This window comes from Mycoplasma sp. SG1, assembly GCF_023612375.1.
Classification (GTDB): domain Bacteria; phylum Bacillota_I; class Bacilli_A; order Mycoplasmatales; family SG1; genus SG1.
Map to the genome: position 1 here is coordinate 288357 of NZ_CP076852.1, position 115343 is coordinate 403699.

The 115343-nt window shown below is 25.8% G+C and carries 84 protein-coding genes and 2 tRNA genes (1 of these 86 only partly in view); 74 read left to right on the forward strand and 12 right to left on the reverse strand.

The window, feature by feature from the left end:
• The first annotated feature begins 45 nt into the window (after positions 1-45).
• From JRW51_RS01450 to gatB, 27 genes are all read left to right on the forward strand, one after another.
• Positions 46-660, forward strand: coding sequence for a hypothetical protein (locus tag JRW51_RS01450; protein WP_250328912.1), 615 nt, complete (start codon positions 46-48; stop codon positions 658-660).
• A gap of 152 nt (positions 661-812) precedes the next feature.
• Complete coding sequence (locus JRW51_RS01455; RefSeq protein ID WP_250328913.1) at positions 813-1895, forward strand: DEAD/DEAH box helicase family protein; 1083 nt, start codon at positions 813-815, stop codon at positions 1893-1895.
• On the forward strand, positions 1859-2797 hold the full coding sequence (locus JRW51_RS01460; RefSeq protein ID WP_250328914.1) for a helicase-related protein: 939 nt from the start codon (positions 1859-1861) through the stop codon (positions 2795-2797). The genes JRW51_RS01455 and JRW51_RS01460 overlap by 37 nt, the downstream gene beginning before the upstream one ends.
• 7 nt (positions 2798-2804) lie before the next feature.
• Entirely contained in the window at positions 2805-4634 is a 1830-nt protein-coding gene (locus JRW51_RS01465; protein WP_250328915.1) for a hypothetical protein, read from the forward strand.
• A gap of 14 nt (positions 4635-4648) precedes the next feature.
• Positions 4649-7483 (forward strand): excinuclease ABC subunit UvrA, encoded by a 2835-nt coding sequence (uvrA, locus tag JRW51_RS01470; RefSeq protein ID WP_250328916.1) that lies wholly within the window; start codon positions 4649-4651, stop codon positions 7481-7483.
• A 17-nt stretch (positions 7484-7500) separates the two neighbouring features.
• Positions 7501-8460 (forward strand): HPr(Ser) kinase/phosphatase, encoded by a 960-nt coding sequence (gene hprK, locus JRW51_RS01475; protein WP_250328917.1) that lies wholly within the window; start codon positions 7501-7503, stop codon positions 8458-8460.
• Positions 8461-8468: 8 nt separating this feature from the next.
• Positions 8469-9449 carry a prolipoprotein diacylglyceryl transferase gene (gene lgt, locus JRW51_RS01480; protein WP_250328918.1) on the forward strand — a complete coding sequence of 327 codons (981 nt, stop codon included), beginning with the start codon at positions 8469-8471 and terminating at the stop codon, positions 9447-9449.
• Positions 9450-9453: 4 nt separating this feature from the next.
• Complete coding sequence (locus tag JRW51_RS01485; RefSeq protein ID WP_250328919.1) at positions 9454-10446, forward strand: NAD(P)/FAD-dependent oxidoreductase; 993 nt, start codon at positions 9454-9456, stop codon at positions 10444-10446.
• A 59-nt stretch (positions 10447-10505) separates the two neighbouring features.
• Positions 10506-10805 (forward strand): preprotein translocase subunit SecG, encoded by a 300-nt coding sequence (gene secG / locus JRW51_RS01490; RefSeq protein WP_250328920.1) that lies wholly within the window; start codon positions 10506-10508, stop codon positions 10803-10805.
• Positions 10806-10816: 11 nt separating this feature from the next.
• A complete protein-coding gene (locus JRW51_RS01495; RefSeq protein WP_250328921.1) occupies positions 10817-12763 on the forward strand; it encodes a ribonuclease R family protein in 1947 nt (648 codons plus the stop codon).
• 69 nt (positions 12764-12832) lie between these two features.
• Positions 12833-13273, forward strand: coding sequence for an SsrA-binding protein SmpB (gene smpB / locus JRW51_RS01500; RefSeq protein WP_250328922.1), 441 nt, complete (start codon positions 12833-12835; stop codon positions 13271-13273).
• 789 nt (positions 13274-14062) lie between these two features.
• Entirely contained in the window at positions 14063-14704 is a 642-nt protein-coding gene (locus JRW51_RS01505; protein ID WP_250328923.1) for a diadenylate cyclase, read from the forward strand.
• Positions 14705-14841: 137 nt separating this feature from the next.
• Positions 14842-14934 (forward strand) — tRNA-Ser (locus tag JRW51_RS01510).
• A gap of 62 nt (positions 14935-14996) precedes the next feature.
• Positions 14997-16577: a cardiolipin synthase gene (cls, locus tag JRW51_RS01515; protein ID WP_250328924.1), complete on the forward strand. Its 1581-nt coding sequence runs from the start codon at positions 14997-14999 to the stop codon at positions 16575-16577.
• Positions 16578-16719: 142 nt separating this feature from the next.
• On the forward strand, positions 16720-16998 hold the full coding sequence (locus JRW51_RS01520) for an HPr family phosphocarrier protein (RefSeq protein ID WP_250328925.1): 279 nt from the start codon (positions 16720-16722) through the stop codon (positions 16996-16998).
• Positions 16999-17022: 24 nt separating this feature from the next.
• Positions 17023-18819, forward strand: a complete 1797-nt coding sequence (gene ptsP, locus JRW51_RS01525; protein WP_250328926.1) for a phosphoenolpyruvate--protein phosphotransferase — start codon at positions 17023-17025, stop codon at positions 18817-18819.
• 42 nt (positions 18820-18861) lie between these two features.
• Entirely contained in the window at positions 18862-19173 is a 312-nt protein-coding gene (locus tag JRW51_RS01530) for a hypothetical protein (RefSeq protein ID WP_250328927.1), read from the forward strand.
• A gap of 168 nt (positions 19174-19341) precedes the next feature.
• Entirely contained in the window at positions 19342-19848 is a 507-nt protein-coding gene (locus JRW51_RS01535; protein WP_250328928.1) for a PTS sugar transporter subunit IIA, read from the forward strand.
• 45 nt (positions 19849-19893) lie between these two features.
• A tRNA-Gly gene (locus JRW51_RS01540) sits at positions 19894-19968 on the forward strand.
• Positions 19969-20044: 76 nt separating this feature from the next.
• Positions 20045-20809 (forward strand): glucosamine-6-phosphate deaminase, encoded by a 765-nt coding sequence (locus JRW51_RS01545; RefSeq protein WP_250328929.1) that lies wholly within the window; start codon positions 20045-20047, stop codon positions 20807-20809.
• A gap of 259 nt (positions 20810-21068) precedes the next feature.
• Entirely contained in the window at positions 21069-22862 is a 1794-nt protein-coding gene (locus JRW51_RS01550) for a PTS transporter subunit EIIC (RefSeq protein WP_250328930.1), read from the forward strand.
• Between the two features lie 151 nt (positions 22863-23013).
• Positions 23014-24183, forward strand: a complete 1170-nt coding sequence (locus JRW51_RS01555; protein WP_250328931.1) for a CPBP family intramembrane glutamic endopeptidase — start codon at positions 23014-23016, stop codon at positions 24181-24183.
• A 116-nt stretch (positions 24184-24299) separates the two neighbouring features.
• A complete protein-coding gene (locus tag JRW51_RS01560) occupies positions 24300-25499 on the forward strand; it encodes a type II CAAX prenyl endopeptidase Rce1 family protein (RefSeq protein ID WP_250328422.1) in 1200 nt (399 codons plus the stop codon).
• A 13-nt stretch (positions 25500-25512) separates the two neighbouring features.
• The gene (gene ligA / locus JRW51_RS01565; RefSeq protein WP_250328423.1) at positions 25513-27564 is read left to right on the forward strand and encodes an NAD-dependent DNA ligase LigA; all 2052 of its coding nucleotides are present in this window, start codon (positions 25513-25515) and stop codon (positions 27562-27564) included.
• On the forward strand, positions 27554-27907 hold the full coding sequence (locus JRW51_RS01570) for a hypothetical protein (protein WP_250328424.1): 354 nt from the start codon (positions 27554-27556) through the stop codon (positions 27905-27907). Before ligA ends, JRW51_RS01570 begins: the two co-directional genes overlap by 11 nt.
• Before the next feature lie 5 nt (positions 27908-27912).
• Complete coding sequence (locus JRW51_RS01575; protein WP_250328425.1) at positions 27913-29376, forward strand: amidase family protein; 1464 nt, start codon at positions 27913-27915, stop codon at positions 29374-29376.
• Positions 29363-30880: an Asp-tRNA(Asn)/Glu-tRNA(Gln) amidotransferase subunit GatB gene (gatB, locus tag JRW51_RS01580; protein ID WP_250328426.1), complete on the forward strand. Its 1518-nt coding sequence runs from the start codon at positions 29363-29365 to the stop codon at positions 30878-30880. Before JRW51_RS01575 ends, gatB begins: the two co-directional genes overlap by 14 nt.
• Before the next feature lie 3 nt (positions 30881-30883).
• Here the strand turns inward: gatB and JRW51_RS01585 are convergent, their stop codons facing one another.
• The gene (locus JRW51_RS01585; protein ID WP_250328427.1) at positions 30884-31552 is read right to left on the reverse strand and encodes a potassium channel family protein; all 669 of its coding nucleotides are present in this window, start codon (positions 31550-31552) and stop codon (positions 30884-30886) included.
• A 134-nt stretch (positions 31553-31686) separates the two neighbouring features.
• On the opposite strand from JRW51_RS01585, the gene JRW51_RS01590 reads away from it, so the two are divergent.
• The 6 genes from JRW51_RS01590 to JRW51_RS01615 all read left to right on the forward strand — a co-directional run bounded on the left by JRW51_RS01590 (position 31687) and on the right by JRW51_RS01615 (position 39959).
• Positions 31687-33342 carry a potassium transporter TrkG gene (locus JRW51_RS01590; RefSeq protein WP_250328428.1) on the forward strand — a complete coding sequence of 552 codons (1656 nt, stop codon included), beginning with the start codon at positions 31687-31689 and terminating at the stop codon, positions 33340-33342.
• 21 nt (positions 33343-33363) lie between these two features.
• On the forward strand, positions 33364-34647 hold the full coding sequence (locus tag JRW51_RS01595; protein WP_250328429.1) for an adenylosuccinate synthase: 1284 nt from the start codon (positions 33364-33366) through the stop codon (positions 34645-34647).
• 1 nt (position 34648) lies between these two features.
• On the forward strand, positions 34649-35944 hold the full coding sequence (gene purB, locus JRW51_RS01600) for an adenylosuccinate lyase (RefSeq protein ID WP_250328430.1): 1296 nt from the start codon (positions 34649-34651) through the stop codon (positions 35942-35944).
• Between the two features lie 402 nt (positions 35945-36346).
• Positions 36347-37528, forward strand: coding sequence for a hypothetical protein (locus JRW51_RS01605; protein ID WP_250328431.1), 1182 nt, complete (start codon positions 36347-36349; stop codon positions 37526-37528).
• A gap of 355 nt (positions 37529-37883) precedes the next feature.
• Positions 37884-39014, forward strand: a complete 1131-nt coding sequence (locus tag JRW51_RS01610; protein ID WP_250328432.1) for a hypothetical protein — start codon at positions 37884-37886, stop codon at positions 39012-39014.
• Between the two features lie 321 nt (positions 39015-39335).
• Positions 39336-39959: an N-6 DNA methylase gene (locus tag JRW51_RS01615; protein ID WP_250328433.1), complete on the forward strand. Its 624-nt coding sequence runs from the start codon at positions 39336-39338 to the stop codon at positions 39957-39959.
• A 310-nt stretch (positions 39960-40269) separates the two neighbouring features.
• Here the strand turns inward: JRW51_RS01615 and JRW51_RS01620 are convergent, their stop codons facing one another.
• The 3 genes from JRW51_RS01620 to JRW51_RS01630 all read right to left on the reverse strand — a co-directional run bounded on the left by JRW51_RS01620 (position 40270) and on the right by JRW51_RS01630 (position 42595).
• On the reverse strand, positions 40270-41223 hold the full coding sequence (locus tag JRW51_RS01620; RefSeq protein WP_250328434.1) for a hypothetical protein: 954 nt from the start codon (positions 41221-41223) through the stop codon (positions 40270-40272).
• A 4-nt stretch (positions 41224-41227) separates the two neighbouring features.
• Positions 41228-42256 (reverse strand): DNA-methyltransferase, encoded by a 1029-nt coding sequence (locus JRW51_RS01625; RefSeq protein ID WP_250328435.1) that lies wholly within the window; start codon positions 42254-42256, stop codon positions 41228-41230.
• A gap of 186 nt (positions 42257-42442) precedes the next feature.
• Entirely contained in the window at positions 42443-42595 is a 153-nt protein-coding gene (locus JRW51_RS01630; protein ID WP_250328436.1) for a hypothetical protein, read from the reverse strand.
• Positions 42596-43132: 537 nt separating this feature from the next.
• Between JRW51_RS01630 and JRW51_RS01635 the strand changes: the two genes are divergently transcribed.
• From JRW51_RS01635 to JRW51_RS01655, 5 genes are all read left to right on the forward strand, one after another.
• Positions 43133-44281, forward strand: a complete 1149-nt coding sequence (locus JRW51_RS01635) for a hypothetical protein (protein ID WP_250328437.1) — start codon at positions 43133-43135, stop codon at positions 44279-44281.
• Between the two features lie 561 nt (positions 44282-44842).
• Positions 44843-46024, forward strand: a complete 1182-nt coding sequence (locus JRW51_RS01640) for a hypothetical protein (RefSeq protein WP_250328438.1) — start codon at positions 44843-44845, stop codon at positions 46022-46024.
• A 690-nt stretch (positions 46025-46714) separates the two neighbouring features.
• Positions 46715-47572 carry a hypothetical protein gene (locus JRW51_RS01645; RefSeq protein WP_250328439.1) on the forward strand — a complete coding sequence of 286 codons (858 nt, stop codon included), beginning with the start codon at positions 46715-46717 and terminating at the stop codon, positions 47570-47572.
• A gap of 133 nt (positions 47573-47705) precedes the next feature.
• Positions 47706-47864: a hypothetical protein gene (locus JRW51_RS01650; RefSeq protein WP_250328440.1), complete on the forward strand. Its 159-nt coding sequence runs from the start codon at positions 47706-47708 to the stop codon at positions 47862-47864.
• A 452-nt stretch (positions 47865-48316) separates the two neighbouring features.
• Positions 48317-49489 (forward strand): hypothetical protein, encoded by a 1173-nt coding sequence (locus tag JRW51_RS01655; RefSeq protein ID WP_250328441.1) that lies wholly within the window; start codon positions 48317-48319, stop codon positions 49487-49489.
• Between the two features lie 150 nt (positions 49490-49639).
• Here the strand turns inward: JRW51_RS01655 and JRW51_RS01660 are convergent, their stop codons facing one another.
• Positions 49640-51442 (reverse strand): ribonuclease J, encoded by a 1803-nt coding sequence (locus tag JRW51_RS01660; protein ID WP_250328442.1) that lies wholly within the window; start codon positions 51440-51442, stop codon positions 49640-49642.
• Between the two features lie 25 nt (positions 51443-51467).
• On the reverse strand, positions 51468-52064 hold the full coding sequence (locus tag JRW51_RS01665) for a peptide deformylase (RefSeq protein ID WP_250328443.1): 597 nt from the start codon (positions 52062-52064) through the stop codon (positions 51468-51470).
• A 385-nt stretch (positions 52065-52449) separates the two neighbouring features.
• Here JRW51_RS01665 and JRW51_RS01670 point away from each other — a divergent pair, with 385 nt between their 5' ends.
• From JRW51_RS01670 to rplS, 7 genes are all read left to right on the forward strand, one after another.
• Positions 52450-52782, forward strand: a complete 333-nt coding sequence (locus JRW51_RS01670) for a hypothetical protein (RefSeq protein ID WP_250328444.1) — start codon at positions 52450-52452, stop codon at positions 52780-52782.
• Positions 52783-52825: 43 nt separating this feature from the next.
• Complete coding sequence (locus JRW51_RS01675; protein ID WP_250328445.1) at positions 52826-53167, forward strand: 4'-phosphopantetheinyl transferase superfamily protein; 342 nt, start codon at positions 52826-52828, stop codon at positions 53165-53167.
• 129 nt (positions 53168-53296) lie between these two features.
• On the forward strand, positions 53297-54343 hold the full coding sequence (locus JRW51_RS01680; RefSeq protein WP_250328446.1) for a hypothetical protein: 1047 nt from the start codon (positions 53297-53299) through the stop codon (positions 54341-54343).
• A gap of 15 nt (positions 54344-54358) precedes the next feature.
• The gene (locus JRW51_RS01685) at positions 54359-55711 is read left to right on the forward strand and encodes a signal recognition particle receptor subunit alpha (protein ID WP_250328447.1); all 1353 of its coding nucleotides are present in this window, start codon (positions 54359-54361) and stop codon (positions 55709-55711) included.
• Positions 55712-55809: 98 nt separating this feature from the next.
• Positions 55810-56121 (forward strand): 30S ribosomal protein S16, encoded by a 312-nt coding sequence (gene rpsP, locus JRW51_RS01690; protein WP_250328448.1) that lies wholly within the window; start codon positions 55810-55812, stop codon positions 56119-56121.
• Positions 56122-56154: 33 nt separating this feature from the next.
• Complete coding sequence (gene trmD / locus JRW51_RS01695; protein WP_250328449.1) at positions 56155-56931, forward strand: tRNA (guanosine(37)-N1)-methyltransferase TrmD; 777 nt, start codon at positions 56155-56157, stop codon at positions 56929-56931.
• Positions 56921-57289, forward strand: a complete 369-nt coding sequence (gene rplS / locus JRW51_RS01700; protein ID WP_250328450.1) for a 50S ribosomal protein L19 — start codon at positions 56921-56923, stop codon at positions 57287-57289. Before trmD ends, rplS begins: the two co-directional genes overlap by 11 nt.
• A 48-nt stretch (positions 57290-57337) precedes the next feature.
• Here rplS and JRW51_RS01705 read toward each other — a convergent pair whose 3' ends face one another.
• Positions 57338-57808 (reverse strand): peroxiredoxin, encoded by a 471-nt coding sequence (locus tag JRW51_RS01705; protein ID WP_250328451.1) that lies wholly within the window; start codon positions 57806-57808, stop codon positions 57338-57340.
• A 185-nt stretch (positions 57809-57993) separates the two neighbouring features.
• On the opposite strand from JRW51_RS01705, the gene der reads away from it, so the two are divergent.
• The gene (der, locus tag JRW51_RS01710; RefSeq protein WP_250328452.1) at positions 57994-59337 is read left to right on the forward strand and encodes a ribosome biogenesis GTPase Der; all 1344 of its coding nucleotides are present in this window, start codon (positions 57994-57996) and stop codon (positions 59335-59337) included.
• Here der and JRW51_RS01715 read toward each other — a convergent pair.
• A complete protein-coding gene (locus JRW51_RS01715; RefSeq protein ID WP_250328453.1) occupies positions 59334-60095 on the reverse strand; it encodes a Nif3-like dinuclear metal center hexameric protein in 762 nt (253 codons plus the stop codon). The genes der and JRW51_RS01715 overlap by 4 nt on opposite strands.
• A gap of 182 nt (positions 60096-60277) precedes the next feature.
• Here JRW51_RS01715 and JRW51_RS01720 point away from each other — a divergent pair, with 182 nt between their 5' ends.
• From JRW51_RS01720 to JRW51_RS01750, 7 genes are all read left to right on the forward strand, one after another.
• Positions 60278-60964, forward strand: a complete 687-nt coding sequence (locus JRW51_RS01720; RefSeq protein WP_250328454.1) for a ribulose-phosphate 3-epimerase — start codon at positions 60278-60280, stop codon at positions 60962-60964.
• Positions 60965-60967: 3 nt separating this feature from the next.
• Positions 60968-61612, forward strand: a complete 645-nt coding sequence (locus JRW51_RS01725) for a thiamine diphosphokinase (RefSeq protein ID WP_250328455.1) — start codon at positions 60968-60970, stop codon at positions 61610-61612.
• Positions 61613-62024: 412 nt separating this feature from the next.
• A complete protein-coding gene (locus tag JRW51_RS01730) occupies positions 62025-62297 on the forward strand; it encodes a hypothetical protein (protein ID WP_250328456.1) in 273 nt (90 codons plus the stop codon).
• 416 nt (positions 62298-62713) lie between these two features.
• Complete coding sequence (locus tag JRW51_RS01735) at positions 62714-67684, forward strand: hypothetical protein (protein ID WP_250328457.1); 4971 nt, start codon at positions 62714-62716, stop codon at positions 67682-67684.
• Positions 67685-68325: 641 nt separating this feature from the next.
• The gene (locus JRW51_RS01740) at positions 68326-69570 is read left to right on the forward strand and encodes a hypothetical protein (RefSeq protein ID WP_250328458.1); all 1245 of its coding nucleotides are present in this window, start codon (positions 68326-68328) and stop codon (positions 69568-69570) included.
• A gap of 248 nt (positions 69571-69818) precedes the next feature.
• Complete coding sequence (locus JRW51_RS01745) at positions 69819-76544, forward strand: hypothetical protein (protein WP_250328459.1); 6726 nt, start codon at positions 69819-69821, stop codon at positions 76542-76544.
• Between the two features lie 15 nt (positions 76545-76559).
• A complete protein-coding gene (locus JRW51_RS01750) occupies positions 76560-83198 on the forward strand; it encodes a hypothetical protein (RefSeq protein WP_250328460.1) in 6639 nt (2212 codons plus the stop codon).
• A 27-nt stretch (positions 83199-83225) separates the two neighbouring features.
• Here the strand turns inward: JRW51_RS01750 and JRW51_RS01755 are convergent, their stop codons facing one another.
• The gene (locus JRW51_RS01755; RefSeq protein ID WP_250328461.1) at positions 83226-84038 is read right to left on the reverse strand and encodes a hypothetical protein; all 813 of its coding nucleotides are present in this window, start codon (positions 84036-84038) and stop codon (positions 83226-83228) included.
• 167 nt (positions 84039-84205) lie between these two features.
• On the opposite strand from JRW51_RS01755, the gene JRW51_RS01760 reads away from it, so the two are divergent.
• From JRW51_RS01760 to JRW51_RS01785, 6 genes are all read left to right on the forward strand, one after another.
• Complete coding sequence (locus JRW51_RS01760) at positions 84206-84811, forward strand: hypothetical protein (protein WP_250328462.1); 606 nt, start codon at positions 84206-84208, stop codon at positions 84809-84811.
• A 421-nt stretch (positions 84812-85232) separates the two neighbouring features.
• Complete coding sequence (locus JRW51_RS01765; protein ID WP_250328463.1) at positions 85233-86396, forward strand: hypothetical protein; 1164 nt, start codon at positions 85233-85235, stop codon at positions 86394-86396.
• A gap of 504 nt (positions 86397-86900) precedes the next feature.
• Positions 86901-88064, forward strand: coding sequence for a hypothetical protein (locus JRW51_RS01770; RefSeq protein WP_250328464.1), 1164 nt, complete (start codon positions 86901-86903; stop codon positions 88062-88064).
• A 224-nt stretch (positions 88065-88288) separates the two neighbouring features.
• A complete protein-coding gene (locus JRW51_RS01775) occupies positions 88289-88732 on the forward strand; it encodes a hypothetical protein (protein WP_250328465.1) in 444 nt (147 codons plus the stop codon).
• A gap of 95 nt (positions 88733-88827) precedes the next feature.
• Entirely contained in the window at positions 88828-89304 is a 477-nt protein-coding gene (locus tag JRW51_RS01780; RefSeq protein ID WP_250328466.1) for a hypothetical protein, read from the forward strand.
• A gap of 461 nt (positions 89305-89765) precedes the next feature.
• Positions 89766-91004: a hypothetical protein gene (locus tag JRW51_RS01785; protein ID WP_250328467.1), complete on the forward strand. Its 1239-nt coding sequence runs from the start codon at positions 89766-89768 to the stop codon at positions 91002-91004.
• Between the two features lie 586 nt (positions 91005-91590).
• Here the strand turns inward: JRW51_RS01785 and JRW51_RS01790 are convergent.
• Positions 91591-91860, reverse strand: coding sequence for a hypothetical protein (locus JRW51_RS01790; protein ID WP_250328468.1), 270 nt, complete (start codon positions 91858-91860; stop codon positions 91591-91593).
• Positions 91861-92131: 271 nt separating this feature from the next.
• Between JRW51_RS01790 and JRW51_RS01795 the strand changes: the two genes are divergently transcribed.
• From JRW51_RS01795 to JRW51_RS01820, 6 genes are all read left to right on the forward strand, one after another.
• Entirely contained in the window at positions 92132-92518 is a 387-nt protein-coding gene (locus JRW51_RS01795) for a hypothetical protein (RefSeq protein ID WP_250328469.1), read from the forward strand.
• 537 nt (positions 92519-93055) lie between these two features.
• Positions 93056-93802, forward strand: a complete 747-nt coding sequence (locus JRW51_RS01800; protein WP_250328470.1) for a pseudouridine synthase — start codon at positions 93056-93058, stop codon at positions 93800-93802.
• A 94-nt stretch (positions 93803-93896) separates the two neighbouring features.
• Positions 93897-96164: a RelA/SpoT family protein gene (locus tag JRW51_RS01805; RefSeq protein WP_250328471.1), complete on the forward strand. Its 2268-nt coding sequence runs from the start codon at positions 93897-93899 to the stop codon at positions 96162-96164.
• A gap of 112 nt (positions 96165-96276) precedes the next feature.
• Complete coding sequence (gene hisS, locus JRW51_RS01810) at positions 96277-97620, forward strand: histidine--tRNA ligase (protein WP_250328472.1); 1344 nt, start codon at positions 96277-96279, stop codon at positions 97618-97620.
• A gap of 14 nt (positions 97621-97634) precedes the next feature.
• Complete coding sequence (locus JRW51_RS01815; RefSeq protein ID WP_250328473.1) at positions 97635-99749, forward strand: amino acid--tRNA ligase-related protein; 2115 nt, start codon at positions 97635-97637, stop codon at positions 99747-99749.
• Positions 99750-99853: 104 nt separating this feature from the next.
• Positions 99854-101887 (forward strand): transketolase family protein, encoded by a 2034-nt coding sequence (locus JRW51_RS01820; protein ID WP_250328474.1) that lies wholly within the window; start codon positions 99854-99856, stop codon positions 101885-101887.
• Between the two features lie 41 nt (positions 101888-101928).
• Here the strand turns inward: JRW51_RS01820 and JRW51_RS01825 are convergent, their stop codons facing one another.
• A complete protein-coding gene (locus JRW51_RS01825) occupies positions 101929-102243 on the reverse strand; it encodes a hypothetical protein (protein ID WP_250328475.1) in 315 nt (104 codons plus the stop codon).
• 60 nt (positions 102244-102303) lie between these two features.
• Complete coding sequence (locus tag JRW51_RS01830; RefSeq protein WP_250328476.1) at positions 102304-103125, reverse strand: glycerol-3-phosphate acyltransferase; 822 nt, start codon at positions 103123-103125, stop codon at positions 102304-102306.
• Between the two features lie 133 nt (positions 103126-103258).
• Here JRW51_RS01830 and JRW51_RS01835 point away from each other — a divergent pair, with 133 nt between their 5' ends.
• From JRW51_RS01835 to JRW51_RS01875, 9 genes are all read left to right on the forward strand, one after another.
• On the forward strand, positions 103259-104146 hold the full coding sequence (locus JRW51_RS01835; RefSeq protein ID WP_250328477.1) for a hypothetical protein: 888 nt from the start codon (positions 103259-103261) through the stop codon (positions 104144-104146).
• Positions 104147-104226: 80 nt separating this feature from the next.
• Positions 104227-104469: a YneF family protein gene (locus JRW51_RS01840; protein WP_250328478.1), complete on the forward strand. Its 243-nt coding sequence runs from the start codon at positions 104227-104229 to the stop codon at positions 104467-104469.
• Positions 104470-104512: 43 nt separating this feature from the next.
• Positions 104513-105700 carry a hypothetical protein gene (locus tag JRW51_RS01845; RefSeq protein ID WP_250328479.1) on the forward strand — a complete coding sequence of 396 codons (1188 nt, stop codon included), beginning with the start codon at positions 104513-104515 and terminating at the stop codon, positions 105698-105700.
• 98 nt (positions 105701-105798) lie between these two features.
• Positions 105799-107709: a DNA gyrase/topoisomerase IV subunit B gene (locus tag JRW51_RS01850; protein ID WP_250328480.1), complete on the forward strand. Its 1911-nt coding sequence runs from the start codon at positions 105799-105801 to the stop codon at positions 107707-107709.
• A complete protein-coding gene (locus JRW51_RS01855) occupies positions 107709-110243 on the forward strand; it encodes a DNA gyrase subunit A (RefSeq protein WP_250328481.1) in 2535 nt (844 codons plus the stop codon). Before JRW51_RS01850 ends, JRW51_RS01855 begins: the two co-directional genes overlap by 1 nt.
• Before the next feature lie 310 nt (positions 110244-110553).
• Entirely contained in the window at positions 110554-111681 is a 1128-nt protein-coding gene (yqeK, locus tag JRW51_RS01860; RefSeq protein ID WP_250328482.1) for a bis(5'-nucleosyl)-tetraphosphatase (symmetrical) YqeK, read from the forward strand.
• A 160-nt stretch (positions 111682-111841) separates the two neighbouring features.
• Positions 111842-113206: an ABC transporter ATP-binding protein gene (locus JRW51_RS01865; protein WP_250328483.1), complete on the forward strand. Its 1365-nt coding sequence runs from the start codon at positions 111842-111844 to the stop codon at positions 113204-113206.
• A gap of 152 nt (positions 113207-113358) precedes the next feature.
• On the forward strand, positions 113359-114369 hold the full coding sequence (locus JRW51_RS01870; RefSeq protein WP_250328484.1) for a hypothetical protein: 1011 nt from the start codon (positions 113359-113361) through the stop codon (positions 114367-114369).
• Positions 114362-115343 carry the 5' portion of a hypothetical protein gene (locus JRW51_RS01875; RefSeq protein WP_250328485.1) on the forward strand. The gene runs 56 nt beyond the window's last position, so 982 of the gene's 1038 nt are visible here — the first part of the coding sequence; it begins with the start codon at positions 114362-114364; its stop codon lies beyond the right edge, outside the window. The genes JRW51_RS01870 and JRW51_RS01875 overlap by 8 nt, the downstream gene beginning before the upstream one ends.

A 115343-nucleotide genomic window follows, 5' to 3' on the forward strand; every position in this document is an offset into this window, starting at 1 on the left:
AAAACAATATAAAACATTTTAAAATAACGCAATATATCAAAAAATATGAAAAATATAGCTATATCTAATAAATCAGAAATACTCAAAAAAATAAATTTAGATGTAGCATATATATCTGGTATATATAACTTAAATTTAAATGGGCGCCATTTTATATTAATAGTTAATTTTGATGAAAACGGAGAAAAAGGTTATGTATATTTAATGGGTAAAAAATATTCTCATAGCTACTTATATAGATATGGTGGAGTAACGACAGGATTAAAAGTATTGGTTAGAGAATTATGGTTAAGACACATTGAAAATAGACCAGAGCAAGAAATTAAAAATGATATAGATAAGTTTCATCAAAAACATATAAAAATTCTTGAATTTAATAAATCCTTTGTTCAAAAAAATCTAGAAGATCTTATCAAGAACTATCCAGGATTTGATAGTCTTTATGAAGACACCAAAAAAACTCTTAAAACCATTTATGAAACAGAAAATGATAGATACACCCAATTAAAAAAACAAATTAAGGTTCTAGGATATACAATACGTAAAATTGAATTAAGTTGTCCAGAGATACAAGAAAAAAGGACTAATGAAATTATAGAACGATGAAAAATAAGTAATCCAGAACTTTACAAAATATGAAAAAATAATAAAACTTTCTAAGTTTATTATTTTTTTTAAACAATTTAATTTAAAATTTATTCACTTTTTATAAAGATATTTACCTATATCTTCTTCTTTATTTTTATTATAAAACTAATTATTTTTTTATTTCTTTTCTATCTTATTTTCAACCGGGTATATATAATTATTTAATGTTTAAAATAAATTCTTCTTATGATTTAAAAGCTGATCAAATTAATGCAGTTGAAAATTTAGTTAATAATATTAAATCAAAAAAGAAAAAACATAATGTTTTACTAGGCGCAACAGGTACAGGTAAAACCTTTACTATTGCTAATGTTATTCAAAAACTAAATTTGCCAACTTTAATTATCGCTCACAATAAAACTTTAGCTGCGCAACTTTATGGCGAGTATAAAGCTTTATTTAAAGATAATTGTGTTGAGTATTACATCAGTTACTTTGATTTTTATCAACCAGAAGCTTATTTACCAAGTTCAGGAACTTACATTGATAAAACATCAAAAATAAACGACTTAATCAAAATGCTTCGTTTAAGCACTTTAAATGGGGTAACTCAACATAAGGATGTTGTCGTTATTGCATCGGTTGCATCTATTTATGGCACTATCGATCCAAATGAATATAAAACTTTATTTTTAGAAATAAAGGTTAATGATGTTTTTCCAAAGATGCAGATCTTAAAAAGATTAATTGAAATAGGATATTTAAGAAATCAGTTAACTATTGAAAAAAATGGTTTTTTCTACGCAAGGGGAGATGTTATTGAAATTTCACCTGGATGAACATCAGATTTTAATATTCGAATTGAGTTATATGGGGATACAATTGAAAAAATTGTAACTTTTAGTCCTTACAATCATAATATTTTACATGAATATAAACGTTATGTCATTTTTCCTGCAGATGATTATTTATATAACATTGATCGAACTAAACTAGCTTGTATCAAAATTAAAGAAGAATTAAAAGAAAGAATTACGTTTTTTACTAATCAACAAAAACTAGCTGAAAGCGAACGAATTCAAGCAAGAACAAATAAAGATGTTGAAGATCTTTTAAATTTTAATATTTGTCATGGAATTGAAAACTATGGAAGACATCTTGAAAACAGACCACCTGGATCTGCTCCTTTTACTTTAATTGATTTCTTTAATTTAAATGATTGATTATTAATTATTGATGAATCGCATATGACTATTCCCAAATTAAAGGTATGTATAATACTGATATTAGTCGTAAATCTACGTTAGTAGAATATGGTTTTCGTTTACCTAGTTGTTTAGATAATAGACCTTTAAATTATCAAGAATTTGAAAGTAAAATTAGAAATGCGATATATTTATCAGCCACCCCAGGTGATTTTGAACTTGAAAAAGCTAACAACGAAATAGTAGAACAGATCATAAGACCAACTGGTCTTGTTGATCCTTTAATAGAAGTTAGACCGCGTTTAAATCAATTGGATAATCTTTTAAGCGAAATCAAAGAAACTGTTAAAAGAAAACAACGTATTTTTGTTGTTACTTTAACAATTAGATCAGCCGAAGAAGTAAGTGATTTCTTAGTTAAGAAAAAAATCAAAAGTGTTTATCTTCATAATAAGATAAAAACGCTTGAAAGAACCGATATCTTATTAAAATTAAGAAAGGGGATTTATGACTGCGTTGTTGGGATTAATCTTTTAAGGGAGGGTTTAGATATTCCTGAAATTTCAAGAATCTTAATTCTTGATGCTGATAAAGAAGGATTTCTGCGTGATAAAAGAAGTTTAATTCAAATTATTGGTCGAGCCGCTAGAAACGTTGATGGTAAAGTAATTATGTATGCTGATAAGTATACAAAGTCAATGTCTGCTGCTATTTATGAAACTAATCGGAGAAGAAATATTCAAATTGAATATAATCAAAAAAACAATATTATTCCCCAAACAATCATAAAACCAATTGATGAGTCATTTTTATCTATTTCTGAACAGTTTTATGGTAAAAAAACTGCAAAATCAGTTGCTTTAAAAAAATTAAACAAAACTGATACTTTAAAAGCGATCAGATCGATTCGTTCTGAAATGATGAAAGCTGCGAAAAAACTTGATTTTGAAAAAGCTGCAAAATTAAGGGATATTATTTTTGAGCTTGAGCTAAATATTAAATAATATAGATATGATAATTACATTTAGAAAGAACCAAGAAATAAAAAGCCTTAAACTTTGACTTGTTTTTATAACCCTTTTTACAGGGGTTTTAAATCTTCTTTTTCTTCCACAACGTTTATTTGTTGATGGGGGAATATCGTTTTTTATTTGTTATCTTGTTTTTCTTTTAGTTGTTGGAATTCCCATTTTAATTCTTGAGATTCATATTGCTAAAAAATATAAGCAACCTGCTTGAAAATTTTGAAGATTGTTAAATAATAAGTTTTCTTTATTTGGGGTTATTCAAATTTTATTTTCGATTTTATTAGCATTTATTTATTTATTTTATTTAATCTTTGGTTTGTTGGAAATTTTTACTAACTTTGATCTTTCTTATCGTTACAGTCAGGGGTCAATCATTAACCATGGATCTGATTTTAGTTATTATTTTGGTTTGATTTTTATTTTGGTTGCTTTATTTATCCTTTTGGTCCTTGCTCAAAGATTTTTAAAAACGCATAACCTTTATTGATTAAATATTGCTAAATTTGGATTATTAATCATTATCATTGTTATTGTCTGTTATGCTTTAACTTTCAAAGGAGCAGCAGACGGGGTAGATCAATTCTTCAATTTTAATAATGGTAAGAATTTTGAAAACCCATCGATTTGACTTGATTCATCGATTTTAGTTTTCTTTACCTTATTTTTATCAACTGGGCTTGTTTCCTATAATCTTCGTTTTTCAAGATCAAAATTAGACAGTAATGTTTCTGTTTTTGCTGTTATTCTTTTTAATATCATTGTTACGTTTATTATTTGTATTATTGTTTATTCATTAGTAGGTTATGAAGCGTCATTGTCTAATACTCCAGTTGATCAATTTATTAGCAATAAAGTTAAAAGCGGAAGTTATGGATATTTTAGTTATTTTTTAGGGTCGTTATTTTTAATTTTTGAACTTTTTGCCCATTTAGATAATTATCAATTGTTTAACTATTTCTTCACGATTTTTTTAGTCATCGACTTATTTGTCATTGTTGTTTTATTAACAAGGGTCTTAATTAATAACATTCGTTATATTTATTCTAATCGATCAATTCTTTTCCCTTGCCTTTATTTTTTTCTTTTATTATTAGGATGTGGTTTATTTATTTTCTTAAACGGTTTATATATTATTGAAATTATTTATTTTTTCTGTATTGATATGATTTGGTGATTTTTAGTCTTTATTGAAATCGGTTTACTATTCTGAGCTTCAAAAGCAGGGGGGGAAATTTTTCAATATGCAGAATTACATAGTCAGTTTAAATTTACAAATTTTTATCAGAAAATTATTAAATATGTTATTCCAACTTTGTTTGCTTTGATCTTTTTACAAAATTTAATCGCTATTATTTTAGATGTTGTCTATATGGTTCCAAATAAAGATTTTATCAATTCATTACCAAACATCGCTGAAGTTTGAATTCTTTCATTTATTTTGGTCATTATGGTTCTTATTTGTATCTACTCGATTTGTTATTGAGGTTTTCTTAAAGATCGTTTCCATAAACTTTTAGGTGGTTATTCGCTTTTCTTTGCTATTTTATTTCTTTTTATTTTTGCAGTTCCATCAATTATTTTAGTTAATGCGTTAAGCAATTTAAGTAAAAAGTGACAAATTACTTATTTCAACTTAGCAGTAATCAATATTTTATATTTATTTATCTTTATTTTTATTCCGCTTATACTAGCCGCTTTTATTAATTACATCTTTATTTTAAAATCATATTCATATCCGAACAAAATCAAAACAGCGAAAACAAACTTTTTACAACGTTTCAAAAAAAAGGAAACTGAAAATAAAAATCTTTAAACCAAATAATTTATATGTACCAAGAAATTATCATTAAAGGCGCACGCGAACATAATCTTAAAAATATTAATATTAATATTCCCAAAAATAAACTAGTTGTTATTTCTGGTTTAAGTGGTTCAGGTAAATCATCGCTTGCCTTTCATACCCTTTACGCTGAAGGTCATAATCGTTATATTCAATCATTAAGTGCTTATTCACGCCAGTTCCTTGGTAATTTAAAGAAACCTGCTGTTGATTTAATCGAAGGTTTATCACCTTCTATTTCAATTGATCAGAAAAAAAATTCCCATAACCCACGAAGTACGGTTGCTACTTTAACTGAAATTCATGATTATTTAAGACTTTTGTATTCAAGAATCGGTGATGTTTACTGTCCTCATGGTCATGGCTTAATTGAAAGCACTGATTGTAATAAAATTTTAGAAACTTTATTAAAAAATAGTTTGGGGAAACAAATTTTTGTTAAATCTCCTGTTGCAAGAGATGAAATGCAGATTCAAAAAATTTTTTTTGAAAAATTAAAAAATGATGGTTATATTCGGGTTGAAGTTGATAAAAAAATGTACAATCTTCAAATTGAACTTGATAAAATTAAAATCGACCCCAACATTAAACATAACGTTAACGTTATCATTGATCGAGTAATTGTTAAAGATGATGAAGATTCACAGCATCGAATTATTGAAGGTTTAGAACAAGCAGCTGATCTTTCATTTGGTTTTATTCTGATTGAAAATTTTACAGACAACACCGAGCATTTATATTCGAAAAATTATATGTGCAAAGTTTGTGGTTTCCATGTCCCTAATCTTGAACCAAAGCATTTTTCTTTTAATTCACCAGCAGGGGCTTGTCCTGATTGTCATGGACTAGGTTATAAATTGAGATATGATATTGATAAATTAGTTCCTAATAAAAATCTAACCATCGCTGAAGGAGCAATTGTTTATTTTAAATCAGATTTTTTTAATAAAGAATATAACAACCTTGTCAAAGTTTGTCAAGATTATGACATCGATATTTATAAAGCTTTTAAAAACTTAACTAAAAAAGAAATTAAAATTATTTTTGAAGGTACAAGTGAATCTTTACTATCAAAACACAGCTTAAAACATTACGAAGGAATTGGTAATAAAATTCAACGTTTATATCTAGCAACTGATTCTGATGCATCTCATATTTTTTATCATCAATATTTATCAGAAAAAATCTGTCCTACCTGTCATGGAGACCGTTTATCACAACAATCTTTAACAGTTTTTATTAATAAAAAAAACATTGCGCAATTCTGTCGCTTAACAATTGAAGAATGTTATGATTTTTTAATCAACTTAAAATTAACCCCCTTTAAACAAAAAATCGCTGATTTAGTTTTAAAACAAATTATTGATCGTCTTCGTTTTTTAAAAGAAGTTGGATTAGAATATTTAACTTTAGAAAGAACTGCTAAAACATTATCAGGGGGCGAAAGTCAAAGAATTAAACTAGCATCGCAGTTAGGAACTAAATTAACTGGTATTTTATATGTTTTAGATGAACCATCAATCGGTCTTCATCCCCGCGATAATAACCGTTTAATCAAATCATTAAAAAATATGGTTGAAATCGGCAATACTTTAGTTGTCGTTGAACATGATGAAGAAATGTTACTTTCATCTGATCATTTAATTGATATCGGACCATTAGCAGGAACGAAAGGTGGTCATGTTGTTGGAGAAGCATCTCCTGAAGAATATTTGATTCCAAACAATGACAAACTTCAAAATTCATTAACCGCTAAATATTTATCAAGACAACTTTTTATTAGATTTCCTGAAAAATTTAAAAAAACAAATAAGTTTTTAAAAATTCAAAAAGCGAACATTAATAACATTAAAGATTTAGATGTTACGATTCCTTTAAATAATTTTGTTGTTATTACAGGAGTTTCAGGTTCAGGTAAATCAAGTTTAGTTCATGAAGTTATTTATCAAGGACTTTTAAATGAAATTAATCCTCATGACAATAAATATCCACAAAATTATAAAAAAATGGAAGGGATTCAAAACATCGATAAAGTTATTTTTGTAGCCCAAGATCCAATCGGTAAAACGCCACGAAGTAATCCTGCTACTTATACATCTGTTTTTGATGATATTAGAGATTTATATGCGCAATTACCTATTTCTAAAGTAAGGGGGTATAGTAAAAGTAAATTCTCCTTTAATCTTCCAGGTGGAAGATGTGATAAATGTAAAGGTGATGGTATCATTAAAATTTCAATGCATTTTCTATCCGATTTATATGTTGTTTGCGATGCTTGTAAGGGGAAGCGATATAACCCTGAGATTTTGAAAATTCTTTATAATGATAAAAATATAAGTGATGTGTTAAATATGACAGTTGATGAGGCAATCGAGTTTTTCAATGCTCAACCCGCTATTTTTCGGAAATTAAAATACTTAAAAGATGTTGGTTTAGGTTATATTAAACTAGGTCAACAAGCCCCTCATCTTTCAGGTGGTGAAAGCCAAAGAATTAAATTATCAAAATATCTCCAAAAAAGACCAACTGGCAAAACAGTATACATTTTTGATGAACCATCGGTTGGTTTACATTTTCATGATGTTCAAAAAATTATCGACATTTTTCGCTTAATTGTTGAAAACGGTGATTCAGTTATAATCATCGAGCATAATTTAGAAATTATTAAATCCGCTGATCATATTATCGATTTAGGTCCTGAAGCAGGAGATAGGGGTGGAAAAATCATTGTTCAAGGTAATCCGATTCAAGTTAGTCAGCATCCAACTTCACATACGGGTAAATTTTTAAAATGAAAACTTAAAGTTGATAAAATTATTTAAGCTTAAGATCAATTGACATGAATAAACAAGATTCAAAAAAATTACGTAAATTCTTCCATCTCCAAGATTTGGTTGACAACTTTAAGTTAACAATTTTATCAGGTCATGATAAAATGATGAATAAAATTTCAAGTTTTGGTATTAATCGACCTGGTTTGGAATTAGCAGATTATTTTGCTTCTGGCAGAAATAAAAGGGTTTGTTTAATCGGTGGTAAAGAATCTTCTTTTCTAGCTTCTTTAAAACCAGCGCTTCGAATTGAAAGATTAACCAATTTAGTTAACAGTTTATCATCAGTTTTAGTTATGACCTCAAAGTTTCAGTTTAAAAAAGAATTGACTAATATTTGCAAAAAAGCCGATTTCCCGCTTCTTGAAACTTCTTTATCCTCAACTGAATTTTTTCTTGATTTAGTTCCATGGATTTCTAAAAAACTTTCAAAAACGATTGAAAGACATTGTTCTTTAATGAGTGTTTATGGAGAAGGGGTTTTAATTGAAGGTCCAAGTGGGATTGGTAAAAGTGAAATCTGTATGACTTTGTTATCTAGAAATCATTTTTTTGTTGGTGATGACCGTATAATTATTTATCGTACCAGCGATGAACTTTATGGTGCATCCGCCCCTTTAATTAAAAATTTAATTGAAATAAGGGGGATTGGATTATTTGATGTTGAGAAAGTTTTTGGAGTTTATAAAGTTTTAGATGAAATTAAAATTTCATGTATCATTAAACTTTATCCTAAAAACCAACCAGGTTTCAGCGAACCGTTACGGTTAAATGAAAAATATAAACTAGTTGATCTTTTAGGAATTAAAATTCCGATGATATCGCTTTCAGTTTTACCTGGAAGATCTATCTCTCAACTAATTGAAGCTGCTGTTATTAATTTAAAAATCCAGAAAAAAGGTATCAACTTTTTAGAGGATTTAGAAAACAGATTTTTAGATTTTGTAAAGAAAGATGAAAAAGAATAAACTAAGATATGAACCTTCTTGATTCTAGTGATTTTAGGGTCGCCTTTTATATAGGCAACTTTCCGATTTATTGATATGCTATTTTTATTTTTTTAGGTATCATTATTTCTTCAATTGGAACTTGGTATACTGCTAAATTAAAAAAAGTATCAACTAAACCGCTTGAAAATGTTTTATTCATTGTTATTCCTGCTGCTATAGTTGGAGCACGAATTTGATATATAGTCGGTGATATTGGTCAGTTTGATACTTTTTGATCTTTGTTTGATTTAAGAAAAGGTGGAATTGCAATTGAAGGCGCTTTAATGGGTTCAATTTTAGCAGGTTATTTCTGATTTAGATGACAAGCACCGAAGTATAACATGCGCGTTATTCAATATTTTGATGTTATTCTTCCCAATATTTTATTTGGACAAATTCTTGGCAGATGGGGTAATTTCTTTAACCAAGAAGTTTTAGGTTATCCTTCTAATCTGTGAAATTGACTGCCACCTTTTATTCGTGATCATCTTCATCTAGTTAGCGAATCTTCAAGTGTTGTCAGAACCCCATTATTCTTAATTGAAGGTTTCTTTAATTTTTGAATTTTAATGTTTATCTTTTTTGTCCTTCCAAAACTTAATTGATTAAAAATAGATGGCTACGCAGGAGCTAGTTATTTAATTGGATATGGTGTTTTAAGAGCAATTCTTGAAAACTTCCGTTATGAAAAATATATCATGACCTTTTTTGGGGTCAAGTGAATCCGCTTATCGGTTTTAACAAGTATTATCTTTATTGGAGTTGGAGTCGGAATAATCATTTATAAAACGCATCAATTTTTAACTTTTAATCTTAATTCTAAATTTAGAAAAAATTTCTTAAGAAATGCTGTGACTTGAAAATTTGATTGAATCAAAGAAAATACCCTTCAAGTTGATGTTAAAAAATTAAATTGTTTTCAAGATATTCCGAATTTAAATTCTTTAAAATCTAAAGTAAAATCATAAATACATGAAAGACATTCAAGAAAACGAACCAGATTATAAAATTTATGACTGTGTCATTGTCGGTGCTGGTCCAGCTGGGCTAACCGCTGCTTTATACGGTAAACGTGGTAATCTAGATCTTGCTATTATTGAAAAAGATTCTCCAGGAGGGAAGATAGTTCGAACTGGTAAAATTGAAAACTATCCCGGTTTTGTTGAAATTGACGGCCCTGATTTGGCATGAAAATTTTATGAACAAGTTTTAAAATTAAATATCCCTCTTTTAACAGGAACAGTTTATAAAATTAAAAATATTTCTACGTTACATAAAGTTGTTTACTATAAAAACGATCTTGAAAAAAAAGAAATTCACACCAAAACAATTATCATAGCAACCGGTTTAAATGAAAAGAAAATTGGCATTCCTGGTGAAGATGAATTTTATGGTCATGGTGTTTCATACTGCGCTGTTTGTGATGCTGTTTTCTTTAAAAATGAACCTGTAGCTGTTATCGGAGGGGGGAATACTGCTTTAGAAGAAGCAATGTATTTAACAAAATATAACCCCAAAATATATCTCATTCATCGTCGTGATCAATATCGTGCAGCTAAAATTTTAGTAACACGCTTAAATCATCACCAAGATGTTATTGAAGAAAAACTTTCTTTTATCCCATTAGCAATTAACGGTAATTTAAATAATATGAAAATAAATTCAATTTTAGTTAAAAACATTAAAACTAACGAAGAAGAACTTTTAAATGTAAGCGCTGTTTTTCCTTTTATTGGCCTTGAACCTAATTCTTCATTTTTAAAAAACTCTAACATCGATTTAGATCTTAAAAATAATTTTATTCAAGTTAATCAAAAAATGGAAACCAATCACGTTGGCATTTATGCTGTTGGTGATATCATTAATAATAAAACATTGCATCAGATTGTCAACGCAGCCAGCGATGGAGCAATCGCTGCCCAAGAAGTTATAAAATATTTAGACAATCTAAGCGATAAAGATTAGTCCTAAAAATAGGCATTTAAAATTAATACTTTATAATTTAAAAAGAATAAAAAATATCTATGTTAAATAACATTTTTCCATTACTTTCATCTGTTAAACAAGGGGTTGGAATAACTATGTTTGTTATCATTATTCTTCTTGCAATTATTTTAATTATTCTTGTTCTTCTCCAAGGCGGGAAAACGCAAGGATTAGGGTCAACTTTAACAGGGGCCACTGACTCTAATTTGTTTCGTGAAATAAAACAAAAAGAATCAGATAAAAAATTTAAAAGAATCACTTCTTTGTTAATTGCCTCGTTCTTGATTATTTGTTTAGTATTTGTTATTCTTTTACATTTTCAAATTATAAGTTTTTAAATTTTAAATAAATGATTGATAATCACCAAACTTTAGTTGGGATCTTTAAGTTTTCAAGAAATTATTCAGGAATTATTATTGAAGAAAACTCAACAAATAAATATATTGTTTTCTACAATAATTTCAAAAACGCTTTAAATGGCGATAAAGTTCTTTTTAAAGCTGTCAAACTTAAAGGACCACAAAATCCTAAATTTTTACAAGAAGTAAAGATTATTAAAATTTTAGAAAGAAAAAACGCTAAAATTATCGGTACTTTTCTTTTTGATGAAAACAGCTCACCAAAAATTGTTTTTGATGATTATAGTTTTTTTTATGATCTTTTATTTCAAGATCCAATTGATAAAAAATATCAAAATCATAAATGTTCACTCCAAGCAATTCGCTTTGTCCAAGACAACCGTTTATTGGTTAAAATTGACAAAGATTTTGGTCATTTTGAAAACGAAGACATTAACCAGCGTGTTATTTTTTATCAATATGGGGTTGATGTTGAATTTTCAAAAGAAGTTATCAATGAATCATACGACGTTGTTAAACTAAAAGACGATTTTAAAAACCGAACTGATTTAACTTCAAAAACAATTGTTTCAGTTGATTCAGAAACAGCGAAAGATTTAGATGACACCATTTGTGTTGAAAAAACAGATAACGGTTATATTTTGTATGTTTCAATCGCAGATGTATCCCATTACGTTCAGGAAGGAAAAGCTTTAGATCAAGAAGCGATGAATCGTGGTAATAGTATTTATTATCTAAATAAAGTTATCCCGATGCTTCCTTTTGAAATTTCAAACGATCTTTGTTCTTTAAATGAGTCTGGTTTAAAACTGACTTTAACATGTCAAATCCATCTTGATCAAAACGGTAATACCATTTCATCAAAAGTTTATCGTTCATTTATTAAAAATCACGGCCGTTTAACCTATACTGAATTAAATGATCTTTTTTATGATCACAAGGTTTCAGCAAAAATAGCAGATAACAACCTTAAAGACATGCTTCTTTTAGCGTTTCAGCTTTATAAAAAAGTGAATAAGGTTAAACAAAACCAAGGCGCTTTGTCGTTTGAGTTAACTGAATCTAAATTTATTTTTGATCCTGATTCTCCAAATAAATTAATTGCTATCGAGCAAAGACATAACTTAGATGCTGAAAAATTAATTGAAGAATTTATGGTTTTAGCCAACCAAGAAGTTGCAAGATTCCTTCTTAAAAATAAACTTCCAGGCATTTATCGGATTCATCCATCTCCAAATAGATTAGTCGCTAAAGATATGTTTACGCGTCTTCAATTTTTAGCAAATCTCAAAATAAACTTAAAAACTGAAAAGTACGATGCATCAACTTTTAAAAAAGTTCTCAACGCTTTAAAAGATAAGGAAAATAATATTTGTTTATATCCTTTAGTTTTACAAGCGATGGCTAAAGCAAGATATAGTCCTCAAAACGTTGGCCATTTTGGTTTAGGTATTCATGAATACTTACATTTCACATCACCAATTCGTCGTTATGCTGATTTAGTAGTTCATAGATCTTTAAACTATTATTTATTACATCAAAACGATAAATTGAAAGATAATTTTTTTCATTTAAAAAATCTTGAAGAAATCGCTGATCATATTTCTGAAACCGAAGTTCAAGCGACAAACATTGAATATAAAATAGAAGACATTAAAAAAGCTGAGTTTTTTTCTGATCAAGTTGGCCATAAAATGTTCGGTTTAGTTTTATCAATCACTAAATTTGGTATTTTTGTAACCTTACCAAATACAATTCAAGGACTTATCCCCCTTAAAAGTCTACCAAATCACTATAAACACGACTCAATCAAAAATATTGTTGTCAATAAGCATGACCATCATAAAAATTTAAAGATTGGACAAGAAATTCTTGTTGAAGTAATAGAAGTTAATAAAAATAGGGGACAAATAATTTTTAATCTTTCTGATATGTAATCATATGTAAAAAGTTTATTTTCGTCCCATTTTTATTTTTTGATGATTAGAAATAAAGATATTACTATTATGAAACCTATAAAAATAATCCAAAAAAATAAAAATTTATATAAGTATAAAATTTTAAAAACCTTAAATGCTGGACTTGTTTTAAAAGGTTCAGAGGTTAAATCGATTAGAAATAATGATGTTGTCATTGATAACGCTTATGTTGTTATTAATAGGAATAATATTGCCCAAATCATCGGGATGCATATTAAAAATTATCAATATCAAACTTTTTTTAAATTAGACCCTGAAAGAACAAGGGACGTACTTCTGCATAAACATGAAATTTTAAAACTAAATATCCTTCTCAAAAAAGAAGCTGCAACGATCATTCCGATTAAACTTTTTTGAGAAAATAATTTAGTTAAAATTGAAATTGGTTTAGCAAAAGGTTTAAAACTTTATGAAAAACGGCAAACTGAAAAAAATAAAGAAGCTTTAAAAAACCTCAAAAATTACTAAAACTTTTTTGATAAAGGGTTTGATCTTTATCAAAAAAGTTTTATAATTATTCATGGGGATGTTAAGGCCTCGACATTTATTTTCTGTTTTTTGTTGCAGTGGTGTGGTAGACCATAAGACCACGAGGTTTAATAAACGCAAACCAAAAAAATACTGTAACTGAAAAATCTGAAGAAATTTCAGTTCCATTTAATCTGCTTGCATCTCAAAATGTAAGTGCACAACTAGCTATTTAGTATTTATCTTAATCGGTTAGTTTAAAAAAAAGTGTTTCTGTATACAACATTTTTTCTATTTTATAGTTTTTGGGATGAATTATATTTAATATACGATGTTCAACTATTCTTCTAAGTAAAATTCGGTTTTTAAGTTTCTTTCTCAGTTTTTATTTTGTCAATTCGACAATTTTTACTTAGAAAAGTAAAAATAGTTATTCTCTTTAAAATTTATTTTCAGATTTATAAAAGTCTAAAATAAAGTTTATTGTGTTTCAATAAAATAGTAGATGCTGAATCATTCGGTCTTTTTTTAAATCAGATCATACACAATCGATTCAATCTGTATTTTAACTAACAAAAATTTTAAACTGTCGAAAACAATTAATTAGAAATAAATGGACGTGAGTTCGATTCTCACCATCTCCTCCACAACAAATAATAAATCAAATTATTTTCTTGTTATGGGGGAGTGTTTTATTACCTGGATGGATATGCAGTTATTTTATTTTTAAACAAAATGAATATAATAAACTAAAATAAATACAAAGTACAAAGCATTTAACTCAATTTAATGGTAAGCGCTGATCTTTTTGGTTTAGTAGTATATATCGCGGTATTAATAACTATCACTTGTTTGATATTCTTATTTAAAGTTATTTTCAAAAACAACCGTTCGCGTTGAATTTCAGAAAATAGTTTAAAAAAATTGCAGCTTTCAAAGAAAAAAATGCTTACAAGCAAGTTAATAGACACTGTAAGACATTTATCTTCGCAACGTTTAGGAGCTTTAATTGTCCTTGAACAACATGGATCTCTTGAAGAATACGCTAAAAGAGGATATAGAATTAATGCTGATGTATCACCTGAGTTAATCCAACTTATTTTTAATAAAAAATCACCATTACACGATGGCGCTATGATTATTCGCGGTGATAAAATTGTTTCTGTTTGTTGTTATCTGCCAACAAGCACACAACGCTTAAAACCAGAATTTGGAAGCAGACATCGTGCTGCTTTAGGGATTAGCGAAATAAGCGATGCAATTGTAATTGTTGTTTCTGAAACGAATGGTGATATTGCCTGTGCTTATAAAAAAGATCTTATTTTTATTGAAGATCCTTATGATATTTACAATTTTATCCTTTATAAAAATATTAATAAATCTGAAAAAATGAGTTTAAAAGCTCAAAAAATAAAAGATATTAAAAGTTAAAATTTTTAAAAAAAGTTTTCAAGATTCTTTAATAAATTTTTAAGAATAATTGATCATAAATGACTATCAATACTTTTATAGTGATTAAAAATATATTTTAAATTTGTATAATTACAAAGGAATAAAGTCTTTTTTCTGAAGTGGTACTCAAATGGACAAAGAGGCTTTCCTGCTAAGAAAGTAGGTTGGTTAATACCGACGTGTGGGTTCGAGTCCCACCCGCTTCGCCATTTTTATTGTTCGATATCTTGTATACTAAAAAGATATAAGAAGAATAAAAGTTGAAACGTATATGAAGATATTCTATTCTAAAATTGTTATTTTTGCCTTTTTTCTTTCGTTGATGATATTTTTATTCGTCCTTTTTATTGTTTTAATTGCCGTTTTTAAATTGTCTTTTTTTTACATTTATGGTTTTTTTGTTTTAACTTTAGCTTGAGTTAGTTCGTTTGTTATCTTTATGTCTTCAAAAAGATTAGCAGCTTCAAAAACTTCTTGAATATTTGTTATTTTTGCAATTCCTTTTTTTGGTATTTGTTTTTACTTATTATTTGGTCGAACTTATTACTATAAAAAATATCATCGTTTTATTAACCGAACAAAAGATTTTTATAAATTAGATGATTGAAGTTTGGAAAATGATTTTCTAAAAGCAAATAAAGATAATCATCAACGCTTAAGTTTATATAAATTTATTAAAAATATTAGTTATAAACCGATTTCTCATTTCAATCATTTTCAATTTTTTATTGATGGGGTTGAAAAAATGGAATCTGTTTATAAAGATATTTTAAAAGCTAAAAAATATATTCATGTTGAATATTTTATTATTTCTGATGGATTTATTTTAAGTTTATTTTTAAAGTTGTTAGAACAAAAAAGTCAAGAAGGTCTTGATGTTAGAATCATTTATGACGGTGTTGGTTCATTAATGGATTTAGGAATTGGTTATATTAAACAATTAAGAAAACATAACATTAAAATTCACTGTTTTTCTCCTCCGTGATCAAACCTTGGAACTTCAACCAATTACAGAAATCATCGAAAAGCAATTATTATTGATGGTAAAGTTGTTTATTTTGGCGGGATTAATATCGGGAATGAATATATCGGCGTAACTAATAAATTCGGTTATTGACGTGATAATCATATTCTAATCAAAGGAGCAGCCGCTAATATTTTTGAATTAAATTTTCTTCAAGATTGAGAATTTATTACTCAAAAATATATTAAAAATAAAGCTGAATATTTAAACTACCAATCTCCTGTTTTAAATAATCACTTACTATCTCATCAAGAATCTTCATCTAATGAATGAATTCACACCGTTGAAAACAGTCCAAGTTATGTCGATTCTCTCCATTATCAATTAATTGTTAAATTATTCGCTTCAGCTAAAAAAAGAATTTGAATTCAAACCCCTTATCTTGTTTTATCTGATGAATTAATTGATATTTTAAAGATTATGGCCAACTCTGAAGTTGATGTTAAAATTATTACCCCTGCTGTTGCTGATAAGAAAACAGTTCATTTTATGACAAGATTAAATTATCAAAAACTTATTCCTCATCATATCGAGATTTATGAATATCAAAACGCTTTCTATCATGCAAAAGGGATTTTAATTGATGATGATATTACATTTTTAGGATCAACCAATTTAGATTATCGTTCCATTTTTTTAAATTATGAACTTTCAAGTGTTTTTTATTCTAAAAAAGTAGCAGATCTGTTTGAAAAACAATTTTTGAAAGATTTAACTTTTTGTAAACCGATTAAACTAGACAATAATGATAAATTTAAGTTTCCCAACAACTTTATTTACGTTAATTTTATGAAAGTTTTTTGTAAAGTTTTTGAACCGCTTCTTTAAAAATTGTCATAATTTTAAATATAATATCGATAAGCAAAGAAAAGATTAAGTTCTTTATTTTTATTTTAAACTCTAAAAAAAATTATAATTTTCTTACTTAAAAGTAAAATCAATAAAAAGTTAACAAAATTTTAAAACACATATGGCATTAAAAGCAAATTTTACAATTATAGATCCGATCGGAATTCATGCCCGTCCAGCAATGAAAATAGTTCAAGTAGCAAGTCGTTTTAGTTCAAATCTTTCGATTAATTTCAATGGCAAAACAGCAAATTTAAAATCAATTATGAATTTAATGGCATTGGGAATTTTAACTAACAGTCATGTTGAGATTGTAGCGGATGGACGAGATGAAAAAGATGCGCTTGAAGAGATTAAAAAAGTGATGATTCTTGAAAAAGTAATTAATAATGTCGAATAATCATTTTAAAATTTACAAATAATAATGAAAAATAATATTGAATTTAAAGGAATAGTTATCAATAGTGGTTATGCCCTTGGAAAAGCAAAAGTTATTATTAAAGAAACAATTATTTCATCTAAAGTTGTTAAAAAGATGATTAAAGATAACGAAATCGCTCCAGAAATAAGCAAACTAAATAAAGCGATTGAATATTTAATTAAAGAAAACCAAGAAACGCAGTTAAAATTAAAAGATAAACTTTCAAAAGAAGATAGCGAAATCTTTCAATCATTTTTAACCATTCTTCAAGATAGAATTATGATTGAAGAAATCGAAGCATTAATCAAAAACGAAAAAGTAGCAGCTGATTATGCTGTTAACGATGTCCTTGATAAATATGTTAAAATCTTTCAAGATTCACCTGATCAATATTTTATTGAAAGAGCAGAAGATTTAATTTCAATTAAAAACAATTTAATTTCAAGAATCAACAATCAAGTAAAAGAAAATTGTTTTGATGTTCTTGAAAGTTATCGCGAAGATTTCATTTTAATTACAAATGAACTTGAACCAGTTGATATTTCAACCATTTTTTCTCCTTTTTTAAAGGGAATTATTTTATATAAAGGGGCAGCTTCATCGCATATTGCTATCCTTTTAAAAAACTTTAAAATACCAGTTTTATTTTCAGTTCATGGATTAAAAAACCAAAAAGATATTCATGATCAAACGATTGTTATCGACGCTAAAAAAGGGTATGTTCATTTAAATTTAGAAAAAGAAGAATTAGCCTTTTTTGCAGAAAAACAAAAAGTTTGAGAAACTTACCAAAAAACACTTGAAAGTTATGGTTTTAAAAAAACTGTAACTTTAGATGGCTTTGAATGTTTAGTTGAAGCTAATATCGGAAACGTTGAAGACGCTGAAAAAGCACGTCAAGAAGGAGCTGATGGAGTGGGTCTGTTTAGAACAGAATTCTTTTTCACTTCAGCTACAAATTGACCTAATTATTTAAAACAAGCAACCGTTTACGCTCAAATTGCTGCTAAATTCAAAGATTTTGATGTTGTATATCGAACATTAGATATTGGAGCAGATAAAGTTTTACCTTATTATGAATTTGAAAAAGAAGATAACCCCTTTCTTGGAAAAAGAGGAATTAGATTTTCTTTAGCTCATAAAAGCGTTTTCAGAGATCAATTAAAAGCGCTATTAAGAACAAGTGCTCAACATAAAAACGTTAACATTATGTTACCAATGGTTTCTACTATTAAAGAAATTGAAGATGTTAAACTTTTAATTCAAGAATTGAAAAAAGAATTACATGAACAAGAACATCTAAACAGTTTTGACTATAAATTAGGAATTATGGTTGAAACTCCAGCTGTCGCTGTAGCTGCTAATTTATTTGCTCCACACGTTGATTTCTTTTCAATCGGAACAAATGATTTAATTCAATACTCAATGGCTGCAGATAGAACTAATTCTAATTTAAGTCATCTTTATCAACCGCTTCATCCAGGTATTTTAAAACTTATTCATAATGTTATTTGAGCGATGAATAATCTTATTGCTAAAACTAACAGCAAGAAAAAATGAGTTGGAATGTGCGGAGATGCTGCAGGATATGCCTTAGCGGTTCCTTTGTTTATTGGGATGGGATTACAAAATTATTCTGTTTCAATTAGTTCTGTTAACTACATTCGTTATTTAATTTCTAATTTAATTAAAAAAGATTGTGATAAATTATTAGAAACGGTTTTAAATGAAGTAGATCATTTAAAAATAGCTGAAATTGTTGAACAATTTTTCAAAGATAAAAAATTAATTCAATTTTAGATCCTTAACTTAATTAAAGGACTTATTATATAATCAAATGTTATGATAAATTTTATTTTCTCAGGAACAGTTGATCCTGTTCAATTAGCTATTTATATTCCTGCAACGATTATATTCTTCATTCTTTGTTTAGTTTTTTTATGGCTTGCCTGAAAAAGAAATGAATTTGAAAGAAGAATCCCGCCTGAACATAAATGAAGAAAAAAAGAGGGCTTTTTTAAAAAGCAACTTAGTTTATTTTATGGTATTATAACCTGTTTATTTTTATTAATAACAATCACTTTTATTGTTGCATTAGCAACTAATAATTTTGATTTTAAATCTAATTGAACCGATTTAATCTATTTAGTTTAATTTTTAAATTTTGTCAAAAACGATCCTTAAATTGATTAAAAAGAAAAGCAAGATTAATGATTTTCTTTATTTAATTTTGCTTTTTTCTATATAATTTATATAAAAAAATGAATAGAACCTTATTATCTTATTAGAAGTTAATAAAGGAAAAAGGATAAAAATCTATATATGTGTATTAAAAAAATTATTAGTTTTTTTAAGAAATCGTCATCAGTTGTGGTGTATTCTCCATGTGATGGTGAAATTAAAGACATCGCAAATATCGAAGATGAAGTATTTTCAAAAAATGTCTTAGGACGTGGTGTTTATATCACTCCAGAAATTGGCGAATTTCATGCCATGGTAAATGGTAAATTAGTTAACGTATTCCCGCTTGGACATTATTATTGCATTAAAACATCAGACACTGGTTATGAAGTGGTTTTACATATTGGAATTGATTCAGTAAATGTATCTGGATCATGTTTTTCTAAAAAAGTAGAGCAAGATGATGAAGTAGAACAAGGAAGTTTACTAGTAGAAGTAAATATTGATGAATTGGGGAAAAAAGCCAAATCTCTAGATTCTCCGATCATTGTAACAAATGAATCTTTAAAAAATGCTCAAATAACCGATATCAAATACGGAAAAGTAAAAACAGGAGATCCTATTTTTACTATAGTTAAAAAATCTTAAACCTATTTAATTCTTTAAAACAACTACCAATAGTTGTTTTTTTATGCAGTCATAGTTTAACAGGTAAAACTACAGTTTGCCATATTGTGGATGGGGGTTCAAGTCCCCCTGATTGCTCCATTTTTTTAACTATATATAAGTAAAAATTTATAATTATTATTAAAAATGAAAAATTTTTAAAAATAAGGATATATTTATGTTTATATATATTTCAAAAGATAACAAAAATGCATCAAAACTAGCATTACCGTTCTTTACAAATTTGGTTAAAAAGAAAGAAAAACCAGTTATTTGTTTTGCGACTGGATCATCTCCGATCGATTTATACAATCTAATTATCGAAGATCATAAAAACAATAACACCTGCTGGGCGAATGTTGTTTCTTTTAATCTTGATGAATATGTCGGTGCTGACGGGTCCGAAGAGTATAGTTATCGTTATTTTATGAATCATCATCTTTTTGATCATATTAATATCAATATCAAAAATACGCATGTCCCAAACGGAATAGGGAATATTAATCAAAATATTTTAGATTATGAAAAGAAAATTCATGATCACAACCAAATCGATCTTTTATTATTAGGGTTAGGCAGAAATGGACATATTGGTTTTTGTGAACCAGGAACTGATATATCATCATTAACCCATGTTGTTAAATTACATGAATCTTCAAGAAAAGATCACGCAAGAATGTTTTTTGATAATGATATCTCAAAAGTTCCAACCAAAGCTATAACGATGGGTATTAAGTCAATTATGAACGCTAAATGCATTATTTTATTGGCTTTTGGAGAAAGCAAAGAAGATGCGTTGAAGAAACTAACCCAAGATCATATATCTTTAGATTGTCCTGCATCTATATTACAACTGCATCCAAATGTTCATATTTTTGTAGATGAACAAGCCGCTAAATCGATTAATAAAGATAATTTATATCTTCAAATTTTTAATCTTTAATATCCTATAAATTGCTTTTTTAAGATATTTAAAACCCTAAAATATATCAGAAATATTTCTGATATATTTTTTTTATCTTTAAAAATCAAACCTAAAAATTTATCGATTTAATCGTTTTTTCAAAAGGATCCAGTTAAACAAAATATAATATCAATGGGTTATTATTTTTAAAGATGAAAAAATTTAGTTCATTTTGTTTAAAAATAGTTCCTATTAAAAAAAACAAATAATAGAATTTTAACAAACAAAAATTGATAAAATGCTAGTAAAATTACAAAGGTTGGGTAAGTGTTTAATTTATCCAATAGCAATTTTACCATTTGCTGCGATTTTGAATCGGGTTGGTCAATTGGGTATCCAATACACCGTTTCTATTCCATGATTACAGCATATCTTTCAAGTTATTCAATTTCCCGGTGTAACGGTATTTAATAATTTAGGATTAATTTTTGCGATAGCTCTTGCTTTTGGATATGCCAAAGATCTTCGTGGTGAAGCTGCTCTTATGGGTGGTCTTGCATATATAATTATGACTACATTCCTTGGTGAAAACGGAATGGCTTCATGATTTTATAGTCACGTCTTAGATTGAAAACAATCGGATTTCCCGAGTGGTTTTCCTTTTAAATCAGGTCATTCTAGACTTCTTTATGGGGTTACTTATACTGATCCACAGGATGCTTCAAAAGGATCTTTTCAATATATTTTAGATATTGGAGTATTTGGGGGTATTTTCCTTGGTTGTTTTTCTGCTTTCTTTTACAATAGATTTAAAGAAATCAAATTACATCCTGCGCTTTCTTTCTTTAGTGGAAGAAGATTTTTACCAATGGTAGTGCTATCTGCATCTATTCCTTTTGCTGTTTTATTTGCTGCTATATGACCATGATTTCAATACGCTCTTCTATCAATGGGAGAATGAATTGGTAATGGTTCTAGCGGTGCTAGTGGGTCAAAACTTAGTTATAACGCTGGAGCTAGTTTAAAAGCTGGTGGGTTTGCTTTCGTTTATGGAATTATTAACAGATTGATGCAACCATTTGGTTTACATCATATTCTAAATACATTCCTATGATTCCAATTACCAATTAATGGTAATTTATTAGTGGAATGAATGGATAAATCAGGAACACTCCATCATGCTGGTTCAAGTGTTACAATTTATGGTGACATTAATGCCTTTATGATTGGGGTCAATGGTGCTGGTGTATTCCAAACAGGTTATTTCCCTATGTTTTTAGGTGGATTACCAGCCACTGCGTTAGCAATGGTTATGACCGCTAAAAAAGATAATCGGAAACAAGTTTTAGGATTCTTATCTGGGGTAGCTGCGGTTGCCTTTTTAACAGGTATTGATGAACCCCTTGCTTTCTCATTTATTTTTGTATCGCCATTGTTATGGGGAATACATGCCTTTTTAACAGGGTTCTTCTCGTTCATAACAGTCGCGTTAAACATTAGAGTCGGATTTGGATTCTCAGCAGGATTTATTGACTACATCATTTCCCTACCAATGTCATGGGAACACGCAATGTCATTCACTGGCGGTGGGGCGAAAGTATTCTCAAATCCATTGATTATATTCCCATTAGCTGCTGCTTGTTTTGGATGTTATTACATAACATTCTACTACATCATTAAAAGATTCGATGTTGCGACTCCTGGACGTCATGATGTTGTCTTGAAAATGTCACATCTTGAAGAAAAAGAGGTCGAAGCCGAACATGTTGAAAGAGCCCTTGGTGATAGCGATCATATCGACGCAACCAAGGTTTTACCAAAAGTTGAAACAGATAAATATTATGTTTATGCTAGAAATATAGTTGACGGAGTTGGAGGGCCAGGGAACATCGTTAAAGTTGAAAACTGTGCTACAAGACTAAGAATTGAATTAAAAGACAATTCTCCTTCAATTGTAAATGATACCTTAATTAAACAAAGAGGTGGAGCATACGCAATTAAACGTCTTGGTAAAAAAGCTTATCAAATTATTATCGGTACCGATGTTGAACATGTTGCAAATAGAATAAATGATATTCTTAAAAAAGAATAGATTAATTTAAAACTATTTTCATCTAAATGGAGGCCATGGAGCCTCCATTTTTTTTATTAAATAAATATCTATAATATCTTTTACATTTTTTATATATTAATATTCTTTTAGTATTTTTTTTAAATTTCCAAATTAATTTTTTACTTTTTTCATGAAGTTTTCTTTTTCTAATCCTTTTAAAAAATTCAACAATTGACTTAACTCAAATAAATATTTTCAAAAAGCGTATCAACATTATCAAAAAGGTGATCGTTCTACTGAAACATTGATTAGAGAAATTGAAAATAATAATTTAACTAATAATTATTTTTTTTCTAAAAAAAGTAAACAGACTTTAATTCAATTTAAAAATCATCATTTTAACCCAACCCCTTTACCTAATTTTTTAAATGATAAAAGCATTCCAAGCACACTTTGAAGATATGGTTTTATTTTTGTTTTCATGGTTATGCCGATGTTAATTGGTTTTTTTGTCTATATTTTTCAACCTCAGATTTTAATTATTAGAAGTCCTTCAACAGGAAGATTAATTTTCAGCCAAACAGATTGATTGGATACTTTTAATAATATTTGGATTTTAACAGCTTTTTTTTATTTTATTTTAATGTGGACTTTTTCATGAACATTTCGTAATGACATGAAATTTTCAGGTTTATTTTTTATTTTATATCTTGTGATGACCTATATTATTATTTATTTTGTCCTATTAAAGATCATAAACATTCAGAGCGGAATAAACCCAAATACAAGCAGTGATCCGTCCAAGACTCTTTTTTTTCTTGTTTTTTTTATTACAACCATTTTTATTTTTATTAAAGCGAAGGTTTTCACAATAACTTTGTTTTATGAATTAAGAACTAAATGGTTTAGTATTCTTTTATGAGGTTTAATTTCAGGAGGAGCAATTTTACTTATCGGAAGAGCATTACACATTAACAATTATTTTTCTGACAACTTTTCTAATAAACTTTTTAATAGTCATGATACATCGCTTCCAGTTTTATTTATCGCTGTTTTTTGCGCTCCTGTTATAGAAGAACTTGCTTATCGTGAAGGTTTATATCGTTTAGTTAAAAATAAAACTTTATTTTTAATTCTTGGAACTTTATTATTTGCTTATGTTCATGTCGATGGAAGATATGCAATAACATACAAATCTACTCAAACAAGTTTTGTTATATCTCAACTTCCACGAATAAAATATTATTTATTTGGATCATTTGTTTTTACAGCTATTTATCTTTTCAAAAGATCGGTTTTATACACAATACCTGGTCATTTTTTAAATAACGTTGTAGCATCCCTTAGTATGTTGCTTTAGCAATATTTAAGATTAATATTCAAAATTACTTTTAACAATTTATAATTTATAAAACAAAAGTTTTAAATAACTTTAAAAATAACCTAAATAAATTGATTTTAGAAAAGTAAATGTAAATGATTAATCTTTTTTCATATCTTAAACTTAAATTCAAATATTATCATTCAGCATTAAGAAAAGTTTGTCCTGAATCTTCTATTATTGATAACTTTGAAACTATCATTGCAACTAATCAAGGTAATCATTATTTTCCAAGTCAAAGTTCACGGATTTTTGTTATTAATTATTTAAACCGTCAACCATTTAGAACTGACACAAAAACCATTCTTCAAGGTAAAAATACTTTCATCGATAAACATGTTTCTGCTATCTTTCTTCTTGCTTATATCCTTTTACCGGTTGTTCTTTCGCTTTTTTTATTTTCTTTCAGACATTATGGTTTTTTATCTTCCAAAATTGCATTTAATGGTCAAATCATTTCATACGGTCTTTATATCATAAGGGTCTTTACACAAATAGTTTATCCCTTTTTGTTAATTTTATTAAGCATCTTTTTATGGGTTACATCATGAAATTTTCGTGATAAATTACGATTATCAGGTTTTTTCTTTCTTATTTGAGCTATTTCATTTTGAGGGCTTTTACCTATTATTTTAGGGGTTGTTATTAATCTGTTTAAAAACGCTAGTTTTGTCCAAGCTGACCGTGAAATAATTAATTCTATGATTGCTATCACAGTTCAATCAATCTCATACATGTTATTAATTGGACTTTATTTTTGAAAATTTTATCTTTGAAAAGCTTCGTTTTTATTTCAGTTTAAAACCAATTTCAATAATATTCTTATTTGAACAGGTTTTGGTGTTATCGCTGTTTTTATCTTAAATTGAGTTTTTAATTTTATGTCTGCTAATTTATCAAACGCTTCATTCTTAAATTTTTTCTTCGATGCAAAATCAGATAATCAGGCAGGAATTAATAAAATATTTAATTATTCATGGTTTGGGAAGGTATCTATTTTTATTCAAAGTATTTGTTTAGCGCCTTTAATTGAAGAGTCAGCATGCCGAGAAGGTATTTTTTCGTTAAGTAAAACCAAAAAGAATTCGATTATTGTTTGAATTTCTTCAATTTTATTTTTTTCTAATATGCATGTTATGAACGGTGATTCATTGGATAACATCGGATCAATTACTGGTTATTTAGGCGGTGCTATCGTTTTTTCAACTGTCTATATGTTGAAAAAAAACATCGCTTATACATTTCCAATTCATTTATCTTATAACCTGTTAGCATTTATAATGCTTTTGTGATAAGTTTATTTATTTTATGGAAAAAGATAATAACAAAATAAATCTTGAAATTGAAAACTTAATTAAAGAAATTAATCAAGCACGAGAAGATTATTGAGTTAAATCAAAACCAAAAATCACTGATCAAGAATACGATATTTTATTTGATAGATTAAAGTTACTTGAACAAAAATATCCGCAATTTAAGTCTCCTAATTCACCAACGATTAAAGTAGGATATGAACCAACAGCATCAAACTTAATTAAAGCAAAGCATTTAACGCAAATGTTATCTTTAAGCAACGCCTATAACCGCGATGATATTTTAAACTTTAAGAAATCAATTTTAAAAAAGATATCTTCTGACTCTTCATGTCATTTTTTTCTTGAATTAAAACTTGATGGACTAAGCATTGATTTAATTTATGAAGATTATCAACTTCAAAAAGCGATAACACGTGGTGATGGTTTAATTGGAGAAGATGTTACAGATCGAATTTTAACAATTGAAAACCTGCCAAAGAAAATTAAATATAAATCTTTAAATGTAACCGGAGAAGTGATATTATCTAATTCAACTTTTAAAGAAATAAATAAAGAAATTGAAATTAAAAACGAAGCATTAATTAAAGACAATAAAAAACCACTTTCTTTATTTTTAAGTCCGAGAAATTTAACTTCAGGCACTGTTAAACATAAATCATTAGAGCTTGTTAAAGCAAGAAAATTAAATATCTTTTTATACAATGTTGTTAATTGAAAAGATTTCAATTTAAAAACACAACAAGAAACGCTTCATTTTTTGAAAAGAAATCATTTCCCTGTTTTTGAAGGCGGTCAATTAATTGAAACAGATCAAGATATGTTTGATTACTTTGACAAATGAGAAAAAGAAGCGAAAGATTTAGATTTTAATGTTGATGGTGTTGTTATTAAATTAAATAATCTTTTAGATAGGGGAGAACTAGGAGCAACAATTAATTGACCACGATGAGCGATTGCTTATAAATTTAAAGCAGAATCGATTATTAGTGAACTTTTAGATGTTGAATACGGTATCGGAAGAAGTGGTAAAATTACTTTTGTCGCTAAAATTAAACCAACCTATTTAGATAATTCTTTAATTTCTAGGGTTCATTTATATAACTATAAGTTCATAAAAGATAACCAAATCAAAATTCATGATAATCTTGAAGTCATTAAATCTGCTTCTGTTATTCCTAAAATTATCAAGGTTCATCATATCGATAAAGATACAAAAGAAATAGAAGAACCTAAAATTTGTCCTTTTTGTTCATCACAATTAGTTAAATATCAAGACTTAGTTGATATTTATTGTCTTAATATTAACTGTCCTGGTATTGTTATTCATTCTTTAATTCATTTTTGTTCCCAAGAAGGGATGAATATTACAGGACTTGGAACAAAAACGATTGTTAAACTGTATAAACTGGGTATTATCAAATCAATTATTGATATTTATAAATTGGAAACGATTGATAAAGAAATCTTTTTCAATGACAAAGATTTAAATTTTAAACTTAAAAGATATAACAATTTAATAATAGAAATCAGACATTCTCAAAAAAGACCGTTTCAAAACTTACTTTTCAGTCTTGGTATTAGATTTTTAGGAAAAGGTTCAATCAAATTACTAATTGATCATTTTTCTAACATTGATAACTTAATTAACGCTGAAATTGAAGATTTTTTAAAAATTAAAGGGATTGGCAAAACAACCGCTTTTTCAGTTGTTCAATTTTTCAAAAATGAAAGCAACCTTAACCTTATCCAATTTTTTAAAGATAATAATTTCAATCTATCAGATAATTTAAATCAAAAGAAAGAAGTTTCAATCTTTACTAATAAAAGCGTTTTGTTAACTGGGAAATTCCCGCACGGAAAAAAAGCTATTTATCAATACTTACAAAGTTGTAATGCTAATATTGTTTATAATATAAATAATAAACTTGATTACTTAATTGTTGGAGAATCACCTGGTAAAAAATTAGAAATTGCTAAAACTTTACCAAATGTCAATATTTTAACTTTCAGCCAATATTTAGAATTAATAAACAATGCTACTTAAAGATAAAAACACCAAAATTAAAGATTTAGAATCACAAATTATCTTTTTTACTTCAAGATTAATGTTTGCGGTTGATGAACTTTTTACTAAATCATTAATCGATGAATTTGACGATTTGATTATTAAATTCGATATCATGCAAACTTTAATTAAAGATTATCAAATCGATGACGAAACAGAACAGTATTCATTTTGTCATAAAACCCCTTCTTATATGCAACTCCGTGATGATGTTGTCGATTTAACACAACCATCAGCAAGCGAACTTATTTCTGCTAATAAGTTTTATACAAGAATGGAAGATAATTATTTTGTTATTCCTAAATTAGTTAATAAAGAATAATTTTTATGGATTTTTTTTCAAAATATCAAAAATTAAAGCCTTCTACTAATATTCAAAAAAGTTATTTAGCGATCTTAGATAATTTAGATCTTAACGGCCATGTTTCATTTAATTATTCTTTAATTAACAGCACCAATTGAAAATCTGAACCAAAAATTGATAATTTAACTGATATAAATCTGCAAACCTTATATGGTTTATCTTATGCTTTAAAAGATAATTTTGCAACCAAAGATTTACCGATGACTATTGGTTGTCAGTTTTTAAGAAATTTCTATCCTTTTTACAATTCAACCGTTTTTGAAAAACTTTACACCCAAGGTGCACAAATGATTTGCAAATCAAATCTTGATGAACTATCAATGGCAGGAACTGGTATTTTTTCTTTAAACGGACCGGTTAAAAACCCTTGAAATAAATTACATATTTCAGGCGGTTCCTCTTCAGGTTCAGCCGCTTTAGTTGCTTGTGGAGCAGTTAGTTTTGCTATCGGAACTGATACAGGAGATTCGGTTCGAAAACCAGCCGCTTATTGTGGCGTTGTTGGTTTTAAACCAAGTTGAGGAATGATTTCTCGTTATGGACTAGCCGATTATGCACCATCATTGGATACAGTTGGAGTATTTACCAATTCTGTTAAGGATTGTGTAACAGTAACTAATTGCTTAATCGGTTACGATCCTAAAGATTTTACAACTTATCATTTAAAAAATAAAGATATAACTATTAAACTTTCAACTAATAAAGATAAAAAATATAAATTTTTTATTTTTAAAGAAACTGACAATGATGATTTTAAAGATAACATTAAACTTCATTTTGATGATTTGGTTAATAATTTAAAAGCAAAAGGGCATACGATCGAATATGTTTCTTTTAAATCTTTATTATTATCATCACTTACTGTTTGTTATGAAATCATTTCATATGCTGAAGCTTCAAGTTGTAATTCTAATCTTTTAGGGACAACTTTTGGTGAAAATGTTGATAAAAAATATCAAAGTTGATTTGATCAAATTTTTGCGAACCGAACTAATTATTTAGGAAGCATGGTTAAAAGAAGATTTGCGATTGGTTCCTTTGTTCTAAGTTCTGCTACAAAAGGCATTTATTTTAAAAAAGCAAAAATTATTCGTAAAATAATAGTTCATAAAATGGAAGAATTATTTAAAACCTACGATTGTTTAATTGCCCCTACTATATCTAAACCAGCACCTTTAATTAGTAAATATAAAATTGATGACCCTTTTTATGATCATGAAAATTCTTCTTTAGAAAATCAGTTATTAATTTCTAATTTCTGTGGAAGTCCATCGATTAATATTCCGTTTAAACTTGTTAATGGTTTACCAACAGGAATAATTTTAACCGCTGATCGAAACGAAGATCAAAAACTTTTATCGATTGCTCAAGAGTTAGAAAGTATCATTAAATTTGAAAATTTATTATTAAAAAATGGCAAAGCTTAAAGAATATAGTTTAAAAGAAATTTTAGAGATTTTTGAAATTTCGATTGGATTAGAAATTCATGTTAATGTTATTAGCAAAACAAAACTTTTTTCTCCAACTCCAGTTGTTGATTTTAAATCAAAACCCAATGTTGGGGTCGGTTATTGAGAATTAGGTTATCCTGGAGTTAAACCGCTTTTAAATAAAGAAGTTGTCATCAAAGCATTACAAACTTGTTTGCTTTTAAATATGGATATAAGCAAGGTTTTAACATTTGATCGGAAAAACTATTTTTATCCTGATTTGCCGAAAGGTTATCAATTAACCCAATATTATAATCCGATCGGTAAGAACGGATATTTAAATATTTTTTCATCACAGGGAAAATTAAAAAAAATTCGTTTTATTCATCTTCACATTGAAGAAGATAGCGCCAAATTACTTCATAAAGAAAACAGAACTTTGATTGATTATAATAGAGCAGGTAATCCTTTAATCGAAATAGTTACCGATCATATTGATTTAAAAACAGGCGATGATGTTCAAATCTTTTTAACAACCCTTCATAGTTTATTAGTAGATCATAAAATAACAAAAGGAAGATTAGAAGGGGGCGAGTTTCGCTTTGATGTGAATGTTTCTTTAAAGAAAAAAAATGCTTTAGTATACGGTCAAAAAGTTGAAATTAAAAATATAAGTTCCTTTAATTTTGCTAAAAAAGCGACTATTAATGAAATTATTACGATCGGTAATAAATGTTTGAATAATATTCCAATCGATGCTGAAACGAAAGGTTTTAATCCGAAAACGTTAAATAATTTTTCAATGCGTAAAAAAACGACTTTAGCTGATTATCGTTATATCCCTGACTGTAATATTTTACCGATTGAATTAGATAATAATTGGATTGAAGAACAAACATCTAAAATTAGTATCAAACCAAATTATTCAGAAAAAATCAATATCATCGTTAACGAATGAAAGTTTTCAAAGAAAGATGCTATTGCTATCGTCAACAACCCTTTATTGCTTAACGTTTTAAAAAAACTCCAAAACCATGATCGAGTTTTATATTATGTCTTTTTTTCTAACCTATTTATAACTTATCTTAATCAAGATCAAGAATTAATAAAAAACTTTTCTAAAATTAATAAATTTTGTTTTTTTCTTTTTAATCAAAGACAAAAATTTGAATTTATTATTTTAAAAAAAATCGTTAAATCTTTTATTAATCAAATTAATGAAATAGAAGGGGATAACTTTCAAGAAATAGTTAATCAAATAGTTGATACTTCAAAATCAAGTGATGATGTCATTCCTGAATTGAAACAATTTGTTCAAGAACTGATTCAAAATAATCCTCAAACTATCGATGATTATTTAGATCCAAAAAGAAAAGATAAAGTGATTAACAATTTTTATATGCGAAGAACTGTTCCCGCCTTTATTAAAAAATTACCCAACCCTAAATTAATCAAAGAAATAGTTATTTCAGTTCTTGATAAAAGGATTAAAAAAGATTAATTTTTAATATTTATTGCATCCGTTTAACCAGCTAGTTATTTTTTCGATATCTCCAACTTCAAGAACCAAAAGAAGCTGATCTGCTATTTGTAATTCAGTTGAAGGTTCAGGGAATATCAATTCATCATATCGATCAACTGCTATGATATTAATTCGTTTTTTTCTTCTTAAATCAAGTTGTTGTAACGGTATATTAACGATTGATAAATTATTAACCGCTATTTTAGCAAAAACATATTGTTCATTTAAAATAGTTATTTCTGAGTTTTTTGAATAAACTAGACGGTAGGCTAGATTTTTGCCTGATTCAGCTTCAGGGAAAACAATTTCTTTAATTCCAAGCGCTGATAAAATTTTATAATGTTGAAAACTAGACGCCTTTGCTGTAATATTTTTAATCCCTAATTCTTGCAGACAAGCAATTGTTAAAAGACTAGCTTCAACATTAGTTCCAACCGAGATAACAACATTGTCAAAGTTTTGAAGACCCAGATCATTAAAGACTTCAGATGAAATATTATTAATAACAATCGCTTTACTTACTTTAGTAGCAATATCGTTAACTTTTTTTTGATCGATATCAATTGCTAAAATATTGCAATTCAACTCACTTAATGTTTCGATTAAATGTTTTCCGAATTTTCCAACCCCGATGACACAAATATCTTTCATTATTTATAGATTTTTTGTTTTTTTATTTAAAAGATTAAAATATTTATATTTATATAATTAAATAGTAAAATATAGAACAATTTATATAATTTAATCTTTTATATTCTTTTCATATTATTATATATTGTTACATTGTGAAAAATTTTTATCAAAAAAAATCAAATCAAAGATTTAGTTTTTTTAAATTTTATAAAAAATTACCCTTTAAGTTTAGATTATTTTTAGGATATGTTATTATTCTTTTTGTTATAGCATTATTATTATGATCTAAATGAGCATTAAAAAATCCTGATAATCAAAATCCGCTTTTTGTTGACAAGCATCAAAGATTTAGTTTTATTGATGCTTTATTCAACGCAGCTAGTGCTTTTTCTGATACAGGATTAACAACAACTAACGTTTGAGCACAATTTAATCTTTTTGGACAATTTCTTTTGATGTTGTTAATCCAATTAGGGGGGATCGGGATAATAGTTATTAAATTTTTTATCATTTTCACAATTGGTAAAAAACTTGGGTTTTTAGATAAAATCGCCTTTAATGAAGAAAAAGGATTTAATAAGTTAGGTCAAACTTTTTCAATTACAAGCGTTTCAGTTATTTCTATTTTCTTGTTTGAGGCTGTTTTTTCATTAATTTTTATGTTTCATTTTCATCAAATGGATGTTGGTGATCCTAAAAATTTAGCTATTAATCCTAATGATGCTGATTGAAAAAGTTTTAACCATGTAGTTGACCAATTACATAATTCATGAACTTTATCATGATGATATGGTTTATTTCATTCTGTTTCAGCTTTAAATAATGCTGGGTTTGATATTTTTGGAGGAAATACTTTTGTTTATTTTGGAACCGATTATTTCTTTCAAATTTTAGTTATTATTTTATTTGTTGTTGGTGGAATTGGGTTTCCGATTTTTTATGAATTTTATTTACGTTGTAAATATTTTTATCAAAAACATTTCAGATATCGAAAAGTTGATAAACCGCATTTTTCTTTATTTTTTAAGGTCGCTGTTCTTTCTTATTTTATAGTTTTCTTTGCAGGGATATTTTTAGTTCTTTTAATTGAATATATAAACTCAGCCTATCATATTCACCAATATGTTGACCCTAAAGTCAATAATTCGATTTTTGATAACGCGGTTGATAAAAACTTTGCTCCTTCGATTTTTAATGACCCCCATTTTTCTTTTTATCAAAAATTCATGTACATTGTTTTTAACGCTTCTTCAACTAGAAATGCAGGATTTGGCACGATTCCTATTCAACGTTTCGCTTTTTCTTCACGGGTAATTTTATCATTTATGATGTGAATTGGTTCAAGTCCATGTTCAACAGGTGGTGGGATTAGATCAACAACTATGTTTATTGTTATTCTAACTATTATTCGGATTATCCAAGGGAAAAGCGAAAAGATTAATGTTTTTTCACGAGAAGTTCCAAATGAAACGATTAAACAAGCCTTTATTATTTTTGTAACCGCCATTATTTTAGTTTTTATCAGTTCTATCATCTGCTTATTTTCAATTTCAAATTCAAACTTAGATAATGTTTCCCACTATAATTTTTTAGATTCATTTTTTGAAAATACATCCGCGTTTGGAACAACAGGACTATCGACAGGATTTTCTTATTATTTAGATTCTGTTTCTAAAATAGCGATTATTATCTTGATGTTTATCGGTCAGTTAACAATTAGCAATGTTTTATTAGTAACTGTTACCCATCACAAAAAAATAATTTCACAATCTACATTTTATCCAGAAGAAGATATATTGATTGGATAATTTACAAAAAAATATACATTTATGATTACAGTTTTATTAGGGGCTTTTTGAGGGGATGAAGGAAAAGGTAAAATAATTAATTATTTATCACAACGGAATGATTTAATTATTCGTTATCAAGGCGGTAATAATGCTGGACATACCATTTATTATAAAAATATCAAAATTAAACTTTCGCTTCTACCTTCAGGGATAACAACCAAAAATACGAATAATTTAATAGCATCAGGGGTCGCGTTAAACCCAGATGCTTTATTACAGGAAGTTGATAATTTAAAAAAATCAGGTCTTTTTAATGGAAAATTATATATTTCTGAAAATGTTCATCTTATTCTTCCTTATCATCTTAGAATAGATGAACTGACAGAAAAAAGCAAAGGAAGTGATAAAATCGGAACTACCAAAAAAGGGATTGGTCCATGTTATCAAGATAAGATCGCAAGGGTTGGAATTAGATTAGTTGATATTGAAAAGACAGAAGCTTTTTACAATAAAATTAAGAACACTTTATTCTTTAAAAACATCATTTTTAAACATTTTAATTTGCCGCAATTTTCAGCAGATCAAATCTTTGAATATCTTTTAAAAGTAAAAAAAGATTTAAAACCATATATCATCAATCCGCAACTGCTTCTTGATTCTTTTATCAAGGAAAATAAAAAAATATTATTTGAAGGAGCGCAAGGTTCATTATTGTGTTATGAAACAGGAACCTATCCTTATACAACTTCATCATCACCAACAAGTAGTATGGTTTTTTTAAATTCCAATCTTGGTCTTAGAAAAATTAATAAGATTATTGCTGTCTCTAAAGCATACACAACAAGGGTTGGTGAAGGTCCGTTTGTCACTGAACTGTTCGATGAAACCGCTACTTATCTTCGTGAAAAAGGGAATGAATATGGTACTGTAACGAAAAGACCAAGAAGAATTGGGTGATTAGATTTATTTGCTTTAAAATATTCAATTAAAGTTAATAGTTTTACTGAAATAATCATAACTTTAATCGATGTTTTAAGTGGACTTAAAGAAATTAAAGTTTGTGTTGGTTATCAGTTAAACGGGGAAGAGATTGATTATTTTCCATTAAACAGTCACATTTTAAAAACAGTTAAACCAATTTATAAAGTTTTTAAAGGTTGAGATGAAGATATAACAAAAATAACGAATTATAATAATTTACCGTCAAACTGTAAAAATTACCTTCAATTCATTGAAGATTTTATTAATGTACCGATTAAAGTTATCTCTAATGGTCCTAAAAAAAATAACATAATCTTTAAAAACAACAACAAAACAAAATAATATGATTAACAGATATCAAACTAAAGAGTTAAAAGAAAATTGATCTGATAAAAATAAATATAAAACTTGACTTAAAATTGAACTTCTTGTTTTAGAAGCTTTAAGTTTTGTTGGAATTATCCAAAAAGATGAAGTTTCAAAAATTCAGAAAAATGCTAAATTTAATTTAAAAGAAATCGAAAAGATTGAAGCTGAAATCAAACATGACATGTTAGCTTTTACACAAAATGTTTGTCAAAATTTAGGTCCAGAAAAAAAATGATTTCATTACGGTTTAACATCTTCTGATATTATTGATACATCATGGGGGGTTTTAATCGCTTCTGCTAATAACTTTATTCAAATTGAATTAAATAATTTATTAAATAACTTAAAAAATTTAGCGGTTAAATATAAAGAAACTTTTATCATCGGAAGAACGCATGGCATTCATGCTGAAATAACAACTTTTGGTTATAAATTTGCTGTTTGATACAACATTATGCAGCGTAATTTAATTCGATTTCTAGCAGCTAGAAATCGAATTGAAATAGGGGTTATTTCAGGAGCAGTTGGAAACTATGCTAATATTGATCCATTTATTCAAGATTATGTTTGTGATCATTTAAAACTTGGATCTTCTAAAATATCAACTCAAATTTTACAACGAGATCGGCACGCTGAATACCTTTCTATTTTAGCTTTAATAGCATCTGCTATTGAACAGATTTCAGTTGAAATTAGAAATTTACAACGAACTGAAATCAATGAAGTAAGAGAACCTTTTACATCCCATCAAAAAGGTTCAAGTTCGATGCCTCATAAAATGAACCCTATCTTAAGCGAAAACCTTTGTGGTTTGTCAAGAATGGTTCGAGCATATGCTCAAGTTGGTTTAGAAAATATGGTTTTATGACATGAACGTGATATATCTCATTCATCATCTGAAAGAATTATTATCCCCGATGCAACAACCCTTATTCACTACATGTTAAGAAGAATTAACTATATATTAACTAATTTAACTGTTTTCCCTGAAAACATGTTAAAAAATATTTATTATGATAGAGGGGTTATTTTTTCACAAAGGGTATTGCTTGCATTAGTTGAAAATGTTAAAATGTCTCGTGAAGAAGCTTATGACTTTGTCCAAAAAGTAGCTTTGAATGTTATTAAAAACGAAGATAGCAATTTTAAAGATGAATTAATTAAAGCCAAAATCCCTCTTTCTAAAGAAGATTTGGATGAATGTTTTAATATTAACCATTACTTAAAAAATGTTAATAAAATCTATAAACGTTTAGAAATTGAGAACTAAGCAATTTTTTAATTTTATATATTTTAAAAAAGATGAAAAGTTATCTAATGATTAACTTTTCATCTTTTTTTTAAATAAAAATTTTAATTTATTTTAAGTTTAATAATAATACAAATTACCACCTTTAACAGATAACAGATAATAAAAAACTTATCGTTGAAAAGAAAAGATAAAAAATAAGTTAATAGGTTTTATCACATTTTTTTTATTTTATAAATTATTCATAATATAAGAAACTAAAATTCATAACCGTGGATATGAGTTTTTATACATTAATAATTAAAAAATAACAAAATAGTTTTAATAGACATTTACACTAAAACTCTTTCGATAAAATTTCAAAAAATCAGTTATAGAATATTATAAAAAGGAAATATAAGACCTAAAACAACAATTTAAAATATGATAAATTTCAAAAAAAGAAGTAAGTACATTTTAACTACTGCAGGACTTACATTAGCTTCTTTAGGTATTTTTGCTGGATGTGGAAATTCAGGTAGTCCAGATTCAAGCGCAGTAGACAAAAAATCAATCAAAAAGACTGTGGATAATCTTTTTCAGCACGGAATTACATATCAAGAATACGGTGGATTTTATTTAAAAAATAGTATTTTTAATGTTGCCTTATGAGATGATTCTGCTATTAAGGAGTTAGTAACTCATGGAACAAAAACAAATGATGATACTTCTAACGTAGATTTAAGTGTTAGCTCTGTAATTACATATAGCGTTTTCGAACAAGATGATGGTTCAAAAATTATTGAAGCAACACTTCTTATTAATGATGCAGATATACCAGCCCCTCATCAAGAACAATTTACTAACGGTGACACAAACCCTGCTAATAATTTTATTTATACAATTGCTTATGATACCAATCAAGATGGCGATGTTACAGGTTTTGCTCCATTTGGATATTATTTGCTAAACGAAGTTGAAGCTGATGGTGATGGTTTAATTAGAAGTAATAACCTAAGAGGCGATATATCATATAACACTGATTGGAAAGCAGGTCAATCTTTTGATCCAAAAACAAACAACACTACTCCAGATGGTAAAGTACAAGGCGTTCCTTTGCTTGATAACAGAGTAGTTTTTTCTAATAATCAATATATAGATAATGGCCCAGATCATCTTTTAAGTCTTGGTAATGCTTTTTATCTTGCAGCAAAAGATCAAACAGATCATAAACTTGGATTTTTAGATGACGTTACAACTGGTCTTCCGTCAAAGATTAATAAAAGTTCATTTTATTTAACCATCGGTTATACCAAAGATTTAAAGGTATTAGTAGATAAATTAGGTATAGGCAATGGTTATAATTGATCGATAACATCTTCACAGTTATCATTTTCCAGTTTTTATGTACAATATATCGGTCCAGATGAACAAGGTATAAAAAAAACGGTATACGCTCCAATAGTTTCTTCATCAGTAATTCATAAAGTTATTAAAGATCGAGATGACATAATTAAATATCTTGGTTTTTATGGTGCTGTAGATTTTCAATATTCTTCATATGGTAGTAATGGTTATATAGGATATAAAGTTTGGAATTTAGGGTTATTTCCTCCAAAAAAATAACCGTTAAAAATTTTAACAATTTTTTAAATTAGTAAAACCAAGAACAAAGTTCTTGGTTTATTTATTTTACTTTTTTACAACTTATTTAAAACATATAAACTTAATATATTTTTATCTAATCAATGATTTTAAACATCTATAGTTATTAAGTTATATTTATTGTTTATACATTGAAGAGTGCATTTTTGTATATATCCGTCGTTATAAATCATTTATATCCAACAATAAAATAGTTTTTATGTAAAGTATTGTTTCTAAGTTTTATATAACATTACAAAGTAATAGATAATATATAAAAGTTAAAGAAAAAAGTAACAATTTTTAAAAATAATGATCAAAAAAATATAAAAATAAGATGAATTTAAAAAAAATAAGTAAGTGTATTTTAACTACTGGAGGATTTACATTAGTTTCTTTAGGCATTTTTGCAGGATGCGGAGACTCAGATTGTGGAGAAAACAAAGCGAGCATCAAACAAACTTTAAATAATCTTTTTAATAAAGGGATTCAAATAGGGGACTATAACGGTTCAGCAGAAGGAAACAGTAATTTTAATGTTTCTAGCGATGATAAAAATGCTATAGATAAATTAGTAAAAACTGGTGCAAAAACCAATGCTGATGATACAAAGGTAAATCTAACCGTTACTTCTGTAATTTCAGATAGTATTATCATAAATAATGATGGTTCAAAAGTGATTGAAGCAACAGTTGTTATTAATGATGCAGATATTCCAAACGCAACCAAAAAAAGTTTTGTAACTACTAATTTTACAAACCTAGCTAATAATTTTATTTATACGATTGCTTATATTATTGATAAAAACAATAATGTTATAAGTTTTACTAAAGTTGTTAATAGTTATACTAACCAACTTGAATTTTTTGGCGATGGATTAACTAGGTATGATAACAACGGGAACATTATAGTATTTAACCCTAAATGAGTTAAAGGTAATCATCCTTTTAATGGACAAAAGCAGGATAATCAAAATATAAAAGCTGTCCCTTTGTTTGATAATAGAATATCTTTGTTATCAAATGATAATGGTCCAGATTATCTTTTAAGTCTCGGCAATGCCTTTTACCTTACAGCTAAAGATACAGGATCTCCAGTTGATGTTTTTGATGATGTTTTAAATTCTCCAATTTCAGATATGCCTTCTTCTACATTTGATTTTAAAATTGGGTATAGCAAAGATTTAAGTGCATCAGTAAACAAATTGGGCAATGGTTATAATTGATCTATAAAATCCTCGCAATTATCATTTGCGCAATTTGATCTGAATTATAAAACCGAAGAACACACTACTTTATACGTACCAATAGTTTTTAACGGCGATTTTAAGAAACCAGTTCCTGAAAAACAGAAAAAAGAACTGATTAAACATCTTGCTTTTTATGGTACTGTAGATTTTCAATATTCTACAACTGGGAGCAATCATTATGTAGGTTATAAAGTTAGTGATTTACATTTATTTTCTTAAACATAATAGTCGTTATTATTTTTTAACAAATTTCTTTTTTAATACTTAAAACCAAGCGTTTAGTTCTTGGTTTTTTACTTTAAGTAAATATGTTAAAAATAAACTAAATCAGTCATTCTTATCGAAGGATTAAACCTGAAAAGACTAACAATAATGATGTTAAGTTATAAAGCATATATAAAAATAATGAAGTATAATGAAGTTTTTAAGACTGATATAAAAAGATTAACTAAATGAATTGACACCACTTTTATTTTAGTGATTGTTGTTTTTGTTGTATTGTTAATATTACAATTTATAAAATAAAATGAAAGTTAATATATGTATAGAGTAGATAGAAATAATTTTTTTGAAAAGAATAAAAATGCCACAGTTTACACCCCTGATTTTGTAAGCAATTTTATTTATGAGATTTTAAAAAATAGTATTGATAAAAATAAAGTTATTTTTGATCCTTGTGTAGGGAAAGGTTCTTTATTAAACCCTTGAATTAAAAATAATTATAAAAGTTATGGTGTTGATATTATTAACACAGATTTTAAAAATGTTTTAATAAAAAATTATTTAGATGTTGAAAAAAATGATTTACCTAAAAATATAGGTCTGGTTATTATGAATCCACCTTTTAACCTTGATCATGAAATTAAAAGCACCATTTCTAAAAAATATGGCAGAAAACCTTTGTTACCTGAAGTTTGATTAATGAAAACATTAGAATTATTTGATAAAAATATACCTATTGTTTTATTTACTCCTTATGGTTTAAGATTAAATTTAACTATGACTTCTAAAAGATGAATTAAATTTATTAATGAATACCCCCAAATTAGTTCTATTGTTTCATTACCTAAAAATGTTTTTGAAGGTGTTTTATTTCATAGTGAAATATTAATTTTTAATATTAAAAATATTAAACCACACTATTTTTTAGGTCAAAATAAGTAATTCAAGACAATTATCAAAAAATAAAAATCAACATATAGTAAAAAATGTAGAATCTAAAAAACAAGATAAGAAAATATTAAATTCTGTTAAAAGTGTGATTAACTATTTAAATGATGAATATAAAGATATTTTGAATCAAAAACAGTTAAAAATAGGTTAAAGTCAAAATATATCTTTTATAGAAATGTTTGAATATATAAAGAGTTTTAATATAAGAACAGAGTTTAATTATAAATACACAGAACAAAACATTAACAGAGGAATTAAACCAGATGGAGGTATTATTATTTATATAATGAAAAGATTAAATTTATATGTTATTTAAAAATTTTATATTATGTTTTTTTAATATGTTTTTTATTTCAAATAAAGTATTAGTAATTGTGTTATCACCTTGAATAAAATTACATTTTCTATGAATTCAAAAAACATTATCTACTTTATGATTGTTGTCTGTTCTATTTTTTCTTGGTTTATCATGTCCTAAAACAAGACTTAAAGGATCGCTTCTTGCATTTCTTATAAAATCTCAATAAGAGTATCTTTCTAAACATAAAGGACAAATAGGATCAGATACATAATTATCATTTTCTAATTTTTGATAAATTATTTTTATTACTTCATTAATTTTTTCTTTATGTTTGTTTCATATGTTAGTTTCTTTAAAACTTAATAAAAAAAGTTTTAATAATAACAATGCAATTTTATTACATTGTTCATATTCACCATATTCAGAATGTATTTTATCAAGTTTTCATCTAACCCTTCTATCTCCACCTTTACAAAATGAATTTTTTTCTATTTTTTTAATAACATCTTTAACAATAAAATTTAAAGTGTTATTATTTTCATTATTTTTAAAATAATTTAAAGCACTATTTAAAGTATTTATATTTATACATTTAAAAACTAAATTTTTTATATTTTTATCTTTATAAAATAAAGTAATTCTGTATGTTAATTTATTTTCATCTCAAACTAAACTATCTTTATATATTTCTTGTAGTTTTATATAATCTAAATTACTTAAAATTATTGTTGCTGTTTTTCCTGGATTACACAAATTTCTTATTTTCTTTAATATGTTTTGATTAGCAATTAATTTATAATCACTTAAAAAATCATTTAAATTATTGTTATTTTTAACACCACTATTTTTAAATATTTCTGTTGTTTTATTTCAAACATTAAATCATGTGTCTGATGGTTGTTCATCTTTATTATAAATTCCACAAATATTACAACATCAATTATTTTTATTCATTATATTAAACTATCTTTTTTAATCTTGTTTCTATTGTTTCTTTATAGTTTTTATCTTTTTCAATACCTATATATTTTCTTTGATTTTTTTTAGCTGCTACTGCTGTGGTTCCACTCCCTAAAAAGAAGTCTAAAACAACATCATTCTCATCAGAACTAACTTTAATAATTCTTTCAATAAGTTTAAGTGGTTTTTGTGTTGGGTGATTATATGTTTTTTCTCTTGTTTGTGTCATTTCATGGTTTCATGTGTTAGTAAAATCTTCTTTTGGTAAAAATTTTGTTTTAAAATATTCATATTTTTTTTCTAAACCTTTATATTTATTTTCTATTGCTCAATTTTGAATTTTAATATACTGATCTTTTGTTATAAAGTTATTTCCAATTAATCAATTAAATAAACAACCTGTTAGTCCATTAGTTTTACTTGGGAATAATTTTGTTATTTCTTTTTTATTAATTCCATTTTTTTTAATAAAGTCATTTAAATATTTTGAAATTTTAAACATTTTTCAATTATCTTTTTTTGTTAAATATGAATTTGAATAAAATAGTATATTTTCTGTTATTGAAGAATAAGATGTTTTATTGCTTCAATTCTTTTTTTGTAATGAATTTGGTTTAACTCAAAACAAAACATTTTTTAATTTAAAAAATTTATCTGCTTCAATTTGAGTGTATGCTGATTGTTTGGTATCTGAAAAAATATATAAACTACCATTATCTTTTAAAATTCTTTTACATTCTTTTAATCATTTTTTACATCATTTTATATATTCATTTAAATTATTTCACTGATTATCTCATTTTATTTCTGTATTTTTTCAATCTTTTAACATCTTTTTATAATAAGGTGGATCAATAACAATCAAATCAATACTTTTATTTGGCATTTTTTTTAATATTTTAAAACAATCACAATAAAAAACATTATTTAAATAATCATTAATATCATTTTTTTTCTTTTGTTTTTTAACAGTTACTTTATTTTTAATTATTTTTTTAATGTAATTAACATTATTTAAATTTTCCATTTTCTCTACTTTTTTTATTTGTTATTTTTCATCTTTTAAATCTTTATATTCTCAATTTTCCATATCTCTCACTTCTTTATATTTTATAAATTTGTAATACTACAAATATAACAACCATAACAAAAACAAAAATGGTATTTATATCAGATTCAAAAACTTTTTCATTATTTATTTTAATTGAGTCATCTATTTTTTTATATCTATTATATCTTTATCTAAATCATCAATTTTATTAATTCTTTCAGTTAAATTATTTACACCTTGGGTACATAATTTCTCTAATTCATCAACATCTTTTTTTAAATTATCAATTTTATTTTTTAATTCTTGGTTTTCCATTGTTGTCTTTCTTTCAAAACATTCACCACTTTTTTTAGGTATTGAAGTGGTTAATAAATTAGTTTGAAGTTGTTGAATAGTTTTAATTAATTCTTGGTTTTTTATTTTACTTTTTTAAAACCAATTCAATTTTAAAATAATTTTTGTTATTTGAAAAAACAGAAATATTAAATTAACAACTTTATAAATTATTATTTTCTAAATTTAACATAAATTTCAATATTAATAACTATAATTAGCAGTTTTAATAAATATTATTAATCTTTTATCTATTAAGTTCATAATATAAATATAACTTGATATAAATCTATCTTTTTAATCCTTTTCATCTTCTTTAGATTTAAGTTATTAAGTTATCGTTATTCTCTTTGACATTTCTAAAAGGATCTTTGGACATATCTGTCGTTATAAATTATTTAGCAACTATCAGATGGTTTTTGGCAGCACGGGTTAATAAAATCATTTATACAAACCTTTCTAACATAACACATAAAAACCAAAAAAAAGTAAAAAATATAACAAATAATAATTTCAAATATGAAAAATTTATGCAAAAAAACAAGCAAGTACATTTTAACTACAGGAGCACTTTTAATTGCTTCTTTAGGTATGTTTGCTGGATGTGGATGCGCAAAATCTGATTGAAGTTTGGACAAATCAACAATTAAAAAAACTTTAGATGATCTTTTTAATAATGGAATTAAAATAGGGGACTACAATGGTTTAGCAGTTCAAAATCCTAATTTTAATGTTTCAAAAGATGATATAAATGCTATTAATAATTTAGTAACTACAGGAAAACAAACAAATGATGATACTTCTAATGTAGATTTAAGTGTTAGTTCTGTTATTTTAGATAGAATTACTCCCCTTGATGACAATTTAAAAATCGTTGAAGCGACAGTTCTTATCAATGATAAAGACATACCAAGACCAATTAAAGAATCATTTGATTCTCCTCATTTTACAAACCCTGCTAATAATTTTATTTACACGATTGCTTATATTACTGATAAAGATAATAATGTTAAAGGTTTTGCTAATGCTAGAAACAACCCCCTTTTACCATTTCAATTTTATGGCGATGGTTTATCCATAAGTAATATAAAAGGAGACCTTATATCATATAACAAAAATTTTGATAAAAAGATTCCTTTTGACCCAACTAAACCAGATCAAAATGTCAACGGTCTTCCTTTATTTGACAATAGAGCAGCTTTAGATAAAAGTAAAGGACCGACTGATAACGGACCTGATAGAATTTTAAGTATTGCTAATGCTTTTTTTCTTGCATCTAAAGATTACAATCCAAAACATTTATCAGCACCACTTGGATTATTAGGTGATTTTCTATTACCAGCTTTTGCTGGTCAACGAATTTTTGATTTTATAATCGGTTATACAAAAAGTTTAACTGTAGCAGTAAATGAAATAGGTAATGGTTATAATTGATCGATAACAGCTAATCAATTATCCTTTGCAAAGTTTGATATCCATTATTTTAAAGGTAAAACCCCTAATGGTTATATACCAGTAGTTAGTTCTGATGTTCTTAGATCAGAAATTAAAGGGTCAGCAAAGGTTACACAACATCTTGCCTTTTATGGTAATGTAGATTTTCAATATTCTAAAACTGGAACTAATGGTTATGTAGGTTATAAAGTAAGTGATTTGGGTTTATTTTAAAGAAAATAAACGTTAAAAAAATTTAAGATTTTTTTGTAAATATTAAAACCAAGAACTTTTTCTTGGTTTTTGTTTTGATTTTTACAGTCAATGTAATTCATTTAATATTTTATAACTACAATGACTGAATGTTAAATTAATTGAAGACAACAACCTGATAAGTTGTTACTATACAATAGTTTAATATCTTTCAAAATATTATTTAAAGTTTATTTTTTTGATGTATTAACAGTTATAGTTATTGATTATTTTCAGTTATAATATAGACAGAACTTAAACACATATCGTTTTAATTAGTGTTTTTAACGTTCTTACGGTTTTATAACCAATTACAGTCTATATTAATTTTCTTTTAATATAAATTAAGTATTTTTATCCATAATCCGTGTTGGTTATAAACCATAATATAAACAATAATCAAAAAAAACAATAATAAAAGTTTTTAGGTATTATATTGCTAAGATTTATATAATCTTGCAAAATAATCCATAATATATAAAAACAAAATATAAAAGTTAACAAAACTTTAAAAAATATAAATAGAAAAAATATATAAAAGATATGATAAATTTCAAAAAAACAAGTAAGTACATTTTAACTACCGGAGGACTTGCATTAGCTTCATTAGGTATTTTTGCTGGATGCGGAAGTTCAGGTGGCGTAGACAAAGCATCAATCCAAAAGACTGTAAATGATCTTTTTAAGAATGGAATTGCGAAACCTAAAGACAAATACAATGGATCAGCAGTTAAAAATCCTAATTTTAATGTTAAAAAAGATGATAGTGATGCTATTAATGCTTTAGTAACTAAAGGAACTAAAACAAATAACGACAGTATAAACTTATCTGTTACATCTGTAATTGCAGATAGTGTTGTCGCATTAGATGATGGATCAAACATTATTCAAGCAACGCTTCTTATTCATGATGAAGATATAAAAGCCCCAACAGCAGATGATTTTAAACCAGGTACTGCTGGTAAGGAGAATACGTATAATAATCCTGCTAATAATTTCATTTATACTATTGGTTATTTTACCGATAAAGACGGTAATATTACAGATTTTGCTCAAGTTGGAAATGATTTTCTTCATACAGTTGAATTTGCTGGTGATGGTTTATCTACAACTGGTCCATCAGGGGAAGCTATAACTCTTAACGATGACTTTGATGCAACTGGTGGCGATTTTGACCCATCAAAAACAAACACAAACCTGAAAAGCATTCCTTTATTTGATAATAGATTTGTAGTAAAAAAACCACCAGTTATAGATAATGGTCCAGGTAGTCTTTTAGGTCTTGGTAATGCTTTTTATCTTGCAGTAAAAACCTCAACAAACCCAGGTCTTTGAACATTAGCTGATAGTATTGGAAACAAACCAAAAGGTGATGACATAACTAATAAATTTTCTTTTGGAATCGGTTATACAGATGGTTTAAATGTATCAGTAAATAAACTGGACAATGGCAATGGTTATAATTGATCGCTAACATCTAATCAATTATCTTTTTCTAAATTTGATATAGAATACTTTAACAAGGGCGCTCCTTTATCTTTTGCTCCAATAGTTAGCACTACCCAAGTTAAAACCCCAACCCCAATCCCAGCTGGTGAAAAGAATCCACCACTAACAGTAAATCTTGGTTTTTATGGTAAGGTAGATTTTCAATATTCTATAAAGGGTAATAATGGTAATAGTTATATAGGATATTCAGTTAGCAATTTAGGTTTATTTAAATAACAACAACCGCTCAATTTTTTAACAAAATTCTTTTTTAAGAATCAAAACCAAGAACTTAGTTCTTGGTTTTTTTATTTTATTTTGTTATAACTAATTTAATTTATTTAACATTTTAAAATAATTATTGTTCTTTGCCAAACGAAATATTAAATTTTATAAATCACTTTAATCTTAATAAGTTTTAGACCGGTTATATTTTAAAAATTATGGTTTAATATATTTTTAAAATAATATCTAGTTATTACAATTTATTCAAAATAAATAAACTTTATTTATATATTATTAGAATAAAAATTTTTATAGTTTGATATATAAATTGAAAAATTATATAGAAACAAAATCAATAGTTTTAGAAATTATTATTTTCTAAATTAGATGAAAAATTCGATATGAAAGACCAACAAATGTTAGTTATCAACTAACTTTTTTTTCATTTTAATTAAGTTCATAATATATAAACTTAATATATTTTTATCTAAGCAATCTTTTTAAACATTTATAGTTATTAAGTTATATTTATTTTTTTACATTCATGAGCGGATTTTTGCACATATCCGTCGTTATAAATATTTATAAACAACAAGACAGTTTTTATGATTGTTAAAATTATTTAAATAAACATCTAGATCATTATTTATAACATATATACAAACAAAACAGTAAAAAATACATAAAATAATAATCCAAAATATGATAAAGTTAAAAAAAACAAGTAAGTATATTTTAACTACTGGAGCACTTGGATTAGCTTCTATAGGTATTTTTGCTGGTTGTGGAAATTCAGGTGGTTCTGGAAGTGGCAAAGAAGATAAAGCATTAATCATAAAAACTTTAAATGATGCTTTTAATAACGGGGTTGAGAACCCAACATCTCAGGCTATGTGAGTTTTAGATAACAACTTTAATGTTAACCCTCATACTTTTGATGCTATTAATAATTTAACATCAGAAGGGAAACAAACCAATTCTCATACAATAGATTTAAAAGTTAGTTCTGTAATTTCAGACAGTATTAATGACCTAGATGATGGATCTAAAATCGTTGAAGCAACAGTTGTTATTAATGATGAAGATGCACCAGTTCCAACGAAAGATACTTTTGACTATGGCCAAAATTTCGCTAATAACTTTATTTATAACATTGGTTATTTAGCCAATAAAAATGGAAATATTATAGGGTTTACCGATGTTTGAAATACTTTTCTTAGTCAATTTGAATCTTTTGGTGATGGTTTAATTAAAAGCGATAAAAGGGGTAAACTTATAAAATTTAACAATAAATATAATGGTACTGGTTCCTTTAATCCAACTAAAAATCCTATTCCTGATATAAACCTAAATGACGTTCCTTTACTTGATAATAGAATCAATAAAAAAACAAAGATCTCACCTGTAAAAGATAATGGGTCAGATTATCTTTTAAGTCTTGGTAATGCCTTTTATTATGCAGTTGAACAATACGATACAACTCATAAAGATAAAAAAGTTGGATTATTAAGCGATGTTAAAAAACGATATGGTACTGAACCTGATAATTTTGAACTTTAAATAGGTTATACCAAAGATTTAAAGGTATCTATTAATAAACTAGGAAATGGATATAATTGATCTCTAAAATCTAGTGAATTATCATTTAACCAGTTCTATATAGAATGTCGTTTATAAAATGCAAATACTTTTTGTGTATGCACCAATAATTAGTTCTGACTCTAACCCTGAATGATCGCATACTGGTGATCAGATACAACTAGCATTTCATGACAATGTAGATTTTCAATATTCAGTTCAAGGTAATGCTAAATGAGTAGGATATATTGTTAAAGATTTAGGTTTATATTAATAATAATTCTTAAAAAACTTAATAAATTCTTTTTAATAATTGAAATCAAGAACTGAGTTCTTGGTTTTTTATTTTAAGTTTTATAGTTAATTTAATATAAATTTTAATAAAAACTCTAATAAACGCAGAATATTAGTCATTATTAATTGGTTTTACCTAATTTAGTTCATAATACAAATATAACTTAATAACACATAATTAACGTACTTAACGTTCTTTAGATTTTTACGGTTATTTAAGTTATATATATTCTTTGACATTGGTGAACGGATCTTTGTACGTATCCGTTGTTATAAATTATTTATCTCCAAGAAAATAATAAACAACAATATGATAGTTTTTGTACAGAGTGCGCTGTTCAAAATTATTTGTATAAACTTCCATAACTTAAATCATAGATAACACATGAAAATCAAAAAAGGAAATAAAAACGCAAAATAAAAATCCAAAATATGATTAATTTTAAAAAAACAATCAAGTACATTTTAAATACCGGAGGGCTTACATTAGTTTCTTTGGGGATGTTTGCTGGATGTGGATGCGAAAAATCTGATTGAAGTTTGGACAAATCAATAATTAAAAAAACTTTGGATGATCTTTTTAATAAGGGCATTAAAAAAGGCCACTACAACGGTTTAGCCGTTAAAAATCCTAATTTTAATGTTTTAAAAGATGATGATGACGCTATTAATGATTTAGTATTAACTGGAAGAAAAACCAACAGTCCCACTGGGAGAAATTTAAGTGTTAGTTCTGTCATTTCAAAAAGTATTATCGCAAACGGTGATGGTACAACAACTGTTGAAGCAACAGTTGTTATCAATGATGCAGATATACCAGTCCCAACAAAAGACAGTTTTACAACTGATAAATTTACAAACCCTGCTAATAATTTTATTTATACGATTGCTTATATTATTAATAAAAATGGTAATGTTATAGATTTTACTCACGTTAATAATGATGTACTTAAACCATTAGAATTTTATGGTGATGGGTTAACTACAAGTAATCAAAACAGCGATTCCATAGGATTTAACCCTAATTGGGTTAAATATAGTGGATTTGATGCAAAAAAAATAAATAAAAATATAAAAGGGGTTCCTTTACTTGATAATAGAATAAATTGAAATATGGGCAATCCGCTAGAGTATGCAGATAACGGACATAATCATCTTTTAAGTCTTGGTAATGCTTTTTTTCTTGCAGTAAGAGATTACAATAAAGATCCAAAACTTCAAAATAAGATAGGATTTTTTGATTATTTGGAAAATCTCCCACTAAAAGGATCTCCTATTTCTCAAACATTTAACTTTGCAATCGGTTATACAAAAGATTTAACTGTATTAGTAAATAAAGTATGTAGTGGTTATAACTGATCTATAAACTCTTCACAATTAACATTCGCCGAGTTTAATATAAAGTTTGTAAGTAAAGAAGAAAACCAACCTCAAACAACCGTATATGCACCAATAGTTAGTTCAACCCAAATTTTAACTGCGCCTACTTCAGCAGAAGAGGTTATTAAACACCTTGGTTTTTATGGGGCTGTAGACTTTCAATATTCAGACACTAGTTCTAATAAATGATTAGGTTATAGAGCATACGATTTAGGTATATTTTAATAATAATTGTTAAGAATTTTTAATAAATTCTTTTTAATTACTAGAACCAAGAACGTGGTTCTTGGTTTTTTATTTTGGTTTTTTATAACCAATTTAATTTATTTAATATTTTAAAATTATTATTGACATTTAATAAATAAAAACATTTTCTTATTTATTAACCGTTACACAAATAGGGATGATTAATGGTTTTTTTGCTCTAATACTAAAAATATAAGATGTTATTAAACCGTTAATATGATTTTTAAAGTTTGTTATATATTCATTTATATTCATTTGGTTTATATTATCAGTAAATGATTGTGGGCTTAATTTAACGATATTTTTTAGTTTATCGATAACTTTAGATTCATTTAAATTAGAACCATAAATTTTAATTTGAGGATTTTGTATTATGATATTTTTTTTACAATCATAAAGCATAGAGATAACGATAACCCCATCATTTCCCATGATGATTTGATCATTAATAACATTTTCTTGAGCAATTTGAATCCGCCCCCGTGCTGATTTTTCAGATAAATAAAGATTTCCGCTAAAAACAGTATGAGCCTGGTAAACTTTTTTATTTTTTAAAGCTAAACAATCACCGTTATTTAAAATAAAAATATTTTTAGGGTTAACGCCACATTTAATAGCAGTTTTTTTATGAGCAACTAGCATATGATACTCACCATGAATTGGAGCAAAGTGATGTGGTTGAATTAAATTAAGCATTAGTTTTTGTTCTTCAACTGAAGCATGTCCACTTGTATGAAGATGAACCCCCTCTGTTAAAATTTCTCCGTTTGCTACAATATTAGCGCCAATTTTTGACAACTTATCAATCGTTTCTTGAACACTTAAAAAGTTTCCAGGAATTGGATTACTACTAAAAATGATGGTATCATTTGGCTGGATTTTAATAAACTTATGATCATTGTTTGCTATTTTTGTTAAAGCAGCCAAAGGTTCTCCTTGACTTCCTGTACATAAAACAATAACTTTGTTTTCTGGTGTATATTTCAAACGACTTGCTGGTAAAACACTATCAGGAGGGTATGATATATATTTAATTTTATTAGCAATTTGGACCATTTTTTCAAAGTTTTTACCAAAAATAAAAACCTTTTTATTTAATTTTTGTGCTATTTTGATAATTTCATAAAATCTTCAAACATTTGATGAAAATGTACTAATAATAATTCGTCCCGTTGCATCTTTTAATAACTTTTCAAGTGATAACGCAACTTCTTTTTCTGATTTAGTAAAACCAGGGACACAAGCATTAGTTGAATCTGCAATTAAAAGATCAACCTTTTCATGCCCAATTTTACTTATATTATAATAGTCAGCAAAACCAGCAATAGGAGTTAAATCAAATTTAAAATCGCCCGTTGTCACTATTGTACCGTTAACGGTTCTAAAAATAATACCATAGGCATCAGGGATGGAGTGGTTAACTGAAAAATATTCAAAAGAAAAGTTTTTAGTATGATAAACTTTATTTTTTTGAACCGTAACAAATTGACCTTTAAAGGAATTAAAATCATATTTTAACTTGCTTTTGATTAACTCTATTGCAAATTTAGGACCATATATAATTGGAACATTTTTAACTGTTTTTAAAAAGACATTAATAGCACCAATATGGTCTTCATGACCATGGGTGATAATAACTACTATTTTTTTTCCTGGGGTGTTAAGATATTTAAAATTAGGAGCAATCGCTTGAACGCCTGGAATATTTTTATCAGCCATTTTAATGCCGATATCAATAACCAATATTTCATTATCATGTTCAAAACAATAACAATTTTTACCTACTTCTTGAATTCCACCTAATGCAAAAAAAGTTGTAATTTTATTTTTTGGATTCGGTTTATATTGAATATGTTTTTTCAATGGATACGAATTTTGAGCAGATTGAGGAGATTTGATAATATTGTTATTATCGTTATTTGAATTATCCATTTTTATGTATTTTATTTTTATTAATTTATTTTTTATTAATTTCTATTTTTTGATGAATATCACCGTTTATTTTCGCTATTTTATCAGTGTACAAAATCCCTAAACCATGATCTATTTCATGTTGAATTATGACCGCTAAAAGATCGCCAAATTCTTCTTCTATATATTTTTTTTCTAAAACATCATAAGCTTTTATTTTAATTCAACTTGATCTTAAAACATGTTGTCATGGTTGTTCGATACTTAAACATCCTTCTCCTGTTTCAAGATAAAAACTAATAGCATTTTGTTCAATAATTTTTGCATTTGCAAAACATCGTTCATAAAGAAATTCTTCTTCTGTTTTTTTATCAACAATTTTTAATAAAATATAAAAAATATTTTTTAAGTAACCAATTTGAACAGCACTTAAACCAACTCCTTCTTTAAGTTTATGATTTTGAATCATTTCAGGATTTTGAGCATCATGTAAATATTTTTTTAATTGTTCAACAATTTCTAAATCTTTTACAGATAACGGGATATCAACGTTTTTAGATGTTTTATGTAAAAACTGTTTGTTTTTTTTGCTTTTTTCAGCAACTATTATTTTAATAGGGTATGTATTATTATTTTTGAACATTACAATTTAAACAGTAATATATTTCTTTTTTTGTGATTATGAAATATCACTTTTCAATGAGTTAAGGTTATTGATAGGATTAATTAATCAAAATAAAATAGAGAACAAATAACGCTATTTTTTATGTTTATTATGAAAATAAGAAACATTATTTGTTAGCATTTCATTAAAGAATAAAAGGGCGGTTGTTTTAATATAAAAAAAATTTCTGATAAATGATAGAATTAAATTTTAACTTTTACGGTAAACAAAAAATCTTTATGATTATATTATAAATCTAAAAATATATAAATTAATACATATTTTTTTATTTGTTATTAAATTATAGGTTATTTTAATTTATCTTTAACAAATGTCAACAGTTATTTATAGTATAATATATATTATGAGAGGTGTTGCTGTTAATATTGCTTTAATTAGTTTTCGCGATGAAAACACGGAACTTTTAATTTCTAAAGTAAATAAAGTTGCAAAAGATCATCAATTTAATTTAGTAATCAATAATTTAAATCCAACAGATAAAGATAAAATTAACGAAAATACCCACCTTATTTTGCTAGTTCCAAAAGTTAGATATGAATACCTATCTTTTAAAAAACTAGCTAATTTATTAAAAATTAAGGTTATGGTTATTGACACTATTGATTTTTCAGCTCTTGATGGTTATGCTGTCTTTGTAAAAATTTTACAAACAATTCGTGATTCTTTAACAAAATAACTTTATTTTTTCAAAGAAGTAAAATATATAAATTTAATTTTTAATGAAAATTACAGTTGGTTGTGATATTGTCCTTATTTCACGTTTTAACCCAGATAACGATCGTTTCAACGAAAGATTTTTAAGCAAAAATGAGTTATTAAAACTAGAAAAGTTAACAACCCCTTTTTTAAAGCGACAATTTTTAGCTAGTTGTTGAGCAGTTAAAGAATCTGTTTTTAAAGCAACGCAATTAAAATTTGATTTTGCTCATTTTTCGATTATTAATGATTTAGGAGAATTTCAATTTGAAGTTAATTTTCAAAATTTTTATATCAGTTTTTCGATTTCAGAAGAAGGCGATAATTGCGTTGCTTTTTGTATAGCTCAAAAAGAAAAGATATAAGGTTTCATATAAATAGATACTAATATCTATATAATAAAATAAAAAATTTTTAAATTTCAATAATAAATTAATCAAAAAGTAAAGAAATTATATTTTATTTTCAAAACCTTAATTTTATAAATCTAATTCATGTCTACTTATAACAAATTTTCTAAACTAGTTAAATTTTCTTTTTCAACCGTTGTATTATGTTCATCTATATTTGTTTTTGCTGGTTGTGCTAAAAAAAATGATGCTGTTCTTACTTATGTTAACGATCTTTTCAATAACAAAGATAGCGGTTATAGTAAAACTCATAAAGATGAAAGAACTAATATCATAGCTCAGTTAAATGGTTTAACAGGCAAACATTTTAATAATTTTCATTCTATTTATAGTGTTAACTCAAACCCCTTTAAACCTCCAACAAAAGAGAAACCAGTCCCAAATTATGTTGCCTACAACAATGGTATCAATCCTTATAAAGCTTTAGCTGATGAGTTGGGTCCTTTAACTCAAGATAAACCCGTAATGCCTACAAATTATACAATTCAACCGTATTTTGAATTAGCAACTGATGGATCTAATATGGACGATGTTACAAAAGGGGTAGTATCAATTGATTCAAGCAAAACGTATATGGTTTCACTTCAAATGTCAATCGGTGGAGTCTATTTATATCCAACTATTAATTTTAAAATAGATCCAAACAAACACACAACTGACGTTTCTTTACCAGGAGATTCACAAAATAATGTTTTATTTGGAAATGATAACGCAGTTTTTTCTAATGGTCCTAATGGTCAGTATGAGCACTTAATCAACTTAGCTAATGATCAGGTTTCTGATAAAAAAGAATGAAAAGGCGAGAAACCTTTTGCAGCACTTAGTTCATCAGAGAATTTAGATCCAAAAGTTGCAAAAAAAGTACCAGATTTTCCTTATTTTTTAACCACTTCTAAAGATTTTCAAATTAAAAAAGATAAAGACCGATGATATGTTTCTGGTGGTTCTTTTTGATTTTTAGCAATCTTGAAAACTGTTCCTACAGGTTATACACCAAAATCGTTTTTTGACAAAGCTATTGTATGAATTAGTTTATCAAAATTAAAATATGATAGTAGCAAAGGAAATTATACTTCTGCTAGTGTCTCTTGACAATACTATGGTCCATATACACAAATTGTTACAGGATAAAAACAGAAGGGGACAATGTTTAATTTTTTAACATCAAAATTTTCTAAATCTTTAACTAAGTCGCAAAACTCGGTTCTTTTAAATGCCAAAACGGTTGATGAATTAGTAAAGAATATATACAAAACCTTAATTACTGCCGATGTTCATCATAATATTGCAAAAGAATTTGTTAAAAAACTTGAAGCTAAAATCGATATTAATGATCAAAGCAAGATAAAGTTAAACTCAAATCAATATGTTTTAAAAACGACTTATGAAACTTTATCAGAACTTTTAACCCCCCAAAACAATGATATTGAGTTAAAGATTGACAAAAAATTAAATAACTTTTTGTTTATTGGCCTTCAAGGGACAGGTAAAACCTCAAGTGTTGTTAAAATGGCTCACCATTTAATCAAGGAAGCCAAAAAAAAAGTTTTAGTTGTTTGTTGTGATGTTTATCGATATGCTGCATATGAACAGCTTCATATTCTTGCCAAAAATAACGATATTCCGTTTTTTGAATATGATTTTAAAAGTTTAAAAGATCCTTTTAAAATCGTTCAACTTGCGAATGAGTTTGCGATAAATAATAGTTATGATGTTGTATTGTATGATACAGCAGGAAGACTTGAAACTAATAAAGCTTTAATTAATGAATTAGTGACATTAAAAGATTTTTTACATCCATCAGAAATTCTCTTAGTTTTAGATGCTTATGCATCTAAAAGTATGTTATCAATCGCTGAAGAGTTTAATAAACATTTAAACCTTTCAGGGATGGTGGTAACTAAAAGTGATTCTAATGCAAAAGCAGGAGCTGTTATTTCGATTGCTATTAGTTTAAGTATTGCGATTAAATTTGTAACAACCGGAGAACAGATTGATGATTATTCGATTTATACTCCAGAACAGTTTTCTAAATCTTTGCTTGGAATGTACAATTTCAAGGATGTTTATCAGAAAATTAACTTAATCGTTGATGAAAAATCAAGTCAGAAATTAACCCAAAGATTATTAAGTGGTAATTATAATTTTAATGATTTATTGATTCAATTGAATCAATTCAATAATCCAGGAAAATTAGCAAAACTTTTTTCTTTTATGCCTGGAATGAAGCAATTAAATAATTTAACTGATGAACAAAAAGAAGCTGCTAAAGAAAAACTAAAAGTTGCAGAATCTTTAATAAATAGTATGACAACAAAAGAAAGAGCGAATCCGAAACTTTTAAAATCTCCTTCAAGAAAAATAAGGGTTATTAAAGGTTCTGGCAGAAAACCACAAGAGTTTAATCTTTTAATGAAACAACTTGAACAAATTAAAGAAGTTTCAAAAAGATTAAAAGGTTTTAAAAACCCATCTTTGTTTAATACTTTATTAAAATAAAATATATTCATTTTTGTATTCAACTTTGTATAATATAAAAGACAATAAACCTACTTGCAAAAAATCAGAAAATTTTAGGTTTATTATTCAGAAAAAATATGACAAAAATTAGATTATATCGAATAGGTAGAAAAAAATCTCCACATTACAGAATTATCGTAACAGACATCAAAAATAAAGCTAATGGTGCTTATATTGAAAATATAGGTACATATAGTCCGAAAGATGGTAGTTCATCTGTTAATAAAAACGTAGCTCTTCTTTGACTATCAAAAGGAGCGCAACCAACAACAGTTGTAAAAAACATCTTTTCAAAGCATAACATAAATCAATTGTTTGCTGAATATAAACTTAGTTTAAAAGCAGAAGTTAAAGCGCAAAATTCTAAAAATATAAAAGCTAGCACTTAAAAATTAGAATTTTATTTTCTTTTTACCCCAACCATGATAAAGCAATTTAAAGTTATTACTTTATTTCCCAACTTTTATAATGGCTTATTAAGTAACTTAATTTACAAAAAAGCGTTAAAAAATAATCTGTTTGCTATATCTTTTACAAATCTTTTTGATTTTGCTAAAAAACAGCATGTCGATGATTATTCATATGGCGGTGGCGAAGGAATGGTTTTAAGGGTTGATTGTTTAAAAGAAGGACTTGATTCAGCAGTTGCTGAAATACCTTTAGAAAAACAAAAGAAAACTTTAAAAGTTTTATTAAGTCCGAAAGGGGTTGTTTTTAATCATAATTTAATAAAAGAATGAAATAATAATTATGAAGCAATCATTCTTATTACAGGACATTATGAAGATTATGACTGACGTTTTACTAAGTATGTAGATGAAGTAGTCTCAATCGGAGATTTTGTTTTATCAAACGGTGAAATAGCAGGTTTGGTTGTCCTTGATAGTTTATTAAGACAAATTCCTGGGGTTATAAACCCAAAAAATCTTAAAACCGAATCTTTTGACAATAATCTTTTAGATTTTGACCATTATACAAGACCTTATATTTATAATGACATTAAAGTCGCTGATATTTTAGTAAACGGAAATCATAAATTAATTCAAGAGTGAAGATATAAAAACTCATTAATCAAAACATACGAAAATAGAAAAGATTTATTAAAATCAAAAAAACTATCTTTAACTGATAAAAAGATTTTGTTTGATTATTTTATAAAAAAAGAACAAGAAAACGATAAATTAAAACATGATAAATAAATTAGTTTCAAATTTTGAACAAAAACAGTTACGAACTGATCTTCCTAATATTAAAATCGGGGATACTTTAGATGTTCATGTAAGAATTTTTGAAGGTAATAAAGAAAGAATTCAGATCTTTACTGGTATATGTGTAGCTATGAAAGGTGAAGGTTTAAATAAAACTTTTACCGTTAAAAAAAATAGTTATGGAACATATATAGTTAGAATCTTTCCGTTACATTCCCCCCACATTAAAACAATCGTAGTTAAAGGTTCAGCTAAGGTTAGAAAAGCTAAACTTTATTATTTACTTGACGAAAATTCAAAACATAAATTAAAACCAATTCTAAAAACAAAAAAACAACCTTCAAAATAAATTCAAAGATTGTTTTTTAAGTGATTTTTAAAAGATTTAAACTTTTAACTATTTATTATTTTTTAAGAAGTTAAGATTGTCTTCAGCATCTGATTTAGCGCTAACACCTATATTTGCTGAAATAAGTTTACCAGTTTCATCAAAAATAAATGAAGATCTAGTTATTGATTTTCTTATTTTTCCAAACAGTTTTTTTTCACTTAAGACATCAAATAAAGCGCAGAATTGTAAATCAGGATCTGCTAGAAGAATATGTTTATATCCATATTTATCTGCAAATTTAATTTTGCTTTCAACGCTATCTTTCGAAACTCCAAAAACAATTGTATTTAATTGCTGAAATTCACTTAATAATTCACTATAAGTTTTTCCTTGTATTGTACAACCAGGAGTATCATCTTTAGGATAAAAATACACAATGATATTTTTTCCATGATAATCTTTTAAAGTATGGAATTTACCATCATTTCCTTTTAGTTGGTGGTTAAATATTTCTGTTACATTTAAGTTATGAGACATAAAATAATCTTTTTTCTTTTCTTTATTTTTTTGATCATTTTAAAATTAGAATATTAATTTTAGAAAAGATCAATAAGTTTTTTATCTTTTATAATTATATAACTCAAATCTTACTTTTATTGTTTTTCAAAGTAAAAACTGAAACAAAATTTAAACAACAACCCTAATCAAAACAAATATTTAAAATGAATTCTGCAAAAATAATTTCGATTGTCGGAAGACCAAACGTTGGTAAAAGCACTTTATTTAATGCTATTGTTGGTTCAAGATCAACAATTGAAGCCAAGGATGAACATACAACCCGCGATTATATCACGAAGCTAAAAAAAATCGATGGTTATCAATACTTTTTTATTGATAATGCAGGATTAGATAAGTTCACAAAATTTCATGACAGCATCGGGGTCGATCAATTAGCTATTAAAAAATCATTAGACAATATTTATATATCAGATTTAATTTTATTTGTAGTTGATTCTATTTGTGATATTGTCGATGATGATTTAACCATTGCTAAAATATTATTACAAAGTAAAAAACCGGTTCTTTTGCTCATTAATAAAGTGGATAAAAAAGATAATTTTAAATTTAATTATTTAAAACTAGGTTTTAAAGATTATCTTTTTATTTCAACAAGTCATAAAATCAATATTGATGAAATTTTAGAATATATTAATCAGTTTTTCTATAAAGAAAAGTTAGTTAATCCAGATAAGAATGAAGAAGATAATTTAAAATTCGCTATTTTAGGAAGACCTAATGTTGGTAAAAGTTCATTATTCAATTTATTAATAAACGAAGATAGAGCTATTCTTAGTCCTATTAGTCATACAACAAGGGATGTTAATGAAGTTCTTTTTCAATACGAAAATGAAAGTTATCTTTTAGCAGATACAGGAGGAATTATTTTTAAAAGAAAATATTCTGAAAAAATGCATTATTTAATTTCTTTACTTTCATTAAAAACGCTTGCCAATGTTGATGTAGCGCTTATTGTTATTGACGGGAAAGAAGGAATTACAAAACAAGATTTAAAAATTATTTTCCAAGCAATTCAAACCTTTACCCCCTTTATTTTAGTTATTAACAAAATAGATCTTCTTTCTGAACAAGAAAAAGCAAATCTTAAATCTGAGCTTGAAATTAAATTAGATTTTTTTAAAACAAATTATATTGTTTGGACAAGTTGTTTAGATAAAGTTATTCCTGTTGATATTTTTAATCATTTAAAAACTATTAAACATAATTTTAGCAGAGTATTTGAAAATAAACCGATCACAGATTTTATTAATAAACTTCTCATTGTTCATCCCCCAAAACCAGTTAAAAATAAAAAATTAAAAGTTTTTAGTGCTAGTTTAAAAGTTGATAATAATAAGTTTTTTTTGAATTTATTAATCAATGATCGTTTATGTTTTAACGTTCAATACGGTAAATATATTAAAAACAAGATTCAAATATTCTTTAAAATAGAAGGACATCCGATTAAAATTCTTTTAAAATTAAAACATTGGAAAAAATCTAACTAAAAATATTTGATAATATTATCTTTATCTTTTAGAAAATAAAGAGGTAAATTAGGGAATTTTTGGTGAATGATTTGGTATAGTTTATCAACTACTATTTCTTCTATTTCATGCCCGACATCAATTAAAACGATATTTCAATCATGAGCTTGAACGAAATAATTTCATTTAATATCACCTGTAATTAATGCATCAGCATCTGTACTTTTTATTTGTTCAATTAAAGATGCCCCTGAACCTGGAATGATAACGATTCTTGAAATTAATTTTTCAGAATTATTAGCTTTAATCGAAGATACTTTTAGTTTATCTTTTAAAAGATCTGTTAACTCTTGAATAGATATAGGTTTAGGTAAATCTACATATCTAATCGTTTTCGAATTTTCGATTCTTTTAAAATCTTTTCATTCCAACATTTCACTAATTCAATCATGAACCCCGTTATCAGAATTATCTAAATTAGTGTGAAGCGAATAAACTGTTATTTTATGTTTATCTAATAATTTATAAATTTGAAGCGTATAATCTGATTCTAATGATTTTAAATAATTTGGTCAAGTAATCGGATGATGGGTGATTATTAAATTAGCTTTTTTTTCAATCGCAAAATTAATTAATTTAATGCTACAATCTAACCCAACAACAACTCCATTTAATTTATCGGTTTCTTTTCCATATTGATAACCAACAACGTCCCAGTTTTCAGCATTTTCTTCAGGGTACAGTTCTTCTAGAAATAAGGTTAAGTCAATCTTTTTCATATTAACGGAGTTTTTAAATGATTCTATAAATAAGTCTCTTTTATATGTTATTATAATTTTAATTCAAAAAATAATATTAAAACAACTATATTATTTTTTTAAACTTATGCTAAGATTAGAAAATTCTTATTTATAATATAAAATAAAATCAAAATAATATAATTTAGAAATTTTTAATTATTATGGAAAAAGTTAAACCATTAGTTTCTTGTTCAGTTTTAGGATCTAATTTTCTTGATTTAAAAAATCATCTTATTAACTATGAAAAAAATAAAGTTGATTTAATTCATTATGATGTTATGGACGGTCGATTTGTACCTAATATTTCTTTTGGTCCTAAAATAATGAAAGATATGTTTAGAGCAACTTCGCTTAAATTTGATGTTCATTTAATGGTGACTAATCCAGAAATGGTATTTCATTTATTTTTATCTCCACAAGTAAGAACGATTATTTTTCATTTTGAAGCATTAAATTATTCAGAAATTAAAAATTTAATAAGAACTATCAAAGCAAGTCAACAAAATATTAGAGTAGGAATAGCGATTAAGCCGAAAACAAATCCTGAACAGATTTTTGAATATCTTTCATTATTAGATCAAGTTCTAGTTATGTCAGTTGAACCAGGTTTTGGGGGACAAAAATTTATTCAATCTACCTATATTAAGTTAAAAAAACTTCGGAATCAGAGACTTTTAAAAAAACTAAATTTTGAAATTTCAGTTGACGGTGGAGTAAATAATTTAACAGCTCCTGAAGCTGTTAATAGCGGAGTGGATATATTAGTAGTTGGAACATATTTAACCAACAACTTAAATGATGCTGATTTAATTGTAGATAAATTTCATAATCTAAGATCTGTTTATTAATTAATGTTATTGAAAAAAGTTGCCATAATCAGTTCTGTTCCAAACGATAATTTTAAAAATAATTTTAAAGATTACCATTTTATTGGAGTTGAAAAAGGAGCAAAATACTTAATTGATCAAAAGTTTGAAAATTTAGTTTATTTTGTTAGTGATTGTGATAGTATTAATGAAAATGATAAACTTTTAATTCAAAACCATTTTCAAGCATATGCTTTTTTAGATTCAAATAAAAACGAAACAGATATTGAATTAGCTATTATTTGAGCAATTAAGAACGATTATCAAGAAATTGTTATCTTTCAATCAGGGAACAGACAGGATCATTTTTTCTGTAATCTTTTAATTATCAGAAAATACACCAACGATTATCCAAAAATTAAAATTAAATTATTAGATAATTTTAATTCAATCTATTATCTTCCCAACAACACAAAACAAATTTTTACTCCACAAAAAAGTGCTTTTATATCATTTTTTTCGCTTGAACAATCAATCATTTCTACTACTAATTTAAAATGAAATTTGACTAATAAAAAAATTGATTCCAATTCAACATTTACGATTAGCAATCAAATAGATAAAAGTAATAATTTCATCGTTAACGTTATAAAAGGTGGGATATTTGTATTTTTAAGTATTGATGATTAAAAATAAAATTACGAGATTTTTTCATATTTTTAATTTTTACAATAAACCAAAATTCTTTTTTTATTCATTCTTATTTTTTATAATCAAATATCAGATTAGTAAAAATAAAAAATAAAAATATTAATTTAGAAAAACAAGATGATACAGATCAACTTAAAGTTTTTGTAGCTGAGATAGAAAGCAATTTAGTTAATTTTGCTGATATAAATGCTGGAGCAAATTTGTTATATAACTATATTAATAATAACATGGAAAGCGTGTCTTCTAGCAATACCAAGACAGGAAGACATGTTTTTTATTTTTTAAATATTTTATCTGCCCCCTTGTTAAAAAAACAGATGATAAAGTAATATTTAACATTAGAATAAATGCCAAAATCGAAAGCATTAAAAAACAAATTGACAAATTTAAATTGCTAGTTGACGTTCTTAAGCAATTACCAGCTAATGAAAAATTAAGAAAATATATTTCATCTTTAGTTGCAGATCAAACTGGGGAATTTAAAAGAACGATTAAGATTTTTTTTGTTGGATCAGACAAAAAGAGATTAGCACAAAAATTTAACCAGTTATTAGAAAATTATGGTCTTAATTATGGTGCTAAATATAATTTAATAGAAGTTTATGCACTAAACAAAGATGAACCGCGAGAGTATAAAAACTATAATTTCAGAAAATCTTTATAAATATCAATTATCGGTGGAGCATTATTTGGTCTCCCAACCCTTTGATTTTTACAAAGAAGATTAAGATATGTATTATCTTACAGAAGAAGTATCAAAAAAATCGATGATGAAGTTAAAAAACATCTACCAAATGAAAAACATTCAAAAGAACAAATAAAACAATCAGGTAAACTTTTTGAAGAAAAAGTCCATAAAATTAACGATCCTAATAAAGATAAATAAATTTCAGATATTAATCGATTAAAGATAAGGCACTTTACAACTAGTTTTTCAAACTAATTCTAAAACCAACAATTATAAAAATAATCCTATTTTTTGAAAAAAAATAAAAAATGGGATTTTTTTTTATTTTTTCTATTTTTTCTATAATTTATTTATATTTCCAACACTAAAACTAAAAAAATTTATTGATAAATATGAAAAAAAAAGGATTAATTTTTTTAATATTAGAACTGTTTGTTTTACAACTTCAGGATGTTAAAACGATAGTTCATAGCAATATTAACGATGGTTTTATTTCAGATGAAATGGATGTTTTTGACAATTCTATATCAGAAACATTGAAAATGTTAAAAGAAATGTATAAAAAGTTTAATTCATCTTCTGATAAAGATGAATTATCTGGAAGCGATGATGATGAAATTGCTGAAAGCGATGTCAATAACTTTAAAAATTTATTTATAAATAATATTCATAACACCGACTTAAAAAACAGCTTTAACTCGCATCATAAAAATTTCAATTCCTTTTTAAATAATGACAGCATGTTGAGCGATTCACCTCCATTAGAATCTAATAAGGAAAAGATCTTAAATGATTCACCAGTATTAGAATCTAATAAGGAAAAGATCTTAAATGATTCACCAATATTAGAATCTGCCAAAGATAGGATAGACGAATTACTTCCATTAAAAACTGCTAAAGATATAACACCTAATCCAACCGATCCCAAAACGCCCCCAGTTTTACAAAATGCGCCTAAAGCTGAAACTAAAATAATTCCACATATTGCTTCTCACAATAATATAACAAATTCTAAATCTGTTCAATATAAACTTTTAGACATTTTCTTTGTTCATGTTTTGAACGGAAGGATTGAGTCTGGTAAGTTTTCATTTAAAGATGATGTTGGTATACAAAAATTTTTAAAAATTGAAGAATTATTCATTAATAATAGAGAAATGAAATTCGAAACAAACGATGATCCACAGCAACTTAAAGCTTTTGTAGCAGAGTTAGAAAAAAACAAATCAAATGTTTATGTTTCAAATACTAGAGCGGATACAAATGCTAGAGCAAATTTGCTATACAGTTATATTATCAATACCGTTAGAGAAGCTCCTTCTGAAGATATGCTAAATGGAAGACATGTCTTTTATTTTTTAAATGTTTTAACCACTCTTGTTAAAAACACTGGCGATAAAGAAATATTTAATATTAGAATAAATGCTAATATTGAAATCATTAAAAAACAAATTAAAAAATTTAAAAGACTTGTTGCTGTTATTAGACAGTTACCCGCTAATGATAAATTATGAGAATTTATAAAAGAATTAAAAGGAAATCCATCGGGCGAATACAAAAAAACGATTAAGATTTTTTTTGTAGGATCTGATAAAAAAAGATTAGCACAGAAATTCAAGAATTTGTTAGACAATTATCGACTTAATTATGGCGCTAATTATAACCTAATAGAAGTTTATGAACTAAACAAAGGTCAATCATCAGAGTATGATGGTAAGTATCATAAGATATTTATAAATTTATCAGACGATCCTCAACCTTTTTCTCCATCTGATTATTTAAGTAATTTAGATCTACATACCTGAAAAAATTTTATTAATTTAACATTTCCTAAAGAAAAAGATATCGAAGATTATTTTTTTTCATTAATGAACGTATTGATGAATACTATCAAAAAAGAATCTAATTTTGATCAACTTATTCAATTGATAGACAAATCAAATTGACAAAATAAAGATATTTCAGAGTTGGATAAATTAATTAACTTTGATTTTTTAAGTATAGGAATTGGAGATCTTAAGAATCCGTGATTTGTTAATATTTTAGAAATTTTAGAAAAAGCTGCGAATAGTAAAAATATTAAAACTGGATTTATTACCTTTAATGAAATACTCCCTGACTATAATGAAAGGTTTAATTCAAATTTTTTTCATGATTGATTAAATTTTTTTGTTTTACTTAACTTTAACTTTAAGGATGGTGTTAGTGATCCCGAAAACGAAGTATTTAATAAGTATTTTGATAAATTAATTAATAATTTTTCAAGAATTATTTTCACTTCATATAACTATGATGATATTAAGTATGTTTATGATCTTGAAAGGGTATATAAAAATTTTGGTTTATACAATCTCTTAAAAACCCTGATGAGAGATAAACAAAAATTCATAGAATTACATCAATACTTGGAAAAAATATTTCATCACAAAGATGCTAGAGATATTATTTTTAATACAAATACTTCAAAAGAATATTTGAAATTATTAAAAATGATAGATTCTTATGAATTTTTTAAAATAGATTGGAAAGACTTTGATATTTTTATAACTAATTCAATTTATTGATCTACTTCCCTTAATTGAAAAAACATTGATCAGTTTATTCTTTTTTTAACAAATTTTCCAAAAATTAATGATTTTATAGAAAACATATTAAATTCTAAAGAATTAGAAAATATTTTTAATCAACCTGTTCAAGAACCATCATATAAAAACATTTTCAATACGATCGAATTTACTATAAAAAGTCATATTAAAAAATATAACGATGGTATTATTAAATTTAATTTTTTTCTAAAAGAATTTTTCAATCTATTAGCATATGAAGAATATAAACAATTGGAAAATACTTCGATCGTTTTATTTGATAAAAAAGGTTCTTCTCAACTAAAAAAATTATTAAATCAATTAAAGATCGAACTTAATTTTTCAACAAACCATGAAACTTTATTGAAGTGGAATAATTTATTTTATTTTTTAGGATATGAAACAAAGATTGAATCTATCCAAAAATTATTTAATGAGGCTAAAGTCGGTTCTATTAATTTTTTATATGATGATACAAACATAGAACTTATAACCAAAGACGCCACAATCAATTCTATAGATAAGGACTTGAGTATCGTAGTTTCAAATAAATTATTAGATCTATATAAAAACGACAGAATAAAAGATTTTTTCCAAAAACTATATTCAATCACTTCCTTTAAAGAAGCTAAAAAGGCTAATGATAGTGTTAATATTCAAAATTTTTTTAAAAGCGTTAATAACAATTTATCTCTTTTCAAAAACGTTTTATTAATTATTCCTTTTTTTTCAAAAGAGACAAGCGCAGAACTAAACTATCTAAGATCTTTATTTGATAATTTACAATCAGCATACTTAACTTTAATTCAAAATATCTTAATATATTATGATGGCAACATGTCTAATCCAGACAATATTGTCTTTCTTTTTAAACAAGTTCCTAACACTCAAATAGGCAAAGATGTAAAAAAATATCTTGAATTAATCGAAAACTTAAATAATAACTTTTCAGGTAAAATTGGTTCAAAAATGACTGATGAACAGTTAGATTTTCTTTCTAAATTTTCAAAATTAGAAATAAATTTTAGCGAATTATCTAGTTTTAGTAAATCTGCTGAAATATATAATTTATTACGTTATTATTACAAAGAAGGTTTTATCAACGCACTAAGACATATTTTAAAACAGTTTTATCAAAATAACAATTTTTACAGAAAATTAAACGATCCTTTGTTTAAAATTTTTGATGTTAATTTTAAACCTACCGATAATAATTATTGAATTAATAAAACTAAAAAATATTGAGATGATATTCTAGATAAATTTAAACTAGATCCAGACAAATGGAGCAATGATTTCAAACTTGATGAGTTTATTTTTCTGTTCCTTTTTGATTTTAAATCAGAAAAAAACGAAAAATATTTTAAAGAAACTAAATCTAATAAAAGATGAATAACCAATTTTTTAACAAATCAAAGTTATAAAATTTCTGACTATAAAAAAAATTTTTTAAAAGAGCAAAAAGAATATATTAATAGGTTTATAGATGAAGTTCTTTCTTTATATCAAAATTTTAAAAATGAAAAAGATTATTTAGGTTATGATTACAATGAGTCTAATGTTAGATCAAAGTATAATATTTTTAATTTCAAATCTATTCAAGATTATTTAGCAAAATATAAAGATAAGCTTTCAAAAGAATTATCAATATCTTATGTTATTGATTCTATTAAAAAATTAAAATCAGATTTTAACCATAAAAAAGGATCTATAACAGAAGAAAGTTTTAACAAAATTGAAGAAATTAACTTTATACCTAAATTAATCAATATGTTGATTGATTTTAATTCAATTGATTCTACGATTAATGAAGAGGGTTTTAAAGATAGCATTAAAAATAATTTACAAAATTTACAATCAATTTTTCATAAAGCGCATTTAGAATTTTGACAACGAATATGTAATATTTTTGGTAAAGATTATGGAATAAACGATCCGCAAGTTACTAAAGTTATTGATGACTTTAATTCAGCAATTACTACAGCAAAATCCCTAAAAGGGAAATCAACTATAAGTAAAACATTTTCTGATATGTATTCTCACTATAGCACCCTTCTTAATGCAAATTTAATTTATTTTGATAAGCATTTTGATGCTATTATCACTAAATATTCAAAAGATAATTTAGAAAAAAATGGCAAATATCTTGGGTTTTGAAATAAGGACTTTAGAAAAAATATTGATATTTTTTTAAAACGTAGTGGTTTAAAAGATAAGTTTCAAGCTAAAATATTAGGAAATTTTATACCAACTTATTTTAATAAATTCAGTGGTTTCGGACAAGCTGTAAAAAGTCTATTCAAGTATTGAGGTACCAATGCTAATTTTGTTTTTGATGATTATTTAATAAAAGGAACAAGCAGTAATGCTGAGTCGATTTATCTTCAACTTTTATTAAAACACGGCGATAGAGGGACTCCTTATAGATACCGAACTTTAATGGATAATTTAATATCTGTCATAAATCCTAAATACAAAAACCTTGGTCTTAAAAAAATTGTTGAAGTTCTAGAATCTGATGAAACATCAGAGGCACTATGAAAATGACAAAAGCAAACAAGAGATTGATATGTTAAATATCTAAAAAAATATTATTTTATAGCAACTGGTGATAAATCTCAATCAGCATCTTGGATTTTTTATCAAGGTTTAGGTTATAAAGGTTATGAAAACATCTTAAAAGCAATAGATAATGCTACAACTTATGATCAATTAAAAGAATACGATATCGATGGGCTTATTATAAACCATTCCTTGATAGTCAAATTAAAAGTTTAACAGAACACATAAATCTTTTAAAACAAAAATTTGTTGCAAATAATTCTGAATATATTGGTTTAGGTTATGATAAAACAAAAAATTTAAACTTTAAATTTAATTTTAAGTTTGACCCTAAAGATGTAATAAATAAACTTACAAGTTATATAAATAATCACGCATCATTAAGAAAATTCTCAGATAAAAAATTTGTATATGTCAACGAATTTTTAGAAAAATCATATAACTCTGAGTTAGTTAGACAACCCTTTGATGTTAAATTTGATCGCGATAGTGATGTTTTAAATGGTTTTTTAAATGAGCAAAGACAAGCATTTTTAGAAGATTTAAACACTTTTTATCGTATTAATCTCAAAAATAAACGTTACAACTTATTTAGATTTGATAATCGAAAATTAGAAAATCCCGTTCTTGATTATTGGTATATAAAAAATATTATCGATAAGTGATGAGGAGAAAATATTGAAGATAAATTACTGATTGATGGTCAAAAAGCTCAAGGATATGATTATTTTGTTTGATATTATTTTCGCCAAGAAGATTTTGTTAAAGAACAAAATAAATTACTTGAAATAGAAGATAAAGCTTACAAACATTTTTTCTTTCAGAAAAAAGATGAAATTCTTTCTATTGATCAGCTTTTGCCTAATATTGATTCATTGGTTGAAAAAGTTTCAGTCTTTGGCGATGGTACTACGGTTACACTTTATGATGATTATGTCAATAAAGGAAATTGAGATCCATTTTCTGTTTTATCTTTTAAAAGAGTGGAATTAAAACAAGGTCAATATACTAGGGTATTTTTCACATTATTTGATTTTTATGGTTATTCTCTTATTTTAGAAGCAGATCCAAGTGTATCAGCAGATGAATTTAGAAAATATTTAGAATCAGATACACCAACAAACTTTAAAATTAAAGGTGGAATTTTTTATCGTCCAAGTTTAGGTGATACTAGAACCCAAGTCTTTAACATTGATACAGATGATTTCTTTTTATCAAAAACAAAAGTTGATTTTAATTTAATTTCAATATTACCTGGTAAAAAAACTATAAAACGTTCTTATCGTTTAGAATTAAAAACAGAAGTTAATGATATTTTAAAACAAGTTAATGTCAATGGAGAACAATTGGATCTTTTCTTTGATAAAGATAAATATAAAGGTGTTCAAACCCTACCATATCCTGCATTATTATTTTATGAAAAACGAAAAGATGGAAACGATCAAGATTTATGACGTCTAAACTTTTTAGTTATTCCAAATAGATATGATGAATTTAGATCTAAGAACCAACTAATTAGTTCAAGCAACGCGAAGATTTTTGATGAAGCATCCGTTTTTACGATCCAATTTATTTATAACAAAGATGATCACGATATTAAAAATGCTACTTTTAAAATATTCAACACCCATTTTTATCGAAAACTTACTGGTAATAGAATAGTTGACATTACAACAACATTTACAAAAGATAAATTTTTAAAAGATAAAATAGTTGATGAAAATGTTATGTCTTTTGATCTTTCAAGGGTTGATCCTGATAATAAAACAGTTCCATATATAAAATTAAACCAACAACAAATCAAAGATTTAATTCCAGGGGTTCTTGTTGTAAATATTGATAAAATAGTAGCGCAATTTCCAGTATGAGCTATTTATTTAGTATCAGCTATCGGCGGCGCATTATTTGGTCTTCCAACTCTTTGATTTTTACAAAGAAGATTAAGATATGCATTATCTTACAGAAGAAGTATCAAAAAAATTGATGATGAAGTTAAAAAACATCTACCAAGCAAAAAACATCCAAAAAAACGCAAAAAACAATCAGGTGAACTTTTTGAAAAAAAAGTCAATAAATATAACGATCCTGAAAAATATGAATAAATTTCAGATAATAATTGATTAAAGATAAGGCACTTTACAACTAGTTTTTTAAACTAATTCTAAAACCAACAATTATAAAAATAATCCTATTTTTTGAAAAAAAATAAAAAATGGGGTTATTTTTTATTTTTTATATTGTTTCTATAATTTATTGATATTTCCAACACTAAAATTAAAAAATTAATTTAAAAAATTAAAATTTAAAAAAATAAAGTTAGTTAATAAGATAATAAATCGCTTGAATATATATGAAAAAAAAAGGATTAATTTTTTTAATATTGGATCTGTTTATTTCACAACTTCAGGATGTTAAAACGATAGTTCATAGCAATATTAATGATAGTTTTACTTCAGATGAAATGGATCTTTTTGATAATTCTATATCTGAAACATTGAAAATGATAAAAGAGATGCATAAAAAGATTAATTTATCTTCTGCTAAAGATGAATTATCTGGAAGCGATGATGATGAAATTACTGAAAGCGATATTAATAAGTTTAAAAATTTATTTATAAATAATATTCAAAACACTAACTTAAAAAATAGCTTTAACTCACATCATAAAAATTTCACTTCTTTTTTAAATAATGACAGCACGTTAAACGATTCATCTCCGTTAGAAAACGTTAAAGATATAATATTTCATCCACCTCATACTAAAAACCCTCCAGTTTTAAATGATGTGTCTAAAGATGAACCTAAAATAATTCCAAATATTATTTCACGCGATGTATACAATGATATAACAAATTCTAAATCTGTTCAATCTAAATTTTTAGATATTTTTTTTATTCATGTTTTGAACGGAAAGATTGATTCTGGTAAGTTTTTATTTAAAAACGACGATGGTAAACAAAAATTTTTAAAAATTGAAGAATTATTTATTAATAATAAAAATAATATTTTAGAAAAACCAGATGATACAGAACAATTTAAAGTTTTTGCAGCGGAGATAGAAAAAAATAAAACCAATGTTGATATAAATGCTAGAGCAAACTTGCTATATAACCATATTGCTAATACGCTTAAAACAGCGGCTTCTGGAGACAAGAAGGCAGGAAGATATATCTTTTATTTTTTTAACACTTTAGCAGCTATTGTCCAAAAAACCGATGATAAAGAAATATTTAATATTAGAATAAATGCCAAAATTGAAAGCATTAAGGAACAAATTAAAAAATATAAACAGCTGATCGACGTTCTTAATCAATTACCTTCTAATAAAAAATTAAAGAAATATATTTCAACTTTAAAAGAAAATCCATCAGGGGCATATAAAGGAACAATTAAGATTTTTTTTGTAGGATCAGATAAAAAAAGATTAGCAGAAAAATTCAACAAGTTATTAAAGAATTATGGGATTAATGATGAACGTAATTATAACCTAATAGAAGTTTATGAACTAAATAAAAATGAACCACAAGAGTATACAAACTCTAATTTTCAGAAAATTTTTATAAATTTATCAGGGGACTCTGAACCTTTTGTTCCAGCCAATTATCTAACCAAAACCGATATAGACTTTGAACAGAATTTTATTAACTTAACATTTGCTCAAGAAAAAGATATTAAAGATTATTTTCTTTCATTAATGAACGTATTGATGAATACTATCAAAAACAAAACCAATTTGGACCAACTTATCCAATTGATATCCGAATCAAATTGGGAAAATATAGATATTTCAGAATTGGATAAATTGATAAACTTTGATTTTTTAAGCATAGGTATAGGAGATATCAAGTATCCATGATTTATTAATATTTTAGATATTTTAGAAACAACTGCTAATAGTAAAAATATTAAAACCGGATTTATTACCTTTAATGAAATACTCCCTGATTATCATAATACTTTTAAACAAAAATTTTTTAAAGATTGATTAAATTTTTTTGTTTTACTTAACCTTAATTTTAATGATAACATCAACGACTCAGAAAATGGAGTATTTAGTAAGTATTTTGATAAATTAATTAATAATTTTTCAAGATCTACTTTCACTTCATATGGTTATGAAGAGATTAAGGATATTTATGATTTTGAAAAGGTATATAACAATTTGGGTTTATATAATCTCTTACAAAAACTGATGAAAGCTAAACAAAAATTCATAGATTTATATCAATACCTAAAAAAAATATACAATCATAAAGGTGCTAGAAATATAATTTTTAATACAAACATATCCAAAGAATATGTAAAATTAGTAGAAATGATATATTCTTATGAATTTTTTAAAATAGATTGAGAAAATTTTGATAATTTTATAACCAATTCAAATGATAGAACCATTTTCCTTGATACAACAAAGACTGATCAGTATATTATTTTTATAACAAATTTTCCAAAAATTGATGATTTTGAAAAAAACATATTAAATTCAAAAGAATTAGAAAATATTTGTAATTTATCTAACCAACAACCCAATGATAAAAATATTTTTGAAACTATTAAATCTACTATAAAAAGTGATATTAAAAAATATAACGATGATACTATTAAATTTAATTTTTTTCTAAAAGAATTTTTCAATCTATTAGCAGATGAAGAATATAAACAATTGGAAAATACTTCGATCGTTTTATCTAATAAAAAAGGTTCTTCTCAAATAAAAAAATTATTAAATGAATTAAAGAACGAACTTAATTTTTCAACAAACCATGAAACTTTATTGAAGTGAAATAAATTATTTTCTTCTTTAGAACACGATATAAAGATTGAATCTATCCAAAAATTATTTAATGATGCTCAAGCTGGTTCTATTAACTTTTTATATGACGATATAGAGTTAGAACTTATAACTAAAGATGCCACAATCAATTCTATAGATAAGGATTTTAATATTGTAATTTCAAATAAATTATTAGATATATATAAAAATGATAGAATAAATATTTTTTTACAAAAGATCTATATAACTACTTCTTTTAAAGAAAATCAAAACGCTAATGATAGTGATAATATTCAAAATTTTTTTAAAACCGTTAGTAGAAATTTACTTCTTTTTAAAAACGTTTTATTAACTATTCCTTTTTTTCCAAAAAATACAAGCACAGAGCTAAACTATCTAAGATCTTTATTTGATAATTTACAATCAGCATACTTAACTTTAATTCAAAATATCTTAATATATTATGATGGCGATATAAATAATTCAGATAATATTGTCTTTCTTGTTAAACAAGATCCTAACACCCATGTAGACAAAGATGTAAAAAAATATCTTGAATTAATCGAAAACTTAAATAATAAATTTTCAGGTAAAATTGATTTGAAAATGAATGATGAACAGTTAGATTTTCTTTCAAAATCTAAATATTTAAAATCAGAAATAAATTTTAGTGTATTATCTAATTTTAGCGAATCTTCTGAAATATATATTTTATTACGTTCTTATTACAAAGAAGGTTTTATCAATACATTAAAATATATTTTAGAACAGTTTTTTCAAAATAAAAATTTTTATGGGAAGGAAAACGATCCTTTGTTTAAAATTTTTAATGTTAATTTTAAACCTACCGATAATAATTATTGAATCAACAAAAACAAAAAATATTGAGATGATATTCTAGATAATTTCGAGCAACAAGAACGCAATGAATATTTTGATTTTGATGATTTTATTTTTCTGTTCTTTTTTGATTTTAATACAGAAAAAAATAAACAATATTTTAAAGAAACCCAATCTAATACAAGATGAATAACCAATTTTTTAACAAATCAAAGTTATAAAATTTCTGACTATAAAAAAAATTTTTTAGAAGGACAAAAAGAATATATTAATAAGTTTATAGATGAGGCACTTTCTTTATATAGAAATTTTAAAAACGAAGATGGTTATTTAGGATATGATTACAATGAACCTAATGTTACATTAAATTATAAATCAATTAATATCTTTAATTTCAAATCTATTCAAGATTATTTAGCAAAATATAAAGATAAGCTTTCAAAAGAATTATCAATATCTTATGTTATTGATTCTATTGAAAAATTAAAATCAGATTTTAACCATATAAAAGGTTTTATAACAGAAGAAAGTTTGAACAAAATTGAAGAAATTAATTCTATACCTAGATTAATCAATATGTTGATTGATTTTAATTCAATTGATTCTACGATTAATGAAGTGAGTTTAAATAAAGATATCATTAAAAATAATTTGCAAAACTTACAATCAAGCTTTCATAAAGCACATACAGATCTTTGACAATGAACATGCAATCGTTTTGGGAAAGACTATAAGATAAATGATCCTCAAGTTATTAAAGCCATCAATGATTTTAATTCAGAAATTACTAGAGTAAAATCCCTAAAAGGGGAATCAACTATAAGTAAAACATTTTCTGATATGTATTCTCACTATAACAGACTTCTTAAGGCAAATGTAATTTATTTTGATAATTCTTTCGATGTTATCATCGCTAAATATTCAAAAGAGAATTTAGAAAAAAACGATAAATATCTTGGATTTTGGGATAAAAGTTTTAGAAAAAACATTGATATTTTTTTAAAACGTAGTGGTTTAAAAGATAGTTTTGAACCTAAAATATTAGGAAATTTTATAGATTCTAATTTTAATAAATCAAGTGGTTTTGGACAAAATGTAAAAAGTCTATTTGAAAATTGAGATAACCATGTTAATTTTGTTTTTGATGAATATTTAGCAAACGGGACAACCGATGATGCTGAGATAATTTATATTCAACTTTTACTAAAAAAAGGTTCACCTCAAACTCCTTATATATACAAGAATTTAATGGATAATTTAATATCTGTCATAAATCCTAATTATAAATATATTGGTCTTAAAAAAATCGTTGAAATTTTATCTTCTGATGAAACATCCAAATTACTATGAAATTGACAAAATCAAACAAGAGATTGATATGTTAAATATCTAAAAAAATATTATTTTATAGCAACTGACGATAAATCTCAATCTGCATCTTGGATTTTTTTTCAAGGTTTAGGATATAAAAGTTATGAAAATATTTTAAAAGAAATAGACAATAGTAATACTTATGAGCAATTAAAAGAATATGATATCGATGGTGCCCATTATAAACCATTCTTTGATAGTGAAATTGAAAGTTTAACAGAACACATCAATCTTCTAAAACAAAAATTTATTGAAAATACTCCAGAATATATAGGTTTAGGTTATGATAGTGCAAAAGATTTAAACTTTAAATTTAATTTTAAATTTGACCCTAAAAACATAATAAATAAACTTACAAGTTATATAAATAATCACGCATCATTAAGAAAATTCTTAGATAAAAAATTTGTATATGTCAACGAATTTTTAGAAAAATTATATAACCCTAAATTAGTTAAACAACCTTTTTATGTTAAAATTGATCCTGATAGTGATGTTTTGAACGGTTTTTTAAATGAACAAAGACAAGTATTTTTAGAAGATTTTAATTCTTTTTATCGCTTTAATCTAAAAAATAAACGTTACAATTTATTTAGATTTGATAATCGAAAATTAGACAATCCCATCCTTGATTATTGGTATATAAAAAATATTATCGATAGTTGGTGAGGAGAAAATATTGAAGATAAATTGCTGATTGATGGTCAAAAAGTTAAAGGATATGATTATTTAGTTTGATTTTACTCTCGACAAGAAGATTTTATACAAGAACAAAACAAATTACTTGAAATAGAAGACAACGCTTATAAACACTTTTTCTTTCAAAAAAAAGATGAAATCTTTTCTATTGAGGATCTTTTACCTAACACGGATTCATTGGTTGAAAAAGTTTCAGTCTTTGGCGATGGATCTACGGTTACACTTTATGATGATTACGTCAATAAAGGAAATTGGGACCCATTTTCTGTTTTATCTTTCAAAAGAGTGGAATTAAAAAAAGGTGGAAATAAAAGAGTATTTTTCACATTATTTGATTTTTATGGTTATTCGCTTATTTTAGAAGCAGATCCAAGTGTATCAGCAGATGAATTTAGAAAATATTTACAATCATATACACCAACAAACTTTAAAATTAAAGGTGGAATTTTTTATCGTCCAAGTTTAGGTGATACTAGAACCCAAGTCTTTATCATTGATACAGATGATTTCTTTTTATCAAAAACAAAAGTTGATTTTAATTTAATTTCAAGATTACCAGGTAAAAAAATTAGCAAACGTTCTTATCGTTTAGAATTAAAAGCAACAGTTGATGATATTTTAAAACAAACGAATATTAATGGAGAAAAATTGGATCTTTTCTTTGATAAAAACAAATATAAAGGCGTTCTAACTTTACCATATCCTGCATTATTATTTTATGATAAACAAAAAGATGCAAAAAATCAAGAGTCATGACGTTTAAACTTTTTAGTTATTCCTAATAGATATGATGAATTTAAATCTAAAAAACAAATAATTAGTTCAAAAGATGCTAAGATTTTTGATGAAGCATCCGTTTATACGATCCAATTTATTTATAACAGTTTAGATGATCATGCCATAAAAAACGCTACTCTTAGAACATTTAACAGCCACTTTTATCGGAAAATTGCTGGTAATAGAATAATTGATATTGCAACAACATTTTCAAAAGATAGAATAGTTGATGAAAATGTTATTTCCTTTGATCTTTTAAGGGTTGATCCTGATAATAAAACAGTTCCAATTCAAAAATTAAATAAAGATGAAATCAGAGAATTAATTCCTGGTGATCTTGTTGTAGATATTGATAAAATAGCATCACAATTTCCAGTATGAGCTATTTATTTAGTATCAGCTATCGGCGGCGCATTATTAGGTATTCCAGTCCTTTGATTTTTACAAAGAAGATTAAGATATGTATTATCTTACAAAAGAAGTATCAAAAAAATCGATGATGAAGTTAAAAAACATCTACCAAATGAAAAACATTTAAAAGAACCAGAAGAAAGAACAGGTGAACTTTTTACAAAAAAAGTTAAAAAACCTAACTACAACAAGAAACCTAAATAAATTGATCAAATATATATGAAACAAAAGGGATTAATATTTTTAATTTTACAATTATTTGTACTTCAACTTCAAGATATCAAAGCTTCAGTTAGCACAAATTCATCATTTACATCAGAAGATCTTAGTATGCTAGATGAATCCGTTCTTGAGACATTAAAAAGTTTAAGCAAACTTCAGGAAAAAATCAACAAATTCAGCGATAACGAATCAAAATTAAAATCAAATCCAGAAGATTTGTTTCCTATCGAAGAAGAGTTTAATGACTTTAATACATTTTTTATCGATAACTTAGATAATAAAAAATTAAGAAAAGAATTTTCCAAATTATTTAAACAAGTAATCTCAAACAACAGTAAATTATCTATAAACCAAAGGAATAAAAATTCTAGAAAGAAGATTAAGCAGGGTAAAATATCACGTAGGCCTAAAAAAATTCAAACTGGTTTCGATGATACATGAATCGTAGAATATAACAATAAATTTAATAATATAAATACTTCTATTATTAAAAAAAATTTATTAGATTTATTTTTTAAATTATTTTTAAAATTTGATATCAATAAAAAAACCCTAATCGATGACGAACCTTTTTTACTTTTTGAACAATTAATTAATCAATATCAAAATATTGATGATCGTAATGTTAACGATGATGTTAAAAAATTATTCAAAGAAATAAAACAAAAAATAACCGAAACAAAAGCGCAAGGAAATCCTCATCAAAGAGCAGAGTTTCTTTATCATTATTTTGATCAGCACAATGAACATAGTGGGCAGGGCACTGCTCAGTTTTTACACTTTTTAAATATGGTTTCAGATTTATATAAATCATCTGATGCAAGAATATTTAATAATTTATTTGATTCTTTAAAACCTAAATTGAATAAAGATGAAGTGTCACAAATTATTACTTTTTTCAAAACCAATATCAAAAAAACTTCAGATTTTAATCAAAACAAAAAGCTTTCATCTATTTTAGAAACTGCTGATAAAAAACCGATTTATATTAATATATTTCATAGCCAGAATACAAGGGAAATTTTTCCTTATTACAATTGGACACAAGATTTTTTAGAATATCTAAAACAAAATTATATAAGAGAAGTTGATGGTTCTGGAGAAAGTAAAAACCCAAATTTTACTCCATCTATAATTGTTAGACAAGGCACTAACCATAGTCATGTTGAGCGTTATTTAAAGAAACCAAATGAAAACCAAATTTTTATAATTTTAGATAATGATTTTTATGAAGAATTTAAAAAATATTCAAATCAAGATAATTTTGTCGTTCGTTATTTCACACATCTAGATAACTATAAGGAATTTTTTTATTCCTTAATTAATTCAGTTATTAAAGGGAATGCTTTAAACAAGTATCTTAATCCTTTAAAAGCTGCTAATAATGATGGTGATTATTATTCTGATTATCTAGCAATGGTTAATGGGCAAGATCCATGATTTGTTCAAGTTTTGGAACAATTTGTAAATAATTATGATGAATCTAAGCAACCAAGAATTTCAGATGTAATAATGCCTGATTATAAGGAAACTATAGATGAACAATTTTATTTAAATTGGATAAAATATTTTATTTTTGTATCATATTTTGGTAATTTACCAAATAATAATCAAAAATTGTATTTTTGGTTATTGCAGCATTTTTATAAAAGTAATTTAAATTCTTTCGATTTAGCTGTCCAACGTTTTGTTATGTTGTATCTGTCAGAAGATGCAAGTAAGAAACAGCAAATTATGATTAACTTTGATAAAATTATTCAGAATCTTCCAAAACTACAATTTATAAACAGTCATATTGCGCAAATTCCAGAAAGAATAGCAAATAGTATTTTTAATGATTGAAAAGCGCCTATTCATTTATCACAATTAAAAAAATATTCTAGTATTTTTAAAGATTCTATCAATTTTGTTATTAATAAAGAATATGAGAAGACAATGTTTTTTTTAACTTCTTTGAAAAATGCATCTTGAGTTCCTGATGTTAATAATCAAGATACCTTTATAAAGAACTTAGATAAGTTTTTTGTTGAATATGCAGAATTTTACGATACAGTATATAGTTATTTTGAATTTATGGAATTGGAAAAAAAACAACCTCTAAATGCATTATCTATATCAAGTTACATTGAACAAAAAATTTCTATTCATAATCAGTATACGATTGATTTATTGGAATTATTAGTAGTTTTATATACCACTTTAAAAGGACAGTTAAATTATTTATCCAATTTTACTTTTTTTCAACGCGCAGATACAAATTTTTTTCCTGACCAAAATTCAAAATACCACTTTGTCTTTTCATCGCTTGAAGAAATAAAGAAAAAAATGACTGCTACATTAGACAACAATATTTCTAGTTTTTCTCAATTATCTACATTTTTAAAAACAGAGTTTACTTCAAACTCAGAGAATGGAGAATACTTAAAAAGAAGATGGGATAATCTTTTAACTTCTAACGATTTTCTTTTAGAACCATCAGCAAAAATCCTTATAGCACAAGGGACACCGTTAAATGACGGTAAGTATAATGTTATTTTAAGAAAGGTTAATAGTAATAATATTACAGCTTTAACTAACAAAAAAAATGAAATTAAAAGATTAAGCAATCAAAAAAAACTTTTTTCTAATTTTTCTGAACTTCAATCTTTTATTACAACTGATTTTCCGTATTATCTTCAAAAATTTAACACTTTCTATTTAGAATGGTTCACTGCATACAAAACTATGTTTGCAAATTTATTTACCTTATATCGATGAACTGAACCTAATCTTTCAGAGTCAGAGTGAGAAGATAATATTTATTTTGGATTATTTTATAACACAACAATAAATAAAAAAGACGAAAATTTAGATGATAATATTAATCAATGACAGATATGATTAAAAAGGGTTGGCGGGTTTACGATTACTAATTATTCTGGTTTTAATAATGATATAAAATCGTTTTTCAATTTCATCGAAGATAATAATTTAACTTTTGATAAATTACTTTTATTTGATAAAAATAGATCAAACTACACTTCATTAAAACTTTTTTATCTTAATGGTTTTAAAAAAGGTTTAAGATATATATTAGATTATTTAAAACAAATTATATATAGTGATACGCTTTACAGCGATAAAAACGATCCGTTAAAAAATTGATTTAATGATTATTGAATAAGCAAACAACTTCAAGATAAAGATTATGATGATATTTTTTCTTCTTCAAAATTAGATGATTATTTAAATAACCGTAATGATAAATTTTTATACAACCCTCATAATCGGATAATTGAATTATTTGATCCTGTGATGGTTAATTTATTTGAGTCATCAATCAAAGAAAAATTTGTCCTCCCTAGAAGGTGAGGTAATAATAACGTTAAGTTTTTAAGTTTTCTTTCGTTAATGACAAAAAATGAATTACAGAAATTAACCAGTTTTGGACCAAAAGAAGTATTAAATGTTTCTAAATATGAATATTTTAAAGATGAAGTAGATAAAATTCTTTCTATTCAATCAGAATATAAAAACAGATTTATCGAGCATACTAAAAAATATTATCAGGATTTTTATTACAGCAAAGATTTCCTAGGATATGATTATTTTTACTATAAGGATTTACTTCTTTTCTTTATTGAAAAATTAAACACATACGAAAAAGTATCTGCTGGAAAAGAAGCATCAATTGGTTATATGCTAGATAGTCTAGATCGCTTTAAAACCGATTTTGCAAAAAACCAAACTTTTGACCCAATTAAAGAATTTTTTAAATTAATCCCAGGGATTACATCAAAAGATGAATTGAGTAAGTTTCTATCTGATTGACAGATAAAATTACATCAACTTCATATTTATTTTTGAAAAATAGTTGATACTTTACATTTTAAAAGCGATACCAAAGATAGTCTTGCTTTTATAAATCTTAGAAATAACATCTCTGATTTGATTAATAAACATACTTCAACCAAACAAAACCCATATTTTACTTCACCTCCTCAAGATCGTATCAGATATCTAAATCCGACCCTTGATGAATCTAAAAACTATTTTAAACGAACCTTTCTTGAATTTAATTTAGAATACAATAAAATGATGGTTGAAAAAATTAATTCTTTCTATCAATATGTAGTTAAGATTAGAAATACCTGAAAAGAAGAAGAATTATTCAAAAATCAAGATTATTTTGGCTTTTATGATGATCAATTTACGCAAAAATTAAAAAGAAATAACCAAAACTGATGATTTACTGGAGATCAATATTTACCAAAAAAAATTGATGATATTTTAAAAAGATTCGAAAACTTATTAAAAAAATTAAAGAATGAAGATCGTGTTCTTGATGGGTATAAATTTAAAAAATCAGAATATATAGAACTATTTAAAAATACAAATTTCCAAGCATCAACGATAATTCAAGACATTCATCAATTGATGCAATCAATCGGAGATCAAAAATACTCCGTTGGATCATTGTATCTAATATTTGATCAATTTAATAATAAAAATTCATTGTTTCTGAAAATGCTCCAGACTCAAGGTTTAGCAAAGAATAAATATATTAGTGGCTTAAGTCAATATTATGTTATTCCTGATGGACGGAATGCTAATCCTGTTAATTTAAGAATTTACCAAGGATTAGGATATGATGATTTTGATCCTAATAATTCTTATAATCAAAGAAATTTAATTAATCAAATAAAATCAAAAAATTTTTATTCTGATTTAAAAATTTATGATCAAGATGAACAAGAATTTAATAATTTTATTCAATTTCAAATCAAAAAATTAAAAGAACATATTGATGAAATAAAATTAAATTTTATTGATTCAGAAAATGCTTATTTTGGTTTAGGGTATGATAAGAAAAAAGAATTAAACTTTAAATTTAACTTTAATTTTGATGCAACCGATATTCTTAATACATTACATAACTTTATTAGCGATTATCCATCTTTAAAAAATAAATCTAATAGCAGAGTATTAACTGGGAAAAATTATTTAAATCATGCTTACAACACCGCTTCAACCATATACGATGTATCAAGAAATTCTTTCGATCCTTTTGAAGTTTTAAATAATTTTATCTTAGAACAAAAAAAAGTCTTTTTAGCTGATTTAAATAATTTTTATAACAGTTGTTTAAAAAATAAAAGATATAGTATTTTTAGATTTAAAGATGATACTTTAAAATATCCAGTTTTAGATTTTCATAAAATGAAATTTTTCATTGATAATTGAAATGGTTTAAGAAACTCAAATAAACTTTTATTGAACGGCAAAAATGTTCTAGCTTATGATTTCTTAGCAGCTTTTTATAAAAATCAATCTGATTTTGAAAACGAACAATCTGATTTAATCAATAAAGATAATATTCCTTATCAACATATTTTTTTCAAGAAAAAAGAAGGAATTTTTGGTTTAGATAGATTAGCACCACACATTAACTCTAAAGTATCCAAAAACTCCGTTTTCAACAACAAAACGACAACCACTTATGACAATTATATTGATCGTGATAAATGAGATAAGTTAAATGTTATGTCATTTAAACGAATTGAAGTTAATAATCGTGTCTTTTTTTCATTATTAAATTTTTATGGGTATGCGATTGTTATTGAAACAAGTCCTAACTTAACTGCAAATCAATTTCAACAATATTTACAAAACAATAGTTTAACTCCAATTAACATTAAATATGGTATATTGTATAAACCAAGTTTAGGAGACCCAAGAATTGGGGTTAAACAAATTAGTAATCAAAATTTCAAAGTGTCCAAAACAGTTATTGAATTTGAATTTGAAGCTAATAATTTAAAAACTTTTCATCGTTTTCAACTTCATGATGATATAAAAAGTTTATATTCTTTTGAAAATGATTCTAAATTAAAGAATTTATTTTTTAAACATCAAACCTTCGGAATAATGGATGTTCCTTATCCTGCCCTTATTGCTTATAGTAAACGTGACATTAACAGCGATTATAAAGTTAATTCGATAGTTATTCCTAACCGATGTGATGAATCTAGAACAGTTAATCAAAAAGTATATGATACATTTGGGTCAAATGTTTCTAATAAAATCTTTAATGAGGGAAGTATTTACACTATCCAATTTTTAAATAATCCAACATTAAAAGAATTGAAATCAGTTAATAATACTAGCACAAGAACCTTTTATTCACATTTTTACCAACAAATTCTTGGAGAAAAAATATTAAATATTATTGTTTCTGCTCAAAACCCGAATAAACCGATTATTGAGCAAGATGTGATAGCATTAGACTTGTTACAATTTTCAAATTTAAATAATAAAATTCCTTTTGATAAATTAACTTATGAAGAAATTAATTCTTTATTGCCAGATATTTTAAAAGCAGATATCCCCGATGATATTGCTTCTAAATTTCCAGCGTGAGCGATATATTTATTAAGTTGCATCGGAGGGGGTTTATTAGCAGTTCCATCACTTTGATTTTTTCAAAAAAGGGTAAGAACCAAATTATTGTATAAATCAAAAATTTCAAAAATTGATAATATGATTTTAAAACGTAAAACCGGTTCTTCAGCAACTCAAAAGGTAAATAAGAAATCGATGACCCTTCAAGATTTAGTTAAAAGAAAACAAGCAATTAAGAAAAACCGTAAACCTTAACCAAAAACATCTAAAAAAAACTAAAAATTAAGGATTAAGATTCATTTGATATTTAGTCGCTTTTTTAAAACTTCTGGAGATTTTTGCAGGTTTATTTCTTTTAAAATCTCTTTTAGTTTCACTTCATTTTAGATTAGGATAATCATTTTTAATTTTTTCTCAATCAACAGTGAAAAATGGTGATATATATGATCAAATAATAGTAGAACGATAGTTAGTAATTTTTATTCCTAAAAAAATAAAAACAAACGTAAGAACTATGAATGATATGGTTGAAATAGATGTTAAAACGGCTGATGCCGTAATAAGCGAATAATAGAAATATAGATATGAAAAGTGACCAATTAATATTTTTGTCTTAAGACAATCGGTTTTATTTAAATTATTGATAATATTTTTTTGATAAAAAAAACTATTAAAAACAGAAATACTTTGAACAGTTGAAAGAAAATCAATTAAAATTAATCCAACAATCAAAAAATAAACAATTCAAAATCGCATAAATATTTTATTTTCTTTTCATATTTTTTTACTAACATCGCAAGTTACTACATTTATAAAAAAAATAATAGTAAGTAAAATACATTCAGATCATGCAAAATAACTTAAAAAAATACTGTCCGTATTTTTTAATATTTGCGTATGATTAAATCAACTTAATACAATGCTTTCGTTGCTTATTAAAAGAAAAACCATTAAAAAGAGCAAAAGAGAACTGATAAATAACAGTTTTGCTGTTTTTTTTCAATAATAAGGTGAGATTAATTCTAATCTTTTCGTTAAAATTATCGGTAGGTTTCTATTTCTTCAATATCTATCTTTAAAACATTTATCTTTCATATCTAATGTAGTGGTAATTAAAATAATTTTTTAAAATTTGTTTTTTTTTAAAAGAATTTATAATTATCTAACTTGATATTTAAAAAATTTACTTTATTTATTAGTTAATATTTTTTAATTTTTAACTAAAAATAGTAAGTTTATTTTTTATAACTTAAAAAACTTTAATGTCTCCTCGATCATCTAATTTAAATAATCCCAAGTTTAATAATAATTATTCTAAAACATTTAAATTTGCTTTTGCTTGTATTTTTACTTCCTTAGCAGTCGTTTTTAATTTCATAACAATACCATATATTCCGTATGCTTTTCCGTTAAATTTGAATTTTTCTTTAGTAGCACTTTTAATAATTCAATACTATTGTGGATTTGTTTTGTGGATTCCGTCTTTTGCAACTTATATAATTTTAAGTTGTGTTTTTTCTTCATTTCATATCGGTGGAATGGTCGGAGTTTTAGCTTGGTTTTGCGCTTTTTTTGTTTATCAATTATTATTTGAGTTTTTTTTAAGAATTAAATTTATATCATTTTCAACTATACAACTTAAAAATTTGATTTTTGATATTATAAGTTTTACTTTAATCACACTAATTACTTCTCTTTGAATGGTTCTTGCTAATTATCTTTTTTTACTGTATCTTTGAGGAATTGAATGAAAAGGTAGTTTTTTTGGTTATTTATTCGGTTTTAATTTAATTCAATTTGCAGTTATATCGACTTTTAGTTTTTTATTTATTGTCCTTTTTGCTCGAATTTTATCTAAAAACTTTTAAAGTTTATCATAAATTAAAATAAATTGTAAATCAAATCTGAAATTTTCTTTATTATTTCAATAAAGGATGTTAAATATTTTTTATTTTTAAGTCTTTTAAAGATTTTCAAAATTTAGGAAAAGTAAATTGAATTTTTTTGATCATCATCTTTATATTTTAAATACTTAGTAGATTAGGGCATAGGGATAAAAGATTAAATGTTTTATTTAAAAATTAATCTTTATCTATTTTTTATTTTTTAATTTTTTTTGATTTTTATCGTTAATATAATTCAATTCAGATATGTAGATGAAAATGTATGAATAATTTTTTGATAGTTGTTCATTCTATTTTTATATTAAAAATGAGCTAAATATAGGTCATGAGACATCATAAGATAACAAAATTAGAAAGAATTAATCAAAAAATAAAGACTTAGATTATGATAAAAAAGAAAAACAAACTTTTAAAAATGTTACTTTCTTCAGGAACGGTTCTGCTTTTAACATTAGTTAGTTTTGCAGGTTGTGGATCAAGCCATTCTCTTTCTCCTCCGAAAAATAAAGATATTATTAACCAATTAAATAACATTTTTAACAAAGGATTACAGGGTCAAAAGGGTGGATCAATAAAAATAAATCCATTATTTAATGTTTATGGCAAAGATGTTTCTGCTTTAGAATCTTTAGCTTCTAGTGGTGCGGAAGTAAATAATGGGGATATGAATATATCAGCTACAGAAGTAATATGAAGTAATAGTTTTATTTTAGAGAATAATGTTATTGATGAACAGGCATCCGTATTATTAACTGACCATAAAATTTACGAACCAACAAAAAAAACTTTTAATACTTCGCAAACCCAACAAAATCCACTAAATTACGCTAATAATTTTATCATAGATATAGATTATCAAACTAACGGATCTGATAACATTACAAAAATTAACAAATTTCCAGATTATATGAAAGATCCTTTGTATGATCAAGTGAATGGAAACATGATCACAACATCAAGTATTAATAAGAACTCACAATTCCCAGACGGTTTACCAACAGGACCATTAAGGACAAACCAACAGTACGAGGGGCATTACAAGCCTGATCCAACGAAATCTAATACAGGTGAAAAAAATGGTTTTATTTTTCTTGACACAAGGACTTCTTTGGAGAAAGATGTTCCTAATGGAGGTTATTATTCACTTCCCAATGAAGTATATACCTTTGTTCTTGATTCAGATGATGTTCCTAACATGCATACTGTATCTCAACAATCAGATTCAACGATTCGTAGTTCTGTACTTTTACCAATTAAGCTTGGATATACCTCTAACTTAAAAGTTTCTTCTTATAAAGGGCTAGCTCAATCTGAAGGGTCAACAATTTATGCTATCAATGCAGATGAATTGACTTTTGCGTCTTTATTTTTAGCTGAACAATCAGGACCTACATTTGATTCATTAGTTTCTGCTGGTAAAAACCCTGGGTTTATAGAAGACGAACCTTACTCTTCATTATCATTTAAAGTTTTAGGACTTAAATTTCATGCATTGAAGAACGATTCATTTCTTGGATATTCAGTAGAGAATGTGGTAGAAATCAAATAGTTTTATACACATTCTAAAACATTAATAATTTATTTATAAAATTTTTATCTTTTAATTTCTTTAAAATTTCATTATCTAATTTAAATTAATTTTATAAGATGAATTAGGCAATTCAATTAAATGCTTTCTTAGTCGAACTATTATTTTCCTCATTATTTTTGATTAAAACATCCTTTTAATTTTATCTCCAACTATATATTTTTGTTTTTTGAACCATTATTTTCTTCTATAAAACATTTTTTCCTAAGTTTTCACAACCTTTATAAACATTCTTTTTGAAGCAGTTAATAATAGGAATATTTTTTTAAAAAAATTTATCATTTAATGTTTTTTTTAATTTTATTCGTATATATACTAAACCAAGTCAGACGGGGTTTTGAAAAAATAGGGCATTAAATTTAATTCCAATATATTTTATTTGAAACCAAAACTATAAGACAAGTTGAAAAAAATACAATTTTATAGATATTAAAATAATAAAATAGATGAAAGTTATATATAAAGATGAAAAATAATAAACTTTTAAAAACGATCCTTTCAACAGGAACAATAGCATTGCTAACATTGGTTAGTTTTGCAGGATGTGGGCATAAAAAACCTCCTAAAATTACAACAGCAAAGGTTACACAAGAATTAAATAATTTGTTTCAAGAAGGCGGAGCTAAAGCATCACCAACCGGTAGTATTAAAGCAAATAAATTATTTAATCTTTATGATGAAGAAAAAGGTAATTTTAATACATTATTATCAGGTGGTGGTGTTCCAAATTTTAGTGTTCAAAATGATAACGATGTAATACTTATAAATAGCAAGAATATAGACGATGGAGGAGTTGACGTTCAAGCATCTGTAATTATTAATGATAACTCAAAAACAATCTCAAAACCAACAGCAAAAACTTTTGAAGATTCACGAAAAGCTAAAAAACCATTAGATTATGCTAATAATTTTATCATAGATATTGACTATACTATTGATTCATCAGGTAAAATTATTAAAATAAACGATTCAAGAAAAATAAAAGATCCTCTTTCTACTCAATATTACGGCGATATGATTACAACAACAAGGGTTGAAGGAAATGTAGGACCAATATTAGCCAACAAACAGTTTGAGTATCAAGATCACACTGGTGCTTCTTTTGATCCAGCATCAAAAGCTGATGAAGACAATAGCGAAAATTTAGCTCTTTTTGAAGATTCAAGAATAGAATTTGCTCAAAAAGGTCATGATGACCCTCTAGGTGCTTATTATTCACTTCCTAACGAATTATATAAACTTGGTCATGAAGCAAGCGATAAATACGAGACTGTAGTCCGAGAGCCTATAAAAACAATTTGCAGTTCTGATCTTTTATTAAAATTCGGATATAGCAAAAATTTAACATTCACTACGTACCAAGATTCAACTAGTGAGAAGCAAGGTACTGTTTACGGGATTAATGCTGCTTCAATGACTTTTGCCTCTTTATTTTTACAAGACACACAAAATAAAGATTCAGCTCCACTAATTTCTTATAAGGTTCCTGAACCTATCTTTAAAAATGAGTATAGGTTTGATTCATTAGCCTTTAAAATCAAAGGACTTAAATTTTATGGATCATCATCATCAGATCCATATCTTGGATATTTTGCAAATGAGATCAAAGCATTAACAACTAAATCATAGAAATTAGAACATAGATTTTTATTTTTAAAAAAAGTTATTATTTAATGATTTTTTTTAATTTTATTCGTATATATACTAAACCAAGTCGGATAAGTTTTGATAAAATAGGTTATCAAAATATAATTACGATGTGTTTATCTTAAAACATAAACATAAGACAAGTTGAAAAAAATACAATTTTATAGATATTAAAATAATAAAATAGATGAAAGTTATATATAAAGATGAAAAAAAATAAACTTTTAAAAACACTCCTTTCAACAGGAACAATAGCATTGCTAACATTGGTTAGTTTTGCAGGATGTGGGCATAAAAAACCACCAAAGCCAGCAGCAGGAAACGTTACACATGAATTAAATAATTTGTTTCAAGAAGGCGGAGCTAAAGCATCAGAAAGCGGTAGTATTCAAGTAAATAAATTATTTAATCTTTCTGATGAAGAAACAGGTAATTTGAAAAAATTATTATCAGGTGGTGGTGTTCCAAATTTTAGTGTTCAAAATGATAACGATGTAATACTTATAAATAGCAAGAATATAGGCGATGGTGAAGTTGATGTTCAAGCTTCAGTAGTTGTTAATGATGATTCAATAAAAGCACCAACACAATCAACTTTTAAGGAATCTGATAAAAACTATCCAAAGATTATGCCAATAATTTTATCATAGATATTGACTATACTATTGATTCATCAGGTAAAATTATTAAAATAAACGATTCAACCAAAATACAAGATCCTCTTTCTACTCAATATTACGGCGATATGATTACAGAAGCGGCGATTACAGGAAGTACGAGAGGACCAATACTACCTAACCAACACTTTGCTTTTGATCAGCCTAATAATGGACTTTTCGATCCAAGCAAAAAAGCTGATTCTTCAAATAACAACCCGATTTTTGCTCTTTTTAATGATTCAAGAATATCATTATCGACATGGAATATTCATGGCGTTGATCCTAGTAAAGATAGCCCTAAGGGTGGTTATTATTCACTTCCTAACGCATTATATAGACTTGGGCATAGTCCAACAAAGAAGGATTTCCATACCGTAGTCTCAGATAATAAGGAAAAAATTGAACATTCTAATCTTGTATTAAAGTTTGGATATAGTGAAAACTTATCATTTGTTAATTACCAAGATCCAACTAGCGGAGCAGAAGGTTCTGTTTATGGAATTCAGGCTGATTCAATGACTTTTGCTGATTTATTTTTAAAGACGGACAAAGTAAAGATTTAGCTCCAATAATTTCTTGCATTGATGAACCTAGCTTTAAAAATAAGTATAGGTTTGATTCATTAGCCTTTAAAATCGAAGGACTTAAATTTTATGGAACTTCAGATCCATATCTTGGATATTTTATAAAAGATATTAAGTCACTACCAAGTAAATAGTAAAAATTAAAAAATAGATTTTTATTTTAATTTAAAAAGACTGTAGAATTCTACAGTCTTTTTTTTAAAATTAAATCCTAAATATCTATTAAAAACCTTTATAAATATTCTTTTTTAAATAGGTAAATGATAATATTATTTTTTAAAAAAAAATTATTATTTAATGATTTTTTTTAATTTTATTCGTATATATACTAAACCAAGTCGGATGAGTTTTAGATAAAATAGGTGATTAAATTTTAATTACACATGTTTATTTGAAATAAAAACTACAAGACAAATTAAAAACATTAATATTAAAAAATCATGAAAACAATAAAAATCAAAAATAAATTTTTAAAATCACTCCTTTCAACAGGAACAGTTGCACTTTTAACATTAGTTAGCTTTGGGGGATGCGGATCTTCTCCTAAACATACTATACCATGAAAACCGATAACTCCAGATAAACATAATAAACCATGAACACCAATAGGTCCAGCTAAACATAATATACCGTGAACACCTGTAGGTCCTGCTGTAATGGTTAAAGTAGATCCTAAAAAAGAATTAAATAAGGCTTTTGATAAAGGTATTAAAAACACCACAACCAAAGGTAACATTCAAATTAATTCATTATTTAATGTTTCTAGCGCTGATATAGATGCTTTAAATGCTTTAGCTACGAAAGGAACAGCTGATTCTCATTTTTCAGTTGCTAATGTAATAGCTGATAGTTTTCAAGCCTTTAAAACTGGTGGAGCAGATGTTCAAGCTTCAGTAGTTGTTAATGATGATTCAATAAAAGCACCAACACAATCAACTTTTGCTCAATCAGAAAAAGACCAAAGAGCAGAAAATTATGCCAATAATTTTATCATAGATATTGACTATACACTTGATGCAACCGACACAATTGTAGCAATAAATGATTCAAGCAAAATACATGATCCATTTGCTAGTCAAGAATATGGTAATATGGTTACAACATTAAATAACAAAGGGGATAAAATAAATGTTAACAAAAATTTTGAAAAGACTCCTAAAGCCTTTGATCCATCACAACCAACCAATGATAATACTAATTCTAAACATTCTGCTCTTTTCAACGATTTAAGAATACAATCAAAAAACAAGGAACCTCGTGATAGTTATTATTCACTTCCTAACGAATTATCTACATTTGGACATAACAATACAGGTTCTGATATTCATACTATATATAGTGACCCCCTACAATTCATAAAAGAAGTTTCATCTCTTTTATTACAGTTTGGATATAGTAAAAACTTATCATTTATTAATTACCAAGATCCAACTAGTGACACGAAAAGTCCTGTTTATGGAATTAAGGCTGATTCAATGACTTTTGCTAAATTATTTGTAGAAAAAACTTTTGGTAGTAGAACATATGCTTCAATAATTTCTGTTGATTCTACCGGATTCTGATCAAACTTTAAATATAAAGATTTAGCTTTCAATGTTAATAATCTTACATTTTTAGGAGGTAATCCAAAAGATCCATATCTTGGATATTCTGTAAATGGTATTAGTGTAATTAAATAACGAATATAACTTACAGAAATTAGAAAATAAACTTTTTATTTTCATTTAAAAAGACTGCAGAAAACTGCAGTCTTTTTTTTAAAATTAAGTCTTAAATAATTTTTTTAAGACTTTATAAATATTCTTTTTTAAATAGGTAAATGATAATATTATTTTTTTAAAAAAAGATTATTATTTAATGTTTTTTTAATTTTATTCGTACATATAATACTAAACTTAGTCGGATAAGTTTTGATAAAATAGGTTATCAAAATTGAATTACAATATGTTTAGTTTAAAACATAAACTATAAGATTAATTAAGAAAAATTTTTAAATTCTATTTTATATTCAAAACCTAGGAATAAGTTTTTAAATCAGTTTTGAAACAATTTGAATTTTATTAATAGTTAGAATTTAAATACATTTTTATAGACATTAAAACAAAAACAAAAATATATGGGTTAAAGTTAAATTTTTTTTAATTTTATTCTTATATATAACACTAAACCAAGTCGGATGAGTTTTAGATAAAATAGGTGATTAAATTTAATTCCAATATCTTTTATTTGAAATAAAAACTACAAGACAAATTCAAAATATTTATATTAAAAAATCATGAAAATAACAATAAACAAAAATAAATTTTTAAAAACACTCCTTTCAACAGGAACAGCTGCACTTTTAACGTTAGTTAGTTTCGCAGGATGTGGAGTTAAACAATAGGTTAAAATCCCATGAACCACTGAAACCGATATTAAAAATCCAAGTTGAACACCTACAGTTGTTATTCCTTGCCCAAAAACTGAAGTAAATGTTACAAATGAATTAAATAACGCTTTTAAAAAAGGCATTAAAAGTAAATCTAAAAATAACATTCAAATTAATTCATTATTTAATGTTTCTAGTTCTGCTAAAGAAGCTTTAACTGCTTTTGCTACAAATGGAACAGCTTATGCGCATTTCACAGTTGCTCAGACAATAACTGATACTTTCGAATCATTATATGGTGGTGGAGCTGATGTTCAAGCTTCAGTACTTCTGAACGATAGCACAGTAAAAGATCCAAACCACGACACATTTTCAAACTCTTCATTAAGTGATTTATTAAATGTTGCTAATAAATTTATTATTGATATTGATTATACAGTGGACGCAAATGACACAGTTGTATCTATAAATAATTCAAGTAACTTAAAAGATCCGCTTTCTGATCAAGAACATGGTAATATGATCACAACTTCAAGTATTGATGATTCTGATTACCTTCCAGGAGGGAAAGACACAGGACCATTACTTGTCAATTCAAATTATAAATATGTCAAAGGCGAAGCATTTGATCCAACATCAAATAAAAACTTTGCTAAAGGAACTGCTCCTACAAATAATATTTTCACAGACACAAGAACATCTGCTAACGAAGATAACACACAGGGGGGGTATTTTTCACTTCCTAACGCTATATTTTCGCAAGTTACCAGTCATCCAGACGCTAAAGTTTTGATATATTCATTGCTTATCTACTTATCTACCTAGTGAGGTAGCCATAACAATCCAATCTAACCCAAACCTTCTATTAAAGATTGGAAATACTACAGGATTAAAGATTGTTTCAGGTCAGGTAATGCTCAATCTAAAGGACAAACAGTTTATGGTATAGATGCAAAAGATGTATCTTTCGGGGAACTTTTCATTTATGGTAAGGCCTATACTAAACCAGGAGTTCCTTTAACCAACGCATACGCTTCTTTTGTTACGGTTACGAAACCACTAAATACTTATATTTTTACAAAAACACCATATTTTTGGTATTCAAATTTTCAAATTAATGATGTTAAATTTAACATAAATGACTCTAAATCATACCTTGGATATTCAATTAGTGGATTAAGTGAAATTTCAGATTAAAAGTTTTTTAAAATAATTAATAATTAAATTAGTATTATTTATATATGGAGAAATTCTAGATATAGATAAACCTTGCAATTAAATAATATCTAATAATTGTTAATTGACACCAAATTTTAAAAGAAAAAGATCGTTTTATACGATCTTTTTTAGTAAAATAAGTTAATGAAATTAAATAAATTTGTTAACCAAAACACCAGTTTAAGTAGAAGGAAAGCCGATAATTTAGTATTAACCGGTCATGTTAAAGTGAACGATAAAATAGTTCGTCAACCTTATTATCATTTACAAAAAAATGATAAGGTTAAAGTTAACATAAATGATCAATTTTTTACTTTCATTTTTCCAGTTGAGAATAAAAAATACTACTACGCTTTTTACAAACCAAAAGGTTGTTTGATAACTTTAGAAAAAAACAACACTTTTACTACTTTAAAAGATTATTTAATTTCAAATAAAATTAAAGAAAACGTTTTTTATGTTGGAAGACTTGATTATAACTCAACTGGACTTTTACTTTTAACTAATGATGGAGAATTAGCAAATAAGATTTCACATCCAAGGAATGAAATAACAAAGGAATATTTTGTTAAAACGAGAAATAAAATTCCTAAAAATATTTTTAAAAAAATAGCAAAAGAAAAAATAATCATTAACAATGAAGTTTTTTCTAATCCATCTTTCAAAAATATTAATTATTTAACTTCTAGAAAAATGATAAAAACTGAATTTTCAATTATTATTAAAGAGGGTAAAAATCGCCATATTCATCGTTTATTTGAGCATTTTGGTTATCAAGTTATTTTAATTAAAAGAATTGCGATTGGTAATTTATATTTAAAAGATTTAAATCTTAAAAGGGGACAGATAAAAAAAATAGATAACGAAACAATTAATAAAGTTTTTGAGTAAATTATTTTTTTAATCTTTTTAATATTTACCAGTATATTTAATATTTCAAATCCAAAATAAACTTTATAAAAAGAAATATAATTACTTAAAAAGCATGGATAATTCTACAGAAAGCAGTGTATTTGATAGGACAGGACTTTACATTGCTTCAATTGATGAAGTAATAAGACTTTATAAAAAAAGTCTTAATTTTAATGAAAAGCATCTCAAATTAATTCAAGATGCTTGAGAGTTTTGTGTTTTTCATCATAAAAATCAATTAAGGGCTGATAATGTTACACCATATTATTTTCATCCCTTAACGGTAGCTTATTACATTGCTTCATGAGGGTTTGGGTATAAAACAATTATTGCAGCTTTATTTCATGATCTAGTTGAAGATGTTAACGTTGATATCAACGAAATAGAAAAAAAATTCGGATCAACAGTTGCATTTTTGGTTAAAACTGTTACTAAAATTAATGTTTACCCAGAAGAGTTAAAAAATAAAGCGATTGATGTTGAAGATGTTAATCTATATAAAATCATTTTAGGAATGGCCCAAGACTTTAGGGTTATTGTTATTAAATTAGCTGATAGATTACATAACATGCAAACTATTCAGTTTTTAAGTCGTCAAAAACAGGAAAGAATTGCTAAAAATACCCTTGAAATTTATGTTCCAATTGCAGTTAGAATTGGACTTCAAAAAACAGCAGATACTTTAAAAGATTTGATTTTTAAAGTTTTAAATCCAGTTGAATACAATAAAGTTAAAGAATTAGTTGCTCAAACTTTAGAAACACGAAAAAAAAACATTGAAAATTTAATCGATATTTTTAAAAAACTTTTAGATCAAAATAAGATTAAATATTTAGATATTTTTGGTCGACCTAAAACATTTTATTCTATTTATTGTAAAATGCAATCTAAATATCATAACTTTAATAATATTTATGATTTAGATGCGTTAAGAATTATCACTTACACAAAACAAGATTGTTATTTAATTCTTGGCGCTATTCATGAAAAATATATTCCGATTTTTTCACGTTTTAAAGATTTTGTCGCATCCCCAAAACCAAATATGTATCAATCATTACATACTTCTATCATGATCGATAAAAATATTATTGAAGTTCAAATCAGAACCAAAGAAATGGATGAAATCGCTGAATATGGAATCGCAGCCCATTGACTTTATAAAGAAGGCGATGATGGAAAGGCAAAAGATAGTATTAAGTTAAGTTTTTTTAAAAAATATATCGATTTTAGTTTTTTAGATGAAATGGAGGTTGAAGATGTTATTAAATTAATTAAAACCGAAGTTTTAAAATCTTTTATTTATGCAATTACCCCAAAGGGGGACACTTTTACCTTTCCAAAAGGCGCTACTGTCTTAGATTTTGCATACAGAATTCATTCTAAAATCGGCGATACAGCAATGGGCGGTTATGTTAATGGTTCTTATTGTCCCTTAAATTACCAACTAAAAACTGGTGATATCGTTGAGATTAAAACATCACCGCATGTTAAACCTGTAGAAGAATGATTGAAAAAAGTAAAAACATCATCTGCTATTTCAAAAATCAAAAAAACTTTAAATTTAATTAAAGTTTCAGAAAATGAGTTTTTAACCAACAAAGGTAAGAAAAAAATCTTAGCTTATCTTCATAAAAATCCAGAAGTTGAAAAAGCCTTTAATGATAAAAAACTTTTTAACCAAAAACTTCATTTATCTCACATTGGAACGCTTGATAAATTTTATTATGCTGTTGGAGTTGGTTCAGTTAACCATATTGCTTTCTTTAATGAATTGGTTTCAGATTATAAAAAATTTCAAGCACCATCTTCTGACATTAAAGACATTTTAAATCCACGGATAAAAAGCGCAGATAAACCTGAAGTTAAAAAAGAAGTTGAAAATAAAAGTTTTTTTGATTTTAAAAATATTGACAATCTAAAATATTCGATTGCAAAATGCTGTTTACCGATTCCATTTGATGAAATTATTGGGGTTATTTCAGCCAAACACGGGGTCGCTATTCATCATAAAGATTGTCATAACATTTCTGAATTAATTAAAGAAGATAATAAAATAATTCAAATTAATTGAGATAAAACGAATGTTATAGGAAAAAAATTTCCAACCAAAATTAAAATTGAATGTTTAGATAGGGCAAATCTTTTAAATGATATCGTTGTTATTTTGTCAAAAAGCAAAATTAATATTGAAAATATTTTCGGAAAGAAATATTTAAAAAATGTTTTTGTTATTAAATTGACTTTAAATCTGTCAAATAATGCTGAATTTGAAGATATTAAATCAAGATTAATGTCGAAAATAAAAGATATATATACAATTACAAGAATTGTAAATTAAAATTTATTTTTCCTATGTTATTTTAAAATAAAGTCATCAAATTAATTTTACAATCAAATCAAATTAATTTTATAATCAAATAAAATAAAGTTTTATTTTCTATTTTCAAATTATGAAGTCTATAGATATTAATCAAAAACAGAACAATTCTTCAGAATCTTCGTTCCTAAAACCAAGGGGAACAAGGGATTACTACGCCTTAAATGCAAAACTATTAGAAAAAATTTATCAAAATTTTTTTTATTTATCAAAAAAGTTTTCCTATCAATATATAGACAGTCCTATTTTTGAATATAACCACATTTTTGATAAATCAATCGGTTTAAATTCTGATATTGTCCAACATGAAATGTATAAATTTTATGATCGTAAGAATCGTCAATTTGTTTTAAGACCTGAAGCGACAACTGGTATTTTAAGATTAATCTCTCAAAACAAACTTTTTAATGATTTACCCTTAAAACTTTCTTTAATTGGACCGATGTTTCGTTATGAAAGACCACAGTTCGGAAGATACAGACAATTTTATCAAGCTAGTTTTGAAGTGTTGTCTAAAGATGATGATAATCATTTTTTTATTATTGAAGGGATTATTTTAGCTGTTACTTTTTTGAAAAGATTAAATATTAACAATTTTAAAATTCATATTTCAAGTTTAGGATCAGAAGAAGATGTCAAAAAGTATAACGAAATTCTTAAAAAATATTTTGCTAACTTTAAGGATTCTTTATGTCATTTATGTATTCCAAGAATAACTCAAAACCCCTTAAGAATACTAGATTGTAAAAACGAAACAAACAAAGATTATATTCTTAATGCTCCAAGACTTGAACTATCAGCAAAAGCGCAAAAAGATTTAGAGATGGTTGTTGAAATTTTAAAGAATAATTTTAATTTAAAAAACAGCATTCTAATCGATCCGCTGATAGTCAGAGGACTTGATTATTATCAAGGAATAGTTTTTGAAATTAAATTGGTCGATGATAGTTTTCCTGAAAAAAATTTAACCATGATTGGAGGTGGATGCTATAAAAAAATTTTAAATAAATTTTCTATTCCAGAATCTATCACAGGTTTTGGTTTTGGGGTCGGAGTGGATCGTTTAATCGATTATTTACAATCACAAAAAAAAGATCACAAACTAGATAATAAAATTTGTTTAACATCTTTTGTTGATCAAGATTCATTTCCAGAAAAAGAATATTGACAAATATACAATTTATTTTTACAACATAATGTTTATTTATTTGTTAATAATATGGTTAGCAAATCATTAAAACAAGAGATTAATGTTGCTATCAAACATAATTGTTCATGACTGTTCTTTTTTAAGGATAATTCATGAAAAGAAAAAGTTATTTTTTATAAGGATTTATTAAATTTATCAACACCAGTTCAAGCGATTAGTTTTTCTGAACTTGATAATTTTTTAGAAAAATTAAAAGAAGACAATTAACAACAAATAATACTATGAAAAACTTAAAAGATTCAAGTTCATTTAAAGCAGGAGAGATTTCAAATAAACTATTAGATAAAAATTTAAAAGTTGAAGGATATATTAAGCAAATTAGAATTTTTAAAAATTTAGTTTTTATTGACCTTTATTCAAGTTATGGACTAACGCAAGTTTTTTTTAAAAAGGAAAGACTAAAATCAATTTTCTATCTTTTTGGTGTTCAAAAAATAGATATATTTACGTTAATTAAAAACGATCAAGATAATAATTTATTTTCAAGATTAAAAAACTTAAGTCTTGAAATTCCAATTGCTACCCATGGTATTGTTAAAAAAAGACTTTCTCCTAATATCAATATTCCTAATGGAGATATCGAAATTGACGCTGATACGATTGAAATCCACCAACTAAATCATTTTTTAAATCTATTAAATAATCAACCAGCTTCTGAAAATATTCCTTTTCTTCCTGAACATGTCAATGATGTTTTAGAAACAACAAAACTTAAATATCGTTATTTGGAATTAAGAAATAATAAAATCCAGCAACTTTTAAAAAAAAGAAGTTTATATAATCAATTTATTCGCCAATATTTTTTAAAGCAAGATTTTATTGAAGTTGAAACACCGATTTTAACATCTCCAACCGTTGAAGGAGCAAGAAGTTTTATTGTCCCATCCTTTAACTTAAAAGGACAATTTTTTGCATTGCCTCAATCTCCTCAGATTTACAAACAAATGCTTATGATTTCTGGTGTCGATCGTTATTTTCAAATCGCACGTTGTTTTAGAGCAGAAGATTTAAGAGAAAACCGCCAACTTGAATTTACGCAACTTGATATCGAACTTAGTTTTGTAAAATCAAAAACCTTTATTATAAATTTGATAGATTCCTTTTTAATTAAATTTTTAACTGAATTTGTCCCTGAACGATTAAGTATTAGTGAAAATCATACTCTTACTATTATTGACTATTACGACGCATTAATTAATTATGGAACTGACAAACCAGATTTTCGTTTTCAAGATCAAAATTTAATTCACACTTTTTTTTATCCTTTTCATATTGACAATAAAGATTTAAAAACTGATCCGCTTTTAAAAAACAAAGAATATTTTGTTATTCATCAACCGCATTTTAGTTTTGTTTTTATTTTAGGACATTATTTATTTTCTTTATTTAAAAAGAATAATAAATTTTGAAAAGAAAATAACATTAACACTTTATCATGATTTTTTGTTAAAGATCAATTATCTAAAAATGAAGAATTATTAGATTCATTCATTTTATTTCAACAACAAAATAAAATGAAAAATTTTTTCTATTTAGAAATAAATTCTCATACCAAACAAATTGACTTTTTTAATCATAAAAAACATCTCATTTCGATTAATTATGAGGAATTTAATCCAAATCTTTTCAAAGATATTTTATTTTTAGAAAAAAGGACAAACAATAATGGATTAAAAACTTGCACCCTTGTTTTTGATATCGCAACCGATTTAAATGATAAGTTTTTCACAAACCTTGGTTTTTTAAGAAAAATATATTTAAATTATTTAGTTAAATATAATTCTGATTTACAAAAATTAATTAAATGAGTTTGAGTTGTTAACTGACCAACTTTGAAAAAGGATGAAATAACCGATCAAACCGTTTTTCTTCATCACCCCTTTACTAAATATTTTCTCCCAATTCTTCCTGAGAATGTTAATAAAGAAAATATTTTAAAAACAATTAATAAAAATATTAATTTTAATAACAAAAAAGCTTATTTCTCCCATATTTTTGATATTGTTATTAATGGTGAAGAAATTGGGGGCGGTTCATTACGTTGTCATGATAAGCTTTTACAGCAAAAAATCTTTGCTAAAATTTCATCCAACTTAGATGCTGAAAGTAAAAAAATAGTTAAAGAATCCTTTTCATTTTTTATCCACGCTTTAAATTGAGCCCCTCCGCATGGGGGGATTGCGTTAGGCCTTGACCGTTTATATGGATTAATTAACGATTGTAAATCAATTCGTGATATTATTCCTTTTCCAAAAACAAGCAAGGGATCAGATATTTTATTTAATAACCCCCTAAAACTAAATGACAAATTGTTGAAAGAATGAAAACTTAAATAAAATAATTTAAAATCAAAAACCTAAAGAAAAAGGAACTAAATTTTATAATAGTTTATATTAGAAAAGGAATCAAATTAATATTTTTTTAATTTATATCAAATAACATGAGTAAAAAAGAAATTAAAGATAAAGAATTTTTAACAATTAACAATATCCGTTTTTTAGGATGTGATGCTATTCAAAAAGCCAATTCAGGACACCCAGGGATAGTTTTAGGAATGGCTCCGGTTCTTTATGAACTGTTTTCAAAATTTATGATTTTTAACCCTGAAAAACCGAATTGAATAAATCGTGATTATTTTATATTATCAGCTGGGCATGGTTCTGCGCTTTTATACTCTATTTTGTCTTTATTTAATTACAACATTTCACAAAATGATATAAAAGGTTTTCGTTCTACTGGTTCTAAAACTCCAGGGCATCCTGAATATAATCCAGATTTAGGGATAGAAGCGACAACAGGACCGCTAGGACAAGGAATAGGGATGGCTGTTGGTTTAGCAATGAGTTTAAAGAACATCGCTGCAACTTATAACAAAGAAGAGTTAAAGATTTTTAATCAAAAAGTTTATGTTTTAGCAGGCGATGGATGTTTAGAAGAAGGAATCAGTTATGAATCTGCTAGTTTAGCAGGCCATTTAAAATTAGATAATTTGATTTTAATTTATGATTCTAATAATATTCAATTAGATTCTCCAATCAATTATTCTTTTTCAAATGATATAAAACTGCAATTTCAAGCGATGCATTGAAATTATTTCAGAATTGAAAATGCGAATAATTTATCAGAAATTTCAAATATTTTAACATTAGCTACGAATGTTAATAATAATCAACCAACTATCATTGAAGTAAAATCTGTTATTGGTTATGGATCACCGCTTCAAGGTTCACCAAAATCACACGGCGCTGCCTTTAGTAGCGAAGATTATCAGAAAACAAAAGAATTCTTTAAATGAAAATATCCTGCTTTTACTGTTTTACCTGAAGTTAAAGAACTAATTAACAGTTATGTTGACGGTAAGATTCAAGATTATAAAACATGATTAAAAACGTTTGAAAGATATAAAAAGCAGTTTCCAGATCAATTTAAAGAACTTGATAATTTACTTTCAAGAAACATCAAAGTAGATTGAGCTAAATTAGAAAAAAGTTTAAAAACTACTAAGCCTGAAGCAACTAGGGTTTCAACAGGTAAAATTCTTGCTTATTTAACGAAAGATAATTATGATCAAAATCTCTTTTTTGGTGGAAGTTCTGATTTAAGCGGAAGCACTAAAGTTATTGTTAATACTGAAAGATTTTCAAGCGCTGATTTTAAAGGACGAAATGTTTATTTTGGAGCAAGGGACTTTGGTTTAGGACCATTTGTTAATGGGATCAATTTATCACGTTTTCATTTAGGTTTTGGAGCTGATTTCTTTGCTTTTAGTCAATATTGTTTAGCAGGAATAAGATTAGCTGCTTTGATGAACCTTAATTCATTATGATTTTTTAGTCATGATTCGCTTTATTTAGGTGAAGATGGGCCAACTCATCAACCAATAGAGCAATTTGTTCAGTTAAGGGTTATTCCGAATATTATTTTATTTAGACCTGCTGATATTAATGAATCTATCGGTGTTTTTAAAAGCATTTTAGAATTTAAATATAAAAAACCAATTGTTGTCATAACATCAAGACAAAATGTTGAACAATTATCATGCACTAAAGCAAATGAAGTTGCTTCAGGTGGGTATATTGCTGTTAAAGAAAAAGCAGGACTTGTAATTGATTTTGTTATAGTAGCAACTGGAAGTGAATTAGCAACTGCAGTTTATGTTGCTGAAGAGTTAAAAATGAACTTTAAGAAAAATGTTAGGGTAGTAAGTATGGTTTCAACTAACTTATTTGATTTACAAACAAAAAGTTATCAAAATGCTATTCTTCCATCAACCCCTAATAAAATCTTTATTGAAATGGGATTAGTTGATTCATGATATAAATACGGCGATAAGGATTCATTATACTTTGGCCCTTCTTCTTTTGGTCTATCAGGAACAGGGGATGATGTTGTTAAAAGCTTCAAATTATCGAAAGAAGATATCTATAAAGCTGTTGTAAAAAAATACCAACTATCAAAGAAATCTAATTGATAGTTGGTTGATTGAAAGATAATAAAATTAGTGGAAGATGTTAATTAATCGCAGCAACTAGTTTTTTCATCTTTGTCATATTTCTTTTTGTTTTTAGGGTTTTGGCAACATTCTTCTGCTGGCAAACCTTTACAACATGGATCACCTGGTTTATGGTCGTGATCGTGATGATGTTCTTTATCATCATCTTTGTTGTCATCAAGATAATATAATTCTTTAAATTCATCTTCTTCTATTTTAGATTCAGATGATGTATGACATCCACCTCCACAACAACCACTTTCTTGATCGGTTAGATTAGAATCTTTTTCTTTTTCTTGACAGTTTTCGTTATTTTTATTTTTTTTAAAAAATTTCATAGTTCATCGTTTTCTTTTTTCTATATTTACTAAGTAAATTATAATATATGATCGCTATTTTTAAAGTATCTTTTCGATATTTTTTTCTTCAGATTCAGCATTTGCTATTTTTTTTGCTTTTTTAATTACATTATCTTCTGAATTTATTTTTGCTTTAATCGTTTCTAATTTAATGTTTCGGCATTCTTTTCGATGGTTTATTATTTTTTGAATTGTTTTAAATTCATTTTTTATATTTTGATGGTGTAAGATAATTAATAAAATACTTCCTAAAGCAATTAAAGTAGTATTTGCAAAGTAACCTGGATAGTTTAAATAATAATCAGTTGTGTTAAATAATGAGTTTATTCAAAAGTAACTACTTTTCGTAAATCAAGGTAATCAACAAGTTAAAAGAACAACTATTGCAAAAATAACTGAACTTTTTCCGATTTTTTTTGATCAAAGTCAAGTCAGGGTAAAAAAGAAAAGACCTAAAAGAAATAAAAATAACGAGAATGAAACCAAAAGTCCCATGAATGAGGAAACAATTTTACCACCTTTAAATTTAAAATATAAAGGAAAACTATGACCGATTAATCCACCAAAAGCAGCGATTAAATAAATTGCGTTTCCTTGGAATCATGTAACATAGCGAATTAGAAAAAAACTAATAATAGAAACAACTATGATTTTTGAAAAATCTAAAAACCAAACAAGGGCAGCTCATTTAAAACCAAAAACACGGTTCATATTTGTTGCACCACTATTTTTTGAACCAAATTGGCGTAAATCTTTTTTAAAGATAAGTTTGCTTAGAATAATTCCAAAGCAAAAGCTTCCGACAAGATAACCGATAATCAATAGTGTTATGTTAGCACCAAAAATATTTAATATATTCATAAGTTTTTACCAGATTTTTATAGATAATTTATAAGATTAAAATTACGTAAAATTAGGATTTTATTTAGTTCAATTTGGTTTAATATAATATATTATGTATAATTTACTTCTAAAAAATAAATTAAGTAATAAGATGAAAACCAAAAATTTAAAAACAACTTGGATAACTATTGCTTCAGTTATTTTAGCCACTGGAGTAGGAATTGGTTGTGGAGTAGCTTTTTACTATATATTTCACCATTCTAAAAGTCATAAGTCAGTTGATTATTATGTTAAAAAGGGTAATCAGGAATTTTTAAATCATATTAAAAAAGTTGTTGTTGAAGATAATAAAAAAGATATCAACGATTTTTATACTAACAAATTTACATTAAATAATGATGAGATAACAAAAATTGAAGGTTGAGATAATGATAAGGATGTTTTTGTAAATTATGGTAAAAATGAATATGGACTTCAACTTTTTAATCATCAAATAAATATTGGTAAATTAACTGATTTAATGAAGTTAAATTCATCAGATTCTCTATTGTATAATAAGTTAGACAATACCCCGATTGGTATTTTATTATCTAAAACATTACCAAACTTTTTAAATAACGTTATTTCAAGTATTACATCCAAAATTACGGTTCCTGATTTATTTCAAGAATTATGAAGTTATCTTCCAACCGTATTATCTAACTATAAAAATTATTCTTTTGAAATCAATATTCCGGTTCAACAAAACAATTTTGCTGATTATTTAAAAAATGGTTTGTTAAATAATTTATTAGATGGATCTTCTTTTACTGAATCAATTCAAGATAGTAGTTTAATTATTTTAAATAATTTTAAACTCCCTTTACCTAATATGGATATTGTATTATCAGGGGGAGATCTCCCGTTTCCTATTCATATTGACTACAAACAGATTATAAGTAAATGGTTAACATTTGGTATGCAATATACCTATGATATTAATAAAGACTCTATTGATTTTAGTAAGTTAAAATATAGTTTGACGTTTAATAAAATTTAAATATTTTTTATTAACATTTTATAATAATAAAATTACAAATAAATCTCAATAAAATTTATTTAAACAGAAAGGGGTATACAATGGTTCCATGATGGGCAATTTTAATTAGTTGTATATTAGTTCTATTAATTGGAATGGGTTTTGGTTTTTATTTTTCAAAAAAATATTTTGAAAAACAATTAAAGGCTAATCCTCCTATTAATGAAAATATGATTCGTTCACTTTATGCACAAGTTGGCAGAAAACCAACAGAAGCACAAATAAAACAAATGATTAATTCAGTTATGAAGTTTCAAACAACTTCTACAAGTCATAAAAAATAATTAGGTAAGAATAAATTGCTTTCTAATTAAACAATTCTTATATATGCAAAAGCTTTATCTTAAAATTTTAGTTTTTTGTACATTAGTTATTTTTCTAATTGTATCTTTTGCAACTTATATTATCTTTTTCTTCAACGGCGTTGCAGGTAATGGTGGTGGTTTTCCAGACAGTCAGGTTCCAAACGTTGAAAAAGCTAATAAGCAGTTTGTAAAACAATCGCAGGATTATTATAAAAATAACATTGAGTCAAAATGAATTTTTAATAGTGAGATTAAGAATGATAGCTTTTATGAAAAATATCTTCAAAATGGGGTTGATACTGGCACAATGATCAATGATTTTATTAAGCATTCCTTTTCTCCCAAATTATTCGAATGATATTTATGATATTATGCTTCCGATATTTATCAAATTCCAATTATTAATCATCACTTTTCCTTTTCTTCTAGTGAGCATTTATTAACTAAGCCGAATAGATTGCAATTATTGGCAACAAGCACCGATGACCAAACGAAATTTAATAACACTTTTTTTACTAATAAATGAAGTTTATCAGATTTAGTTTGAAGTTATATTGATGTAATTGACAGTACTTATAATAAATTTCCTAGCCTTAATAAGTTTATACGAGAGGCGATTCAGCCACTACTTGATAAATTACAGAAAAAATTTGATACTATCACTTTTATTCCGCAAAGTATAAAAAAGGAATTAAATCCGTACTTTCAATTACCTAAATTAGACTCTTTAATCCAAGATCTTTGGATAAATGGTTTAGGTGGAACTGAAGGAAGTGGTTCAGATCATCCTTGAAATATTACAAAATTGCCTAATTATGAAAAGCATAAACAGGCCGGAGATTATAAAATGGATTATTCTATTACAGTAGGGTTTAATAATTTAATTGAGTCTGTTTCTGAACCAACAGGAGAAGTTTTATCTAATAATATCGTTAGTGCTATAGGAAACTTTATCAATGATACTTTATGGTCTACACAACCTAATAAAACTTTAAAAGTGAAAGATTTAATAAACTTGCCAATACCAACTAATTTTGGTTTACAAATATGAGATGATACAGGGACTCAATTTCCAACAGGAATAACAATTTCTTCTATATTAATCAACACTATGTTAAGGGATTACCTTCAATTATCATATTCATATGATTACGATGCAAAAAAAGATGTTATTTCTAATGGTCATTGAGGCATTATTTTTGAAGTATAAACATTAAAATATCTTCAAAATTCAATCATTTTTAAAATTAGTAATCGTTAATATAATAAAAGAAGAATTAATTTTTAAAAATCTAACCAATTATTAGAGTGGTCGTAAATAAATATACAGCAGAAAGTATTTTAGTTCTTGAAGAATTAGAAGCTGTTAGAAAAAGACCAGGAATGTATATCGGAGGAACCGATTATCAAGGTCTTTTAAATCTTGTTCATGAAATTGTTGACAATGCTGTTGATGAAGTTATGAATGGGTTTGGAACAGAAATAAAGATAACCCTTGAAGCAAATGGTTGAATTTCAATTGAAGATAACGGCAGGGGTATTCCTGTTGATTTAAATCAACAATTGAATAAATCAACCCTTGAAGTAGTTTTTACAAAACTTCACGCAGGGGCTAAATTTAAAGAAGATGCTTATCTAGCTTCTGGAGGACTTCATGGTGTTGGGGCCGCTGTTGTTAACGCATTATCTGAAAAATTAGTTGTTAAGACATGAACTAATAATATAGGTCATATGATTTCTTTTGCCAACGGCGGTAGTAAAGTTTCTAAACTAACTCAGATTAAAGATCATAAATTTAAAAAAAAGTCAGGGACTATAGTTAGTTTTTTAGTTGATAAAAATATTTTTGAAACCAATATTCTTGATTTTAAAGATTTAAAGAAATTAGGACAAGAAAAAGCTTTTTTAAATGATAACTTAAAAATTATCCTTGAAGATAAAATAAATGATGTTAGTTTATTTTATTGTTATGAAGATGGATTAAAATCATATTTTAAAAATATTGTTAATGAAGAAGATTTAGCAATAAATCCAATTTTGATTAAGAATAATTTTGAAAACAATCTTATTAAAACGCGAATTTTGTTTAGTTACTCCCCAACCATCCAAAATGATGAATATTATTCCTTCGCTAATTGTATTCCAACTTATAACGGCGGAAGTCATGAAGTAGGGTTTAAATTAAGTTTAGTTAAAACCTTAACTTCTTTTTTTGAACAAAAAGATTTAAAAAATTTATTAAAATTGAACAGCAATGACTTAAGAACGGGACTAGTTGTTGTTATTGATTTAAGAATAAAAGAATCAGCGATTGAATTTGAAGGTCAAACAAAAGGTAAGTTAACTTCTAAATTAGCAAGAAAAGCAGTTGATCAAGCAATAAACGATAACCTTCTTTATTATCTTTTAGAGAACGATGAAGAATCTACAAAACTAATTAAATATTTTGAAGATTTGTATAACTATAAACAAAGATTAAAAAATGTTCATCATTTTACCCCTTTAAAGCAGAAAAAAACCGAAATAAATAAATATGTTAGTAAACTAATTCCAAATTATGAAACTAAACCAGAATTGTCAGAATTATTTATTGTTGAAGGAGAATCTGCTGGTGGAACTGCTAAATTAGGAAGAAATAGTAAATATCAAGCTATTTTGCCCTTAAAAGGTAAAATTTTAAATACAGAAAGAACAGTTTTATCTGAAGTTGTTAAAAATGAAGAAATTTTAGCTTTAATTAATAGTTTAGGAATTCGTAAAATCGGCAAAGAAATCAATTTAAAACATTTAAGATACCATAAGATAATTATTATGACCGATGCCGATGAAGATGGAGCTCATATTAGAAGTTTATTGTTAACTTTCTTCTGCCGTTGATTAAAACCGTTAATTTCTCATAACTATCTTTATATCGCAACCCCTCCTTTATTTGCTTTTAAATATGAAAATAAAATCGAATACTTTTTTTCATCTGTTGAATTAAATGATTTTTTAAACAAAAATTCTAATTTAAAAGGACAATTACAACGTTACAAAGGTTTAGGGGAGATGAACGCTGATCAGTTATGAGAAACAACTATGAATCCTGAAAAACGAAAACTTATTAAAGTTTTATTAGATGATGAAAAAGCTGCTAATAATTATACTGATATTTTAATGGGTAAAAATGTTAGTTTCAGAAAAAAATGAATTGATGAAAATATCAATTTTAACGAATAATGAAATCAAATAATAATTCAAAATTAAAAACAAATATTAATAAATTCATTCAAAATGAAAAATATTTTGAACAGGAATTTTCAAATATTTTAACTTCTTCATTTGGAGTTTATGCTAAACATATTATCCAAAACAGAGCTTTACCCGACTTTAAAGATGGTTTAAAACCAGTTCATCGTCGTATTATTTATGCTATGGCCGATGGTTTAAAATTAACTCATAAAAGTAATTTTAAAAAATCAGCAAGAATAGTCGGGGAAGTGATTGGTAAATATCACCCTCATGGTGATACTTCTGTTTATGCTGCCTTGGTTAGAATGTCTCAGTCTTGAAAGATGCGTTATCCGTTGATTAGTTTTCATGGTAATAATGGTTCTATTGATGGTGATCCTCCTGCAGCGATGCGTTATACTGAAGTTAGATTAAGTAGGTACGCTGAAGAATTATTTAAAGATACCAAAAAAGAACTTGTTCCTTTTGTTAATAATTTTGATGACACTGAGTCAGAACCAGTTTATTTCCCTGGTCTTTTACCAAACCTTTTTTTAAATGGTAATTCAGGAATTGCTGCAGGTTATTCAACTAATATTCCTCCGCATAATTTAGGGGAATTTATGGAAGGGTTCATTGCTTATATCAAAAACCCAAATATTTCTTTAAATGAAATCGTTCAAATTATTAAGGGTCCTGATTTTCCAACCGCTGGAATAATTATCAATCAATCAGATTTATTCCAAATTTATAAAACTGGAAAAGGTAAAATCGTTCTTACTGGTAAGATATTCATCAAATCAAATTCAAATTTTCATCATTTTCTTGAAATTACTGAAATTCCCTTCGATGTTCCAAAAAGTGTTATTGTTAAACAAATTGAAACATTCAGAGCCAACCAAGCCTACGATTTAATTACTAAAATTATTGATTTAACCGATAAAAATGGCATTAAAATCATTGTTGAAATAAAAGATTTATCACATGCTGAACAATTAAAGAATTTAATTTTAAAAAAAACCTTTCTTCAAATCCAATATTCATGTAATTTTGTTGTTATTATTGATTCTAAACCACATGAAATCGGGATTTTAGATTATTTTAAACATTTTTTTCAATTTCTTCTTAATTTTCATGAAACTAAATATCGCCATTATTTAAAAGTTTTAACTGATAAACAATTAATTTTATCTGGGTTTATGAAAATGGTATCAATTTTAGATGATGTTATAGCAACTATTCGTCATTCTAAAACCAGAAAAGATGCGATTAATAATCTTGTTTTAAAGTTCCAATTTTTAGAAATTCAAGCAACTGCTATAGTTGAATTAAAATTATATCGCTTAACTTCAACTGACATCGTAGCCTTAAAAGAGGAATATCAAAAAAATAAAGAAGAAATTGAAAACCTCAAAAAACTCTTAAGTAGTAAAAAACTTTTAACTTCTAAGATTATTTCAAAATTAGCCAAAATCAAAGATCAATTTACAGATAAACGTTTAACAGAAATTACTAATTTAGAACAAGTAGTCAAACAAGCTGAAGATGAAGAGATTTTTATCAACAAAAATGATCAACAATTAATTATTTCAAGCAGTAGTTATCTTTGAATTAATGAAGTTAATCAAAAAAATAATTTTAATGGTAAATTACCAAGGATCAAATCAAATGATTATGTCGCTTTTAAAGAAACGATTAAATACAATCAAGAAATCTTATTATTAACGAAAAGCGGTTATCTAGTTTTATTAGCTGTTTCTAAAATCCAAAAAGCGAAAATCGAAGAAAGCGGATTATTTATTCCTAGTTTTATTAAGAACCTTCCTTCAAATTCTCCAACCTTAGCTGTTTTTAGTCATGAAGATGAAAAACCGATGATACAAGATAACACCTATCTTTTGTTAATTACAAAATTAGGTAAAGCAAAATTGATTGATTTAAACAATATTTTTCTGATCAAAAAGATGTTGGCTAAAAAAGTTATCAATTTATACAAAAATGAACTTGAAGATGATGATAACTTAACCAATTGCGATGATGAAGTTATTTATTGTGATATAGTAAACTATTACAAAGATAATCTCCTTATTATTACAAATGATAAAAAATATCTCCTCTTTCCAATTCACAATTTATCAGTTCAAGGTTTTGCTTCAAAAGGACAGACAGCAATAAAACTAAAAGACAAGCAACAAGTTCAATTTGCTGTTAATTTAACCCATTTAAACGCTCAAGTTTCTTTAATATCAAATACGTTAAAACATAAAACGATTATTCCGATGAACGATCTTGTTGTAACTAAACGAGCCCACGTAGGACGAAGTTTAGCGCATTTATTAGTTAAAAAGTTTAATATTAACTTAATTTTAACTGATTCAAAAAATATTAGTGGAATCAATGTTGGAGATGATTTAGGAACATCTGATTACCTTGAAACAAAAAACTTGAAAACTAATTTTTCAACTTTTCTAAAAAATAATTTATCAGTCTGAAAAGAGCATCAATATAAAAAATTTTTCCTTTCTTATTTCTTTAAATTCTAATTTTTTATAGTTTAAATAATTTATTAAAATTAGTTAATTAGATATATAATAAAAGAAGTTATAACCGTAAATATTAATAACCAATAATAAAAATTTGACAAAAATTCTTTATCATTTTTTTAACAATTTTTTCTAGTATTTTGCTGTTATTTTAAAAATTTGTATATTCTGTTCTGTAGATAAAATGTTATAAGTATTAAAACATGAATGGATGAAACATACATGAAAAAGATTAATTTAAATTATAATAAAAACATTTAAACCGATTGTTGGGCAACATTTTATTTTAAAAAGATAAAAACTATAAATTATGTGTAGCAAAGAAAAAATTTTATTATATGGAGGGGCTTTTGATCCTATTCATAACGGTCATACTAATACGATTAAATATTGTTTAAAGCATTTAGTTTTTGATCAAATTTGGTTATTGTTAACTTTTAAAAATGTTGATGGTAAACAACTATCTTGATGAAAATATCGTTATGAAATGATAAAAATCGCTTTATTACATGATTTTGAAGATCAAGACTTAAAAAAAATAAAAGTTTGTCTTTTTGAAATTGGTAAAGGTGATAGCGTTACTCTTAAGACAATCCAGGAGTTAAAAAAAATAAATACGAACCATGAATATAGTTTTTTAATGGGCGATGATACTTTTATTAAACTTAATGATTGAGCCAATTACAAAAAATTTATTCATGAATGTGAAAAAATTTATATCTTAAATCGTGGTTTAACAGAAACGTTAACTTTTCATCCCTTAATTAATAATTTAGATTTTGTCGATAAATTTGAAGTTTTAAAAAACCCACCTTGAGTTATTTCAAGTACAGAAATTAAAAATGGTCAAAATTTACAAAACCTTCATCCCAAAGTCTTAGAGTATTGTAATAATAATGGTTTATATTTTTATCAAAGAATTAAATCTTATTTATCTCCACATCGTATCGAACATAGTTTTAATGTCGCAAGTTTAGCTGTTGAATTAGCAAAACAGCATGACGTTTCAGTTAATGATTGTTATTGTGCCGCTATTCTTCACGATATCGCTAAAGAACTCCCTGCTTCAACTTTAAATTGATATTTAAAAGTCTATGATGAAAACCATCTTAATACCCATCCTAGCGTTCAGCATCAATATGTTGTAGCTGTTATTGCTAAAAATAAATTTTTAATCAATAACCAAAAAGTATTAGATGCAATTGCTCAACATACCATTCCTGATTTTTCAAAACCAATTGATGATGTTACTAAAATAGTTTATCTAGCTGATAAATTATCTGAAGATCGAGATTTTTCAAACATCAAATATTATCGCGATTTAGCAAAACGAAATTTGAATTTATCGTTTGTTAAATTATTCGAATTTATTCAATCGCAATATGAAGATATAAATACAGCCAAAATTGCAGAGGATTCTTTAATCGAAGAAATATAGTTTCTTTATGATTCATTTTTAGTTTTTTTGAAAAAAACTATTTAATAATTTAAGTTATATATTTAATTTAAATTTTATATTTCGCTATTTAAATATATAATTCAAAAATATATTATTAAAATTAATAACTTTAACAAACATGATGTCAATAAAATAAGATATGATTACAATCAATAACGTTACAAAATATTTCGGGAATATAAGAGCATTAAATGATGTAACTATTCAAATAAAACCAGGCGAAACATATGCTTTACTTGGTAAAAATGGAGCAGGAAAAACAACATTATTTCGAATTATCATGGGATTAATTGATCCAGATATCGGAAAAGTTGCTTGAAATGACAAAAAAATAACTATTAGTGATTTATTAAATGTTGGTTATGTTCCTGAAGTTAGAAGTTTAATTCCGCAATTAAAAGTTAAACAACAAGTTAAATATTTTTCCTCAATTAAAGGAATAAATTCTGCTGATTTTGAAAAAAGATGAGATGTTTATGCTGATATTTTAGATCTTAAAAAATATACGAAAACTAAAATCAAAAATCTATCAAAGGGAAATCAACAAAAAGTTCAATTAATTTGTGGCATTATTCATGACCCTAAATTAATTATTTTAGATGAACCATTTTCAGGTCTTGATGTTATTAATCGTGAATTAATCGGCAAGGTAATTAACCTTTTAAAACAAAAAGATAAAATTTTAATTTTTTCATCACATTTAATTGAAGATATCGAAAAATTCTGTGAATCAATTATTATGATTGATGAGGGGGGAATTATTTATCAAGGATCAGTTTATCAAATTAAAGAAGAATTTAAAAAATTTTCAATCCTTGAAATCACATTCCGTGATGTATCATTTGTTCAACTAAATAAAATCGCTGATATTTTAAAAAAATCAGTTAATATTATCGATATTAGATTGTCTGCTAATAAGATGATAATTAAATCAGAATCAACTAAAGATCAAGATTTAGTTAAAGCTTATATCTTTAAACATTTTTTATCCTATGTTGCTTCATTTAATATCGTTTTACCATCATTAAATGAAATTTTTGTTTCAAAACTTTCAACATCTAAAAATGAAGATCAAAATATTTCACTTGAAAAACTATCACATATTAAAAGTGAACGAGATGATATAAAAAATGTTGATATTAATTTTTTAGCTAATCAAGAAAATATGCAACAAGAAAATCAACCTTTAGCTGGACAACCAAAGTATCAATCTTTAACTCAAGAACAAGATAAGCAACAGAATAATCATATTTTAAATCAAGAATCTAATCAAGAATCTGGTGATGAAAGAGAAGTTAATTCAGAAAATGTAGGATTAGATGAATCAAAATCAAGTGATCAAGAACAGCCTAAAAAAAACTCTATAACAAGTCCATTAAAACCAGTAAAGAAAAAATCAACTTCAGTTTCTAAAAAAATTGCTAAAAAAAATATAAAATCTTCAACTAGAAAAAAAACAGTTTCAATCGTTAAAAAACCACGTTCAAAAATAGCAAAACCATAGATTTTATTATTATTTTATTTATTTTTTAATAATTTTTTATCAATCATAAAGGTCATTTTTCAATTACGAAAAATGGCTATATTTTTTATTTTTTCAGTTTTTAGAATAATAACTTAATAATTTTTCTTGTTTCACAACTTGAAATATAGATTATGGTTGCTTTCAATTTTTTTTATTACAATTTAAAACAACGGATTTTAAATAAAGTTAATTTATTCTTTTATTTATTTATGTTGATACTGTTATTATTTATCGGTATCGCAGCTCAAATTTGATGACAAAAGGCTGGAGAATGACTCCCTAATCAAGCTTCTTCAGCGCAAGCGCTTCATTCTTATGTTCATACTTTTTTTACTTTAATAGTTCCTGTATTAACAATTCTGCCTCTTTTTCTGATTGTTATTTTTCAAATTTATGAAACTCATGAAGAAAAGAGAAGTAATAGCGTTGTTTTTATTTTAACTTCAGTTCCGAAAAAAACAATCATTTTCACTAAGATATTGATTAATTTAATTTGGGTTGTTTTGTTTTATTTATTTTTATTTATTTTTTCTGAATTTATCGCTTTTTTCATGAATATTCAAAACGTTCACGGCGGATTTCTGATTGATTTTTTTTGCGGGGCTAAGTTTATGTCATTTGCTCAATTTTATTCAGCATTAATTAATTATTCTTCGCTTTTTAAAATGTTTCCGATTTCTTTAGAAGCGTTTATAACAATTCTCATTGTAAGTACCCTTTTAATTAATTTATTTTATATTTTGTTAGGGATGTATATTGGAAGTTTAACTAAAAACTTAAGAAATGGGTTAATGATCGGTATTTTTCTTTTTCTGATTCCAGCATGTGTCAATTTAGTAGAATTATTTTTAAATCTTCCAATTCAAAAATATATAGCTTTTATTCCCTTCATGTTTGCTTTTAACTATCCTTACACCCTTATCTTAGTAGGAGCTAGTAATAATTTTATCACTCCGTTTGTTTATATACCGATCATTGTTATAGTCCTTTCAATTATTATTTTATGAGTACTTATTCATCCTGTTTATTTTGCAAAACTTTTATCTTTATCTGTTTGAGATAAATTCATTAAGTTTATTAACTTTAAACAGAGAATTCATAATCACCGGATTAATAAGAAAAAAAATAAATATTATGTTTAGATTTAATTATTTACGTTGATCTTTTCGGTTTTATTTTTTTTCATTCGCCAATTGATTAAATATTGGTTTTATTTGTTTTGTTGTCCTTCTTTTTTCGATTCCGTCAACATCATTTTGATATACTCATCAATTTTATAATCCAACGACAAGCAGCAATATTGATAACTTTAAAATTTTTGATAATTTTTTTGCTTCATTTTTTAATAACATCTTCCCAATTTCGTTAATGCTTTTAATTTTCTTGGTTATTATTATGAACATTAGTTATGTTTATGAATTTAAAAAATCAAGTACAGTTGACATTGTAGTGTCTTCAGTAGGCAAGTTATACCACTATATTATTATTTTGTTTATTAGTTTTTCTTTTTTAATTTTTTATTCGTTAGTTTTTTTTCTATTAGCAGGAATTATTATGTCAATCTTTATTGGTCAGTTTTCTCCATTTTCAATCTTTTTATTCATAACCCAACTAAAACTTCATAGTTTTTTAGAAACATATAATTTCTTATATCAATATACCCCTGAACAGTTTTGTTATCTACCATTTAATACAGTTATTGGTTTTACGATCATTTTACTTCTTTTAAATGGAGCAATATATATTTTATTAACGACTGGCCTTACTGCTATTTCTGAATCATTTTTTGATATTTTTTTATTTGTTATCTTAATTTTAATCGTTCCGATAGTATTTAAAAATTTAATTAATTTACTTTATAATAATTTAGCCACCAAAAATATTAGTCAAAATAAAAATATTATTTATACAATTTTTACTATTATTCCAATCCTTTCTAATGGTTATTTTCCAGTTTATTTAGTCATATACAAATCACAATTAGGTCCTGACGTTTTATGACCTATTTTTTTAAGTATTGGACTATGTGCTCTTACAAATATACTGTTATTTTTTTTAATGAAAAGATTTTATTACTATGGAATTTTTTCATTTTCAAAAGCGCATATTTGGAAAA